Raw genomic sequence first — 83,733 nt, 5'->3', positions numbered from 1 at the left:
GCCACAGGCGAAGCAGGAGCAACTGGAGTAACAGGCGAAGCAGGAGCAACCGGAGCAACAGGAGTAACTGGAGCCACAGGCGAAGCAGGAGCAACCGGAGCAACAGGAGTAACAGGTGTAACTGGTGCAACAGGAATAGCAGGAGCCACCGGAGCTACAGGCGAAGTAGGAGCAACCGGAGCAACAGGAGTAACTGGAGTAGCAGGAGCAACAGGAGCTACAGGACCTAACGTAGCACTAACCGGATTTTCAGCTCAACGGGCTACTACTTCTGTGAGTGCATCTTCACAATTGGGTAACTGGACGGTAACAAATCCTTATTTCACTGGAACAGGCTTCAACACCTTAACTGGTGACTATACAGTTCCTACTACTGGAAGATATGAATTGAAAGCAGTCATTAGTTTTTCAACAACGGCAACGATATCTGTAGCTATTGGTGCAGGAGTGAATCCTTCCTTTGTTATTCGGAGAACATCACCAACGGTTACAGATCTGGTATCTGGTCTGTTCCCAGTCTTAGATGTTAATATTGCTCTATTATTAAATCTAAGAACAATATTGGGAGATGCTTCAGTCACTTTGACAGCTGATGTAATATTAAATGCCGGAGATGTCATCGGCCTGTTCTATGTTTCAGGTGGATTGACAATCGGGTTAAACATTGGAGGATCAGCGGCATCGGGAACAGTGTGGTCGGTGCATGAATTGACATAATAACCCCTAATGATAATTGGACTGTTAGTATCCCTTCTTAGAAAGAAAGTATAGATCGAGTTGATTCGGATAATTAGTAAAAAGACTTAGATGACTCTTGTAATGTGGAGAGCCATCTTTTTTTTCGTCCGTTGATATCGGTAGGGATTGTGGCACTTTTGTCGGCATATGATTACTCTATTTCATTTTGCCCAATGTAAGTATGGAGATGTGTTGGATATTCATCACGAAAAGGACGATTTGAACGTATATTGTAGAAGTCTTTATTATGTTGAAACAGTTATACCTTGACCTCATTAATCATTGTGTGATTGTAGAATACAGCATCAGCGGGTAGAACAGTCTCAGGGGGTGCGATTATGTTTAGCAACAAAGAAGCGTTTAAACAACTCTTTCAGGAGAATCTTGTCAGTAAATTGGGAAAGCCAATGAAGGAAGCTCATAAAGGGGATATATATACAGTTTTGAGTAGTATGATTCGTGAATATGCAGGTGAAAACTGGGCTGACACAAATCAATATTTTCAATCTAATCAAGAAAAACAAGTCTATTACTTCTCGATGGAGTTTCTCATAGGTCGTCTACTTGGTAACAATTTGCTCAATCTTGGTGCACTCGAGCTTGTTCGAGAGGGTCTTAAGGAATTAGGTTGGGATCTAGAGGAGATTGAAGAAGAAGAGTCTGATGCGGGTCTTGGGAATGGGGGGTTAGGAAGACTTGCAGCCTGCTTCTTGGACTCATTAGCTTCTCAGCGGTATGCAGGACACGGGTGTGGTATTCGGTATAGATATGGACTGTTTGAACAAAAGATTGTTGAAGGTAACCAAGTGGAATTACCTGATTATTGGCTACGCAATGGTAATGAATGGGAAGTGCGTAGACCTGATAAAAAAGTAGAGGTACGCTTCTGGGGGAATGTTGAAATTCGTGAGGAAGAAAAAGAGCTAGTATTTGAAACACATAACTATGAAACAGTCACAGCGATACCTTATGATGTGCCTGTTATTGGATATGGTGGGGAACATGTCAATACTTTGCGGATATGGAGTGCAGAGTCCACAATGGACTATACTCAAATATCTGGCACAAATAATTATTACAAATTCCTCGATTATAATCGTTCTGTTGAATCTATATCTGAATTTCTATATCCTGATGATTCCCAGTACGAAGGAAAGCTTCTTCGACTTAAACAACAATATTTCTTGTGTTCAGCAGGACTGCAAAGTATTTTGCGTACATTTGAAAAGCTTGAACTTAACATAGATCATCTCCCAGAAAAGGTAGCTATTCATATTAATGATACCCATCCTACGCTGGTCATCCCTGAATTAATGAGGATATTAATCGATGTAGTGGGGTTAGGTTGGGCGCAAGCATGGGATATCACTTCCAGAACAGTATCTTATACGAATCATACGACGTTAAGCGAAGCGCTTGAGAAATGGCCCATTTCCATGGTGAAGGAACTACTTCCACGTATTTATATGATTATTGAGGAGATCAATAAGCAGTTTTGTGGCATGCTGATGAAGAAGTATCCAGGACAGCCAGAAATCGTAGCTCAGATGTCGATTATAGATGGTCAGCAATTAAAAATGGCGAATTTAGCTATTGTAGGTAGCTACAGCGTGAATGGTGTGGCTGCTCTTCATACTGATATTTTGAAGAAACGTGAAATGAAGCCTTTTTATAATCTCTATCCACATCGTTTCAATAATAAGACGAATGGCATTACACATCGTCGTTGGATGATGCATGCTAACCCTATGTTGGCAGAACTGATTAGTGAGACCATCAGTACAGGATGGATGAATGATCCACAAGAAATGACAGGGATATTGAAATACAGTGAGGATCGCGGTTTCCAAGATCGAATTCATACGATTAAGCAGCATAATAAATTGAAACTTACATCATATATTCATGAGAAACAAGGGATCGTCGTTGATCCATATTCCATATTTGATATCCAAGTGAAGAGACTCCATGGTTATAAGCGGCAGTTAATGAACGTCCTACACATTATGTACTTGTACACCCAATTGAAACAAACACCTTCTATGGATATCATCCCACGTACTTTTATTTTTGGTGCCAAAGCGGCCCCAAGCTATTCGTTAGCCAAAAGAATTATTAAACTTATTAATGTAGTAGCTGACCAAGTTAATCGAGATAGGGAAGTGAATCAGAAGTTGCAAGTGATCTTCTTAGAGAACTATTCCGTGTCGATAGCTGAGAAGATCATCCCAGCTGCTGATGTTAGCGAACAGATATCGACGGCTAGCAAAGAAGCCTCAGGTACTGGGAATATGAAGTTTATGATGAATGGCGCATTAACATTGGGGACGATGGATGGAGCTAATGTGGAGATGCATGAAATGATAGGCGACGACAATATGTTTCTCTTCGGATTACGATCCGAGCAAGTACTTGATTATTATCAGCACGGTGGATATGCAGTCAAGGATGTATATGATAATGATGCACGCGTGAGTGAAGTCATGGATCAATTAGTGACATCAGGTTATTTTTGTATAAATGAACATGAGTTTGGTGACATATTTGATTCTATTATGAGTACAAATGACGAGTATTTTGTACTTAAGGATTTTGCAAGTTATATTGAAACACATAAGAAGATCGACATTTCTTATCGTAATTCAAAAGAATGGCAAAGGAAGTCGATAGTGAACATCGCGCATTCAGGTAAGTTCACAAGTGATTATACGATTCGTAAATATGCTTCAGAAATTTGGGGAATACGAAATTGAATTCATAAAAAAATCTATTCTTTAAGGGTTTTAATGAAAATATAAAGATTGAAACAGTGACAGTTAGTATGATAATACTGACTGTTACTTTATGTCGTTTCGTTTCACTAATATTTCCACTCCATAGTAGCTCTAATGCTCAAAGGTGAAATAGCTTTTTTTCAATGAATATACATCAGTATAAGTTGAATTATAGACATCACAAAAAATATAAACATGATTTTCATTTTTTCCTCCCAATTTAAGAAGTTACCTTACTTTGGTTTCCGGTACATTTCTTTTCTTGTTCCTGCGTCACATCAGTTATGTCGGATGAATGTTGATTTCTAAATAAGGGTATCCTTTTCTTGACAATGGAGCTTTCAAATCTTAAAATTGTAAAGCTTATCATTCGTATTTGAATATATACAAGGGAGAACTGAACTGATCGTGGAAACATCCAAAAGTAATATTAAGATGGTTGTAGCGGGTCTGCTGCTAGCCATTTTCATGTCTGCAATCGATAATACGATTGTTGCAACAGCCATGGGTACAATTGTATCTGATCTAGGTGGATTTGATAAATTCGTATGGGTAACGTCTGCATATATGATTACCACAATGGCTGGAATGCCAATTTTTGGTAAGTTGTCAGATATGTATGGACGAAAGAGATTTTTTATCTTTGGGATTGCGGTTTTCCTTCTGGGTTCTATATTATGTGGTTTTGCGCAAAATATCGAACAGTTAAGTATTTATCGTGCCATTCAAGGTATCGGTGGCGGAGCGTTAATGCCGATTGCCTTTACCATTATTTTTGATATCTTCCCTCCAGAGAATCGTGGAAAGATGACGGGACTTCTTGGCGCAGTATTCGGTTCCGCAAGTGTAATAGGTCCATTACTTGGAGCTTATATTACTGAATATGTGGGTTGGGAATGGATTTTCTATATTAATGTTCCGATTGGTATTGTATCCTTCCTGTTGATAACTAGGTCATATCATGAATCGAAGGGGAAAGTTAAGCAAAAAATTGACTGGTGGGGCGCATCAACGCTTGTCGTTGCCGTTATTAGCTTGATGTTCGCTCTAGAAATGGGCGGTAAAGATTACGCTTGGAATTCGTTTCCAATTATTGCATTGTTTACTGTATTTTCGGTATGCTTCATTGCGTTCTTCTTCATTGAACTTAAAGCGGAAGAGCCTATTCTGCCGTTTTGGCTGTTTAAAAGAAGATTATTTGCAGCTTCACAAATATTAGCTTTTCTATATGGCGGAACGTTTATCGTTCTTACCGTATACATTCCTATTTTTGTACAAGCTGTATATGGAGGATCTGCAACCAATGCTGGATTAGTCCTTACTCCGATGATGTTGGGATCCGTAGCAGGTAGCTCCGTAGGTGGTATTTTCTCTACGAAAACCAGTTATCGTAATTTAATGGTGATATCGGTGATTTCGTATTTCGCAGGTATGTTTATGCTTAGTACCCTTACACCCGATACTGCGCGCTCATCTCTAACTCTCTTTATGATCTTGGTAGGGTTTGGTATGGGATTCTCATTCTCGCTATTACCGATTTCTTCTATCCACAATCTCGAGCCTCGTTTCAGAGGAACAGCTAACTCAACGAATCAATTCTTGCGCTCACTTGGGATGACATTGGGAATTACGATATTCGGTACGATCCAAGGTAATCTCTTTACAAGTAAGCTTGCAGAGAATTTCAAGGGTATGGAAGGGGGTTCAGTGAATTTGGCGAACTTACCAGATCCTCGAGAAATTTTTGATGCGGAAGTGAGAACGACAATTCCTTCACAAGTTCTTGATAAAATTGTTGATGCGATGTCGTCATCCATATCACATATATTCCTCTTTTCATTGATTCCGATAGGTATCGCTGTAGTTGCCGTGTTTTTCATGGGAAAAGCACGGATTACGCTGAATAAACCTTTAACTGAAAAAGAATAGTGTAATTTCTTTAGTAAGTCCTTTACCCCTATCAATTATGATGGGGGTTTTTATGTTTCATTCATAATATTGAAAAAAGTAATGTGCATTCTTCGTTGTTATGTGTAAAGTAAAGAATGAAAGTAGGGCCTTTATTTTAAATAGAGTGTGGGGGATAACTTAAGATGTCTGTACATAGAGAGAGAGTCTCGACAATTTCGTTCATCGCTATGCTAATGATTTTTGTTGGGACAGTGGTATCGGTTCAACTAACAACGGTCTATATAAGTCTGGGCTGGGTACTTGCTCTATATATGATTTATTTATTTAGACCTATATATCGCGATATTCGCTACGTTTCTTTGGTAAGTATGTTATATGTATTGGGCTATTGGTTATGCGTATATTTGAGTTTTTTTATAAAGGAATACATGAACTTACTAGATTTTCCGAGAGAATTTATCATTGCATGGTCTCGATTGAGTCTGATCGGATTTATTATTCCATTCTTTGTGTTTGGGATAATTAACAAGTCAACAACGGATTATTTGAAGAAGGGGAGCTTCACAGAGACGATCTATTTTCCTTTGATATGGAAGGGAGTGAAGGATCCAATATGGAGATTTCTACTGATTGCATCATGTGTAGTTATCTTTTCATTTAGTTTTGTCATTGATTATAGTCCGAAATATTTATATTCACTATTGTGGTTTGGATTGCTGTTTGCTTTGATCAATTCCGTCTTGGAGGAAATAGTATGGCGTGGGCTTATACTAAGTCGATTCGTCGATGTGTTAGGTGAAAAGTTGGGGTTAATTATAGTCAGTATCGGATTTGGAATGTACCATTATTCCATCGGGTTTCCTTGGATCGTATGTGCTTTGTTCTCTATATTTGGCATGTTATTAGGTGGGATTACCATCCGATCCAAGGGACTGCTTCCTGTTATGATTCTTCATTTCATTATGAACATACTGTTTGTATTAAGTGGCTTAATCTTCTGAATCTAATTTCAACCGTCTATATGTGGTATACAATCATGAAGGACAGTTCGTTATCGGAGCGCTAGTCTACACCAATCTGTGTGGACTTTTTCAGGCTTTCGATAAAGAGTTGTTTTTTTCGTCTATTAAGAATTTAAATGAAGACAGGGCGCATATAATCTTTGTGAAAGCGTTATCAATATAAGAAGAGGGGTGAGACTGGTCTATGAGAACATATCATAAAAAAAGAATGGTGCCTATCGTCATAATGTTACTTTTGTTCACGATGATGATGAGTGCATGCAGTGGAAATTCGAATAATGAAGCAGTACCGACAAAGGAACCTGCGAAGGTGGAAACGGAGCCGAAAGCTACGGAACCTGCAGTAACGGAACCCGTGACGAGTGAAGGAACTTTTCTGGAGCAAGCTTTAGCTGGGAAGTTCAAGGGTACCAAAGTATCGATGTTCGGTCCATTTGTTGATGCAGACGAGCAGAAATTTAGTGCAAGTATTAAGGATTTTGAAGATAAAACAGGAATAGATATTCAGTATGAAGGTTCCAAAGAATTTGAAGCTACGATCTCAATTCGTGTAGACGGAGGGAATGCTCCAGATATTGCAGATTTCCCACAACCAGGACTACTGAGTACTTTTGTTAAACAGGGCAAGGTTATCGACGTGTCATCGTTTATCGATAAAGCCTACTTAGAGAAGAACTATAATAAGAGCTGGCTTGATATGGCTAACATAGATGGAGCAAATGGTAAGATCATGGCAGGTGTATGGACACGTTCGAGTGTTAAGAGTCTCGTATGGTACCCGAAGAAGCAGTTTGAGGAAGCAGGTTACAAAGTTCCACAAACATGGGATGAAATGATGGCCTTAACGAAACAGATTGCTGATGATGGGGACCCCGCTTGGTCCATTGGAATTGAAAGTGGAGCGGCAACGGGGTGGCCGGTTACTGACTGGATCGAAGATATTATGCTTCGTACCACAACACCAGAGAATTATGATAAATGGGTAAAAGGAGAGCTTCCATTTGATTCACCGGAAGTGAAGAATGCTTTTAAGATCATGTCAGACATTTGGTTTAATGAAGATTATGTCTACGGTGGAGTGAAATCGATCGTGACGACTGCATTTAGTGATGCGCTAAATCCACTAGCACAGAATCCAGCGAAGGCATGGTTACATCGTCAAGCAAGTTTCATTACAAGTAACCTTACAAGTGCAACAAAAGTAGGCGAAGATATCGATTTCTTCTATCTTCCACCGATTGATCCTCAATACGGAAAACCATTATTAGTCGCTGGAGATATATACTCCATGTTTAATGATCGTCCAGAAGTTCGTGCGGTTATGGAATTCTTTACGACAGGTGAATCCATTAAGACATGGGTCCAATCGGGTGGTGTCATTGCTCCAATGAATGATGCTGACCTCAGTTGGTATTCGAACGATGTTGATCGTCGTATGGCAGAACTGGTTCAGTCAGCAAGCACACTTCGATTCGATGGATCGGATCTTATGGTAGGCTCCGTGGGTGCAGGTACGTTCTGGAAAGGATCAACGGATTATATAAGTGGTACAGTGGATTTGGAAGGTGCTTTGAAGGAGATTCAGGCTGGATTCCCTAAATAATATGTTCTTATCACTACTTACTGTGATTTTGTTGGAACAGTGAAGACGGAGGAGGGAGGGGGTAACTCCTTACTCCTTCGTTTTGTATCCAAATGGTTCTCCCCACAGGATAAATGTAAGAAGGAGGGAAATGGATGGGAACTTGGATCTCTAGACACAAATGGCTATGGCTAACATTCATAACAATACTTGTGCCTACAATGAACTTACTTATCCATTGGCGTATTTTTATTTTTCTTCGGGACGGAGATTTAACGCCTATATTGTATGCGGTTCTGGCCATCATCTGGGGAGTAGTAGGAGTATATACCATTTACTTATCTCTGAATTGGGTCGTTGAGCAGTATTCAGTGAAATGGAGGCAAAGAATTCAGCCTCTCATATTTGTGGGACCTGCGCTTATTCTGCTTGGATGGTTACTACTATATCCTACGTTAAGAACGCTGATATTAAGTTTTATGGATGAGAGTTCAGTAGATTTTGTGGGATTCAGTAACTACGCAGCTATCATTACGAATCGATTGTTGTTATCTGCTCTTCGTAACAATCTACTATGGGTTGTATTGGGGACATTCTCCTGTGTTTCTATGGGTCTAATTATTGCAGTTCTAGCCGATCGAAGTAGTTTCGAGAAGCTTGCGAAATCTATCATTTTCATGCCTATGGCAATTTCTATGGTTGCTTCGGGTGTGATTTGGAAGTTCGTGTATTACTACAAACCGGGTGATGAACAGATTGGTCTACTAAATGCAATCGTTGTCGCATTAGGCGGTGAGGCACAAGCTTGGGCATCGTTCTCACAGCCGTGGAATAATCTATTCCTTATCGTTATTCTAGTCTGGATGCAGACGGGATTTGCAATGGTATTGCTATCCGCTGGAATTAAAGGCATTCCAGAAGAATCTCTTGAAGCGGCCCGAGTGGATGGAGCTAGCGAGATTAGGATATTTTTCAAAATAATGATTCCTTACTTGAAAGGTACTATTCTATCCGTAACGACGACAATAATTGTATTTACTCTCAAAATATTTGATGTCGTCATGGTCATGACGGGTGGGCAATATGATACGGATGTGGTGGCTACACAATTCTATAGACAATTCTTCATGTACCGCAACAATGGATACGGCTCAACGCTCGCCATCGTTCTACTCATTGCAATTATTCCTGTGTTAATCTTTAATCTCCGTCAAATCCGCAAACAAGGAGGAGGATTCTCATGAAACGGCGACAGAAGAAAAAGGGTTCCAAGTGGCTAGTAAATGGCATCCTCGGGTTCATCTGTTTGATCTGGATCATTCCAACCGCAGGACTATTTGTGTCTTCGTTCAGACCAGCTGCAGATATTCTGGAAACAGGATGGTGGACGGTGTTCCCACATAAGGGCTGGGAGACTGAGGAACAGATGACTCTTCCAAAGGATACAGATTTGAAGGAACCCATTGAAGTATCAGGTGTGAATTATTCAGATGAACAACTAAAGCAAGGTGTAACGACAACGGAAGGTCAGAAGTTAGTGTGGCAAAATCGACGAGGACGAATTATCGATGTTCAAGAGAAACAGTGGAAGACTAACGCTGTGTTTACACTAGATAATTATAAGAATGTTCTCGGAGGTAAGAATTATGAGATCACACAATCCGATGGCAGTATAAAAATAGAGAAAGGAAGTAATCTCACTAGAGCCTTCGTAAATACGTTGACCGTCGCTATACCAGCAACGATCATTCCGGTCTTAATTGCGGCTTTTGCCGCCTATGCGTTTGCCTGGATGAAGTTTGCTGGCCGTAAGACGATCTTTGTTATCGTTGTTGCACTTTTGGTTGTCCCACTACAAGTTGCTCTGATTCCTGTACTACAGAATTTCACAGCACTTGGTCTCAATGGTACTTACTTAGGGATCTGGATTGCTCATACTGGCTTTGGTTTACCACTGAGCACATATTTTTTATACAGTTATATAAGTCAGCTTCCACGCGATTTATTCGAATCTGCTTTTATGGATGGCGCTTCTAATTTTACGATATTCACCAAGTTAATCTTACCATTATCAGTTCCTTCTATAGCATCGATTGGAATCTTTCAATTTCTATGGGTATGGAACGACTATTTAGTATCTCTTGTCTTTATTGGTAGTCAACCTAATGTACAAGTATTGTCCATGCGGATTGCAGAAATGGTAGGATCTTATGGGAATGACTGGCATCTCCTTACTGCCGCCTCATTCGTATCTATGATTATGCCATTAGCAGTATTTTTTGCTCTACAAAAGTATTTCGTACGCGGATTGATGGGTGGTTCTGTGAAGGGGTAATGTGTAACGGAGTAGAAATTTGAACTCTATTGAGCGAGATGATAAAAGAAGAAATCCAGTCTAATACTGTGATCAATTCCTCCCAATTTCTTCAATTTGGGGGGCTTAGCCATCTAAGGCCCGGGTTCTATTTATATGTAATGGTTGATATCTATAATTGAAGCAAAGGTTATACATAAAGGAGTGTGAAACGGTGGGATTTACTAACGGGTCTACTCCGTTTGATCGTTACGAGTTGTCAGATCAATTTTACTTGCAGAAGGCTGACAAGAAAGAGTGGAATTTGTTTTTCTCAGTATATTATAACGCAGAATATATAAGTTTTTTCAAGGAGATGGCACTTCACGTTCTGAGAAATATTGATCCATTCTGGATTTGTAAAGGAAGGATGAAGATCGGTGGCGTGGTGATCTCCGCGAACCAAATGTGCCTTCTATATTTCATTCCACCATTTCATGAACAAGGTACGATTGTCCATTTACTTAAGAATGTTTTGCTGAAATGGTCTGATACAACGTTACCAATTCATGTATATGAAGTACTGCAAGATCAAGTGGATTTATTTGCAAGGGCGGGCTTCTGGCCAGATGAGCAACGATTTCGTTGGATGCAGCGACCAACAGAAACGTTAGAGTGTGAGTGGGATAGGGCGTTGACTGTTGTCCAATCTTTAGCTCAAGATGAACCTAGTACACGTACTTTGACGAAGGATAAGGAAATCGGCCACCTTTTCTATAGGTGTTACTCAGATAGCATACGTGGTATGAATAATCCACCTAAGTCTATTAGTCAATATATATCGGAAACCCAGTCTATGATGAAGGAAGCTAGTACAGATCTACTTAGAGCCTCAACGTTAGTCTATGATAAAAGGAACAATGCACTTATTGGTGCTTGTTTGGTGTCCATGCATCAAGATCTTCCGAGCATTCAGCAACTCGGTGTTCTTCCGACTTATAGGGGACGGGGGATGGGTTCTAACATGATAAAGAGATCGTTAACGGTATTGAAAGATCTATATCCATATTTAAGGGTCCACGTTATGCAAGGGAATCCAGTGGAATCTGTGTATTATAATTTAGGGTTTGTGCCAGGTCTGATTGTAATCAGCAGGATGCTTGTTCCAGTTAAGTAGACAAACATTTAAATGAACGCCGTCGAATAGAGGTTGGGGCCGGATAGGGTGTCATGATTGTAATATAAAAGTGGTCAAGAATTAAATTCTCCCCTCCCTTTGCTATATGAAGTGAAATTTCTTAAAATGAGTATTAGAGGTGAGGACTTGAACTTAAATACGAAATTAATATTAGTCGAAGGGCTTCCAGGTTCAGGGAAATCAACGGGTGCACAGATGGTGTATGACATTCTTAAAGAACAAGGTAAGGATGTACAATTAGTGTTAGAGGGAGATGTGGATCATCCAGCTGACTATGAAGGTGTTGCGATCTTCACGCCACAGGAATGGGAGGCATTGTGTGGTCAACATGAGAGTCATCAAATGCTGATCAATCGAACGGCATTCTATGAAGGGGGTAATTATTTCTTATCCTATCGCAAGATGCAACAGGATGATCAATCTCGACTACCCGATACGCTATATGACGATATTTTCAAACAAGACATTTATGAAATATCTTTTGAACGGAATATGGAACTTATTGCGGCTAAATGGAAGAGGTTCGCAGAGGCAGCGACAGTTCAAAAGAAGATATATGTATTTGAATGTTGTTTCATCCAGAACCCTGTTACGATGAGCATGGTCAAATGGTCAAACATAACCGTAATGAAGCGGAATCGATTCATTATGTTCGGCAATTGGAGGATGCTATCGGTTCGCTGAATCCGATGTTAATTTATTTGGACCAGAAGGAATACGATATCACTTTCAATAAAGCAGTGGAAGAACGACCAAAGGAATGGTCTAGTGGATTCGTGGATTATTATACGCTCCAAGGATACGGACAAGCTCGTGGTTATTCTGGAATGGACGGGACGCTACAAGTACTTCATGCTAGAAAACAGTTGGAACAGAGAATTATGAATGAGCTATCTCTTCCACGGACAATGATAGATAACTCACATTATGATCGTGAACAACTGAGACAAGAGCTTCTTCAAACTCTATTAGGACATTGAGTGTTTCTTATGAACACGCTACAAAGGAGAATACAAAGTGATATATGTTGCATTAGTGGTTGCCATCATTATGCTGGGTGCAGCTGGAGTGTTAGCATGGAAGAATTCGCAGATTATTGCAGGGAAACGAACAAGTAATGGACCTGATGCTACATCATTACAATATACGGTTCATATGACTAACCAATGGCAAGAACAGGATGCAGTAACACTTGTTGCATTGTTTCACACCTCATATGTTGTTGGGGAACAACATATGAATGCCTATCTTTGTCGGGTAACAGGCAAGCGTGGTGAACTCAAACTTTATGAGGCTGAGAATGTACTGCTTCATAACATTAGAAATGCTAAACAAAAAGGAACGTTATTGTCTGGGGTAGCTATGCATGAATTAGTGGTTCATGAGGAAGAAAAAGAAGTGCTAAATCGTTTAGAAAAGGTGTTAACGAAGTCTGAAAATGGTTAAATGCGATAATTCATCCTTTCCTTTTCCCATTAGTGTGTTATGGTAGAAAAAATGGGCTGATGAAGGGAGATTGAATCATGCATATTCAGAGTTATGAAGTTCCATCTGATTTCTTAGATCGCGCTGAACCGTTGTTAATGGAGAATGAAGTGCTTAATAATCTTCCACTGGGTATTGCATACCGATTAGTCCAATCAATTAAGCATACGGCTAAAGATGCTTATCACGAGGGTCCCTTACCATTTATGGTAGTCTTAAGCGATGGAGAGCAAGATATACTTGTTCTACTTAAGACAACTGCTCATCTCATTGTTTATATTAGCGACAAGGTGCAAAGCCATGACGTGCGATCTAATGCTATCTCTGTAGCAATTGATTATATCCTTCATCAAGAAGTCATTCCAGTTCCCAGTATTATTGCATTTCATGAGACAGCTCATTTATTTGCAGAAAAGTGGAATGAAGTTACTGGGCAATCCTATGGGGTTCAGATGGACCAACGGATTTATGCCTGCACAAAAGTACAAGATGTGAAGTTGAGTCCAGGGATCTTTAGAGCATCCGAATTACGAGATATTCCGATGTTAGCTGAGTGGATTTATGATTTTGCTAAGGAAGCTTCAGAAGAAATAACTCATAAACAGGCGTTTGAGATGGCCCAACGTGGGACGGAACAATGTGCTATCTATCTATGGGATGATGGTGAACCTGTATCCATGGCTCAGCAGACGAGACCCACATTACACGGCGCTGTCGTCAATATGGTATATACACCATTCGAACACCGAAATAAAGGATATGCTAGTTCGTGTGTGTCTACACTAACGCGAAATATGTTACGTGGTCCCTATGAATTTGCTAGTTTATATACGGATATGAGTAATCCTATCTCTAACCATATCTACATGAAGGTAGGTTATGAACCTAGATCTGATTCTGTCGTCCTCGTCTTTAATTCTTAATGTCATAATATAATGATGGCTGAGCATATACGACCCATTCCAATAACGATGTATTTATCATCCTATGGAATGGGATCTGATAAGTTCAGCCTTTTGTATAAATGAAACTTTATTTTTCTCTGGGAGTGTGAATCTTATGAACATGAAGAGAATCGCAGCAGAATATGCTGTGCAATACATTGAAGATGGTATGAAAGTGGGATTAGGGACAGGTTCTACCGCCTATTGGGCGATCCAAAAGATTGGGGAACGTATAAAGGAAGGTTTATCGATACAGGCAGTAGCGACCTCTAAAGCATCGGAGAGACAGGCGATGGAACTAGGGATACCTATTATTCCTTTTCACGAAATAGATGGTCTGGATCTTACGATTGACGGAGCAGATGAAGTTGATCTAGATTTGCACTTGATAAAAGGTGGAGGCGGGGCGCTTCTCAGAGAGAAGATTGTAGCCCATCATAGCAAAAGATTGATTATCGTTGCGGATGAGCGTAAGTTGGTCCATACGTTAGGACAATTCCCGCTTCCCGTTGAAGTTGTTCCATTTGCTGTGGAGTGGACACTTAACGCACTACAAAGACTCGGTTGTCGAACCCAGTTGCGTACAGATGAAGAACAGCTATTTATCACTGACAATGGGAATTACATCGTGGATTGCAACTTCGGAACGATTTCGGCCCCACTTAAACTTCACAATGAAATTCTCAATATTCCCGGTGTGGTAGATAATGGTTTGTTTATTGGACGAGCTGATTTAGCGGTGATTGCTCATTATGACGGCATCGTGGAAGTCTTGAAACGTAAGTAAGGGGTTGAACAAGTGTCAAGTGTGACTATTAGAAAGGAAAGGCGCCAATATATTCTTGGAGTTCTGATTATTGTATATAGTGCATGCCTATTGTATTGGATGTTTATTGGTTTTGGTCGTACAAGACACGCTAACGGACCTCTTGTGTATAACGTCATTCCATTCGAAACCATAGGGATCTTTATTCGAAGTATCCATCAGGCATCTAACGTAGCGTGGATCATTAATTTATTCGGAAATATCGGAGTTTTTATTCCATTTGGATTAATACTTCCAATTCTTTTTAAAAGGTTGAGATCTTATTGGCGATTGATGGTTTATTTCTTCCTTATCGTAACGGTATTAGAGTTATCTCAGATGTTGCTACGAGCGGGCAGTTGTGATATTGATGACGTAATTCTCAATGTCACTGGCGTGTGCATAGGATACGGAATACTTCGACTATTGTTCAAACGGTACATATCTTATGAGTAGATGTGGAATATTACCTCTAACTTGGTAATTAACCATGAAATCTTGTATAGAGGTGACTGGTCTCCGATGAAACGTCGAATTTTTCTTATTTTGGGTTGTCTTTTATTCATTTGTGAAATCGTTCAACCCTTAGCAACAGCAGAGGCTAACCCCGATCAACGAGCGTACCACTTCGGTTTCAAGAAAAGTAAAAATGGTCAACTTCCGTCAATCAATGAGGAAGGGTTCAAAAGCATTCTTGAAAAGCATGGAGCCATCTTTCTTGGGGATACGAATCAAAAAGAGATCTATTTGACCTTTGATAATGGGTATGAGAATGGTTATACAGTGAAAATTCTAGATATTTTAAAAGAAAAAAAAGTGCCTTCCATTTTTTTTGTAACAGGACACTATGTGAAGGATAAGCCAGAATTGGTTCAAAGAATGGTCTCCGAGGGCCATATTGTTGGGAATCATTCGTGGAGCCATCCTGATGTGACTCAGATTTCTAACGACCAATTGAAGAGTGAATTGCTGAAAGTGAAGACGGCTGTAGCCGATATAACTAGTCAAAAGGAAATGACTTATCTTCGCGCTCCACGAGGTATTTTTAATGAATCCATGCTTGCGGCTAGCCGTACTGAGGGATATACGAATGTATTCTGGTCTGCTGCTTATAAAGATTGGGATCCAGCAACCCAAAAGGGTTCACAGTATGCTTACACGCAAGTCATGAATCAACTTCATCCAGGTGCGGTTATATTGCTGCATTCAGTTTCCAAAGACAATACAGAGGCTATGACACGGATCATAGATGATGCTAGAAAACAGGGATATGAATTCAAGAGTCTGAATCAAATGCAGAAAAAGACATATTAAGTTTGACAATAGGCCTCCGAATGCATTATCTTTAATTAAAGATAATGCATTCGGAGGTTTTGTTAATGGAAGAAAATAAGGGAAACTTAAAGAATAATGATGAGCTATCGCTTGATTTATTTATTGTGTTGGCACGTGCCTATAATTCAGTTATGTCTCACTCTATTCGTAGTGTCCAGAGTTTTGGGTTGAATTCAACAGAATTTGGAGTATTAGATTTGTTATATCATAAGGGTCCTCAACCTCTACAGAAAATTGGAGAGAAAGTCCTTATTTCAAGTGGGAATATTACGTACGTCGTGGATAAGCTTCAGAATAAAAATCTGCTCGTTAGAATTGCTTCTCCAGACGATCGAAGAGTCATATTTGCTGATCTTACAGTTGAAGGACGTACTTTTATTGAAGAGGTCTTTCCTCAACATCAGAATACAATCGTACATTCTGTTGGAGGATTAGATGTGGAAGAGAAGAAACAAGCGATTGAACTGTTGAAGAAGTTAGGGCTTTCAGCCCAATAGATTAATGGTTCATTGTCAATTTTATTTGCATAACGAAGGCAGTTCCTGTATCGTTTTCGTTGAGGGAATTTCTCATCATAAATAGCATGAATAAATGATATATAGGAAGTGAATAACAATGAATGGTCAACTACGATCAACGATATCTTCAGGAATTGAAGTGGATATCGTACTTAAGCAAGATCAACCTACGGGGAAGTTAACTCGTGGTATCGTCAAGGATATCCTTACCAACTCACCGAAACATCCTCATGGGATTAAAGTTCGTTTAACCAGTGGTCAGGTTGGACGTGTACAACATATTATTCAGAAATAAGCTCCTTATGGAGTGATGAATAACTAAATAGTGAATACATAAAGGCAGCTTAGAACTTGATTAACTACAAGTCCTAAGGCTGCCTTTATTGTTCACCTATGGGATGGATTTATTATATCATCCCGAATCGTTCCAGATGACTCCACAATTGCTCTTGAATTAATATATCTCGTTGCTTAGGACCGATAAGGTCAAAATGAGGAAACATCGTGCGATGATGAATATATTTAGGTGGCAATTCGTTTGCGATACACCATTTAGACAGGCGTTCTAGATCTGCACAGCCTACCTTGGTAACGGTGTTGATATTAGGAAATCGGGGATCGACCCAGTAATGAGTGAGGTAAGCAATTTCTCCTCGATTTACGGCTGCTTTCCATTGCGATAATTCTTCTCGGTTAATTCCAAAAGCCATAGCTGCTATTCATCCCTATCTATAAAGGTTGAACTAAATTTTGCGTTCACAAGTTCAATCATTTCTAAAGTGAATCATGAATATGAGGGTTCGTCTCTATCTAGTTATTAGTATTCATTATACATGAATAGGCAAAGTCTTCACTATTACCAACAAGCAGATGGAAATCTTAAAGGGGAGCATCATATATGAATTATTTGCGTGTTAATTCAGTCGTATGTCGTATAGGGTGAATCGAAGTTGATATTCTCCATCAAACCCTTTAAAGTAACGTAGTAGAGTTATTAACTTGAACAAAATTGCTGGAGGTATACATATACATGTTAGTTAACGTAAAATCATATATTCGTAAACCGGAAGTGACAGAGCTATTGTCCTACGCTGTTTTTCCAGATGATAAATCTTTGGATGCGGCTATTAAGCATTATGAGGAGACAGAGTCTTTGAAGCTATACGGCTTTGAGGATGAGAAGTTATTGGTAGGCTTAATTGGTTTTGAGATTGACGCAGAGAGAGTTCTTACGGTTAATCATTTGGCTATTTTGCCGGAGAATCGACTTAAGGGATACGGAAGGGGAATATTCTTTGAGTTGCTTGAAGCGCAAAAGCCATCTCGAATAATCACGGAGACGGATGAAGATGCGGTAGACTTTTATCGTAATATTGGATTCGTTGTTATCAGTCTGGGTGAAATCTATCCAGGAGTTGAACGATTCCAATGTATATATGAAGTAGAGGACGAAGAAGAATAGAATAACTTTATTGTATATGACAAAGGGCCTGATGGAGATCTTCCATCAGGTCTTTCTTATTGGTATGGTGCATTCACACGGAAGTGGATATTTATAACAATCATATGGATAAGTTACAATTCACCTTAAAGTAGCAGTGTTAAGGAGGATATTCGTATGCGTGAACTTAGTAATATGCATGTTGGGAGCAGAAGATCGTTTACAGTGGAATTTACAAACGAAGTTTTTACCATTGCACCAGATTTATATGTTGGATTGATTCACGCTCCGTATGTTACAAACCTAGATAAAGACACCGCGGTTCATGCGTTACTTAGGCATATGGAACAAGAAATATTGAACTCTGAGGTACGAAGGGATTCAATCAGTGAGTTACCAACAATCGCAGCTTGGCGAAAGGTTTATAGTCAGTTTGGTATCAAACCGTCAAGGTATCCTTGCGCAGCAGAATCTCTCATAAGACGCGTGATCGAACGAGGTTCATTACCTCGGGTAAATACGTTAGTGAATTTATGTAATGCCATTTCTTTGAAAGTATGTACACCTATTGCTGCATGTGATATCTCTGACGTACAAGAATTGGTCATTCGAAGCGCGGAGGGGAATGAACGGTTTTTGCCGATTGGGAAGGTAAATGAATATGAATTTCCTGTGCCGGGTGAAATTATCTATGTGGACAAATCAGAACGAGCTCACTCTCGACGTTGGAATTGGAGACAGAGTGATACGATTAAAGTCACATCAGAATCTTCACAGGTACTGTTTACCATTGAAGCCGTTCATAAAGAAGCTAAAGTACTAGTAGAGGCTACAACATACCTTCTGAATGAGTTACTACAGCCGTTTAGCGATGCGGGATCATGTAAATTAGCCTTTATTCATCGAGAGTACCCCGTGCATACCTTTAACTCGGGGGGGGGAGTTATTAATCATGGCTAATAACGTGGAACAACTGAAGAGAGGATTTCTTGATTCCGTTCCTATCGTCATAGGGTATATCCCAGCATCTTTCACATTTGGACTTGTTGGTAAGACTCTTTCCTTAGGGAATTGGGAAGTGTTTCTGTTATCTGCGTTAGTGTACGCCGGGGCGAGTCAGTTCATAGGTGCTAAATTGTTGGCGGCGGGAACCGCAGCACCGATCATTCTACTCCTTACTTTGATTATTAATTTAAGGTATTTTTTTATAAGCATATCATTTTCTCGAAGGCTGAATCGTGACACTAGGCCTATATTTAAAGGACTCATTGGATTCGGGTTAACAGAAGAGGTATATGCGGTAAGTATGATGTCTGAAAAGAATCGTAGGCAAGTTGGAAAGCAATCTATTCCCTACTTACTAGGGTTAGTGTTCCCGCCTTATGCAGTAACATTAATAGCAACGTATGCTGGAATATTGCTTGCGGGTTATATTCCAATTAGCATCCTGCCAGCACTTAATACTTCGTTATATGTCTTGCTGATTGCACTGATTATTCCTCAATTACGGGGAAGTAACCGAAACATAGCTATCAGTATCTCATCAGCGGTCTCTTCGTGGCTTTTAGATCCATATTTAGGAACATCTACGGTGTTGGTAGCCATGATAATCGGTGCATTCGTTGGTAACTTGATACCTACACAAGAGGAGAAGACCGGGAGTGATGTCATATGACGCTATTATTGATCCTGGGAATGGGTATTATCACCTTCCTATTTCGATTTACGCCTCTACTGATTAGGAAAAAGTCAGAGCCAAGACAGAAAGAAAGCAGGTTGCTGGATAATCTCCCCTTGGCTGTACTTAGTGCATTAATCATTCCTGGCATATTTCAGGTGGATGCTGAGACACCAAGGGTAGGGTTTGTAGCGGGTATAGTAGCTGTAGTAATGTTACTTGTAAAGAAAGTGCCTTTGTATGGGGTGATTGTTATCTCTGTTCTAGCGGCTGTTATCGTCAAATTAATTTACTTATTTTAGAATAAAATGTAAAATAAATCTTATGAAGCGATTGAAATGTTAGGGGGAATGTTCAATGAATCAGGAGAAACTTACTATACAACGTGAAGAAATAGATCGTATTGATCGACAAATAGTGGCACTGCTTGCTGAAAGAACTCAAGTCGTAAAGAATATCATGGTCTTGAAAAAAATGAAGATTCCGTACGCTCCATTGATCGAGTCCAACAGGTACTGGATAAGGTGGCAAAACTTGCGGAGGAGAATGGTCTAGAACCACAGATTGCAGTATCAACTTACGAGACACTAATTACTGTCCTAACGGATATGCAGCTAGAGTATCTACATCATCGACAACAATTAGATGATTCTGTAGTGTGAGATTGGAATTATAAACAAGCCTCCGGTTACTCAGAAATCGGAGGCTTTCATCACGCTAAATACGGAAATAGTATGGATGTGAAAGGATGAAATTCGATTGACACACGAGCTGCTAATCAGAATAGATAAAAAGCTTGCTACATCCTTCACAAGGCAAATTTACGAGCAAATTCTACAATCCATTACCAGTGGGTGCTTACGAATCGGTGATCCAATACCATCGACAAGGCTAATGGCAGAGAAAATTCAAGTTTCCCGGAGTGTTATTCTTCAAGCTTATGAACAGCTTCAAGCCGAGGGATACTTGGAGATGAGAAGGGGTGCTGGGACATTTATTGCTGCTAACGCAGCAGTAATAGACACTGACCTATTTTATAGTGAAGCAAATATAGACAATGAATTGATGGTAAATGTTCCGAATTTTAAATCGGTTGAAAATAATCCGTTATCTAGAAATGTGAATAGCCACGCTACAATTCTCTATGATTTCCGGCATGGTATTCCAGCCTGGGATACATTTCCGATGGATCGTTGGCAGCGTGCGTTGACTGAAGCATGTCGGAGGGCAACGCCAGAGATGCTTACTTATGGGTCAGCAGAAGGATCACTAGCACTAAGGGAAGAGATTGCACGCTTGGTGCGTTCTACAAGGTCTATTCCCGCTTCAGCTGAACAGATTGTCATTACATCGGGGGCTACTCAAGCATTAGACATCCTTGCCCGGTTATGTCTAAAGGATGGCGAGCAAGTCATTGTAGAGAATCCTACGCATAATGTTTTACGTGAAATCTTCAGATTCTCAGGCGGCGAAGTAATCCCTGTCCGCGTAGACGAAGACGGAATATGTGTTCATGAGATTAATCAGAGTATAGCAATTCATAGTAAAGAGGCTGATAGCCACCCGAAACTTATCTATGTTACACCATCCCATCAGTTTCCAGTGGGTGTGACGATGTCATTTAACCGGAGAATAGAACTCTTAGATTGGGCAAGAAGGACAGGGGCATTCATTATTGAAGATGACTACGATAGTGAGTACCGATATGTGGGCCCCAAAGTATCTGCGCTAGCAGGGCTTGATTCAAGTGGTAGGGTTATATATGTAGGAAGCTTCAGTAAAATCCTATTTCCTGCATTACGTATTGGCTATGCCATACTTCCCTACGTCTTACTCAAGCCATTTCTAGCGATCAAATGGATTACTGATCGAATGAGCCCAACGTTGGAACAAGAAGCACTTGCGGATTTTATACAATCAGGACAATATGCCAAACATGTGAGTTACATGAGTAAATTATATGCCTCTCGCAGGGCTTGTTTAGTGAATGCATTAGATCAAGAATTTGGGGATCGGGTTCACTATTTCGGAGATGAGGCAGGTCTACACCTGTTAATTGAGCTGGATACCTCGGTTAACGAAGAGTTAATTGCCAAGAAGGCAATGCAATATGGAACCCAAATATATCCGGCATCGGATTATTACATAGATTCACAACCGAGCAAAGCTACTTTTCTATTAGGATATGCTAATTTGTCCAAGAGTCAAATCAGAGCGGGGATTAAGCTGGTAGCTCGTGCTGAACAGGAATGTAAGGAGTAACGATTATTATTAGCAGCTAAAGGGGTGATGTGGTGAAGGATTTACGCAAAATGATGAATGATTTAACGGAAATTGAAGCGAAATCTATATTATATTATTTCTTTCTTAATATAGAGCGGTTAGACAATGGAGAATATTCAAAGGAACAGTTCGTTCATGACACAACGAAGGAGTATAAGGGATTAATTGAGGGATATACGACAAAAACAAATGCCGATTTCGGTGATCAATTAAGCCACGTCCATGTTATGTTTGGCGATTCTTCAGCGGGCGGGCTAAAATTTGCACTTAAGCAAATGGGATTACGATTACTGCATCATGTGATAGTTCTACGGGATAATTACGCCGTGGGTCCAATGCAACAGTTGAACACACCAGAGGGGCGTAAATATAGACGAGAATGGTTTCGAGAACGTATGCATCTGGATGATGACTATGACAATTTCATGTACGAGGAAGAGTTTTTTAACAAAGTTGTAACGGAACTAAAGAGAATACCAGAGCATATCCCCATCACGATATGGACAGGAAATAATGCACTAGAACAAATTGGTTTACGTTATACATTGTATCTCTTTCGTAACAAATCGAACCCGATCTATGTGATTAATACGGAGGTGGATAATCATACATTGTTTGATACACCTGAACTCACAACTTATTATAGACATACGGGAGAAATTAACCCTGAGAAGCTCGGCCAGATTATGCAACATAATGAAAGTGTAGCTGCAATAACAAGAACGCAAAGAGAGGCATTTGAGCAGGAATGGTCAAATGTCTCTGGGAATTCCTCTGACCTTCGGATCTGGGAACAGGAAGAAATAACTCATGTTAATGAAGATTACTATGACCAGTACATCATAGAAACAGTGAGTAAGCTTCATAACAACTTCGGGAATTACGAGTTCATTAAATCAGCAAGAGTGATTGGAGAGGTCATCGGTAATCTAGAACAATTCTTGACGGATTCATTCTTTGAGCATCGGCTTCGGCAGCTTATCTATAGCGGAATACTTGAAATTAAGGGAGTTCCTAAAGCGATGAGATATTATAGTGTGCGATTAAAGATTTGAATGGAGAGGGATAGACTATGACGGATATAATGATAAAAAATAGTTTCGGGAAATCCTTTTTGTGGGCAAGTTTATGGAGAAAGAAATGACCAATATAGGAGGAGATTTTTAATGAATAATTTTGGTGGACCGCCAGGACCAGGATTTTTTGGATTTATTAGCGAATTGCCTTTGTTTTTTATATTATTTGGAGGGCTATTAATAACCTTAGTAGTAGGGGCATTCACTTATGCAATTATTAAAGGATTAAAGACTTGGAGTTCAAATAATGCTGCTGAGATTCTGAAACAGAGATGTAAGGTAGTTGATAAGAGAACGGAAGTCTCGGGAGGATCGGGCGATTCGAGTGCGAGTACGAATTACTTTATTACTTTTGAATTTGAAGATAGCTCACGAAAAGAAATGCATGTCAGAGGTAACCATTACGGTCTAACGACGGTTGGAGATCAAGGTGAACTTTCCTATCAAGGAACTAGATTTAAAGAATTTATAAGACAGCCGAGTCACTGAGGTGATGGATTATGAAGAACAAGATTTTACCTTTTATCATTGTAGTCCTGCTATGTACGAATATAATTACGCTCTCATTTCTAAGTGAATCCAAACCGCAAAAAAATGAAAATACGCATAGTACCACGCATGAGATCGAGCTTTATCAACTGGAGGGAGAAGGAACGAAATGGAAGGTTGATCATTATAAAGTTCTTAAAACCCCTAAGATCATAAAAAGAGGATTCGCTAGATTAGTGTATGTTGGAGATGTTAAAGAAATAGATCAATCAAGCTATTATAATATTGAAATCATTGATGAGTTAATCGAATGATAGAAAGGAGGGAATCTTATGACAATTAATTTTCATGACGAGAATAATAAATTTACATACACCACTAGAATTGCGGATACAGATTGGAATGAACTCATTAAGAATTATATTTACGGTGATCAATTTACCGCCCTTGATCTGGGTTGTGGAGGGGGGATATATTCAAAAGTATTATCTGAACTGGGCGCAAGCAAAGTCATTGCTATGGATTTTTCAAGATCGAATCTTGAAGGGGCTATGGTGAACTGTAAAGGTTTCAATAATATTTCTTATGAACAAGGAAATGCTTTGGACACTGGATTATCTAATTCATCTGTAGATCTAGTCTTAGAGCGAGCATTGATTCATCATATACCTGAAATTGATTTATGCTTTGCAGAAGCAGCTAGAATTCTAAAGCCTGGAGGGATCTTATTTGTTCAAGACCGGACACCTGAAGATTGTTTATTACCGGGTAGCGAGACACATATTAGAGGGTGTTTTTTTGAGAAATATCCTCGTTTGATTGAAAAAGAAACACGTAGAAGGTTCTCAAGTGATGAAGTTATTAGCGCACTGACCAGAAATGAATTTGAAATGGTAGAGGAAGTTCAATTCTGGGAAGCTAGAAAAACATATCAAGAGTTCAGTGAGTTAGAAGAAGACCTTAGGGGAAGAACGGGAAGATCCATTCTTCATGAATTGAATGATGAAGAAGTTGAGGAATTAATACAATTCATTCACACTAGAATAGATGATAGTGGCAATGTAATACAGGAGTCGGATAGATGGACCATTTGGATTGCTAGAAAAAAGGTGTGAATTAATAATTATAAGAAACATTGACTCATCTACTGTCTTCTAGCAATTGTACAAGATAGTAGGGCATTCTCCCGTAGCAGAGGGCATCAAATATTCATAAACTATAGTATCTAGATAGTTCGAATAGAGATGTTCAGGAGGTTGAATGATGTGGCGTTCCAATACACTGCAATAGGAGATTCATTGACAGTTGGCTTTGGGGCTTTACCGGGAAACGGATTTGTTCCAGTATACAGAAGGTTAGCAGAGCGTCATCTAAGAACTTTTGTCGCCTATGATAATTTAGGGGTGAATGGATTAACGTCACAAGGATTGTATGATTATATAAGCAGAAATCCTTCGTTCAGACAATTAGTAAGTCAAGCCGATATCATAACGATTTCCATTGGAGGTAACGATCTGATACGGGCGGCCAAGTCGTCAGCGGGTAATTTATCTGGGCGCGATTTCCATGAAGCTCTCTCTAAATGTAAGACCAATTTCTCTCGAATACTTAAAACGACTTACGAGTTAAAAAAGAATTCCAAACGTCCATACATCATCCGGGCAGTGGGACTTTACAATCCCTTTCCTCAAATAGAAGGGTCATCCTATTATGTTCAACAATACAATCGGTATTTAGAAAGCTATGCGAACAGTACATTTGCGGTTGCCAATATCTATGCTTCTTTCAAGGGTAGGGAGAGAGCGCTACTCTCACTTGACCACTTTCACCCGAATGGGTATGGTTACAGTATTATTGCAGAACAATTAAATCGATTAGGTTATGGCTCTTTGGATTAACTGGGCTAACTCATTTTCCGAAAAACGCTTCGAACGGCCCATTTTCGTTCTTGGCGTTTTTTGTATTTAGGAAGAGAACGGTAAATATCAATGGACTCACGGAATGCATCGGTTGCTTCTTGTTTACGTCCCATTTCTTTATACATCATCCCTAATAGGTAGGATGCTTCACTTGAAGAAGAATGAATATCCTGAAATGTTCTTACATATTGTTCTGCCTTTTGTTGATCTGAGTGTTGATATATTCCGGCTAACCGAAGGAAAGGTTGCCCATATTTCACACGAGGATTAATGGCGAGTGCTTTAAGGATGTATTCTTCACCCTTTTGGATATGACCTAGTCTTAGATTGACGGTACCAAGATCATCCCAGTACTCTGCTGAATGATCAAATTGTACTTGTATGGAATTAAGGAGTTCAAGTGCTTCTTGGAACTTCTTACGTTCAATGAGGAGACGAGCAAGCTCGTGTTTGGAAGTGACATCATTACGATTCATTAGGATCTCTCTACGTAGTGTGGAGATTCTCTTCATTCTTTTGTAAGGTTTTGTTAAGCTCGGGAATACACCCACATAACGGCGATCAAGGAGATAGACGACGACCAGAATAATGAGAATAGCAAGGAATGGGTTCCCTACTAACCTCCATAACAACATAAAACCAATAAATTTAATCATAATTTCCTCCTTATTTTACTTTAAGTTAAAATCGTTCCTTAATAAGTTACTTTGCAGCTACGATAGGGCATTTCGTACACTTAAAATATACTTTGATTGGTCAAGTGGATCTACGCCACGTCTTGGACGATCTACATGTACATCGGGTGGACATGCCTGATATCCAGCATAGGAAGAAGATATAACCCCTCGTCCGCCGGTCATAGAGCGTAATTTCACAGGATAGTCAAGAGAAGTAGCTACAGGCAGAATCCCTTCCACCATAAATCTCCCATGGATAATGGATGGGGGTTCAAATTCTGCTCTCATTTGAACGAGATCACTTAGTACTTTCCCGCCATATTCTTCTGGAGTAGTTATTCTAAATTTCAGCAAAGGCTCAAGGAGGGTAGTGCCACTATTAGCAAGACCATCCATAATCCCCATTGGAGTCGCCACTACAAAATCAAGGGGATGTGTATGCCATACGTGATGTTCCCCTTCGGTTAAAGTTACTTTGAGATCAGTCACTTCAAATCCATGAAGTCCTTGCAGGAGGGCTTCTGGAACACGCCGAGCCACTTCATTCTGGTATCGAATAAGAAGATCATCGGATCGGACTTCCGAGTGGTATACCAGTCCGCTACCACGTGGAAGCGGCTCAATGTGGAAACGAAGAACGGCCCAGCAAGGCTTAGGCATGGTATATGCAATATACCCTTCAGCAGATGTTGTTGGCGTCTCCTTGTAGATGACAGATGGTTGGTCGAATGTTACCTCAAGAGCAAAGCGACTCATAAGCAAGCTCGATAAAATCTCTAATTGGATCGCACCCATGACTTTAAGGTGAAGCTCTCGCTCATCTTGGAGCCATTGTAAATCAAGTTGTGGATCTTCATCTGTTAACTCTTGTAGTGCTTCTACTAAGTCGGAATACCGATGGTCATCTTGTATATGTACTTGTACGGTAAGTAAAGGAATCGCAATGTCAGGGGAGGCAGGCACACCCACAGTACTCCCTAGAACATCACCAATCTTACTTTGACTTAATCCATATACAGCAGCGATATCACCTGATAGTACCTGTCCTAAATCTACGAACTTTCTTCCATCGAGTTTTCGGATTTGTGTGATTTTCTCATGGATATCTCTTGTAACGTTATGAATTAGGTCTCTGTTTCTTAAGTATCCATTATATAATCTCACATAAGCAGTGCGTCCCATGGATTTATCACGTTCAATTTTGAAAATGATGCCTGATAGAGGCGCTTCTTTATCACCCTCTGGGGATGGCAGGTACGTGGTAATGGCATCCATGAGTTCAGCCACACCAATATCCATTTGGGAAGAACCGAAGCAGAGGGGGAATAATTGCCCACTTTTTGAAAGGGATTGGAATCGATTCTGAAGTTCTTCCACGGATATTTGATCACCTTCGATATAGCGTAACATGAGCTCTTCATCATGGTCTGCGATGGTTGATATGACGGATGATAAGTCTAATCCGAAATTCTTGCCGTCTGGAAGTGTATTCCAAATAGGTAGTAACCCTGTGAAATCTTCCCCATCACCTTGTGGAACCTGAATGGGGACTGCTGATGGGGAGAGAAGGCGTTTAATTTGCTCTAACACATCAGGTACGGATACCCCGATTCGATCCATTTTATTCACATAAATAATCGTAGGTATGTTAAGGGAACGCAGCGCATGCCAGATGGTCTCTGTCTGTGATTGGATGCCTTCAGCAGCAGATACGATTAATATAGCTCCATCCATAACTCTGATTGAGCGTTCCACTTCTGATAGGAAATCCACATGACCTGGAGTATCTACCAGATTTATATAGATGTCTCTCCAGACAATAGACGTGGTGGCAGCACGAACCGAAATGCCCCGTTGACGTTCGATGTCTAGATTATCTGTTTGGGCAGTTCCATCATCGACACTTCCTAAGCTCCGTATAGAGCCACTCTTAAATAACATATGTTCTGTAGTAGTCGTCTTTCCTGCATCTACATGTGCAAAAATACCGACGTTTCTCATCGTATGACTTACCATGTGTACAACCCCGTTGATTACAAATTTTAGTTGATTCTATTATATCACAGGGATGTATTGCTAAATATAAGAATTAGTATTGTAAGGAATACTTATCAGACTATCGACTGGGACAACTCCTCATATTAGAATGTGAGTGATGAAGTAAATAGGATATGTATAAGGAGCGTGTATATCTGATGGAACCATTGGAAGTTGTCGTTCATGCAAATGCAACGCTAGGTGAGGGACCAAGTTTTGATGCTGTGAGTAACAGATTGTTGTGGGTGGATATTGAATTACATCTATTACACATCTATTATCTTGATTCGGGAGAAGATGTTACCTATGAAATAGGACAATCCATTGGTGCAGTTGTTCCTTATCGTGAGGATGAGGTCATCGTTGTATTATATGAAGGATTTCATAAATATCAATTGTCTACAGGAACTTTGACATTCATTGCCCATCCAGAACAACATCGTCCAAACAATCGATTTAATGATGGTAAATGCGATCCATTTGGGCGATTGTGGGCAGGAACCATGAGCCTTGAGGGCAAAGAGAACTGCGGGTCACTTTATTGTCTAGATCATGATTTATCTGTTCGTAAGGTTCTGGATGATGTTTCTATATCCAATGGACTAGGATGGAGCGTCGATGGTAGTACGATGTACTTTATTGATACGCCGTCTCGGCAAGTAGATGCATTTGATTACGATGGGGCTAAGGGAACGATAAGTAACCGTCGAATGGCTTTTAAGATGCCAGATGATGCAGGTTATCCGGATGGAATGACAGTAGATGCGGAAGGTATGCTTTGGATTGCAGAGTGGAATGGAGGCAGGGTAGGACGCTGGAATCCAGACACAGGTCAGTTGTTAGATCAAATAGCGGTACCCTCTGGTCATGTGACGTCTTGTGTATTTGGTGGTAGAGAATTGGAAGATCTCTACATTACAACTGCCTGTACGGGAATGAAATACGATCTTTTGGAGGAAAAACCATTATCGGGGAATCTTTTTCGTATCAAGACAGGGGTGAAGGGTCAAGCAACAATTCCTTATCAATCTGGGGCCAAATTTTTGGAGAAGAACGCGAAAATGGTTACATAAAATACCTCTTATGTCCGATAAATATCTTGAGGTGATTATATTGGCCAAGAAAGGGCAGATTTTCAGTTCTTACAGTTTGGATACGAAGAAAAAGGCAGTAGGTATGAGACTCCAAGGCATGACCAAGAAACAAGTAGCTACAGAACTAGGAATCACTGATATTGGACGACTCAAAGTGTGGATGAGGAAGTATCGAGAGCACGGGGATTCTGGTCTTGTGGATCAGAGAAAACGAGTTCAAGCGGCAAAAGAATTGTGAAATTCAGTTTGTTGAATAGAAGATTATCATGGGGAGGCTCTGAATAGGGGTCTCTCTTTTAGTTAAATTGGGCTTGAAATATGAATTCAATTGGGGAAATGTCCAGACCAAACGCCCCTTAATGACATATCCTACAATATGTTAAAGGGAAGGGAGGAATTGGAATGAGCGAAGTAGGTTATGGTATTGGCCCGAGTCCTTTCACATCAACAGGTGCGATTTTGGTACTCTTCATTTTGCTAGTTATTATTACACGCGCGTTTATTCTGTAAGCACACCCGACCAACCCTAACATCATGATAGACAGGAAATTACTAAATAATTATCTGTCTCCAATACTTTATTGAATATGAAAAACAGACTTCCTTTCGAAAGGAGGAAAATTCATGAGCGGATGTGTTGGAGGAGTTGGAGGCGTTGGAGGCGTTGGCTGTGGACCTTTCGGTTCTACAGGAGCAATTCTTGTACTCTTTATTCTATTGGTCATCATTACACTTGGCCTAGGCTTATGTTAATTATCATATAACTAAAGTGACCTGGGAGCGGAATGCCTCCAGGTCACTTTATTATCAAATTGAGAATTCGATGAATCTCTTAGCCCATTCGGTAAAAGAAAGATCGTCATCCCAGGTGACTCCTTGAGTTGCTTTCGCACATCCCCATACTAAAGCACAATGATGAAGCATGTGAATTCGGAAACGGTCTTTAAATGTTTGATGCTCCGTTGAATTTAAATAACTGGAGAGGAATCTTCTTGCCAGCTCTTCATCCCCATTTTCTAAATACATAGTAGTTATTTTGGGTAAGTCTGCGATGCCATCTCCGAAATAGGATGTGGTAAAGTCGAATATGCCACTAATTGTCCATTCATCGTTATGTTTATGAATAAGGAAATTCTCAGGTTTGAAATCACCCATGACAAACGTTGGGGAATGGAGATCATCAAAAACATCTTGCGAACCTTCAAGTATATGCTCTACCCATGCTAAGTCTTGGTTGGTTATTACTGAGTATTTAGTAGCATCATTTACCCAATATCTAATGGTGGAATACAGCCATGTTCTGTATGAACCTTTAAAAGGACGAACCGTATGAGTCAGTGAATCGAATTCTCCGAATTGTGCAACTTTCCAACCATGTAATTCGACTAGTGTGTTTGCCATTAATTCAGCCAGTTGTTCTTTATCTTCTGTGGTTGTGAGAATGCGTTGAATGTCAGGTGCATTCATATGAGTACCTGGGAGACGGGGCATGATGGAATAATTCCATCCAAAGATATCTTCAGCCTCATCGATAAAATAAGGTGACGGAACTTTGAGTGTACTATGTTGATGTAAATGGTCTACAAAGTACTTCTCTTCTAAGAGCTGTCCATGAAATAGAGGATTACCTTTTAAAATATAATCACCTGTCGATGAGGATATATTCATGGTTTGTCCCATGACACCTAATACCGTTTTTTCTGAAGAAATTAATGTGCCAAGACTAAACCGGTCAAGCATTAATTGTAATTGATGATTGCTAATCACACCTAATTTATTAGAAGCAAAATATATTTGGGTAGTCAATGGTGATAACCTCCACATTTTGATCTTAAATTATAAAGCTTATGTATTAGAATATTATTTTATCAGATTATCGGGTAACTGACAGACAAAAAACACAAGCAGTTGATATATGCAAAGAATCTACTGTAACGAGGAGAGGAAGGAGGGATATGAATGCAATCGCGTAAGAGTACAAATGTACAGGGGATCGATGTCTCACATCATCAGGGTGTGATTAACTGGGCGAAGGTAGCAGCTGATGGGATAGATTTCGCATTTATTAAAGCCACTCAAATTTCAATAGATAGAATGTTCTTGAAGAACGTCTCAGCAGCTAAAGCTGCAGGTATTTTGGTAGGCTCTTATCATTATCTAGACAAATCTGTAACGACAGTTACCCTTGCGAAGTCGGCAGCCAATGACTACTATGCTGCGATAAAGGAAGCTGGAGGAGTGAAGGTATTTGATCTCCCACCTGTATTAGATTATGAAATAATAAATGGTATCTCAACAGCTCAAGTAAACTTAATTGCACAAACTTTTCTTGCAGAGATTAAGAGACTTACTGGGATCACTCCACTCCTATATACGGGTAATAGTTTTGCTGAACAATTCGGATTAGAAATAGGGGGATATCCATTATGGATTGCTCGATACGGGACGGCTGTCCCATGGGATGTTAAGGCATGGAAAGAGTGGACGATATGGCAATATAGTGATGGTTCTACTGGGGGAACACGTTCTAGCGGTAGCCGATCTGTAGCAGGGATATCAGGACCCGTTGATCTTAATGAATATAACGGAACGTTGGCAGAATTAAAGGCTGCGTATAAAGTGGCAGGTGGAGGAGGTGTACCGGTGACAGAACGAGATATTAATGTTGTTAGTGCGTGGGCTGCTGATAATTGGGCAGAGGCGAAGGCAAATGGTTATTTTGATGGAACGCGACCAGGTGCAGATATAACACGAGAAGAGACTGCAATAGTGATTAATAGGTTGAGAAATAATTTTCTTAAATTAATTGCGGGTAACACAACTCAGATTGCTGATCTTGAGAAAAGGTTGCAGGCAATTGAGAAAGAAGGCAAATAGTCTAAGCAAAGACGTTGGTAATATAAAGAAAATATACAAAAGCCCCGGAATAATCCGAGGCTTTTGTATATTTATTAGCATGCGTTATGAAGTATCATTTTTTATTTGGTCTACAATTAGTGTTTTCTAATAATAATATTGTCGATATCATTGAAGAAAAGGCATATACACCAAGGGTTTAGACTTCAAAAAAATTGGACGCCCCTTGCAGGGCGTCCTCATGGGAGAGGAGAAACCGGACGAAGAGCTTATGGGGAAACGTAAGTCTTCTTGCGGTTGTCTACGACAATTTCTTGATGTCGATAAACTAAGCATTCCCTGAGGGAGCATTTTTATACATAATATCCAAAACAAACGTCTTTTTTTCGAGTCGTATGTTTTTCAAAGTATAGGATTGTGTGGTACGATATCGTCATAAAAATGCTAATTGCAGCATTGAACTTTTGAAATAGAATGGGTGAATAGAGATCGTGAGAGTTGTATCGGGAAGCGCAAAGGGGAGACCCTTAAAGAGTGTTCCTGGAACGGGGACAAGACCAACGACAGATAAAGTTAAAGAAGCTGTGTTTAGCATGATAGGTCCTTATTTCGACGGGGGAACCGTACTGGATTTATTTGCTGGAACGGGCGGTTTGGGTATTGAAGCATTAAGCCGTGGCATGGAACATGCCATATTTATAGATATGGATCCTAAGAGTATCGAGACAATTCGTGCGAATCTTAAAGCAACGCGATTGGAGAGTCAAGCAGAAGTGTTTCGTAATGAGGCAGAAAGGGCGATTAAAGTTCTTGCGAAACGCAGTGTGCAGATGGATGCTGTATTCTTGGATCCCCCATACCGCATGACGAACGCTGACGAATTATTACAGCAAATGCATGAGAGATCTTTACTTCAAGATCTCGCAACCATCGTGATAGAACATGACTCTAAATATGAGTATCCGGATGAGTTCGGTCATTTCTCCTGTACTCGTAAAGCAATATATGGGGAATGTGGAATTACGATTTACCGGTATGAGTTAGACAAGAAGGAAATACAGGTTCATCAGGTCGAGGAGGATCAGCATGAAACAACAGAATAATTTTCCACGTATTGGTGTATATCCCGGAAGTTTTGATCCGGTAACCCTGGGACATATGGATATTATACAACGGGCTTCTAAACAATTTGACGTTCTTATTGTTGCTGTGTTGAACAATGTCAGTAAGAACGCCTTATTTTCAGTTGATGAACGTAAAGATCTTTTGAGACAGGTGACATCAGACATACCCAACGTACAAGTGGACAGTTTTCGTGGACTCCTAGTTAATTATGTGAAAGAACAAGATGCACATGTTATTGTTCGTGGTATACGGACAGTCACGGATTTTGAATATGAGCTACAACTAGCTTCAACAAATCATAAATTGAACCCTGATGCAGAGACAATCTTCATGATGACCAATCCTGAATACTCCTATTTGAGTTCCAGTCTAGTGAAGGAAATTGCTCAATATAATGGAGATTTGACCGAATGGGTATCTCCAGAAGTGGGACAAGCGTTACATCACAAGTTTAATGTGATCTCCGAGTAGTAACTAGTACGCTGATTAATGATAACAGGAGTAAACCGATCAATACGAATCCTTGCCATTCCAGCATGATAGGTATGCCTGACCAGAAGTGGGTACTAAGTGACCGTTGATTAACGTAATTAGGTAAATAACTGAACGCTGGTTCAGCTTGAAGGACAAATAGATGCAGTGGTTTCCATATCAATAGTGTAATCCCAAAAGCATAAGCACCATGTAACAAACGAATCATAGTAAAGGGCATTCGTCTTATTCCAATTTTCATTAATGGTGAGATGGACTGGATCAACGCACATAGACCGCTCCATCCAAGCATGGCTGACAACAAAGACCACTGGATGGCTGGTGAAAGCGTAGACGCTGAGCTGAGAGCTTTTGCTCCCAAATGAAGTTCGAATATACCGGATATGTAATAGGCAGGGACTCCGGGAACAATATAATAGCTAACAAGATGAATGATGACAGCCAAGATAATAATGTATCCTCCAATGACCAACAGGGCCTGAACGGCGTGACTTACGGATTCACCAAGAAGTTTACCGAAACTTCGTCCATCACGAATGTGAGCTTTGTTAGTAGCCCTCCATACTTTTCGTATCAAAGATATGCGAGGGCTTTGAATATCTCTTTCGAGTAGCACAGCGTCTGTTCCCGTTTTTCTAAGTATCTTTATAAGAAATGTATAGGTTAGAAAAGCAAGAATGCCAGAAATCCAGTGGATGCCGAGTAACCAGTAACCTGCTGAAGGCTGGTTGAATAGCCCAATTCCGATGAAAATAATGATTGTCATCGGATTGCAGAAGTGAGATAGCCATGATATTCGTTCCGCTTCACGAGGCGTGAGATCTCCTTTTTCGACTAATTGCAATGTGGAATGTGCTCCTCCTGGGAAACCTGTCGTCATCCCCATCGTTAATACCCATCCACTTACTCCGGGTAGGCCAAATACTTTTCGCATAAGTGGTTCCAGCAGTACGCCAATGCCATGAGCCCATCCATAGGCTATAAGGATTTCAGATAGTACGAGAAAGGGAAGCAGTGAGGGGAAAACAATATGCCACCACATGGTCAATCCCTCTAATGATACTCGAAAGGTTTGCTCGGGGGAGCTAACGATGCCGACGACGAGTAGGAATGAAAGAATGCCTAACATTAAGGTTATTGTAGGAGCTCTGAATAAATATTTACTACGACCGAACATGGAATCACCTCATTTGAGTAAACATAGTAGAACCAACATGAAACAAGCTATGTATTACCCAATTTATGCGTCACGGAGGGACATAAGACCAGCTTTTTGAACTTAGAAGATGCAAAGGAGGAGGGAAGAACATGAAGATAATCAACAATAAATCACAAACAATACGGGTGTTTAGGTATATTTTTATGGTCGCCCTTCTTTGTTATGTTGTGGTGTATATGCCAACTCCATATATTATTTATCAGCCAGGTAGTGCAGAAGAAGTGAAGCCAATGATCATGGTGAAAGAAGGGGATACCACGGAACGTGGGACCTTCATGATGACAACCGTATCAGCAAGTTACGCTAACATCGCACTGTTGGCGTTATCTTCTTTTAATCCGAATGCTGAGGTGGATAAGAAACAGTCTAGACTAGGTGATAAGAGTAAGGCTGAATATGCAGCAGAACAATTATTTTATATGAGCGATTCACAATCTTCTGCTGTAGAAGCAGCATACGAGGAAGCCCGCATCCCCTACCAAATACTAACGGAATATCTCTTTGTATTCTCAACTCCAAAAGATGGAAGTAATAGCCAGTATTTTCAACCAGGCGATAAAGTAATGGCACTGGATTCGGATCCAATCTTGGATACGGTTGATCTGGCCACCCTTCTAAAGAGTAAGAAAGTAGGAGATATTGTATCTGTAAAGTTAGAGAGAGCGGGTCATGTAATAGTAGAAAAGGTACCCTTAGTATCTATTAAAGATAGTGAGACGAACACCACTCGACCTGGGCTTGGAATTATGATTGGCACGATGCAGAAGGTAACGGCGAAAGACCCGAAGAAGCAGGTTGAATTTGTAAGTACTAAGGTCGGTGGACCTTCAGCAGGACTTATGTTCACGATGGAGATATATAATCAATTGACACCTGGTGATCTAACGAAAGGCTACCGTGTTGCAGGCACAGGTACGATTGCTGCTGATGGAACGGTAGGACCTATAGGTGGAGTCAAACACAAAATTGTTGCAGCAGACCGGGAGAAAGCGCAGTTATTTTTCGTTCCAAAAGACAACTATGATGAGGCCAAAGCCAAAGCTGATGAGATTGGAACGAAAATTAAGCTTATTCCTGTGACAACATTGGAAGACGCTTTGAAGTATATGGAGAAAGTTCAGACTACATCCTGATCGGTGGCTCATAATAATCTCTGTACATATCCCTTGTATGTGGTTGACTGTAGGCATTAGCGTACGCAGTGGCCGCCTGTAAATCTCGCTCAAGATGATCATGATTAAGAGTAGTAGCTTTCACAACAACCGGTAATGAAGCAGTCTTTTTCATTCGTTTGAGAAGATTTTGTCCATGATGGTTAAAGCCAAGAATACGCAAATATCCTGGACCATCTGATAATTGTGTGGGAGACATTTCTTCCTTCGAATGGTGAAGTAAGATATGGGCAAGCATACGTTGTAATTTAGTATGGGTGTAGCGTTTTGTTTTTAAGCTGTGTAGTAATTCTGTAACTGTAGCATAGGAGAGAGTCGGTAGAATCTTCTTTATACGGTGTTCTAAGCCTTCGGTGACCTCATGTAACTTAGACAACTCGGATGTCGTATGCGTCATTAATAAATGCATTAGAGGCTGTCTGAATGACTCCCAATGAAGAGGTCCACGACCAGCTGTGAATTCACGTCGCATAATATGAAGCGTGTAAGGCGGGACATAAGGAGCGGCTGCTTCAATATCATCTTCCAAGATAAGCTTCCGAACAGCGGTAGCACTAGCTATGGCTGATTCAGTGGGCGTTATGTCATGGTATCCAGCATTCTCTCTAGGAATGGTTAAGGGAACAATGGAGCTTCCTAAACGTTCAAGAGCGATAAGGTAATGAAGAGCTAGTGTGTGATTAGGTTGTAGCAGAAGTTGACGAACTTCCTCTTTCTCTTCAATGTCAGTTGATAGAATGCTAGCTGCTGCACTATAGGCAGTTGGGTAATTCATACCTTGGTCTAATAATCGGTTAAGTTCCTGTTTCATCTTATTATTCTCGTTGGCAAGTTGCTTCGCTAGGGGAAGTAAGTGAAGAAGAGATCCACTCTCTGTACCGAAACAGAGGTAATCGACAATGCCAGTGGCTTCTAGTAAGGATACAGCACCGTATGCGAACCATTCCGCAGGCTGAACGGCATAATGGATGGGTAACTCGATAACAAGGTCTACACCCATCGCAAGGGCCATCTCTGCACGAGCATATTTACTTAATAATGCCGGTTCACCACGTTGCAAAAAAGGTCCACTTAAGATAGCAATCGAATGTTCTGCTCCCGAAATCTCCTTGGCTCTGTTATAATGATGAACATGACCGTTATGTAAGGGATTGTATTCTACAATAATGCCTACAACAGTACCCATTTCAGAACTCAACTCCTTTGGTAAAATTATTGATCGTGTTTTTATAATGACTTAGAATCCATTTCTTGATTATAGAGTTCTTTAAAAATATATCATAATTATCATCAGTTCCAGAAAGAATAACGGTATGTAATGTGATTATAGTTGACAAACCTACGCATATCTCGGTATAATAATTTTTGTTTGTTTGGAGTGATAAGAATGCAATTTGAATTTCGCAAAATTGTAAAGTTAGATGGACCCCTACATTTTCATGAACAAGTAAATGTAGATCGTGCGATTAAAGGTCGCGCAGACATTCTTGCTTCAGAATTGGTTCATGCTGATTTAGAAGTAACTTATGCGGGCGATGACACGGTTGAGGTTCAAGGCAAGCTTACTGGACAAGTTGATATGGCGTGTTCACGCTGTTTGACAGAAGTTCCTAAGCAATTGTACATTCCGTTTCACGAAGAGTTCAAGTTGGTGAAGAAGCAGTCTGAAGAGATTCAGGATGAAGATAGCGATACCATATTCGTCTATGATGATGTGGTGGATCTTATCCCATTTGTGGAAGAAGCTTTTCTGCTGTACCTACCCCAGATTTCGTATTGCAAGGCTTCCTGTAAAGGACTTTGCCAGAAATGCGGATCAGACTTGAATGTAAGTACTTGCAACTGCGACACGAAAGTAGTCGATCCACGGCTTGCAGTACTGAAGGATTTTTTTGAATAGTGATGTAACATTCCTCTCGTTAATAACGAGTTGATTGAAATAAGGAGGTGGATGAACATGGCAGTACCTCAAAGAAGAACGTCCAAAACACGTCGTGATAAGCGTCGTACTCATTTTAAATTGACAGTGCCGGGTATGGTGAAATGTGAACAATGCGGAGAATTGAAGCTTGCTCACCACGTATGTAAAGTTTGTGGAACGTACAAATCAAGAGAAATTATTTCGCAGTAATCAACAAACAAGTAGTACTTCATCTAGGTGAGGTACTATTTTTTTTTTATATCAAAGTGAGTTTATACTTGTTTAATCATTGATTGTGATAGAGGGACTTTCTTTTTGAGACGGCATGATTTATACTACATATTAGTACCTGGTTCTAAGATGATTGATGATGTTTTCTATGATTCTCAATTCTAAAATAAATTTAAATGTAACTATAAAGTTGTACATATGATGTAAGGAGGTGTACCGTCATCGAACGATTACCTAAGAAGATGCGCCATCGGCAATTGATGGAGTTGATCGAGCAGAATCCGTTTGTCACGGATCGTGAACTAACACGGGAATTGAAGGTTAGTATCCAGACCGTTCGTTTAGATCGGATGGAACTAGGCATACCTGAACTTCGCGAACGGATGAAGCAGATGGCGGAACATTCGCATGATCAAGTTCGCTCTTTACCGTTAAATGAAGTCATGGGGGAAATTGTGGATTTGCAATTAGACAAGAGCGGCATCTCCATATTCGAAATTCGAGAAGAGCATGTATTCTCACGCACCCACATAGCGCGTGGACATTATGTGTTTGGACAAGCGAACTCGTTAGCAGTTGCCGTCATTAATGATGAGATTGCACTGACAGCTTCGTCAGATATTCGATTCCTCCGTTCCGTTCATTTGGGAGAGAAATGTATAGCTAAAGCTTATGTCAGAGATATGGCTGGACAAAAGGGTAAAGCGAAGGTTGAAGTGTTTACCTATGTGGGTGAAGAAATGGTCTTCCAAGGCAATTTCCTCATTTACAGGTCTACGGTTGAAGAGAACACCGAGGGAGGAATGCAGCATGAGGATCGCCATTGATGCTATGGGTGGAGACCATGCTCCTCAATCTAATATAGATGGGGCGCTGGCAGCAGCCGTTGAATGGAATGATATAGAGATTATACTCGTGGGGGACCAAGCTCAAATCGAACCCCTGTTAAACGGGAGGGAAATTCCTTCTAACTTTAGTATCTTGCATGCGAGTGAAGTGATCCATTCTAATGATGAACCGGTAAAAGCTGTACGTCGTAAAAAAGATGCATCTATGGTTGTTGCGGGACGGATGTTGAAAGAAGGTAGAGCGGATGCTATGATTTCCGCAGGAAATACGGGCGCACTTATGACCACGGGATTACTCGTTGTTGGTCGAATAGATGGAATAGAACGACCGGCGCTTGCTGCTATGATTCCTACGTTAGATGATGTCGGGGTAATTGCCCTAGATCTTGGAGCTAACATGGATTCTAAGCCACAACACTTAGCACAGTTTGGTTTGATGGGTAGCTTGTACCGTCAGAAGGTGCAGGGAATTGCGAAGCCGCGTGTAGGGCTGTTAAATGTTGGTGTAGAGCCAGGTAAAGGTAATGAGCTGACGAAGGAGGCTTTTCCCCTTTTGCAGGAGATGCCAATTCACTTTGTGGGTAATGTAGAAGCACGCGATGTCATGACAAGTAACTGTGATGTGCTCGTATGTGATGGGTTTGCCGGCAATATATTGTTGAAGAGCATTGAAGGTACAGCTGGAGCCATGTTTAGCTTACTGAAAGAGCAGTTCAGTCAAACATTTAAAAGTAAGATGGGCGCAGCTTTACTGATGCCACAGTTAAAAGGACTGAAGAAGAAATTAGATTATTCTGAATCTGGAGCTGCTCCTCTGCTTGGATTGAGTAGTCTAGTTATGAAAAGCCACGGTTCATCTGATGGTAATGCCATTAAGAATGCAGTGAAACAGACTAGAATTGCCCTTGAGAATGAATTGGTACCGAGTATATCTAAGGAAATCAGCGGGAAGTGAGTGACGTCATGAATGGATTACGGGCAGTAGGTATAATAGGGACAGGTAAATATGTTCCTGAGAAGATTTTGACGAATAGCGATTTGGAGAAAATGGTAGACACGAATGACGAATGGATAGTTAGCCGGACCGGAATTAAAGAGCGGCACATTGCTGCACCTGAGCAAGCCACATCTGATCTTGCTTATGAAGCGGCTATAAAGGCTTTGGAATCCGCCGGGATGACAGCAGATCAAATTGATCTGATCATCGTGGCTACGGTAACACCAGATACGTTCTTTCCATCCACAGCTTGTATTCTTCAAGATAAATTAGGTGCTAAGAATGCAGCTGCATTTGATTTATCTGCTGCATGTTCTGGATTTGTATATAGCTTAGCAACAGCGACGAACTTTATTAAGACGGGTATGTATAATAATGCACTTATTATTGGTGCTGATTGCTTATCTCGAATTACCGATTATACGGATCGTAATACCTGCGTATTGTTCGGCGATGGAGCGGGTGCAGTTGTAATTGGTGAAGTGCCAGAGGGACGGGGCTTTCAGTCCTTTGATTTGGGAGCCGAAGGCTCAGGTGGTCCATTGCTAAATCTTGCAGGTGGGGGATCGCGCCTACCGTCATCACCGGAAACGATTCAAGATAAGAATCATTTCATCTATATGAATGGTCGCGAAGTATTTAAATTCGCAGTAAGAGTAATGGGTTCGGCTACGGAAGCCGTATTAACTAAGGCTGGTAAGACGAAGGAAGATATTGACCTCTTCGTGCCTCATCAAGCTAATATTCGTATTATTCAATCGGCGATGAATCGTTTAGATTTACCACCAGAGAAATGCATCATTAACGTAGATAAATATGCAAATACATCAGCAGCTTCAATTCCGCTTGCTCTTGTCGAAGCAGCTGAGCAGAATCGAATGAAAGAAGGCGACACGATCTTGATGGTTGGCTTCGGTGGCGGATTGACTTGGGGAGCTTGTGTACTTGTCTGGTAAGAAATGATTGAATTATGTATAGACATTAATATTTAACAATATATAATTAAAAGTTTGTTGTCTAAGGAGATGGACCATGGGGAAATTGGCATTTGTGTTTCCGGGACAAGGAGCTCAGTCTGTGGGAATGGGAAAAGATATTTATGATGCCCTTCCTACTTCTCGAGAGATCTTTGAAACAGCGGATAAAGTATTAGGCTTTGAATTATCTACTATGATTTTTGAAGGTCCGGATGCTGAGTTGAAACAAACTTTTAATACGCAACCTGCTTTATTGGCTACAAGTATTGCCTATTTAGAAGCATTACGTGTTAGAGGGATTCAAGCAGATTATGTTGCAGGGCACAGTTTGGGTGAATATAGTGCTCTTGTGGCTGCTGGGGTTCTAACATTTGAGGATGCCATAGCCATCGTGAGAGCTCGTGGTAACTTTATGGAGAAGGCTGTTCCTGGTGGGCAAGGTGCTATGGCGGCGGTGTTAGGAGCTGACCGTGAAGCCCTATCACAATTGTGTGTTGACGTAAGCAAGAGCGGACATATCGTTGAATTAGCTAACATCAATTGTCCCGGACAAATTGTCATTTCAGGCTCACAATTGGGTGTTGCTGCGGTCAGTGAGCGTGTGAAGGAAGCGGGTGGCAAAAGAGCGATCTCGCTTGAAGTCAGCGGTCCTTTTCATTCTTCGATGATGAAGTCAGCGGCTGAACAGCTTGAAGTTGAACTGAACTCCGTATCTTTTCAGGAACCTAAGATTTCTGTTGTAGCTAACGTAACTGCACAGACAGTTAACGCTGGGGAAACCCTTCGTAACCTTCTAGTCCAACAAGTGTATTCACCTGTTCTTTGGGAAGATAGTATTAATTATCTTATCGGACAAGGGGTAGATACTTTTGTTGAGATTGGGCCGGGCAGTGTATTAACAGGTCTAATTAAGAAGATCGATAAGACTGTGAAGCTAATCAACATCAATAGTCTTGAAAGTGTCGAGAAGGCATTTATTGAAGCCTAAGAAACGAATACAATTGAATTTGGGGAAAGGAGGAATTTATGATGTCCAAACCTTTAAGCGGACAAGTTGCACTTGTAACGGGAGCTTCTCGTGGGATAGGGCGTAGTATTGCTCTAAACTTAGCCGAGTTAGGAGCAAATGTGGTTGTCAATTATTCAGGAAATGAGACAGCTGCACAAGAAGTTGTTGCTGAGATTCAAGCGTTAGGCGTAGAAGCAGTTGCGCTGAAAGCGAATGTTGGTAAGACTGAAGAAGCTGAGAATTTGGTTAAGGAAGCTATCAACGTCTTGGGTCGTATTGATATTCTTGTGAATAACGCAGGCATAACTAGAGATAATCTAATTATGCGCATGAAAGAGGAAGAATTTGATTCTGTTATTGAAACGAACCTCAAAGGTGTGTTTAACTGTTTAAAGGCAGTTACCCGTCCGATGATGAAGCAACGCTATGGAAGGATCATTAATATTTCATCCGTTGTAGGTGTTCTTGGCAATGCAGGTCAAGCCAATTATGTTGCAGCAAAAGCAGGTGTGATTGGTCTTACTAAATCATCTGCTCGTGAGCTTGCTTCGCGAGGGATTACCGTTAACTGTGTAGCTCCTGGTTTTATTGATACAGATATGACCAAGGAGTTATCAGAAGACTTGCGGAGCAAGCTTGTAGCTGATATCCCACTAGCACGCCTAGGGGAGCCAGAAGAGGTCGCCAAAGTGGTTGCTTTCTTGGCTTCTGACAGCGCGTCCTACATGACAGGCCAGACATTACATGTGGATGGCGGAATGGTGATGTAGCATTTTGAAAAAAATTCTCGTATAATACCAATGAGGAGGAGGTGAACCGGATGTCCGATGTATTGGAACGTGTAAAACGCATCGTCGTCGATCGCTTAGGTGCTGACGAAGCGGAGGTTACATTAGAATCATCTTTTAAAGATGATCTTGGTGCTGATTCTCTTGACGTTGTTGAATTGGTAATGGAATTGGAAGATGAGTTTGATATTGAAATTTCTGATGAAGATGCAGAGAAAATTACAAGCGTGGGAGAAGTTGTGAATTACATACAATCTCACACCTAAATAATTCATTGGTAAGTCCCGTTCTGCTTTTAGGCGGGACTTCTCCATATATTTGGGGACAAACTCTTCTTTAGAGCGTTAGTTTAGAAAATTATGCATATCCAGTCTATTATAGAGGTGAATGCGTTGAATCATAGAGTAGTGATAACCGGGATGGGTGTTGTGACTTCCCTTGGCAAAGATTTAGATAGTTTATGGAGTAACCTGGTAGCTGGCAAATCTGGTGTTTCACAGATTGAGTCCTTTGATGTGAGTGAGTACAATACCAGAATTGCAGCTTCGGTGAAAGATTTCGATGCTGAAGAGTACATTGACCGCAAAGAGATGCGCAAGATGGATCGATTCGTTCAGTTTGCAGCAGCAGCTGGCATGATGGCTTTGCAGAATAGTGGTCTAGATATTTCTAAAGATTCCGATCCAGAGCGTGTTGGTGTAATTATTGGTTCTGGAATTGGTGGTCTTGGTACATGGGAAGATCAGCATAATATTCTGTTACAGAAGGGTCCTAAACGGGTAAGCCCATTTTTCATTCCGATGATGATTGCTAACATGGCCTCAGGACACTTATCTATTCTCTTGGGAGCTAAGGGTCCTAATTCGGCTTCTGTCTCTGCTTGTGCTTCTGGTTCACATGCTATTGGTGACTCTTTCAGATGGATTCAGAGTGGTGAAGCCGATGTAATGATCTGTGGCGGAGCGGAAGCAACTATACGCCCCACGGGCGTAGCGGGATTCTGTGCTATGCGTGCGATGTCTACACGTAATGATGAGCCTGAGAAAGCAAGTCGTCCTTTTGATACAAATCGTGATGGATTCGTCATGGGTGAAGGGGCTGGCGTACTTGTCTTGGAATCGTTGGAACATGCACAGAAGCGCGGTGCGAATATTATCGCTGAAGTCATTGGATATGGTCTGAGTGCAGATGCTCACCATATGACGGATCCTGATCCTGATGGTCCTGCTCGTTGTATGAAGATGGCCTTAAGAACTGCAGGAATTAGTCCTGAAGACGTTGATTACATCAACGCTCATGGAACATCAACAGGTGTAGGTGACAAATCCGAGACTAAAGCTATTAAGATGGCTTTAGGAGATCATGCTTATAAAGTAGCCGTTAGTTCTACGAAATCCATGACAGGTCATTTACTTGGTGCTGCTGGTGGTGTAGAAGCTGTTATATGTGCTCTTTCATTGCAGAATCAGATCATTCCTCCTACGATTAATTTGGACGAGCCTGACGTGGAATGTGATTTGGATTATGTTCCAAATATTGCACGTAAAGCAGATTTGAATGTTGTGATGTCCAATTCCTTTGGATTTGGTGGACACAACGCTTCGATTATTTTGAAAAAATATGATGTTTAAGGGGACAGTTTGTTGAGCGGTGATCTGAAGCATTTACAGCAGCAACTTCATGTCCAATTCCACAATAAGCTTCTTTTGAAGCAGGCCTTTACTCACGCATCTTACGTAAATGAACACCGTTTCAGTCAGTATCATGATAATGAACGCCTAGAATTTTTAGGGGATGCAGTGCTTGAACTTACGGTATCTGAATTCTTGTACAGTCTTTTTCCAACTAAACCTGAAGGGGAACTTACAAAACTGCGTGCAGCTATTGTATGTGAGCCTTCTCTGGTTAAGTTTGCGGAAGCATTAAGCTTTGGACAATATGTATTGTTAGGTAAAGGTGAGGAATTAACAGGAGGGCGTACTCGTCCTGCGTTACTTGCGGATGTATTTGAAGCCTTTATTGGTGCTTTATATCTGGATCAAGGAATTGAAGCGGCTCGCTCATTCTTAGAGCGATATGTATTTCCGCAGGTTTCTGAGAATGGGAAGCTCCAAATGAGCGACTATAAGACGGAACTACAAGAATTAACACAACACCATAACATGGGGCTGTTAGAATATCGGATCGTTGAAGAACGAGGGCCAGCACATGAACGTGAATTTGTTTCTGAAGTTTTCATGGGAAATGAACATATCGGAAGAGGTACTGGTCGATCTAAGAAAGAAGCCGAGCAGCAAGCTGCTTCAGTTGCACTCGGTCATTTGAAGCTAGCCAAATCCTAAGGATTTGAAAGTTAGCTCATTTCATAAACTAAGAGCAAAGAGCAGTCACGTAAGATGGATCGTGTTATTAGCCCATTGACTGCTTTTTGCTCTTTTAATTAGTGTTTTCACTTGAAGAAGTTGTGGTATTATTAGGCTTAGAGGTGATTTGGGGAATATGTTTTTGAAACGGATTGAATTAGCAGGTTTCAAATCTTTTGCCGATAAAACGGAGATGGAATTCGTTAGAGGAATAACGGCTGTGGTCGGTCCTAACGGCAGCGGTAAGAGTAATATTTCCGACGGTATACGATGGGTGTTAGGAGAGCAGAGTGCTAAATCACTACGTGGCGGCAAGATGGAAGATATTATATTTGCCGGCAGTGACGCACGTAAAGCTGTTAATTTTGGTGAGGTCTCACTGACTTTGGATAATGAGGATCACGTACTTCCGCTGGACTTCAATGAAGTAACGGTAACACGCCGGGTACATCGCAATGGGGACAGTGAGTATTTGATTAATAAACAATCTTGTCGTCTGAAGGACATTACCGAATTGTTTATGGATACGGGGATTGGTAAAGAAGCGTACTCGATTATCGGACAAGGACGTATAGAAGAAATTCTAAGCACTCGTTCAGAGGATCGTAGGGGCATATTTGAAGAAGCCTCAGGGATCGTAAAATATAAATCTCGTAAAAAGGATGCCATGCGCAAACTAGATGATACGGAACAAAATTTGTTGCGTATTCACGATTTAGTGAGTGAATTGGAGGTCCAGATTGGTCCATTAAAGGATCAATCAGAGAAAGCCGTACACTTCAAACAGCTTCGTGAACAGTTGAAAAGTAAAGAGATTTCAATGTATGTTCATCAAATAGAACAAATTCATACACACTGGACTGAAGCTACACGTAAGCTTGCTGGTTTACAGGAGCAACAACTTGAACTATCTACTGTTGTATCTGCTCATGATGCGATGCTTGAAAGCGATCGATCTATACTTCGTAAGCTGGAACAAGATGTAGAGTTGTTACAAGATGAATTGCTTCAGTATAGCGAAGCTTATGAGAAGAGTGAAGGTTATGGTGAAGTACTCAGGGAACGGAAGCGAAATCTTGAGGGGCACAAAGAGCAGTTAGCTGCGACGTTAAATACAGGAGATGAGCGGGTCGAGGATCGAAAGACCGAATTGTCCCTTACAAAGAATAAGCTCGAGGCATTACAGGAAGAACTTAAGGAGTTACGTCATCATTTATCTGGAGAAGAAGCGAAGTTGGTTGGCGTCACGGGTGGCATTAGCCAGCAACAGGAAGAAACCCTGAAGAGCTCTCTTCTTGAACTTATGAATGAAATGGCGCAGGCTCGTAATGAAATCCGTTATGCAGATCAGCAGAAGGAAACACTGTCTCGTCGAATGAACCGTGCTGAAGAAGAGACAGGTAAATGGGAAAGTCAGAAAGAAGAGTTGTTACAGCGAAAGCATTCTTTGGATACTTCTATTGAGAATTTTGCTAATGAAATCAGAGAATTGCGTGGAGGATATATTACCGAGAGTGAACGGTATCAATCCGTGCAGAAACTGTTAGAAGAAAGTCAAGGTACCCTTCGTAAATGGGAACAAAAACGTGAAGCACTAACTTCCCGGCGTGATACGATGAAGGAAATGCAAGACGATTTCGATGGATTTATGTTGGGTGTTAAAGAAGTGCTCAAAGCTTCCCGTAAATCTGTGCTAAGTGGTGTACACGGAGCTGTAGCGGAACTTATTACCGTACCGGAGAAGTTAGAATTAGCTATGGAGACGGCCATGGGTGCATCGCTACAGCATATTGTTATGGATAATGAATCTGTGTCTCGTCAAGCCATTGCTTTTCTTAAACAACGTCAACTTGGACGAGCAACTTTCTTGCCTTTGGATGTTATGCGGGCAAGAAATATCTCGTCAAGTGATCGTTCTGTCATTGAAGGGGCTAGCGGATTTGTAGGTATAGGAGCGGAATTAGTGCAGTACAATGCAACCTATGCTCCTGTAATTGGAAGTCTACTGGGCAATGTTATTATTGCGGAATCGTTAGAAGACGCCAATAAAATAGCCTCCAAATGCCAATATAGATATCGCGTAGTCACACTTGAAGGTGATATCGTTAATGCGGGCGGTTCAATGACCGGTGGTAGTCAACATAAGAAAAATAACAGTTTACTTAGCCGCAAACGTCAACTGGATGTCTTGGATCAAGAGATTGTGGACACGGAGAAACAGTTGATAAAACTTCAAGAGAGTATTAAACAACTCAAGACACAACTCACACAGACTCAGACGAAGCTTGATGAACTTCGACAAGCAGGTGACGATAAACGGATTGAAGAGCAACAAGCTGCAGGAGATTTGAAGCAGCTTCAACACGAATTACGACATGTGTTGGAACAGGTTGAAATGACGGGTCAAGAGAAGAATGGATTTACAGAAGAGAACAAAGGACTTGAACTTAGTCGGGAACATGCTGTGAAGAAGTTGGCTGAATTAGAAGAACAAGAGAAATCTTCGCATATGGCACTTCAAGCAGCTGAATTTTCTCGTAAAGCGAGTGAATCAGCAAAAGACGAACTCCTCAATCAGTTAACACAGCTGAAAGTAAAAGAAGGTAAGTTGGATCAGGAATGTTTCTCTCTCGAAGAGCAACTCCGTCGATTGCAGACTGATTTCAATTCACAGGATCGGGATTTGCGTCAGACGAAGAACTTGTTAGCTTCCATTGAAGCCGATCTACTTACGAATGCTAACGAAGCGCTTGGGCAAATTGATAATTTGAACCAGTACAAGCTGAAGAAGGAAGAGTCTTCTCAACAACTTGATTTCAAGAGAGCAACACGTATGCAACTGTCTAAGAAGCTGGAACTACAGGAGAACGAAACCAAGGAGCAACGGACTCAGCTTCGTACCGTAGATGAACAACTTCGTCAGACCGAGATTGGTGTGAATCGACTGGACGTTGAACTGGACAATATCCTCAAGAAACTGAGTGAAGATTATGAGCTTAGTTACGAATTGGCCAAACAGCGGTATCCAATTCCTGAAGATGTGCTTGCGGTTCAGAACGAGGTTAGGGAACTGAAACGTAGCATATCAGCGCTGGGTGAAGTAAACCTTGGTGCGATTGAGGAATACCAACGAGTCAACGAGCGCTACCAATTCTTGAATGAACAGAAGGAAGATCTAATTGGTGCTAAGACGACACTTTATGAAGTTATCCGTGAAATGGATGACGAAATGTCAAAGCGATTCAAAACGACCTTTGATGCTATTCGTCGCGAGTTTGGGACTGTATTTATGAAGTTATTCGGGGGAGGTAGAGCAGATCTCGTTCTCATTGACCCTGATAATATGTTGGATACAGGAATTGATATCGTTGCTCAACCACCAGGCAAAAAGCTACAGAATCTACAACTTCTTTCTGGCGGGGAACGTGCTTTGACCGCCATGGCGCTCTTATTTGCTATTCTGCAAGTAAAGCCGGTACCATTCTGCGTGTTGGATGAAGTAGAAGCTGCGCTTGATGAAGCTAATGTCGTTCGGTTTGCTCAATATCTACGTGAATTCTCTGAACAGACGCAGTTCATTGTCGTTACTCACCGTAAAGGAACGATGGAAGAAGCGGATGTGCTTTATGGAGTTACCATGGAAGAGGGCGGCGTATCTAAGTTAGTTTCAGTTAAGTTGGAGAATGAAGAAGCGGAAATTGCTTAACATACAACATACTAGATAGTTTGTATTGAAGATAAAGAGATGGAGGAAGCATATGAGTTTCTTTAAAAAGCTGAAAGAAAGTATTTCGAGTAAAACAGAAGCTGTCACGAAGCAATTTCGTGATGGTCTAGAGAAAACACGTAAGGGACTTGTAGAGAAAGTCTCTGATCTTATGATTCGTCGTAAGAAAATAGATGAAGAGTTCTATGAAGAACTGGAAGAAATTCTGATCGGTGCAGACGTTGGAGTTAACACGGTTATGACCTTAATTGAGGAATTGCGAGTTGAAGTGAAGAAGCAGAAAATTGAGAATGCTTTGGAGTTACAGCCGATTTTGTCACAAAAATTGATGGGGTTACTACGTGGTGATGATGATAACTCCCTAAATATGAATGAGGATGGTATAACCGTTATTCTATTTGTAGGTGTAAACGGCGTAGGGAAAACAACTACGATTGGTAAAATGGCACACCGATTTAAACAAGAAGGTAAAAAGGTGCTATTAGCAGCTGGAGATACATTCCGCGCGGGAGCAATCGAGCAACTTGAAGTGTGGGGACAACGCGCTGGAGTAGAAGTGATTAAACAGCAGGCAGGTTCAGATCCGGCAGCTGTCATGTTTGATGCTGTTCAAGCAGCGAAACAACGTCAAGTGGATGTTCTTATCTGTGATACAGCGGGACGCTTACAGAATAAATCCAATTTGATGGAAGAGCTGAACAAGATATTCCGTGTTATTCAACGTGAAATTCCAGGTGCACCGCATGAAGTGTTGATGGTATTGGATGCTACAACAGGACAGAATGCCTTAAGTCAAGCTAAGCTCTTTGGAGAAAAGAGTGGCGTGACAGGTCTTGTTCTTACGAAGTTAGATGGAACAGCCAAAGGTGGAATTGTTGTGGCTATTCGTCAGGAAATGAACATTCCGGTGAAATTAGTAGGTCTGGGTGAGAAATTGGATGACTTACAGCCTTTTGATTCAGAGCAATTCGTTCATGCATTATTCGCAGGGTTGATTCAAGAAGAAGAGGATGCAGAAGAAACCTCCATTTCAGAGGAGTAGTCTTATTTCATGGTTAGGCATCTGCAGAGGCTCAGTTCTGCAGATGCCTTTTTTAAATATACAAAGTTTGATACGTTACTTCTTAATTTAAGAGGTGTATAATGTGGAACAAGAAGTTTTAAATTGAAAGGACTTTTAAATATGGCGAATACGCACATCTACACCCGTCGTGAGGAAGTGGCAAATGCGATTACTCATGGTATTGGAGCAGTTCTTAGTGTGGCGGCCCTTGTATTACTCATCGTGTTTGCTACTATCAAAGGAACTCCGTGGCATATTGTAAGCTTTACAATCTATGGAACGACGATGCTTATTTTATATCTAAATTCCACATTGGTTCATAGTTTCAAGGAAGGCAAAACAAAGGATCTATTCGAATTCTTTGACCATTCATCTATTTATCTTTATATAGCGGGTTCCTATACTCCCTTTTTACTGGTTGCTATTCGTGGACCTCTTGGCTGGTCTTTATTCGGTGTTGTTTGGGGTTTTGCTATTTTAGGTTGTGTCTTTAAAGCTTATTTTGTGAAAAGATTTCTATTTATGTCCACGATCTTCTATATTATAATGGGCTGGATGATTGTGATTGCTTGGGTTCCATTAACGGCGGTTGTACCAGACGGAGGCATGCTGCTTCTTGCACTTGGTGGAATCATGTACACACTTGGAACAGTATTCTACGTCTGGAGAGGGTTTCCTTACCATCACGCCATATGGCATTTGTTCGTATTGGCAGGTAGTGTACTCCATTTCTTCTCCGTTTTTCTTTATTTGCTACCTAATTAATGAATGTAGAATCACGAATTAAAGCTAGGAAAATTACCCAAGGGAGATGACAAGGATATTTGCTTGACATCTCTCTTTATTTTATGTAATATTAGTTTTGTTGAGTGTAAAGTGTTTTTCCTTGACGAAGGGAGTGCCCTTAATGAGTCAGGATGATAGGTTAGAGAAAACAAATCGAATTAATCGGTTGTTTGATTTCTATGAACACCTGCTAACTGAGAAGCAGCAGACATTCCTTAAATATTATTTTCATGATGATTTTTCCCTTGGGGAAATTGCCGCAGAATTCGAAATCAGTCGGCAAGCTGTCTATGAACACATTAAACGTGCGGAACAAGTACTTGCTATGTATGAAGAGAAATTGAGTCTTTTACAAAAGTATGAACGACGTAACCACGAAATAGAGCAATTAAGACATGAACTTACGACAGTAGATGTTTCAACAGAAGATAAGGAAAAGCTGATCTCAATATTAGATCGTTTGCAGGTATATGAATAGTAGCAGGGGGGTGGCAACGAATGGCATTTGAAGGATTAACAGGCAGGTTGCAGAACGTATTTAGTAAACTTCGTGGTAAAGGTAAAGTATCTGAGGACGATGTAAACGAAGCGATGCGTGAAGTGCGTCTTGCCCTATTGGAAGCGGACGTTAATTTCAAAGTAGTCAAGGAATTCGTTGCCAAAGTTAAAGAGAAGTCTATTGGGAAAGAAGTAATGGACAGCTTCACTCCAGGCATGATTATTATTGACATCGTCAATAAGGAATTGACTGAGCTTATGGGTGGAAGTCAGGCTAAGCTTGCCAAGGCCAATAAAGGTCCTACTGTTATTATGATGGTCGGTCTTCAAGGTGCCGGTAAGACAACAACGTCTGCCAAATTAGCTAAACTGCTTCAGAAGCAGAATAGTCGTCCGTTACTTGTCGCTGCGGATATTTATCGTCCTGCTGCGATTAAGCAGTTGGAAGTGTTGGGAGAACAGATTAAAGTTCCTGTGTTCTCACTTGGGGACAAGGTTAGTCCGGTTGAAATTGCTAAGCAAGGTTTGCAGCATGCTAAGGATAACGGAAATGATTACCTGATTGTAGATACCGCTGGTCGTCTTCATATTGATGAAGAGCTGATGGAGGAATTACGTCAGATTCATACGGAAGTTAATCCGGATGAAGTATTGCTTGTAGTTGATGCTATGACAGGGCAAGATGCAGTCAATGTTGCTGACAACTTCAATACACAGCTTACACTCACTGGTGTTGTACTCACCAAGTTAGATGGTGACACACGAGGTGGTGCCGCACTTTCAGTCAAAGCAGTAACGGGTTGCCCGATTAAATTTGCTGCGCTTGGTGAGAAGATCGATGCTTTGGAGCCTTTCCATCCAGAACGGATGGCTTCAAGAATTCTAGGGATGGGCGATATGCTCTCTCTGATCGAGAAGGCACAGTCCAATATCGATGTCGAGAAAGCGAAAGAAATGGAACGTAAGATGCGTAATGCAGAGTTTACGTTCGACGATTTCCTGGAGCAAATGGATCAAGTGAAGAAGCTTGGACCGCTTGATCAGATTATGGACATGATTCCTGGTATGGGAAAGATGAAACAAGCGAAAGATCTTAAAGTGGACGATAAGCAAATGGGTCGTATTGAAGCCATTGTCTACTCCATGACGAAGCAAGAAAAGCAACATCCTGAGATGATTGACCACAAACGACGCAAGCGGATTGCAACAGGCAGTGGAACAAATATTGCCGAAGTGAACCGTCTCATCAAACAGTTTGACGAAATGCGTCGGATGATGAAACAATTCTCAGATATGATGGGACCTAAAGGTCCTAAAGGAAAAGCAATGAAACAGCTTAAAGGATTAGCAGGAAAAGGCGGCATGAAGTTTCCTTTCCGTTAAAATACTAATACTACTATTATTTATTGAAGGAGGTGAATTTTGTGGCAGTACGTATTCGTCTTAAACGCATTGGTGCCCATAAAGCGCCGTTCTACCGTATCGTGGTTTCGGATTCCCGTTCCCCGCGTGATGGTCGTTTTATCGAAGAAATTGGTTACTACAATCCGATTGAATCACCGGCAGTAGTTAAAATTGATGAAGATAAAGCTTTGGCATGGCTTCAAACAGGTGCACAAGCATCCGATACAGTTCGTAACTTGCTTAGTAAAGCAGGCGTTATGAAGAAATTCCATGAACTTAAGTTACAGAAATAATGACTGATGGTGAGGGGTATCTATGGAAGAATTAGTTAGTGTTATTGCTAAGGCTTTGGTGGATCATCCTGAAGATGTGACCGTGAAGACGGTGGAGAAGGATCATCTTGTTGTCTATGAACTGTCCATTCATCCTGATGATGTGGGCAAGGTTATTGGTAAACAGGGTAGGATCGCCAAAGCATTACGCACGGTTGTCACATCTGCAGCAGTCAAAATGGACAAACGAGTAACCGTGGATATTATATCTTAAAGATTTACGAAAGTGGGTTAGGATGAATTTCCTAGCCCTTTTTCGTACATGCTGAAGACATAATACTTGCATGGACAAAAGTATTTTGCGCGAATAAGCGCTTTTTTAGGAGGAGAATATGTCGGAACAATTATTAACAGTTGGTAAATTGGTGAATACACACGGCATTAAGGGTGAAATTAAAGTGTTAGCGATTACGGATTTTCCAGAAGAACGTTTTGCTAAAGGAAAGCGTTTATACTTGATTCCTGGAGACGGAACGCCGTCATTTTGGATTACTGTAGAGTCTGCACGTTTCCATAAGAATACCTATATTGTAAAATTAGAAGGCTTCACGAATATTAATCAGGTCGAGAAGTATAAAGGTAGTACGCTCAAAGTATCTCAGGATGATCTTGTTGAACTACCCGACAACGAGTATTATTATCACGATATTATTGGATGTAATGTATTTACGGATGATAATGAAGATAAGCCACTTGGTGTTATTACTGAAATTATGTCCACGGGTGCAAATGACATATGGGTGGTTAAACCTGTCTCAGGTTCGGACATTCTAATTCCGGTGATTGATGATGTCGTATTAGATGTAGATGTTAGTAACAAGAAGGTTAAGATTTACCTCATGGAAGGATTGTTATAAATGAAGGTAGATGTGCTTACCTTGTTTCCTGAGATGTTCACAGGGGTGTTCGAGAGTAGTATTTTAGGCAAGGCGAATGATAAGGGAATTGTGTCTTTGAATGCGATTAATTTCAGAGACTTTTCTTTAAGTAAACATCACACTGTCGATGATACGCCTTATGGTGGTGGCGGTGGTATGGTGTTGAAGCCGGAGCCTATTTTTGCTGCTGTAGAACATGTCAAGACATCTAGCATCAATCCTCCACGTGTGATACTGATGTGTCCACAGGGAGAAACATTCACACAGAAAAAAGCCGAAGAATTATCCAAAGAAGAACATCTCATCTTTATATGTGGACACTATGAAGGTTATGATGAACGAATTCGTGAGCATCTAGTCACAGACGAATTGTCCGTCGGGGACTATGTTCTTACGGGTGGTGAGATACCTGCAATGACTGTTATTGATTCTGTCGTAAGGTTATTGCCGGGTGTATTAGGTAATCAGATGTCAGCGGTGACAGATTCATTTAGTACGGGGCTACTTGAGTATCCGCATTATACACGACCTGCTGAATTCCGAGGTTGGAAAGTACCAGATATACTGCTTAGCGGTCATCATGCTAATATCGATGTGTGGCGTAGACAACAAGCACTGAAGCGTACGTTTACTCGTCGTCCAGACCTATTGGATAAGCTTGAACTTACGGTTCAAGATAAGAAGTATCTACGAGAACTTCGTAACCAGGAGCAATAGAAGATGAGAATGGAAGGGGAGGAACAAGATGGATTTTAAAGTCTATTTTGAAAATCTAAGAGAACAACATTTGAATGAGTTAAAAGAATGGTTATCCATTCCGAGTATCTCAGCACTATCTGAACACAAGTCAGATGTATTACGTGCAGCTGATTGGTTAGCGGATTCATTATCTAAGGCAGGTTTAGAGAACGTAACCGTTCATCAAACGAAAGGACATCCTATTGTGTGTGCGGATCATTTGCACGCCCCAGGTAAGCCTACTGTGCTCGTATATGGACATTATGATGTACAGCCAGTTGACCCCCTTCATCTGTGGGAGACGCCTCCATTTGAACCGACTATTCGTGAAGATAAGATCTATGCTCGTGGAGCAACGGATGATAAAGGTCAAGTATTTCTACATATTAAAGCCGTTGAAGCGCTTCTGAAGCAAGAGAAGGAGCTTCCTGTAAATATTAAATTCTGTATCGAAGGTGAAGAGGAAGTAACGAGCCCGAACCTACCTACATTCTTAGAAGAACATCGTGAGGCATTGTCAGCCGATGTAGTCTTAATCTCTGATACGTCTTTGCTTGAAAAAGGTAAGCCAGCGATATGTGTTGGACTACGTGGACTTTGCTCGCTAGATGTTCAAATCACGACAGCGAATACAGATCTTCATTCGGGTACTTTTGGTGGAGGCGTTCCTAACGCACTCCATGCGATTGTTTCTCTACTATCTACACTACACGATGATAAAGGTCAAGTGAGTGTTGAAGGGTTCTATGCGGATGTACCTGAACTTTCTCCTGAAATGAGAGCGGAATTCGTGAAACAAGCGATCGATGAGAAGAAATTACAGCAGGATTTGGGTCTGGATACGCTTTACGGAGAGGAAGGATACTCCTTCGTTGAAAGAACCGGAGCTCGTCCAACACTTGAATTAAACGGGGTATATGGTGGATTCCAAGGTGAAGGATCAAAGACTGTAATTCCAAGAGAAGCACATGCTAAGATTACCTGTCGTCTTGTAGGGCATCAGGATCCACAAGATATATTGAATAAAATTGAACGTCATATTCATGCGAATGTCCCTGTTGGAGCTAAAGTATCGGTTGTTCAACGTGAAAAGGGAAATCCGTTTACGATGGATACATCTTCACCTATGCTTCAGAAGGCAGCGGATGCATTTAATCAAGTATATGGTGTTCGTCCGGTGTTTACTAAAGACGGGGGCTCTATCCCAATTGTCGAAACATTTGGTCGCTTATTACATGTGCCAGTCGTATTGATGGGCTTTGGGTTACCCGATGAGAACCTACATGCACCGAATGAACACTTCAATTTAGATAACTTTGATAAAGGACTTCTCACGATTGTGGAGTTCCTGAAACAAGTTTAAGAGCAAATACAGAATTGTAAAAGCCACCGGGATCTGATGTGTTTTTAACATCGATCTTTGGTGGCTTTCTTATGTAGTATTTATTTTAGTCTATCCACCATTTGTTAAAGAAGCTCGTGTGAGTTTATAAGAATTTAATAAGAACCTATGTTAAATTTTACTATATTGCTAGAATGCAAAATTTCTTGCAAGCAGATAGAGACCTATGTTATAATTACTCCTGTTGTGTATGAATACGGTGGTCCTCTGTCGATAATGAAGGAGAATATCATTTCTTTGGAAGAGGCAAGAACGCCTGTATGGAAGGAGGGAATTCTAAAATGAATATCCTACAAGCGATTACTCAAGATCAACTTCGCACAGATTTGCCAAACTTTCGCCCTGGAGATACTTTGAAAGTAAATGTAAAAGTTATCGAGGGAACACGTGAGCGCGTCCAATTGTTCGAAGGTGTTGTAATTCAGCGTCGTGGCGGCGGAATCGGTGAGACTTTTACAGTACGTAAAATCTCTTACGGTGTTGGTGTGGAAAGAACTTTTCCGCTTAACTCGCCTAAACTCGAGAGTATTGAAGTGACTCGTCGCGGTAAAGTGCGTCGTGCTAAACTCTTCTATCTTCGTGATCTACGCGGTAAAGCAGCAAGAATTAAAGAAATTCGCCGTTAAAAAGCGGACAACGTTAAGGGGCTTGATTTCAAGTCCCTTTCGTTTTAGGATAAATAGGGCATATGGATGAATGATGCCTATATTTAGTAGGTGATTAAGCTCCGTTAAGGAGCTTTTCTTTTCTTAAATACCAAAAAAAAGGGTTTATATTCTTTATCCATTTGCATTTCATTAGGTTCAGAGAGGGCGATGAATGATGCAGCAGGACTTAGGAGTTCAGCCAGATGTAGCTGAATTAAAAGAGCATGATGATAAACCAGCGAAAAAAGGAAATAATGAAATTGTGGAATGGATTAAGGCCATTGTGATCGCTGTGATCCTAGTTGTGCTTATTCGTTGGCTTCTTTTTAAACCATTTATTGTAGATGGACCTTCTATGAAGCCTAACTTTCATACGGGAGAACGTCTAATAGTGAACGAAATTTTGTATGATATTCGCAAGCCTGAGAAGGGCGAAGTCATTGTCTTCCATGTTCCTTCCGAAGGTAGGGATTTCATTAAGCGAGTGATTGGCGTCGCTGGAGACACAGTTAAGGTGGAAGGGGATACCGTTTACGTAAACGGGGAACCTATAAAAGAGCCCTACATACAAGATGAAATTGACAACAGACACAAAGAAAACATGACTTATAACAATAAAGATTTCCCTAACGAAAGTTTCCCAGATGGTAAAGTGCCTGAAGGACATATTTTTGTGATGGGAGATAACCGTTCAGATAGTACGGATAGTCGAATGATTGGCTATGTTCCACTTGGTGATATTGTAGGCCGCGCGGATGTGATTTTCTGGCCAGTGAAAGATATGGAATGGATCAACCATTAAACCCCATGAAGGTTATGGATTAGTGTGGTAAAGAAGAAGAGGTGATGACGGTGACGATTCAGTGGTTCCCTGGTCATATGACTAGAGCTCGCCGCCAAATTCAAGATCAATTAAAGCTGATTGATGCAGTCATTGAGTTGGTTGACGCTCGTCTTCCACTTTCAAGCCGCAATCCGATGATTGATGAGATTCTCGGGGACAAACCTCGGCTTATCATTTTGAATAAAGCGGATTTAGCGGATGCGGAAGTGACGAGAGAATGGTTAGCTTATTTTAAAAGAGAAGGACATATAGCTTTCCCTGTGGATGCATCTACTGGGACGGGTATGAAGGAAATTCCAACGCAGCTTAAATTGCTGATGAAAGCTAAGATTGACAAGCAAATTTCTAAAGGTATGAATCCAAGAGCTATTCGCGCATTGATTGTGGGTATTCCAAACGTAGGTAAATCCACATTGATCAATAAGCTTGCTGGACGGGCTGTTGCCCTAACGGGTGACCGTCCTGGTGTGACCAAAGGTCAACAATGGATTAAAGTAAGCAAAGAAATGGAATTGCTGGATACACCAGGGATTCTGTGGCCTAAGTTCGAAGATATGAATGTAGGTTATCGGCTAGCGGTAACTGGAGCGATTAAGGCAGAAACTCTCAATACAGAGGATGTAGCCTTTTTCGGGATCAAATATCTTGCGAAATACTATTGGCCTCCATTCAAAGAACGTTTTGATCTTCAATGTGATCAACCAACAGATTTCGAGAATCCTGATGAAATTATCGCGATTATGGAAGAGGTTGGTCGTAGACGTGGTTGTATCATTAGTGGCGGAAGAGTTGACTTGGAGAAAGCTTGTGGGACGTTACTGCGGGAGCTCCGGGCTGGTAAATTAGGCCGTTTCTCAATGGAAGCACCTTATTAATAAATAAGAGGTTTGAAGCCACCGATTCTTCGGTGGTTTTTTTATTATTGAAATATAGGATAAGAGAATATGTTAAGATGATCTGAAATAAATGTACAGATTGATGCAAGATATGTACGGAAGGATTGTGTGAAGAGAATGAGTGATATAGAAGTGGTAGATTTGCTGAAACATGAAGCATATTATTGGGAGCAATCCTATCAACATATTGCAGGTATAGATGAAGTGGGACGGGGATGTCTATTTGGTGATGTGATAGCAGCTGCTGTAATCCTTCCGCAAGGTCTCCTTATAGAAGGTGTTAATGATTCTAAGAAATTAAGCGCGAAGAAACGTGATGCGTTATATGATGTCATCATGGAGCAGGCGATATCAGTGAGTGTGGGATATGCGGATGCGGCTACTATAGATCGGATTAATATCAAGCAGGCATCAAGACTTGCTATGAAAAGAGCGCTAGACGACTTATCGGTTGCACCTAACTTTCTACTTGTAGATGCAGAAAAGGTAGATTCTGATGTACCTCAGCTATCTATTATTAAAGGGGATGCTAACAGCCAATCCATCGCAGCAGCTTCTATTATTGCAAAGGTTACACGTGATCGATTGTGTGAAGGTGCATGGGAAGCGATGTATCCTGAATACGGCATATCCTTACACAAAGGGTATGCAACGAAGTTACATAGAGCGCAAATAACGGATTTGGGAGCAACACCGATGCATCGTCGTAGCTTCCTCAAAAATCTTGAAGCTGAGCAGCAGACATTGTTCTAAAAAAAGAAGTGCTTAAGCGAATGGAGTCTAGCGCCGATAAAAAGAGAAAGAGCGATTTGAAAACGGAGGAAGAACTGTGAACATCGGATCATTAATCCGTGGTTTGCTGGGTGACAGCAAAGCTGGGGATGTTAAGCAATTAGATGTCAAGACGGGTCAGGTGGTACGTGGCGTAGTTCTTAGTGTCTCTGACGATGGTCAAGAAGCTGAAATCCAGATTCAGGGCGTCAAAGTGCATGCTAAATTAGAGACACCTCTACAACAGGGACAAGCTACTATGATGCAAGTGCAACCTCCAGATGATAGTGGCATGATGGTACTAAAACCTCTAAGTGAATCTCCATATACGTCGTTAACTGCCAAATCTATGGGCGAGGTGTTAAGCGCAGTAGGTTTGACAGATACGAAAGTGAACCGTGAAATGATTCAAACACTACAGGCCAGTGGTGTGCCGTTAACGAAGGAGAATGCTACGATATTTAAAGCGATTCTGATGGAGAAGCCTGCGGGTGTTCCGCCCGAGCAATGGCTTCAGTCTGCTGCAATCGCATTTCAGCGTGGGTTACCTATGACCGGTGAGAGTGTAAGAGGTTTACAACAAGCTGTCTTCGGGCCTCCATTACATCAATTGTTATCCGGACTTAGCGAGCAGCTTACCTTGTTAGCTAAGCAAGAAGGAGAATTATTACCATCAAAAGGAATGGTAGATTCGCAAGTAGGTGCAGGAACAACGCAAGTGTCAGGAGCAACCGGCACGCAAGACACGGTTGGTAAAACAGGGAATTTGGTAGGAGCGCAAGTTCAACAAGGATCTCAAGGTACGCAGGCATTGACAGGGATGGTGTCAAATGAAACGGTTGGGAAGGGTGCTATACCGCTGGGGATTGCATCTGGAACTGCAGCTTCAAGCGGCGGACCTTCACCCCTTCAGCCGCTTCTAGCGAAGCTGCAAGGCGTGCTTCAGCAGCTGCATAGTACGCAGCTGCCTAATCAGCCGTCGCAGAGCGCGATGGCCGTAGTTCTACCCGCCACGGCTTCGCCAAGTGGCAGCGGCAATACCACTGGCGTAGCTGTGCCAGTGGCTTCTTTAGCCGGCGTCGTAACACCGCCGGCAAGTGCAACGGCTGCTGCACCCGGAGGGACAGCAGCCATGGTGCCGCCGGCTACGCAGACGGCGGTACCTCTGGGCGAAGCACCCGCAGGTGCTTCGCAACAGCTTGCGCCTTCCCAAGGTGAAGAACCTTGGGTAGGGCGCATGTTGAAGTTGCTCGGTGCGGAGCACGAGCAACAGGCCGTGCGCGGCGGTGCAACGCCGCAAGCGCAACAAGCACCGCAGGGTACAGCCGCGGCAGGGAACGTGCCGCTAGGTAACACGGCTGCAGCTGTGCCAGTGCCGCAACCGCAGGCGGCTTCGGCCGTAGGTAATGCTGCGCCTCTATCAAGCATTGACGAGCCAACAAATCAGCCTCAGGGTACGAAACCAACTGCTAATGCGCCTTTGACTACTCAGGAGCAAGCTGCTCAGTCCACGCAAGGAGCATCTTTTGCACATGTTGTCAAAGGTACATCGGATACAATACTTCAGGTAGCTACCACCTTACCTATAGTGGGTGGGAATGGCAATAGTACAGATATGCCTGCGCATGATTCTCTAAAAGGAATTCTTCTTGAAATGTTAGATAGGACGGATCTGCCTCCCGCGCTTAGGGAAGCTGCACAGCAACTTGTCCAACAGATGACAGGACAACAACTTTTACTAAATACAGATCGTACTGCGCCATTTGCTCAAGTCACGATGTTTATTCCCTTAAATGGTCAGGTTGGTCAAGAGACTGCATCTGTTCACATTCAGGCTCGTCGGGGGAAAAAAGGGGAACTCGATGCATCTAACTGCCGTCTATGGTTCGATCTAGATATGAAACATCTAGGATCAACACTTGTAGATGTACAAGTCGTCGACAAAATCGTCAGTCTGAAAATTCATAATGATCATGAATGGATGACATCCCTCATTGAAGATCGTCGTGACGAAATCTCACTAGCGATTCATTCAATTGGGTATCAGCTGTTAAGTCTCAAGGCGGAACCACTACCCATACCTAATGTCGCTGAAGTGGATGGCAAACAGGGCAGTGTAACCTCAGAATATACTCCTCCTACCTATAAAGGAGTGGATATGCGGATATGAGTGATAAGACGAAAGATGAAGCAGCTCTTTCTATGAAAAAGGCTGTCGCCTTGAAATATACGCCAGGGGAGACCGAAGCGCCAATCGTAGTAGCTAAAGGAAGTGGTAGACTGGCAGAGACCATTCTTGCGAAAGCGAAAGAAAATGGTATTCCTGTCCAAGAAGACGCAGCTTTAGTGGAGGTACTATCTCAATTGGATCTAGATCAACAGATTCCTGCTGAACTTTATCAGCTTGTGGCTGAAGTGCTTTCATATATCTATCGTACAGATGGGCTAGCCAAAGAAAGAAGGCCTAGCTGATGGAAGAACCGCGTAAGAAGGACACCTGTAAGAAGGACACCCGTAAGCAAAAAGGTGCATTGGCAGAAGAACAAGCTACCGTTTACTTAGTAGATCAAGGATATGAAATTATAGATCGCAATTGGCGCTGCCGCAGTGGAGAATTAGATATTGTAGCTCGCAAAGAGGATTATTTAGTCTTTGTTGAGGTGCGTAGCCGTAGTGGTAGCACGAGGTATGGCACACCGGCAGAGTCCGTAAATACTCATAAAATGATTCAAGTACGCAAAACGGCTGAGGTCTATCTATTGTATAAACAGATCGATTTAGAAACAACGAGGTTACGTTTTGATGTTATTGCTGTACTTCTGAATACTGACATGCCTGTATCAAGTTTGGATCACATCGTGGAAGCATTTTAGCCGTCATATTCATACATGCTAATACAAATAAATTTGTGGTAATTCTTTTTGAACCAAAAGTGGATGATGAGCTGAACATCAAGAACTCTTCTTTATGCAATTAAAGAATAAGAGCTCATGATGTTCAGCTCTTTTTCACGCATTCGTTTATACCAAATTGAGAAGGGGTAATAAGGCAGTAAAGTTAGGAGTGATACATATGACTAAATTAAGTATTGGTATATTTACAACCCAACAGGATGCCTCAATGGCTGTAGAGGATCTTAAAAAAGAAGGATTACATGAGAAAAAAGAAATATCTGTTCTCTCAATAGATATTAGAGATCTGGAAAGTATTAGCAAGGATAGTGGTGTGAAGAAGCCGGAAGGTGGGGATGGAAATTCAGGTATTTTTGGTTATGTGAAAGGGTTGGTATCAGAATTGGATGTTATCCCTGTAGAAGTCGCCGCTTCAGGTCCGGCAGCTCGCAAATTTGCGGGGGCAGCTATTGGTTCTGACACGGATGATTTGGTAGTTGGACTTGTAGGGAGTGGAATTCCAGAAGAAGATGCTCAGAAATATGAAGAATTATTGCTCGAAGGCCATATTCTCATGCTAATTGTAAGTGAGACAGAGCAAGTTGATAAAGTGAACGAGATTTTATTATCTAATCAATCTATAACCTTGGAATAGAGTTGTAGTAACTAAGGCGCGCAGAAGTTTACTGTAATTGGAACTTTTAACGTCGGTCATACTTTCTAAAAATCCAAGTGTAGGTATAAATGTTGAGTCTGTCTATGACAGAGCGATTCCTTCTCTGCAAAATACTCAGAATGAATCATTATGTGTTAATAACAAAAATGAAACGAAGGTGTTGCTATAATGTTAGTCTACTTTATAATATTAGCTATAGTAAGCTTTGCAACTATGTCTTCATTCATTATAGCCGTAAAAAAAGGTACTTCATTTGTTGAGACATTACCATCTGCAATTAGTTTCACATTTCTTGTAATATTAATCATGTTTTTTATCCAAGACATTCAAAGAATTTAGCAAATAGAGCTGAGTTTGCTGAGGCTATTAATCGTGTCACATCTGAGATATTTAAAGATTTGGACAGTAGAATTAAAGTCCTTGCAAATCATCTCGCAACTTCTGATGCCAGTTATATGGCGATGGTTACATTGTTAGACGAAAAAGGTGTATTGAGTACAGAAGAATTTGATAAAAGACAAACAGAGATATTAGAAAAGATTAAACATGGATTAGACGAGATGAAGAAGTATGCTGTAAATGGAGTTTCTCAATAAATTATAGTTTGAATAATCAACACTTAGGGGGAAATTAATTGGTTAGTGAACTAACATTTAAAACAAAACTCAAATTAGAAAATGTAATTGAATATAATAACTCTTTTAGCAAAAATAGAAGAATATATTTAACTGTGTTATTTTTTGTAGGAATGTTTGTGATTTTATTTCTGACCGAACAAGAGAAAAGCAATAATATTGCAACGATGCTAATTATTGATTTTATAGGGAGTATTATTATCTGGTTTTTAATTAAATTTAGAATTAAGAGTCACTCAAAGAAGACGTTTCAAAGCGATAACCTAGCGCAGCAAGAGTACACGTATACAATTAATGAATTAGGCCTTCGTTTTGAATCGGAATCTAGCAATGGAAATATCAAGTGGGCAGATGTGAAAAAAGTCAGTGAAACAAAAAATCTTTATCTGGTATTCATATCAAGTAACAAATCATTTGTAATGCCCAAGTCTTCAATTTCATCAGCAAAAGAAAGGTTGACTTTAAAGTATCTGATTAGTTTGAATTTAGATTCGAAAAAGGTTCAATTTAGAACCTGATTTGGCCAATAAAACATTAGAAATGGATGTGGACACAATTAATACTACCAAAGTGAGTAATCATGGAATGGGATCATAATACATCGAATATTAAGAATGTTAAGTAATGTGATGCAAACTGAGGACAGAAGATAAGTAGCCCTTTTTTTCGTTCTATAAGGATCACTCATTACCATCATCTACCGCTACCATTATAGGTGTAGTGTAGTTCTTATTTTATTAAAGAAACATCATGACAATATATAAGTAAGAAAGATGTAGAATATATCAAAGTGAAATAAAGTTACTCTGACAAAGAATGTGATATTAATCAAACAGAAATTGATGAACTTCTGTTTGATTGGATTGAAATGCAAATTGAAAATATCGGAGAAATCAAAAAAATGGTGATGTCGAGAGATTCCCTAACTGGCGGTGAAAAATTAAATAAAATGAATCAGATGCCCAAATCGGTTGGATCTAAGTCTTGTGCATGTTCGTGTTTCTACTAAAAAGGAAGTAGATAAATAATTATGAAAGACAATGGAACCAGTGCCATTACATTAATAATGAGTACTATAGAATGGTACACTTGCAATTTATCACATCTCATCCTCCCCCTGATTCTGCTGCCGATCCAAATTTCGATACTGAATGGCTTCCGCGACATGTGAAGACGCAATCTTATCTTTGGCATCGAGATCAGCAATCGTCCTCGCTAATTTTAGAATGCGGTCATAGGCTCTCATACTAAGACCCAGTGCCTCTAGCGTTTCTTGTAGCATCGTAGCCGTATCAGATGAAAGAGCAGCGAAGTTACGAAGATGTCTTCCCGCTAATTCACTATTGTAGGAGAAGGGTAAGTGACGGTAACGTCGCATTTGTATGCTGTGAGCTTGCATCACACGCTCTCTCATTTCTTGTGAAGATAAGCTAAAGGTCTCTTTTGTCCACTCTTTTGGACGAGGGACATCCACTTGAAGATCGATTCGATCTAATAAAGGACCGGAAATTTTGGCTCGGTAGTGGGCAATACGTGAACTGCTACAAGTACAACGGTGCTCAGGATGATGGCTTCCAAGATAGCCACAAGGACAAGGATTCATGGATGCACATAACATGAAGTGTGCTGGAAATGTATGAACTGCACGTGCGCGACTAATGGTTACAGCACGGTCTTCTAGAGGTTGTCGTAAGACTTCGAGGACATTGCGAGAGAACTCAGGGAGTTCATCGAGAAATAATATTCCACGGTGAGCAAGACTTACTTCTCCTGGTTTAGGAATCGTGCCCCCGCCAATAAGTCCTCCGGCTGAAATCGTATGGTGTGGTGAGCGGAAGGGTCGTTGTCTTAGTAGTCCTGTGGATGGTTCTTTTAGTTTGCCAGCCGCGCTGAATATTTTGGTCGTCTCGAGAGATTCTTGTTCAGTTAAAGCAGGTAGAATGGTGGGTAGACGTTTGATTAACATGGTTTTACCTGTACCAGGTGGACCGATAAGCATAATATTATGCATACCAGCTGCAGCGATGGTTAGTGCTCGTTTGACGTGTTGTTGACCTAACACATCACTATAATCTTCATAACTGGCTGTGTAGATTTGGGAAGCTGATGAGGTAGTCACAGAGGGATATGGCTTCTGGAGATAATCCAATGAATCAAGAATGACAGGAGGATCTGTTTCCTTTCTCACAGACTTAGGTAGAATGCCATCGGGATACAATAATTCTCTTAGGTGTCCAAGACTAAAAACTTTCATATCTTTGATTAGATCTGCTTCGGCAGCATTCTCCTCAGGTAATAGAACGGCATTGAAGCCTTCTTGCTTCGCACGATCTACCATGGAGAGAACACCGGACACGGGTCTCAAAGTGCCATCTAATGCAAGCTCACCAATCATAAGTAGGCGGATATCTGAAGGAAGAATAATCTGGCCACTAGTCACTAGAATACCGAGTGCGATGGCTAGGTCGAACGCTGAACCTTCCTTTCGAAGGTCGGCTGGGGCTAAGTTAATCGTAACTCTCTGCATAGGAAATCGAAATCCACAGTTCTTAATGGATGCTCGAACTCTTTCAACGGCTTCACGGATGGCAGAGTCGGGAAGACCAATTATAGAAGTCTGTGGTAGACCATTAGATATATCTACTTCGACTTGGATGATTACGCCATCAATGCCATATAAACAAGCGCTATACATTTTACCATACATAAATAAAAACACCTCTATTCTATATAATGGATACGTTGTAGTCCGTATACCGCATTAGAAAAAGGTGCTTCCTTTTTTTGCGTATGAAATGATTAGTTAAAGCTTAGTTGGAATAGGAGTATTTGTCAATCTGATAGGTTGATCAACAAAATAGGTGTATATGAATTCATATTAATTTACTTATTTTACCAATTGTTCGCAATAAGGGATGAAATCGATATCAAAAGAGTGTCTATTACAAGTGAGTATAATAAGGAAAGCGTTTTAAAAACATGATACAATGAGTTGGGTTTATATTTATTTCCAATTTAAATATAAGAGGTATACATTTAATAGTATACATAACCTATATTTCTCGCAGAAAAGTGCAATGTCTCTTTCATTAATGAGACTACTGCCAATTCTACTTGGGAGTCTCGACTTGTTGCAGTCATGTTGATAGGAGGATCCGTTAATGAATATCCATGAATATCAAGGTAAGCAAGTTTTAAAACAGTATGGTGTTTCCGTTCCTAACGGAAAAGTTGCCTACACCGTGGAAGAAGCGGTAGAAGCTGCCAAATCTTTGGGAAGCCCGGTAACGGTCGTTAAAGCCCAAATTCATGCTGGAGGCCGCGGGAAAGCTGGCGGTGTTAAAGTAGCTAAAAGTTTAGATGAAGTACGTGCTTATGCTGAAGAAATTCTTGGTAAAGTATTAGTGACTCATCAGACTGGTCCGGCGGGTAAAGAGGTTAAACGTCTCTTGATCGAAGAAGGCTGTGATATTCGAAAAGAGTATTACGTAGGTGCTGTTGTTGACCGTGATACCGGACGTATTGTTATCATGGCGTCTGAGGAAGGCGGCACTGAGATTGAAGAAGTTGCTGCTGTAACACCAGAGAAGATCTTTAAAGAAGTGGTTGATCCGGCAGTAGGATTGCAAATGTTCCAAGCTCGTAAATTGGCATATGCAATTAATATTCCGAACGAGCTAGTTAACAAAGCTGCCAAGTTTATGATGGCATTATATACTGCTTTTGTTGATAAAGACTGTTCAATTGCTGAAATTAATCCGCTTGTCATTACAGGTTCTGGTGACGTTATGGCACTAGATGCTAAACTTAATTTCGATTCTAACGCTTTATTCCGACATAAAGACATTCTTGAACTTCGCGATTTAGATGAAGAAGACTTGAAGGAAATCGAAGCTTCGAAATATGATCTTAGTTATATTTCATTAGATGGTAACATTGGCTGTATGGTTAATGGTGCTGGTCTTGCTATGGCAACGATGGATATCATCAAGTATTACGGTGGAGAACCCGCTAACTTCCTAGACGTTGGGGGCGGTGCTACAACTGAGAAAGTTACGGAAGCATTCAAAATCATTTTATCTGATGAGCAAGTAAAAGGAATATTCATTAATATATTTGGTGGAATTATGCGCTGTGACGTTATTGCTAATGGTGTTGTAGAAGCTGCTAAACAGCTTGGATTAACTCGTCCACTGGTTGTACGTCTAGAAGGAACAAATGTTGAACTTGGCAAGCAAATTTTAGCAGAGTCAGGACTTAACATCGTATCTGCGGATTCAATGGCTGATGGTGCACAAAAAATTGTCGCGCTAGTAAAATAATTACCTTTAAATCGATAGGGGATGTGAAGTAATCGTGAGCATTTTAGTCGATAAACATACAAAAGTCATTACCCAAGGTATTACGGGTGCGACAGGTCTATTTCACACCAAAGGCGCATTGGATTATGGAACCCAAATGGTGGGCGGCGTAACTCCAGGCAAGGGTGGTACGAATGTAGATATTACATTGGAGAACGGTGAGACGGTTAGCTTACCGGTATTTAATACCGTTGTAGATGCGAAACAATCCACTGGAGCAACAGCAAGTGTGATTTATGTTCCACCTGCTTTCGCAGCTGACTCCATCATGGAAGCAGTAGATGCGGAACTAGATCTAGTCATTTGTATTACTGAAGGAATACCTGTACTGGATATGATCAAGGTTTCTCGTTATCTGGAAGGTAAGAAGACGGTTCTAATCGGACCTAACTGTCCAGGTGTTATTACACCAGGAGAATGCAAAATTGGAATTATGCCTGGGTACATTCATCGCGCGGGACACGTGGGTGTCGTTTCTAGAAGTGGAACTTTGACTTATGAAGCGGTCCATCAACTGACGACCCGTGGAATTGGTCAATCATCCGCTGTAGGAATCGGGGGAGATCCAGTTAAAGGATCTGAATTCATTGATATTTTGAATCTTTTTAATGAAGATCCTAATACCTACGCTGTGATCATGATTGGTGAGATCGGTGGAACGGCGGAAGAAGAAGCTGCAGAGTGGATTCGTGAGAACATGACGAAACCTGTAGTTGGGTTTATTGGTGGTGTAACAGCACCTCCAGGAAAACGTATGGGACACGCAGGTGCAATCATATCTGGAGGTAAGGGAACTGCGGCTGAGAAGATTGCTAAGCTCGAAGAGTGTGGCATCAAGGTCGCTCCTACACCATCAGAAATGGGATCTACTTTAGTTAGTGTTCTAGAGGAACGCGGTATGCTAGAGAAATGTATGACACAGTAATATTTCTTTAGGTATAATAAGCGTACAAGGTAAGCAACCTTTTATTCCCAATTGTGGAATGGAAGGTTGCTTTTTTTGCGTTATTCTTTTGTTTAGTTTAATTCATTGCGGGAGCGGGTCTCTCGAACCATTTAAGGAGGTAGGTATGAGAATGAATGAAGAAAGATGGATGCTTGTCGCATTACATGAATTGGATGGAATCGGTTGGAAAAGTATTGATCGTGTATTGAAACATGGTGCTATTTCGTATCAAATGTTTAATTATAGTTATGATGATTGGGAGAATGTTGGTTTAACGCGAGATAGGGCGGAATCTGTCGTAAGGCAATTGTCGAAGGAACGGATGGAGAAACGCAAGGAACAGCTTGCTATACGTGGCATAGAAGCGATTACGATATGGGATGACGAATATCCTGATTTATTGAAAGAAATACATCAGCCACCATGGGTGTTATACTGTCTCGGTCAACGCGATCTACTAAAGACGCTTTGTGTAGCTATGGTAGGTACACGTATTCCAACCGCATATGGACGTAAAGTAGGTTCAGTGCTAGCAGATGAATTGTGTCAAGCTGGTATAACCATTGTGAGTGGTATGGCAAAAGGGATAGACAGTGTATGTCATGAAGCGTCACTCGCTTGTGGTGGGAATACGATTGCAGTGATGGGAACGGGAATGGACGTTATTTACCCTGTAGAAAATCGTTCTTTATTTGAGAAAATTACTAAAAGTGGTTTAGTTGTGACGGAATACCCACTAGGCACCCCATCACATCCGGGTCTCTTTCCTCAACGGAATCGGATTATTGCAGGATTGTGTGTAGGTACATTGGTTGTTGAGGCAGATGTTCGAAGTGGATCGCTCATTACAGCAGATGCAGCCATGGAAGCAGGGCGAGATGTATATGCTGTTCCTGGGCCGATAACTTCGCCTAAGAGTAAGGGTGCACTCGAACTGATTAAGCAAGGAGCAAAGATGGTAACCTGTGGTAGAGATATAATGGAAGAGTATCAATCTCGTCTGCTTGAAATAAGCAAAGAAAAGACTAAAGGAGGAAGTAAAGTAGGGGGCAAAATGCAAAATTCATTATTTGAAGATTTGACAACTGATGAGGTTGAACTATACCATATACTCGAGCAGGGTCCTTTTTCACTAGATCAGTTGCTGTTACTAAGCCATTGGGATTTTGGACATTTGCATTCAGTTCTGTTATCTTTAATCATAAAAAAGCAAATTACCCAATTAGCTGGTGCTATATATAAGATCATATAATATGGTTGTTTGACAGATTGATGGTTTGATTGTTGGAGAGGAGATGAATCCATGGCAGCAGATTCACTAGTCATCGTAGAGTCGCCTGCTAAGGCGAAGACGATAGGCAAATATTTAGGAAGTAAATATATTGTTAAAGCATCTATGGGTCATGTACGGGATTTGCCTAAAAGTCAGATTGGCGTTGAGGTTGAGAATGATTTCAATCCTAAATACATCACGATTCGCGGAAAAGGATCTATATTGAAAGAATTGAAAGATGCTCGAAAAAAAGTGAAATATGTTTATCTCGCAGCCGATCCGGATCGCGAAGGAGAAGCCATTGCTTGGCATTTGGCACATGCTCTTGATGTTGATCTGACACAGAATTGTCGCGTAGTGTTTAATGAGATTACGAAGCAAGCTGTGAAGGATGCTTTTAAAACACCACGTAAAATTAATATGGATCTGGTGAATGCACAACAAGCACGTAGAATTCTGGATCGTTTAGTAGGGTACAAAATTAGCCCACTATTATGGAAGAAAGTCAAAAAAGGATTGTCCGCAGGACGTGTTCAATCTGTCGCCGTTAAGATTATTATGGACCGCGAAAATGAGATTGATAGCTTTGTTCCTGAAGAATATTGGAGTATCACAGCACAGTTGGCTAAGGGTGATACGACGTTCGAAGCGAAATTTCATCGTCTTCATGGTGAGAAGAAAGTGTTGTCTCGCGAAGAGGATGTCCAAGAGGTCTTGAAAGAGATTGAGGGAGCTTCTTATACAGTTAGTGAGGTCAAAGAGAAAGAGCGTCAGCGTCATCCATCGGCTCCTTTTACGACGAGCTCTTTGCAGCAAGAGGCAGCAAGAAAACTCAATTTCCGTGCAGCCAAGACGATGTCAGTTGCTCAGCAACTCTATGAAGGCGTTGAACTAGGTAAAGAAGGTACCGTGGGTCTTATCACATATATGCGTACGGATTCCACACGAATTGCGGCTTCTGCAGCCGAAGAAATCAAAGAATTTATCGGGAATAAATTTGGTGAAGCTTTTGTACCAGAGACTCCTCGTCAATTCTCTAAGAAATCAGCAAATGCACAAGAGGCGCATGAGGCCGTTCGTCCAACATCAGTCCTACGTGAACCTGAAAGTGTTAAGGATTTCTTAAGTCGCGATCAACTAAGACTTTACAAATTAGTCTGGGAGCGTGCTGTTGCAAGTCAGATGGCATCCGCCATATTGGATACACTCTCTGTCGATATTACTGTGAATACGGCGACGTTTAGAGCCGTTGGTTCTAAGGTGAGGTTTCCTGGATTTATGAAGGTATATGTAGAAGGTAATGACGACGGAACTACGGATGATGATAAGTTCTTACCTGCTCTTGAAGCGGGAAATAAGTTAGTGAATACAGAAATAGAACCTAAACAACACTTTACGCAACCACCACCACGCTATACCGAAGCACGTCTTGTGAAAACGCTTGAGGAACTCGGCATAGGTCGCCCAAGTACATATGCACCGACACTTGAGACGATACAAAAACGTGGCTATATTGCTATGGAAGAGAAAAAGTTCATGCCAACTGAGTTGGGTGAATTAGTTATTGAGCAAATGGAACAGTTTTTCCCAGAAATTCTAGATGTGGAATTCACAGCACATATGGAAGAAGATCTGGATCACGTAGGTGAAGGCTCAGAAGATTGGGTGAAAGTGCTTGCACAATTTTATGAATCTTTTGAAAAGCGTCTAACCGTCGCTGAGGAAGAGATGAAGGAAATTGAGATTGAAGATGAAGTATCCGATGAAATCTGTGAAAAATGCGGTAAACACCTCGTATACAAATTAGGTAGATTCGGTAAGTTCTTAGCTTGCTCTGGATTTCCTGATTGTAGAAATACGAAACCTATTATTAAAGATATAGGCGTGAGTTGTCCTGCTTGTAAGGAAGGTCATGTGGTAGAAAGACGTAGCAAGAAAGGACGTATCTTCTTTGGGTGTGATCGCTACCCGGAATGTGATTTTGTGTCATGGGATCGTCCATCATTGAAGCCTTGTCCGAAGTGTGATGCTATGATGGTAGAGAAACGGAATAAACAAGGGAATAAATTACAATGTACAGCGTGTGACCATGTTGAATTGGTTGAAGACAACGATGATAACGCAGAATGAACAATTGCAGGAGGTAATGAAGTTGACAGATATACAAAGAGTAACGGTCATTGGAGCAGGACTAGCGGGAAGTGAGGCGGCTTGGCAGATTGCAAGTCGTGGCGTTCCAGTAAGATTATATGAAATGCGTCCAGTTGTGAAGACACCGGCACACCATACGGATAAATTTGCTGAATTAGTATGTAGCAACTCCTTACGTGCCAATGGTTTAACTAACGCAGTAGGTGTGTTGAAAGAAGAAATGAGAATGTTGAATTCTCTTGTGCTTGGAGCAGCAGACAGAAATGCAGTACCTGCTGGTGGGGCTTTAGCGGTTGATCGTGATGGTTTCTCAGGTGAAATAACGAATACACTTCACAATCATCCATTAATAGAAGTCATTAATGAAGAATTTACACATATACCTGAATCAGAGATTGTTGTTATGGCGACAGGTCCTCTAACATCACCTGCATTATCTGCACAGATCCGTGAATTAATGGGTGAAGAGTATTTCTACTTCTATGATGCTGCGGCACCTATTGTAGAAAAAGATTCTATTGATATGGATAAAGTATATTTGGCGTCTCGTTATGATAAGGGTGAAGCCGCATATTTAAACTGTCCTATGAATGAAGAAGAGTTTAATGCATTCTATGATGCACTTATCACAGCTGAGGTTGCTGAGCTTAAAGAATTTGAGAAAGAAATTTACTTCGAAGGTTGTATGCCGATTGAAGTGATGATGAAGCGTGGTAAGCAGACGGCTCTGTTTGGCCCAATGAAACCCGTGGGATTGGTGAATCCACACACAGGTGAACTTCCGTTTGCAGTCGTTCAATTACGTCAGGATAATGCAGCGGGCACACTCTACAATTTGGTTGGATTTCAGACTCACCTTAAATGGGGCGAACAGAAGCGTGTGTTTGGCATGATTCCAGGACTTGCGAATGCAGAGATTGTTCGTTATGGTGTGATGCATCGTAATACATTCATTAATTCACCAAGACTCCTACAGCCTACATATCAACTGAAAAGCAATGAGAAGCTCTTCTTTGCGGGCCAGATGACAGGAGTGGAAGGTTATGTCGAATCTGCGGCTTCTGGTCTTATAGCGGGCATTAACGCGGCTAGAATGGCACTAGGTGAAGAGTGCCTGGTATTCCCAGAACTAAGTACACTAGGAAGTATGTCACATTATATTACGAATGCGGATCCAGACCATTTTCAACCGATGAATGCAAATTTCGGATTGTTGCCTAGTCTAGAGAAAAGAATGCGTAATAAGCAAGAAAAGAATCAAGTGCTAGCAGAAAGAGCACTTGAGAGTATCCGAACCTTCAAGGAACAGAATGGACTAGTAGACGGTACAGAGTAAACTTATGTATCTTTGGTTCAATTAAAAGTTTAGGAGGCCATAGAGATGGATCTAACATTTCATGCGACAACGATCTGTGCAGTTCGACATAATGGTAATTCAGCCATAGCAGGAGATGGTCAAGTTACCTTTGGCGAGAGCGTCATTATGAAGACGACAGCCAAAAAAGTACGTCGTCTTTATCGTGGACAGGTCATTGCTGGATTTGCGGGTTCAGTGGCTGATGCGATTACATTATTTGAGAAGTTTGAGGGTAAACTTGAGGAACATCATGGGAATCTTCAACGTGCAGCTGTAGAATTGGCAAAAGACTGGCGGCAAGACCGCATCCTTCGCAAATTGGAAGCTCTAATGATTGTCATGAACAAAGATGGCATGTTACTAATATCGGGTGGCGGCGAGATAATTGAGCCGGATGATGATGTGATTGCGATTGGTTCAGGTGGTAATTTTGCATTAGCAGCGGGTAGAGCACTCAAAAGGCATGCACCGGAGCTTGAGGCTAAAGAGATCGCAAGAGAGGCACTTCAAATTGCTTCTGAGATATGTGTATATACCAATGGAAATATTGTGGTGGAAGAATTGTAAGATTATGAGTGAGAATACCCAAGAGGGTGGAGGAAACCATGATGAATAATCAATCTTTGACGCCTCGACAGATTGTAGCCGAGTTGGATAAATATATAGTTGGACAAAAACAAGCAAAGAAATCTGTAGCTGTAGCGCTTCGTAATCGCTATAGACGTAATAAACTACCGGACCATCTGCGAGACGAGATTGTACCAAAGAACATCCTCATGATTGGTCCTACCGGTGTTGGTAAGACAGAAATCGCAAGGAGACTTGCTAAACTGGTTAACGCCCCTTTCGTAAAGGTGGAAGCAACTAAGTTTACAGAGGTAGGATATGTTGGACGCGACGTGGAATCGATGGTGAGGGATTTAGTTGAGACTTCGATACGTATGGTGAAGTCAGAACGCACGGAGAAAGTGCATGAACAAGCGATCGAGATGGCTAATGATCGTATTATTGAAATTATTGTTCCTTCTAGCTCAAGCTCCAAAAACCAGCGTAATCCTTTCGATATGCTTTTTGGTGGGAGTAACAATAATAACGAAGATACTCCGCCTGAAGAGAAAGAGAATAGTACTGTGGTTGAACGTAGAAGGAAAGTGAAGTTCAATTTACTGGCAGGTAATCTTGAGAATGATGTGATAGAAATTGATGTTGAGGATAGCAGTTCATCTATGATGGATCTTTTTTCCGGTCAAGGCAATGAACAAATGGGTATGAACATGCAAGAAATGTTAGGGAATCTTATGCCCCGCAAAACGAAAAAAAGGAAGCTTCCTATTAAAGAAGCACGAGTAGTTCTCATTCAAGAAGAGGCAGCCAAGCTTATAGATATGGATGAAGTGATCACGGAATCCGTTCGTCGTGCAGAGCAATCTGGCATTATATTCATTGACGAGATAGATAAGGTTGCTAGTCCAAGAAAGGGCTCTGGACCTGATGTGTCACGTGAAGGAGTTCAGCGTGATATCCTTCCAATCGTTGAAGGATCAACCGTTATGACCAAATACGGTCCTGTAAAGACGGATTTTGTTCTCTTTATTGCAGCAGGAGCTTTTCATATTGCTAAACCATCCGATCTGATACCTGAATTACAAGGACGCTTTCCGATTCGTGTAGAGTTGAATAGCCTGTCGTTAGAAGATTTTATATCTATTCTAACGGAGCCTGAGAACGCGTTGACGAAACAATATGTCAATTTACTTAAGACAGAGGATATCGACCTTGAATTTGATCCAGCTGCGATTCGAGTAATAGCAGAGATGGCAGCGGCAGTGAACCAAAATACGGAGAATATTGGGGCAAGAAGATTGCATACTATATTAGAGAAATTACTTGAGGACTTATCATTTGAAGCCCCTGAGTTAACCTTAGATAGCTTGACGATCACTGCTGAATATGTCCGTGAGAAACTTGGGGATATTGCACAAGATCGTGATTTGAGTCAATATATCTTGTAATGATAAATTGACGATTAATGGATACTAAAATGGGTAAAAAGTATCTGGTTTTCATTATTATGCATGTAGTATATGCGAAAATTTTACAAAATTCGACACGAGCAAGTCGAAAAAAGCACGTTTTACAATCCGTAGACCCTTTCACTGACCTATTTTGAAACTAAATGAAAAAAATATAGTAAGCACTAAGGAAAAGAAGCCCTATTTCTAAAAAAAATAGGGCTTTTTTCTTATTGTAATAAAACGTAATCTCTAAGAAACTTAAGCTATACAACAAATCCGCTTTTTTTCACTAAAGTACGAGTTTTTTCTCATTTCTTATTAATTTTGTCGAAAAAAAGAGGGTTTTATGTATTGTTGTAGAATTAATTTTTATAGTTGTAGAATTTAAGTATATATATGAAAGTTCGAAAGAGGGGATCAAGGTTGGAGTTGTTGAATGGAGCAACGTTTCAAAAGTTGCAAGGAGCCTTGAATGCGGCTAATACGAGACAGCAAGTGATTTCAAACAATATAGCCAATAATGAGACGCCTTATTTTAAACGTTCTGAAGTATCTTTTGAAAGCTTGCTACAACAAGAAATGAGTGGAGACATGCCTGTTCTCAAAGGGATTAAGACTGACTCACGACATTTCTCAATAGGACCCATTTCATCAGTTCCTACACCTGTCATTTCTCAAGATGATTCGACAAGTATGAATAATAATTTAAACAATGTTGATATTGAACAGGAAATGTCATTATTAGCGGATAATCAACTCCGGTATAATTCATATATTTCACTGATGAATGAGAAAATTAAAATGATGCGTACGGCTGTAGAAGGGAGATAAACCTAAATGACACTGAGTAATAGCTTCGGTATTAGTGCTTCTGCTTTAACAGCGCAAAGGCTTAGAATGGATGTTATATCATCTAATATTGCCAATGCAGAAACAACAAGAGCGAGTGTAGTCAATGGGGAAGTTGTACCTTATCGACGGAAAATGGTTGTGCTCTCACCAAATGAGTCTAACTTTTCTAGTGTGCTCCAGTCACAATTAAGTACCGAGTCAGCAAAAGGTATTGGTAACGGGGTTAGGGTGAAGGCCATTAAAGAAGATAGTTCGCCTCTAAAGCTAGTCTATAATCCCACACATCCAGATGCTAACGCGCAGGGGTATGTATCCATGCCGAATGTGGAAATTGCAAAAGAAATGGTTGATATGATGGCGGCATCCCGTTCTTATGAAGCTAATATAACAGCTCTTAACGCTTCTAAATCAATGATTTTGAAGGCTTTAGAAATCGGTAAATAATAGATTGTTTAGAAATATAGAGAAAGAGGAGGGGAACTAATGATTGAGAACACGATGTTTAGCACCCAGACGATGAAGCCACTTCAGTTACAAACCAACAAAGAGCAAGTTACGGCTACTCCTTCTGATTCGCTTAGCAATTTTGGATCCTTTTTGGAGAATGCAATTCAACAAGTCGCAGACCAAGAAAAAAATTCAAATACGATGAGTGAGAAATTGTTACTCGGCCAAGTGAATGTAGATCAGGTTATGATTGCTTCCGAACAGGCTTTGTTAAGTTTACAGCTTACAACACAAGTTCGAAACAAAGTGATAGAGGCATATCAAGAGATAATGCGAACACAAATATAGTTGTAGCTAGCTAAGCTTCGGGTGGGGTGACATTGTGAATGAGAGAATTTCCCAGTATAAGGATAAAGTAGTCCTATATTGGAACAAGTTTGGTAAAACTCAAAAGATAATATTTATTTCTACGGTTTCGTTAATCATTATTGCTTTTATTATTGTTACTATGATGTTCTCAAAGACGGAATACGAAGTTGCCTTTACAGACTTAAGCTCAAACGATGCAGCAGGGATTATGACCTTTCTGGATGGAAGTAAGATTCCTTATAAGTTGAGTTCGGATGGTAAAAGTATTTCTGTTCCTAGTACGCAAGCAGCTCGTGCGAAGGTAGACGTTGGTTCACAAGGGATTATTGAGAATGGTTCAATCGGATACAAAATTTTTGAACAGAGCTCGTCAGCGATAGGCATGACCGATAGCGAGTTTGATGTTAAGTATAATAATGCATTAAATGGAGAAGTAGAACAGCTGTTAAAGAGTATGAATGGTATTAGAGAAGCTAAAGTGCTTATCAATTTACCGGAGGAAAGTGTCTTTGCGAGTGGAGATGAAGGAGATAAAGCTTCTGCTTCTGCTGTGTTGAAGTTTAAAGCGGGATATACTCCGAATCAAGCCGCTATTGACGGTTATTATAATCTTATGAAAACAGCCATTCCGAATTTACCGATAGAGAATATTACAATTTCGAATGATGAAGTTGAACTTGCATCTACGGCAAAGGGTGGTCAAGGTGTTATGGAGACGGCCATTGAGGCTAACTTCGCACTACAAAAGAGATTTGAGAATGATGTTCGTCAAAATGTTAAACAATTCTTATCTAAATTTATGGGTGCTAACAAAGTTGAAGTTCTTGTGGCTTCTAAGTTAAACTTCGATAAAATTCAAAGTAACGAAAAACTGGTTACACCAGTAAATGAAGAAGATATGAAGGGAATAGAAATCAGCGTACAGAAGATTTCTAAGAATTACGCTGGGAACAGTAGCCCTGATAGTGGCGTTGCCGGTACGGGTGAAGAAGAGGTGCCTGGATATCCAAGTGATTCAACATCAGGTGACAGTACTTCTGAGGAATTGTCTGAAACTGTGAACTATGATGTTAATCGTATTACGAGAGATATCATATCAAGTCCTTATTCTGTTAAAGATTTAACCATTAATGTTGCAGTTGAACCACCTACAGGACAACAAAGTTTAGATCCAGCAACAAAAGATGCGATAGAGAATATTTTGAGGAATATCGTCAGAGCATCTGTTGCAGATTCTGGTATTACATATACAGACGCTGATTTAACTAAAAAAGTTTCAGTCTATTCCCAAACTTTTGGTGGAACTGAGGTTCAATCGTCTGGCTTGAAGCTTTCCAAAGGAGTTTTATGGGGGATAGGATTAGCTGCATTAGCATTATTAGGTCTAGGTGGATATCTGATTTACAGACGTCGTAGACAAAAAGAAGAGTTGGAAGAGGATATTCCTTTCCAAATTCCAACAGAATTCCCTTCAATTAATTTAGAAAGTATGACTAATGAAAGTCAAGTGCGTAAACAGCTCGAAACTCTGGCGAAGAAGAAACCAGACGAATTCGTCAACTTGCTACGTACATGGCTAGCGGACGAATAGAGGTGAGTGTATTGGCAAGGTTAACTAGTACTGGAGGTTTGAGTGGGCGTCAGAAAGCGGCGATCTTGCTCATTACCTTGGGACCTGAGGTTTCGGCTCAAATATTCAAACATTTACGTGATGAAGAGATTGAACAACTAACGCTCGAAATTGCCAATGTTCATAAAGTGGATAGTATAGACAAAGACACCATTATGGCTGAGTTTCATCAGATATGTCTTGCACAAGAATATATTTCACAAGGCGGTATTAACTATGCCAAAGAAATATTGGAGAAGGCACTTGGAGAGAATAAAGCACTTGAAATTATCAATCGCTTAACAGCCACACTCCAGGTGCGACCGTTCGACTTTGCGCGTAAAGCGGATCCAAACCAAATTTTGAACTTTATCCAAAATGAAAATTCTCAGACCATAGCTTTGGTGCTTTCCTATTTGCAATTCGAGCAATCGGCAGCTATCCTTTCTTCCTTACCGCAAGAGAAGCAAGCAGATGTAGCTCGCAGAATTGCGGTTATGGACAGTACCTCACCTGAGGTCCTTTATCAAGTGGAGAGAGTATTGGAACAGAAGCTCTCTTCAACGGTTACACAGGATTACACGAATGCTGGTGGTATTGAGTCTATCGTTCAAATATTGAACGGAGTTGACCGAGGGACAGAACGTACCATTCTCGATTCTTTGGAAATTCAGGACCCGGAATTGGCAGAGGATATCAAGAAACGTATGTTTGTATTCGAGGATATTGTGAATGTGGATAACAGATCCATTCAACGTATCATTAGAGATATTGAGAATGCAGATCTTCAGCTTGCGCTTAAAGTGGCTAGTGAAGAAGTACGTGACGTTATTTTCCGTAATGTATCGAAACGTATGGCAGAAACATTCAAAGAAGAAATGGAATACATGGGACCTGTGCGATTGCGTGATGTTGAAGAAGCTCAAACTCGTATTGTGGGAACCATTCGTAGATTGGAAGAAGCCGGTGAGATCATAATTGCACGCGGTGGAGGGGATGACATCATTGTCTAATTTGATTAAGCATTCCCAGTATGTGTCTGTGGAAGCGCTGAAGGAATTGGATTTGGCTAAACAGTACAACTTCTTAGAAGAAGAGCCTTCATTAGAGGAAGTAACGCCTGAGATTCAAGAAGTTGTTATCAAAGTCGATGAAGAAACAGAAAAGTTAAAAGCAGAAATGCTACAGGATGCGCAGGAATTTGCGGAACGACAAGTCCGTGAATCATCTGTTGAAGTTGAACAAATGTTGTCAGATGCAACGGCGAACATCGATAATTGGTGGAAAGAACGTCGTGAACAAGATGAACATTTGATTGAAGCGCTCAAGTCAGAAGGTTATGAGCAAGGCTATAATGAGGGTCGTATCAAGGCAGAAGAAGAACTCCAGATTAAGATAGAAGAAATGATGGCTGAAGCTCAAAAAATATTAGATCATGCCTATCTTATGAAAGATCAAATTATTCAAGAAGCAGAGCCATTTTTAGTAGAATTAAGTACTGCGATTGCTGAAAAAGTTATAGACAAACAATTAACCATCGAGAGTGAGTATATGATTGATTTGATCAGAAAGAATCTATCTCGTAAAAGAGAACAAGGGATTATCATTCTATGTGTAGCTCCGACTCAGTTTGCTTTTGTACAAGCAGCTAGGGAAGAACTTAGTCTTGCTATTGACTCCCAAGCTGAACTTAAAATACTGCCTGATGCCACTGTGAAGGATCATGGTTGTGTTATCCGCTCATCATTTGGGAGTGTAGATGCACGAATCGATACACAGCTCGCTGAGATCAAGAAAGAATTGATTCGTATTGCACTAGATAATGAGGATCGGAGAAATCAGGATGAAGGTGCTTGATAGTCAGCGGTACATGGATCATCTAGATCAATTGGACCCCGTGAGAGTCAATGGAAAAGTGACGCAGGTCATTGGGTTAATGGTTGAGTCGGAAGGTCCTGATGCTAACATTGGTGACGTCTGCTATATCTATCCTAGCAAAAGTTCAAAACCTCTACAGGCTGAAGTCGTAGGTTTTCGTGATAACAAAGTGCTTCTGATGCCTCTAGGGGATTTACAGTCTATTGGACCTGGTTGCGATGTGGTGGGAACAGGGAAGCCTTTGAGTGTACAAGTAGGATCGGAATTGCTCGGAAAGGTGTTGGATGGATTAGGTCAACCCTTGGATGGATCATTGATCCCAACAAGAATGGCATATAGTTCAACGTTTAGACCTCCTGCTAATCCACTGAATCGTCCTAGAGTACTTGAGCCGATTAGTATCGGTGTAAGAGCGATTGATGGCTTGCTTTCCATAGGTAAGGGCCAACGGGTAGGTATTTTCGCCGGTTCAGGTGTTGGTAAAAGTACCCTTATGGGAATGATTGCTCGTAATACTTCAGCTGATGTAAATGTCATAGCACTGATTGGGGAACGTGGGCGTGAAGTTTTAGATTTCATTGAACGTGATCTAGGACCTGAAGGATTGAAACGCTCAGTAGTCATTGTAGCCACATCTGATCAACCAGCTTTAATACGTATCAAAGGTGCGCTCATAGCAACAACGATTGCAGAGTATTTCCGGGATCGAGGCATGAATGTCATGTTAATGATGGATTCTGTCACCCGTTATGCGATGGCACAACGTGAGGTCGGTCTAGCGATCGGTGAGCCACCTGCAATGAGAGGTTATACGCCATCGGTATTTGCTAATCTACCAAAGCTATTAGAAAGAGCAGGAACGGGTCCTACAGGGTCTATTACGGCCTTCTATACTGTATTAGTTGATGGTGATGATATGAATGAGCCTATTGCAGATGCAGTGCGGGGTATTCTTGATGGTCATATTGTGTTGAACAGAAATATTGCTAATAAGGGACATTTTCCAGCTATTGATATACTAGCAAGCATTAGTCGAGTCATGAAGGATATATCAACTGAGGAACATACGGGGGCTGCTGAGAATTTAAAACGATTACTGGCAGTATATACGGATTCCGAGGACTTAATTAACATTGGTGCATATCAAAGAGGTTCTAACGATAGTATCGATGAATCTATTGATTTTATTCAACAGATATGGGATTTCAGCAAGCAAAAAGTGAATGAGAAAGTAACATTGGAAGAAGTGAAAGAACGTTTGATTTCTGAATTTTCGAGGAGATGACGACTAAAGCATGAGATTTCATTATGCATTTCAGAATATTGTGAATCTGAAGGGGAATGAGAAGGCCCAAGCAGAATGGTTGTTATCTAGTGCAATCGTAAAACTTCAAGAAGAAGAGAAGTCATTACATGAATACGAGGATATTAGAATGAAAATGACGGATCAACTTCAATTAGAAGTAGAGAATGCAGCTTCAGTAGCAAAAATTCGGGAAATTCAAACGTATGTTGAACACCTTGACCAGTGCATTATTAATAAACTTTTAGATGTTCGTAAAGCAAACGTCGTCGTTCGAAAGAGTCAGAGTCATTTGACTGATAAAATGGTCGATGAAAAAGTGTGGGTAAAATCGCGTGAAAAAGCAAAAGACCAGTTTCAACATGAGACTAACCTCCGGGAACAAAATGAACTTGATGAAATAGCAACGGTTCGTTTTGCTATGAATGCTCGCTAGAGTCGATTTATGGAGGATGTAACAAATGTCTTGCCCCTTAGGGAGGAATAACAGTGGCACGTAATTTTAATGATTTTGAAGAAGTTGAGAAGGAGTCTGCAGGGGGCTTTGAGCGATTTTTAGTGTTGATGATCCCTATAATTTTCACAATTGTTCTCCTAGGTGTATTACTAATTCTATTTAATATGAATATTCGTAATGCTGCTCTTGAAATAGCTAACAAAATTCCGGTTGTACAGAATTGGGTACCTGCTCCAAATCTAGATCCAGAAAAAACAAAGCTGCAAGAGAGTAAAGAAGAAATAAAAAGTGCTGAAGCTACGATAAAAGAACTTAAAGATAAACTGAGTGCTCAACAAACGGAGTTAAAGCAAGTAACTGAAGGTAAAACGCAACAAGATACGCAATTAAAAGATTTACAGAATCAAATAGAAACGTTGCAAAATGAAAGTATCTTAGCTGAGAATCCAGAGGAACAGGTAGATAACTATCAAAAGCAAATTGATGAACTAGCTAAGATGTATGGAAATTTAAGTCCAAGTAAGGCTGCGCCCATTATACAAAACTTGACCTTGGAAGAAATGGTACTCATGTTCCAATCTATGAAGAGCGATAAGAGAATCGCTATCTTTGAGAAAATGGATCCGAAAGTTGCAGCGGAAGTGACAATGTTGATGAAGGACGCCAAACCAGCACAAGATTTACAAATTGCTGCACTTCAATCGCGAGTGAAGAAGAATGACACAGCAACAACAGAAACTTCTGATAAGCTAAATAAGAGTCAATTGAGTCAGACCTTTGCTACCATGACACCCCAAAGTGCGGCAGATTTACTCTTTCAGACCTACAAAATTAGTCCGGAGAAGACGTTAAGCATATTGAATTCTGTGGACGATAAGACACGCTCATCTATACTTGGCAAGATGTCATCTATTGATTCAGTGACGACAGCCAAAATACTTAATAAACTTATGAGTAAATAGTAGGTTCTATTAACTTCGAAAGATTTGAAAGGAGGTGAAAAATACAATGACACTTATTTTTAAAAATATGACAAGTAGCACTTCAAACGTGGGTACGGGTTCAACAACTGGGAAAGTATCCACAGAAGCTTCCGTCAATGCTATTGATGGAGCGGCTCCTGTGTTAGATCAATCGTTCTCTCAAATTTTGGGTGGAGGAGAGTCGGCAAAGCCACTTATTTTTCTTTCAGATGCAGCTTCACTGCTAGAAGGATTACTCCAGAATACC

Annotated in this window: 91 protein-coding genes (1 of these 91 cut by a window edge); 84 read left to right on the top strand and 7 right to left on the bottom strand. The window is 40.9% G+C overall.

What is annotated here, in order from left to right; all coding sequences use genetic code 11:
• The 17 genes from PBAT_RS14740 to PBAT_RS14665 all read left to right on the top strand — a co-directional run.
• Window positions 1–717 (top strand): collagen-like triple helix repeat-containing protein (locus PBAT_RS14740; RefSeq protein WP_169810124.1); only part of this gene is annotated, 717 nt, incomplete at its 5' end.
• A gap of 359 nt (window positions 718–1,076) precedes the next feature.
• A complete protein-coding gene (locus tag PBAT_RS14735; protein ID WP_068650705.1) occupies window positions 1,077–3,491 on the top strand; it encodes a glycogen/starch/alpha-glucan phosphorylase in 2,415 nt (804 codons plus the stop codon).
• Window positions 3,492–3,920: 429 nt separating this feature from the next.
• Window positions 3,921–5,441 (top strand): MDR family MFS transporter, encoded by a 1,521-nt coding sequence (locus PBAT_RS14730; RefSeq protein ID WP_068650704.1) that lies wholly within the window; start codon window positions 3,921–3,923, stop codon window positions 5,439–5,441.
• A 164-nt stretch (window positions 5,442–5,605) separates the two neighbouring features.
• On the top strand, window positions 5,606–6,424 hold the full coding sequence (locus tag PBAT_RS14725; RefSeq protein ID WP_084403089.1) for a CPBP family intramembrane glutamic endopeptidase: 819 nt from the start codon (window positions 5,606–5,608) through the stop codon (window positions 6,422–6,424).
• Between the two features lie 205 nt (window positions 6,425–6,629).
• Window positions 6,630–8,048 (top strand): ABC transporter substrate-binding protein, encoded by a 1,419-nt coding sequence (locus PBAT_RS14720; protein WP_068650703.1) that lies wholly within the window; start codon window positions 6,630–6,632, stop codon window positions 8,046–8,048.
• Between the two features lie 134 nt (window positions 8,049–8,182).
• Entirely contained in the window at window positions 8,183–9,271 is a 1,089-nt protein-coding gene (locus PBAT_RS14715; RefSeq protein WP_068650702.1) for a carbohydrate ABC transporter permease, read from the top strand.
• A complete protein-coding gene (locus tag PBAT_RS14710) occupies window positions 9,268–10,362 on the top strand; it encodes a carbohydrate ABC transporter permease (RefSeq protein WP_068650701.1) in 1,095 nt (364 codons plus the stop codon). Before PBAT_RS14715 ends, PBAT_RS14710 begins: the two co-directional genes overlap by 4 nt.
• A gap of 193 nt (window positions 10,363–10,555) precedes the next feature.
• Window positions 10,556–11,497: a GNAT family N-acetyltransferase gene (locus PBAT_RS14705; RefSeq protein WP_068650700.1), complete on the top strand. Its 942-nt coding sequence runs from the start codon at window positions 10,556–10,558 to the stop codon at window positions 11,495–11,497.
• 126 nt (window positions 11,498–11,623) lie between these two features.
• The gene (locus PBAT_RS24825) at window positions 11,624–12,202 is read left to right on the top strand and encodes a P-loop NTPase family protein (RefSeq protein ID WP_149466310.1); all 579 of its coding nucleotides are present in this window, start codon (window positions 11,624–11,626) and stop codon (window positions 12,200–12,202) included.
• Window positions 12,178–12,498: a P-loop NTPase family protein gene (locus tag PBAT_RS24820; protein WP_169810123.1), complete on the top strand. Its 321-nt coding sequence runs from the start codon at window positions 12,178–12,180 to the stop codon at window positions 12,496–12,498. The genes PBAT_RS24825 and PBAT_RS24820 overlap by 25 nt, the downstream gene beginning before the upstream one ends.
• A 37-nt stretch (window positions 12,499–12,535) precedes the next feature.
• The gene (locus tag PBAT_RS14695) at window positions 12,536–12,964 is read left to right on the top strand and encodes a hypothetical protein (RefSeq protein ID WP_068650699.1); all 429 of its coding nucleotides are present in this window, start codon (window positions 12,536–12,538) and stop codon (window positions 12,962–12,964) included.
• A gap of 77 nt (window positions 12,965–13,041) precedes the next feature.
• Entirely contained in the window at window positions 13,042–13,926 is an 885-nt protein-coding gene (locus PBAT_RS14690; RefSeq protein WP_068650698.1) for a GNAT family N-acetyltransferase, read from the top strand.
• A 136-nt stretch (window positions 13,927–14,062) separates the two neighbouring features.
• The gene (gene rpiA / locus PBAT_RS14685) at window positions 14,063–14,734 is read left to right on the top strand and encodes a ribose-5-phosphate isomerase RpiA (RefSeq protein ID WP_068650697.1); all 672 of its coding nucleotides are present in this window, start codon (window positions 14,063–14,065) and stop codon (window positions 14,732–14,734) included.
• A 21-nt stretch (window positions 14,735–14,755) separates the two neighbouring features.
• Window positions 14,756–15,208, top strand: coding sequence for a VanZ family protein (locus tag PBAT_RS14680; protein ID WP_248912431.1), 453 nt, complete (start codon window positions 14,756–14,758; stop codon window positions 15,206–15,208).
• A gap of 66 nt (window positions 15,209–15,274) precedes the next feature.
• Window positions 15,275–16,066, top strand: coding sequence for a delta-lactam-biosynthetic de-N-acetylase (gene pdaA, locus PBAT_RS14675; RefSeq protein ID WP_068650696.1), 792 nt, complete (start codon window positions 15,275–15,277; stop codon window positions 16,064–16,066).
• Window positions 16,067–16,131: 65 nt separating this feature from the next.
• On the top strand, window positions 16,132–16,584 hold the full coding sequence (locus PBAT_RS14670; RefSeq protein ID WP_068650695.1) for a MarR family winged helix-turn-helix transcriptional regulator: 453 nt from the start codon (window positions 16,132–16,134) through the stop codon (window positions 16,582–16,584).
• Between the two features lie 118 nt (window positions 16,585–16,702).
• Window positions 16,703–16,900, top strand: a complete 198-nt coding sequence (locus tag PBAT_RS14665; RefSeq protein ID WP_068650694.1) for a YwbE family protein — start codon at window positions 16,703–16,705, stop codon at window positions 16,898–16,900.
• Between the two features lie 112 nt (window positions 16,901–17,012).
• On the opposite strand, the gene PBAT_RS14660 is transcribed toward PBAT_RS14665, so the two are convergent.
• Entirely contained in the window at window positions 17,013–17,315 is a 303-nt protein-coding gene (locus PBAT_RS14660; protein ID WP_068650693.1) for a hypothetical protein, read from the bottom strand.
• 320 nt (window positions 17,316–17,635) lie between these two features.
• Between PBAT_RS14660 and PBAT_RS14655 the strand changes: the two genes are divergently transcribed.
• The 12 genes from PBAT_RS14655 to PBAT_RS14605 all read left to right on the top strand — a co-directional run bounded on the left by PBAT_RS14655 (window position 17,636) and on the right by PBAT_RS14605 (window position 25,470).
• Window positions 17,636–18,067 carry a GNAT family N-acetyltransferase gene (locus tag PBAT_RS14655; RefSeq protein WP_068650692.1) on the top strand — a complete coding sequence of 144 codons (432 nt, stop codon included), beginning with the start codon at window positions 17,636–17,638 and terminating at the stop codon, window positions 18,065–18,067.
• A 156-nt stretch (window positions 18,068–18,223) separates the two neighbouring features.
• On the top strand, window positions 18,224–19,006 hold the full coding sequence (locus PBAT_RS14650) for a B3/B4 domain-containing protein (RefSeq protein WP_068650691.1): 783 nt from the start codon (window positions 18,224–18,226) through the stop codon (window positions 19,004–19,006).
• Window positions 18,999–19,721 carry an AzlC family ABC transporter permease gene (locus PBAT_RS14645; RefSeq protein ID WP_068650690.1) on the top strand — a complete coding sequence of 241 codons (723 nt, stop codon included), beginning with the start codon at window positions 18,999–19,001 and terminating at the stop codon, window positions 19,719–19,721. Before PBAT_RS14650 ends, PBAT_RS14645 begins: the two co-directional genes overlap by 8 nt.
• Window positions 19,718–20,026, top strand: a complete 309-nt coding sequence (locus tag PBAT_RS14640) for an AzlD domain-containing protein (RefSeq protein ID WP_068650689.1) — start codon at window positions 19,718–19,720, stop codon at window positions 20,024–20,026. The genes PBAT_RS14645 and PBAT_RS14640 overlap by 4 nt, the downstream gene beginning before the upstream one ends.
• A 55-nt stretch (window positions 20,027–20,081) precedes the next feature.
• Entirely contained in the window at window positions 20,082–20,279 is a 198-nt protein-coding gene (locus tag PBAT_RS25790; protein ID WP_068650688.1) for a chorismate mutase, read from the top strand.
• On the top strand, window positions 20,249–20,386 hold the full coding sequence (locus tag PBAT_RS25785; RefSeq protein WP_211267832.1) for a hypothetical protein: 138 nt from the start codon (window positions 20,249–20,251) through the stop codon (window positions 20,384–20,386). The genes PBAT_RS25790 and PBAT_RS25785 overlap by 31 nt, the downstream gene beginning before the upstream one ends.
• Window positions 20,387–20,483: 97 nt before the next feature.
• Window positions 20,484–21,986 carry a MocR-like pyridoxine biosynthesis transcription factor PdxR gene (gene pdxR / locus PBAT_RS14630; RefSeq protein WP_068650687.1) on the top strand — a complete coding sequence of 501 codons (1,503 nt, stop codon included), beginning with the start codon at window positions 20,484–20,486 and terminating at the stop codon, window positions 21,984–21,986.
• Between the two features lie 32 nt (window positions 21,987–22,018).
• Window positions 22,019–23,062 carry a DUF1835 domain-containing protein gene (locus PBAT_RS14625; RefSeq protein WP_068650686.1) on the top strand — a complete coding sequence of 348 codons (1,044 nt, stop codon included), beginning with the start codon at window positions 22,019–22,021 and terminating at the stop codon, window positions 23,060–23,062.
• Between the two features lie 111 nt (window positions 23,063–23,173).
• On the top strand, window positions 23,174–23,572 hold the full coding sequence (locus PBAT_RS14620) for a DUF2500 domain-containing protein (RefSeq protein WP_068650685.1): 399 nt from the start codon (window positions 23,174–23,176) through the stop codon (window positions 23,570–23,572).
• Between the two features lie 11 nt (window positions 23,573–23,583).
• Window positions 23,584–23,886, top strand: a complete 303-nt coding sequence (locus PBAT_RS14615) for a hypothetical protein (RefSeq protein WP_068650684.1) — start codon at window positions 23,584–23,586, stop codon at window positions 23,884–23,886.
• Between the two features lie 18 nt (window positions 23,887–23,904).
• Entirely contained in the window at window positions 23,905–24,687 is a 783-nt protein-coding gene (locus tag PBAT_RS14610) for a class I SAM-dependent methyltransferase (RefSeq protein ID WP_068650683.1), read from the top strand.
• A gap of 150 nt (window positions 24,688–24,837) precedes the next feature.
• Window positions 24,838–25,470, top strand: coding sequence for an SGNH/GDSL hydrolase family protein (locus PBAT_RS14605; protein WP_084403084.1), 633 nt, complete (start codon window positions 24,838–24,840; stop codon window positions 25,468–25,470).
• Between the two features lie 5 nt (window positions 25,471–25,475).
• On the opposite strand, the gene PBAT_RS14600 is transcribed toward PBAT_RS14605, so the two are convergent.
• Window positions 25,476–26,147, bottom strand: coding sequence for a tetratricopeptide repeat protein (locus tag PBAT_RS14600; RefSeq protein WP_068650681.1), 672 nt, complete (start codon window positions 26,145–26,147; stop codon window positions 25,476–25,478).
• A gap of 57 nt (window positions 26,148–26,204) precedes the next feature.
• Window positions 26,205–28,184 (bottom strand): elongation factor G, encoded by a 1,980-nt coding sequence (locus tag PBAT_RS14595; RefSeq protein ID WP_068650680.1) that lies wholly within the window; start codon window positions 28,182–28,184, stop codon window positions 26,205–26,207.
• Between the two features lie 179 nt (window positions 28,185–28,363).
• On the opposite strand from PBAT_RS14595, the gene PBAT_RS14590 reads away from it, so the two are divergent.
• From PBAT_RS14590 to PBAT_RS25775, 4 genes are all read left to right on the top strand, one after another.
• A complete protein-coding gene (locus PBAT_RS14590; RefSeq protein ID WP_068650679.1) occupies window positions 28,364–29,278 on the top strand; it encodes an SMP-30/gluconolactonase/LRE family protein in 915 nt (304 codons plus the stop codon).
• A 10-nt stretch (window positions 29,279–29,288) separates the two neighbouring features.
• Window positions 29,289–29,537: a helix-turn-helix domain-containing protein gene (locus PBAT_RS14585; protein WP_248912430.1), complete on the top strand. Its 249-nt coding sequence runs from the start codon at window positions 29,289–29,291 to the stop codon at window positions 29,535–29,537.
• A gap of 164 nt (window positions 29,538–29,701) precedes the next feature.
• Window positions 29,702–29,809 carry a YjcZ family sporulation protein gene (locus tag PBAT_RS25780; RefSeq protein WP_211267831.1) on the top strand — a complete coding sequence of 36 codons (108 nt, stop codon included), beginning with the start codon at window positions 29,702–29,704 and terminating at the stop codon, window positions 29,807–29,809.
• A 114-nt stretch (window positions 29,810–29,923) separates the two neighbouring features.
• Entirely contained in the window at window positions 29,924–30,052 is a 129-nt protein-coding gene (locus tag PBAT_RS25775; RefSeq protein ID WP_211267830.1) for a YjcZ family sporulation protein, read from the top strand.
• Between the two features lie 54 nt (window positions 30,053–30,106).
• On the opposite strand, the gene PBAT_RS14580 is transcribed toward PBAT_RS25775, so the two are convergent.
• Window positions 30,107–31,105 carry an aminoglycoside phosphotransferase family protein gene (locus tag PBAT_RS14580; protein ID WP_068650678.1) on the bottom strand — a complete coding sequence of 333 codons (999 nt, stop codon included), beginning with the start codon at window positions 31,103–31,105 and terminating at the stop codon, window positions 30,107–30,109.
• 153 nt (window positions 31,106–31,258) lie between these two features.
• Here PBAT_RS14580 and PBAT_RS14575 point away from each other — a divergent pair, with 153 nt between their 5' ends.
• The 3 genes from PBAT_RS14575 (at window position 31,259) to coaD (ending at window position 33,751) form a co-directional block, all read left to right on the top strand.
• Window positions 31,259–32,176 carry a glycoside hydrolase family 25 protein gene (locus PBAT_RS14575; protein WP_068650677.1) on the top strand — a complete coding sequence of 306 codons (918 nt, stop codon included), beginning with the start codon at window positions 31,259–31,261 and terminating at the stop codon, window positions 32,174–32,176.
• A 470-nt stretch (window positions 32,177–32,646) separates the two neighbouring features.
• Window positions 32,647–33,258: a 16S rRNA (guanine(966)-N(2))-methyltransferase RsmD gene (gene rsmD, locus PBAT_RS14570; RefSeq protein WP_068650676.1), complete on the top strand. Its 612-nt coding sequence runs from the start codon at window positions 32,647–32,649 to the stop codon at window positions 33,256–33,258.
• Window positions 33,242–33,751 carry a pantetheine-phosphate adenylyltransferase gene (gene coaD / locus PBAT_RS14565; RefSeq protein ID WP_068650675.1) on the top strand — a complete coding sequence of 170 codons (510 nt, stop codon included), beginning with the start codon at window positions 33,242–33,244 and terminating at the stop codon, window positions 33,749–33,751. Before rsmD ends, coaD begins: the two co-directional genes overlap by 17 nt.
• On the opposite strand, the gene PBAT_RS14560 is transcribed toward coaD, so the two are convergent.
• Window positions 33,732–34,949: a nucleoside recognition domain-containing protein gene (locus tag PBAT_RS14560; protein WP_068650674.1), complete on the bottom strand. Its 1,218-nt coding sequence runs from the start codon at window positions 34,947–34,949 to the stop codon at window positions 33,732–33,734. The genes coaD and PBAT_RS14560 overlap by 20 nt on opposite strands.
• A gap of 131 nt (window positions 34,950–35,080) precedes the next feature.
• Between PBAT_RS14560 and PBAT_RS14555 the strand changes: the two genes are divergently transcribed.
• Window positions 35,081–36,124, top strand: a complete 1,044-nt coding sequence (locus tag PBAT_RS14555) for a YlbL family protein (protein WP_068650673.1) — start codon at window positions 35,081–35,083, stop codon at window positions 36,122–36,124.
• On the opposite strand, the gene PBAT_RS14550 is transcribed toward PBAT_RS14555, so the two are convergent.
• Window positions 36,114–37,349 (bottom strand): nucleotidyltransferase, encoded by a 1,236-nt coding sequence (locus PBAT_RS14550; RefSeq protein ID WP_068650672.1) that lies wholly within the window; start codon window positions 37,347–37,349, stop codon window positions 36,114–36,116. The genes PBAT_RS14555 and PBAT_RS14550 overlap by 11 nt on opposite strands.
• A 201-nt stretch (window positions 37,350–37,550) precedes the next feature.
• Here PBAT_RS14550 and PBAT_RS14545 point away from each other — a divergent pair, with 201 nt between their 5' ends.
• The 30 genes from PBAT_RS14545 to PBAT_RS14400 all read left to right on the top strand — a co-directional run bounded on the left by PBAT_RS14545 (window position 37,551) and on the right by PBAT_RS14400 (window position 64,003).
• On the top strand, window positions 37,551–38,063 hold the full coding sequence (locus tag PBAT_RS14545) for a YceD family protein (RefSeq protein ID WP_068650671.1): 513 nt from the start codon (window positions 37,551–37,553) through the stop codon (window positions 38,061–38,063).
• Between the two features lie 57 nt (window positions 38,064–38,120).
• Window positions 38,121–38,294, top strand: a complete 174-nt coding sequence (rpmF, locus tag PBAT_RS14540; RefSeq protein ID WP_068531780.1) for a 50S ribosomal protein L32 — start codon at window positions 38,121–38,123, stop codon at window positions 38,292–38,294.
• A 242-nt stretch (window positions 38,295–38,536) separates the two neighbouring features.
• Window positions 38,537–39,142 (top strand): transcription factor FapR, encoded by a 606-nt coding sequence (gene fapR / locus PBAT_RS14535; protein WP_276326575.1) that lies wholly within the window; start codon window positions 38,537–38,539, stop codon window positions 39,140–39,142.
• On the top strand, window positions 39,126–40,118 hold the full coding sequence (gene plsX / locus PBAT_RS14530) for a phosphate acyltransferase PlsX (protein ID WP_068650669.1): 993 nt from the start codon (window positions 39,126–39,128) through the stop codon (window positions 40,116–40,118). Before fapR ends, plsX begins: the two co-directional genes overlap by 17 nt.
• 8 nt (window positions 40,119–40,126) lie before the next feature.
• Window positions 40,127–41,116, top strand: coding sequence for a beta-ketoacyl-ACP synthase III (locus tag PBAT_RS14525; RefSeq protein WP_149466312.1), 990 nt, complete (start codon window positions 40,127–40,129; stop codon window positions 41,114–41,116).
• 76 nt (window positions 41,117–41,192) lie between these two features.
• A complete protein-coding gene (gene fabD / locus PBAT_RS14520; RefSeq protein WP_068650667.1) occupies window positions 41,193–42,125 on the top strand; it encodes an ACP S-malonyltransferase in 933 nt (310 codons plus the stop codon).
• A gap of 41 nt (window positions 42,126–42,166) precedes the next feature.
• Complete coding sequence (fabG, locus tag PBAT_RS14515) at window positions 42,167–42,916, top strand: 3-oxoacyl-[acyl-carrier-protein] reductase (protein WP_068650666.1); 750 nt, start codon at window positions 42,167–42,169, stop codon at window positions 42,914–42,916.
• Window positions 42,917–42,966: 50 nt separating this feature from the next.
• Window positions 42,967–43,200: an acyl carrier protein gene (acpP, locus tag PBAT_RS14510; RefSeq protein ID WP_044877691.1), complete on the top strand. Its 234-nt coding sequence runs from the start codon at window positions 42,967–42,969 to the stop codon at window positions 43,198–43,200.
• A gap of 126 nt (window positions 43,201–43,326) precedes the next feature.
• Complete coding sequence (fabF, locus tag PBAT_RS14505; RefSeq protein ID WP_149466313.1) at window positions 43,327–44,565, top strand: beta-ketoacyl-ACP synthase II; 1,239 nt, start codon at window positions 43,327–43,329, stop codon at window positions 44,563–44,565.
• A 12-nt stretch (window positions 44,566–44,577) separates the two neighbouring features.
• Entirely contained in the window at window positions 44,578–45,276 is a 699-nt protein-coding gene (gene rnc / locus PBAT_RS14500) for a ribonuclease III (RefSeq protein ID WP_068580461.1), read from the top strand.
• A gap of 157 nt (window positions 45,277–45,433) precedes the next feature.
• Window positions 45,434–49,003 carry a chromosome segregation protein SMC gene (smc, locus tag PBAT_RS14495; RefSeq protein ID WP_068650664.1) on the top strand — a complete coding sequence of 1,190 codons (3,570 nt, stop codon included), beginning with the start codon at window positions 45,434–45,436 and terminating at the stop codon, window positions 49,001–49,003.
• A 52-nt stretch (window positions 49,004–49,055) separates the two neighbouring features.
• Window positions 49,056–50,066 (top strand): signal recognition particle-docking protein FtsY, encoded by a 1,011-nt coding sequence (gene ftsY / locus PBAT_RS14490; RefSeq protein WP_068650663.1) that lies wholly within the window; start codon window positions 49,056–49,058, stop codon window positions 50,064–50,066.
• Window positions 50,067–50,207: 141 nt separating this feature from the next.
• Complete coding sequence (trhA, locus tag PBAT_RS14485; protein ID WP_068650728.1) at window positions 50,208–50,852, top strand: PAQR family membrane homeostasis protein TrhA; 645 nt, start codon at window positions 50,208–50,210, stop codon at window positions 50,850–50,852.
• A 142-nt stretch (window positions 50,853–50,994) separates the two neighbouring features.
• Window positions 50,995–51,351: a putative DNA-binding protein gene (locus PBAT_RS14480; protein WP_068650662.1), complete on the top strand. Its 357-nt coding sequence runs from the start codon at window positions 50,995–50,997 to the stop codon at window positions 51,349–51,351.
• Window positions 51,352–51,371: 20 nt separating this feature from the next.
• Window positions 51,372–52,754 carry a signal recognition particle protein gene (gene ffh, locus PBAT_RS14475; protein WP_068650661.1) on the top strand — a complete coding sequence of 461 codons (1,383 nt, stop codon included), beginning with the start codon at window positions 51,372–51,374 and terminating at the stop codon, window positions 52,752–52,754.
• A 41-nt stretch (window positions 52,755–52,795) separates the two neighbouring features.
• Window positions 52,796–53,068, top strand: a complete 273-nt coding sequence (rpsP, locus tag PBAT_RS14470; RefSeq protein WP_068580449.1) for a 30S ribosomal protein S16 — start codon at window positions 52,796–52,798, stop codon at window positions 53,066–53,068.
• Between the two features lie 22 nt (window positions 53,069–53,090).
• Window positions 53,091–53,321: a KH domain-containing protein gene (locus tag PBAT_RS14465; RefSeq protein ID WP_068531806.1), complete on the top strand. Its 231-nt coding sequence runs from the start codon at window positions 53,091–53,093 to the stop codon at window positions 53,319–53,321.
• Window positions 53,322–53,439: 118 nt separating this feature from the next.
• Window positions 53,440–53,964 (top strand): ribosome maturation factor RimM, encoded by a 525-nt coding sequence (gene rimM / locus PBAT_RS14460; protein ID WP_068650660.1) that lies wholly within the window; start codon window positions 53,440–53,442, stop codon window positions 53,962–53,964.
• Window positions 53,965–54,702, top strand: coding sequence for a tRNA (guanosine(37)-N1)-methyltransferase TrmD (trmD, locus tag PBAT_RS14455; protein WP_068650659.1), 738 nt, complete (start codon window positions 53,965–53,967; stop codon window positions 54,700–54,702).
• A 28-nt stretch (window positions 54,703–54,730) separates the two neighbouring features.
• Entirely contained in the window at window positions 54,731–56,086 is a 1,356-nt protein-coding gene (locus PBAT_RS14450; protein WP_068650658.1) for a dipeptidase, read from the top strand.
• A gap of 320 nt (window positions 56,087–56,406) precedes the next feature.
• On the top strand, window positions 56,407–56,751 hold the full coding sequence (gene rplS, locus PBAT_RS14445; RefSeq protein WP_068580439.1) for a 50S ribosomal protein L19: 345 nt from the start codon (window positions 56,407–56,409) through the stop codon (window positions 56,749–56,751).
• Between the two features lie 196 nt (window positions 56,752–56,947).
• Window positions 56,948–57,574, top strand: a complete 627-nt coding sequence (lepB, locus tag PBAT_RS14440; protein WP_068650727.1) for a signal peptidase I — start codon at window positions 56,948–56,950, stop codon at window positions 57,572–57,574.
• 50 nt (window positions 57,575–57,624) lie between these two features.
• A complete protein-coding gene (gene ylqF / locus PBAT_RS14435; RefSeq protein ID WP_068650657.1) occupies window positions 57,625–58,491 on the top strand; it encodes a ribosome biogenesis GTPase YlqF in 867 nt (288 codons plus the stop codon).
• A gap of 129 nt (window positions 58,492–58,620) precedes the next feature.
• Window positions 58,621–59,265 (top strand): ribonuclease HII, encoded by a 645-nt coding sequence (locus PBAT_RS14430; RefSeq protein ID WP_338045635.1) that lies wholly within the window; start codon window positions 58,621–58,623, stop codon window positions 59,263–59,265.
• Between the two features lie 76 nt (window positions 59,266–59,341).
• On the top strand, window positions 59,342–61,453 hold the full coding sequence (locus PBAT_RS14425) for a hypothetical protein (protein ID WP_068650655.1): 2,112 nt from the start codon (window positions 59,342–59,344) through the stop codon (window positions 61,451–61,453).
• Complete coding sequence (locus PBAT_RS14420) at window positions 61,450–61,755, top strand: EscU/YscU/HrcU family type III secretion system export apparatus switch protein (RefSeq protein WP_068650654.1); 306 nt, start codon at window positions 61,450–61,452, stop codon at window positions 61,753–61,755. Before PBAT_RS14425 ends, PBAT_RS14420 begins: the two co-directional genes overlap by 4 nt.
• Window positions 61,755–62,156 (top strand): YraN family protein, encoded by a 402-nt coding sequence (locus tag PBAT_RS14415; RefSeq protein WP_068650653.1) that lies wholly within the window; start codon window positions 61,755–61,757, stop codon window positions 62,154–62,156. The genes PBAT_RS14420 and PBAT_RS14415 overlap by 1 nt, the downstream gene beginning before the upstream one ends.
• A 199-nt stretch (window positions 62,157–62,355) precedes the next feature.
• Window positions 62,356–62,829 carry a general stress protein gene (locus tag PBAT_RS14410; protein ID WP_068650652.1) on the top strand — a complete coding sequence of 158 codons (474 nt, stop codon included), beginning with the start codon at window positions 62,356–62,358 and terminating at the stop codon, window positions 62,827–62,829.
• A gap of 419 nt (window positions 62,830–63,248) precedes the next feature.
• Window positions 63,249–63,446, top strand: a complete 198-nt coding sequence (locus tag PBAT_RS14405; protein ID WP_068650651.1) for a hypothetical protein — start codon at window positions 63,249–63,251, stop codon at window positions 63,444–63,446.
• Window positions 63,447–63,484: 38 nt separating this feature from the next.
• Window positions 63,485–64,003, top strand: coding sequence for a YcxB family protein (locus PBAT_RS14400; RefSeq protein ID WP_068650650.1), 519 nt, complete (start codon window positions 63,485–63,487; stop codon window positions 64,001–64,003).
• Between the two features lie 581 nt (window positions 64,004–64,584).
• Here PBAT_RS14400 and PBAT_RS14395 read toward each other — a convergent pair.
• A complete protein-coding gene (locus tag PBAT_RS14395) occupies window positions 64,585–66,192 on the bottom strand; it encodes a YifB family Mg chelatase-like AAA ATPase (RefSeq protein ID WP_068650649.1) in 1,608 nt (535 codons plus the stop codon).
• Window positions 66,193–66,646: 454 nt separating this feature from the next.
• Here PBAT_RS14395 and sucC point away from each other — a divergent pair, with 454 nt between their 5' ends.
• The 17 genes from sucC to PBAT_RS14310 form a co-directional block, all read left to right on the top strand.
• Window positions 66,647–67,807, top strand: coding sequence for an ADP-forming succinate--CoA ligase subunit beta (gene sucC, locus PBAT_RS14390; protein ID WP_068650648.1), 1,161 nt, complete (start codon window positions 66,647–66,649; stop codon window positions 67,805–67,807).
• Between the two features lie 34 nt (window positions 67,808–67,841).
• Complete coding sequence (gene sucD, locus PBAT_RS14385) at window positions 67,842–68,771, top strand: succinate--CoA ligase subunit alpha (protein WP_068650647.1); 930 nt, start codon at window positions 67,842–67,844, stop codon at window positions 68,769–68,771.
• 151 nt (window positions 68,772–68,922) lie between these two features.
• Window positions 68,923–70,044 (top strand): DNA-processing protein DprA, encoded by a 1,122-nt coding sequence (gene dprA, locus PBAT_RS14380; protein WP_068650646.1) that lies wholly within the window; start codon window positions 68,923–68,925, stop codon window positions 70,042–70,044.
• A gap of 51 nt (window positions 70,045–70,095) precedes the next feature.
• The gene (gene topA / locus PBAT_RS14375) at window positions 70,096–72,195 is read left to right on the top strand and encodes a type I DNA topoisomerase (protein ID WP_068650645.1); all 2,100 of its coding nucleotides are present in this window, start codon (window positions 70,096–70,098) and stop codon (window positions 72,193–72,195) included.
• Window positions 72,196–72,211: 16 nt separating this feature from the next.
• Window positions 72,212–73,552 (top strand): FADH(2)-oxidizing methylenetetrahydrofolate--tRNA-(uracil(54)-C(5))-methyltransferase TrmFO, encoded by a 1,341-nt coding sequence (trmFO, locus tag PBAT_RS14370; RefSeq protein WP_420848778.1) that lies wholly within the window; start codon window positions 72,212–72,214, stop codon window positions 73,550–73,552.
• Window positions 73,553–73,597: 45 nt separating this feature from the next.
• Window positions 73,598–74,140: an ATP-dependent protease subunit HslV gene (hslV, locus tag PBAT_RS14365; RefSeq protein WP_068650643.1), complete on the top strand. Its 543-nt coding sequence runs from the start codon at window positions 73,598–73,600 to the stop codon at window positions 74,138–74,140.
• A gap of 41 nt (window positions 74,141–74,181) precedes the next feature.
• The gene (gene hslU, locus PBAT_RS14360) at window positions 74,182–75,585 is read left to right on the top strand and encodes an ATP-dependent protease ATPase subunit HslU (protein ID WP_068650642.1); all 1,404 of its coding nucleotides are present in this window, start codon (window positions 74,182–74,184) and stop codon (window positions 75,583–75,585) included.
• A gap of 426 nt (window positions 75,586–76,011) precedes the next feature.
• Entirely contained in the window at window positions 76,012–76,419 is a 408-nt protein-coding gene (flgB, locus tag PBAT_RS14355) for a flagellar basal body rod protein FlgB (protein WP_068650641.1), read from the top strand.
• A 6-nt stretch (window positions 76,420–76,425) separates the two neighbouring features.
• Window positions 76,426–76,884, top strand: coding sequence for a flagellar basal body rod protein FlgC (gene flgC, locus PBAT_RS14350; protein WP_068650640.1), 459 nt, complete (start codon window positions 76,426–76,428; stop codon window positions 76,882–76,884).
• A 39-nt stretch (window positions 76,885–76,923) separates the two neighbouring features.
• Window positions 76,924–77,235 (top strand): flagellar hook-basal body complex protein FliE, encoded by a 312-nt coding sequence (gene fliE / locus PBAT_RS14345; RefSeq protein WP_068650639.1) that lies wholly within the window; start codon window positions 76,924–76,926, stop codon window positions 77,233–77,235.
• A 34-nt stretch (window positions 77,236–77,269) separates the two neighbouring features.
• A complete protein-coding gene (gene fliF, locus PBAT_RS14340; RefSeq protein ID WP_068650638.1) occupies window positions 77,270–78,847 on the top strand; it encodes a flagellar basal-body MS-ring/collar protein FliF in 1,578 nt (525 codons plus the stop codon).
• Complete coding sequence (gene fliG / locus PBAT_RS14335) at window positions 78,829–79,878, top strand: flagellar motor switch protein FliG (protein ID WP_068650637.1); 1,050 nt, start codon at window positions 78,829–78,831, stop codon at window positions 79,876–79,878. Before fliF ends, fliG begins: the two co-directional genes overlap by 19 nt.
• Complete coding sequence (locus tag PBAT_RS14330; protein WP_068650636.1) at window positions 79,871–80,722, top strand: FliH/SctL family protein; 852 nt, start codon at window positions 79,871–79,873, stop codon at window positions 80,720–80,722. Before fliG ends, PBAT_RS14330 begins: the two co-directional genes overlap by 8 nt.
• A complete protein-coding gene (fliI, locus tag PBAT_RS14325; protein WP_068650635.1) occupies window positions 80,709–82,028 on the top strand; it encodes a flagellar protein export ATPase FliI in 1,320 nt (439 codons plus the stop codon). The genes PBAT_RS14330 and fliI overlap by 14 nt, the downstream gene beginning before the upstream one ends.
• 10 nt (window positions 82,029–82,038) lie before the next feature.
• On the top strand, window positions 82,039–82,482 hold the full coding sequence (gene fliJ, locus PBAT_RS14320; RefSeq protein WP_068650634.1) for a flagellar export protein FliJ: 444 nt from the start codon (window positions 82,039–82,041) through the stop codon (window positions 82,480–82,482).
• A gap of 53 nt (window positions 82,483–82,535) precedes the next feature.
• A complete protein-coding gene (locus PBAT_RS14315; RefSeq protein WP_068650633.1) occupies window positions 82,536–83,465 on the top strand; it encodes a magnesium transporter MgtE N-terminal domain-containing protein in 930 nt (309 codons plus the stop codon).
• Between the two features lie 46 nt (window positions 83,466–83,511).
• On the top strand, window positions 83,512–83,733 hold the 5' end (the start) of the coding sequence (locus tag PBAT_RS14310) for a flagellar hook-length control protein FliK (RefSeq protein ID WP_068650632.1). 1,215 nt of this gene lie beyond the right edge of the window; only the first 222 of its 1,437 coding nucleotides appear in the window; the start codon lies at window positions 83,512–83,514; its stop codon lies off the right edge, out of view.

The organism is Paenibacillus antarcticus (assembly GCF_001637225.1).
In the GTDB taxonomy this organism is placed as follows: domain Bacteria; phylum Bacillota; class Bacilli; order Paenibacillales; family Paenibacillaceae; genus Paenibacillus_AQ; species Paenibacillus_AQ antarcticus.
The sequence above is the reverse complement of the archived record's forward strand: the minus strand, read 5'-3'. Positions and strand labels throughout refer to the sequence as shown.

Bases quoted from the DNA above. Each gene is read 5' to 3' on its own strand.
- PBAT_RS14735 (WP_068650705.1), top strand. From the start codon at position 1,077: ATGTTTAGCAACAAAGAAGCGTTTAAACAACTCTTTCAGGAGAATCTT.
- PBAT_RS14725 (WP_084403089.1), top strand. From the start codon at position 5,606: ATGTCTGTACATAGAGAGAGAGTCTCGACAATTTCGTTCATCGCTATG.
- PBAT_RS14720 (WP_068650703.1), top strand. From the start codon at position 6,630: ATGAGAACATATCATAAAAAAAGAATGGTGCCTATCGTCATAATGTTA.
- PBAT_RS14715 (WP_068650702.1), top strand. From the start codon at position 8,183: ATGGGAACTTGGATCTCTAGACACAAATGGCTATGGCTAACATTCATA.
- PBAT_RS14710 (WP_068650701.1), top strand. From the start codon at position 9,268: ATGAAACGGCGACAGAAGAAAAAGGGTTCCAAGTGGCTAGTAAATGGC.
- PBAT_RS24825 (WP_149466310.1), top strand. From the start codon at position 11,624: ATGAGTATTAGAGGTGAGGACTTGAACTTAAATACGAAATTAATATTA.
- PBAT_RS14690 (WP_068650698.1), top strand. From the start codon at position 13,042: ATGCATATTCAGAGTTATGAAGTTCCATCTGATTTCTTAGATCGCGCT.
- rpiA (WP_068650697.1), top strand. From the start codon at position 14,063: ATGAACATGAAGAGAATCGCAGCAGAATATGCTGTGCAATACATTGAA.
- pdaA (WP_068650696.1), top strand. From the start codon at position 15,275: ATGAAACGTCGAATTTTTCTTATTTTGGGTTGTCTTTTATTCATTTGT.
- PBAT_RS14670 (WP_068650695.1), top strand. From the start codon at position 16,132: ATGGAAGAAAATAAGGGAAACTTAAAGAATAATGATGAGCTATCGCTT.
- PBAT_RS14665 (WP_068650694.1), top strand. From the start codon at position 16,703: ATGAATGGTCAACTACGATCAACGATATCTTCAGGAATTGAAGTGGAT.
- PBAT_RS14660 (WP_068650693.1), bottom strand. From the start codon at position 17,315: ATGGCTTTTGGAATTAACCGAGAAGAATTATCGCAATGGAAAGCAGCC.
- PBAT_RS14655 (WP_068650692.1), top strand. From the start codon at position 17,636: ATGTTAGTTAACGTAAAATCATATATTCGTAAACCGGAAGTGACAGAG.
- PBAT_RS14650 (WP_068650691.1), top strand. From the start codon at position 18,224: ATGCGTGAACTTAGTAATATGCATGTTGGGAGCAGAAGATCGTTTACA.
- PBAT_RS14645 (WP_068650690.1), top strand. From the start codon at position 18,999: ATGGCTAATAACGTGGAACAACTGAAGAGAGGATTTCTTGATTCCGTT.
- PBAT_RS14640 (WP_068650689.1), top strand. From the start codon at position 19,718: ATGACGCTATTATTGATCCTGGGAATGGGTATTATCACCTTCCTATTT.
- PBAT_RS25790 (WP_068650688.1), top strand. From the start codon at position 20,082: ATGAATCAGGAGAAACTTACTATACAACGTGAAGAAATAGATCGTATT.
- PBAT_RS14620 (WP_068650685.1), top strand. From the start codon at position 23,174: ATGAATAATTTTGGTGGACCGCCAGGACCAGGATTTTTTGGATTTATT.
- PBAT_RS14615 (WP_068650684.1), top strand. From the start codon at position 23,584: ATGAAGAACAAGATTTTACCTTTTATCATTGTAGTCCTGCTATGTACG.
- PBAT_RS14610 (WP_068650683.1), top strand. From the start codon at position 23,905: ATGACAATTAATTTTCATGACGAGAATAATAAATTTACATACACCACT.
- PBAT_RS14600 (WP_068650681.1), bottom strand. From the start codon at position 26,147: ATGATTAAATTTATTGGTTTTATGTTGTTATGGAGGTTAGTAGGGAAC.
- PBAT_RS14595 (WP_068650680.1), bottom strand. From the start codon at position 28,184: ATGGTAAGTCATACGATGAGAAACGTCGGTATTTTTGCACATGTAGAT.
- PBAT_RS14590 (WP_068650679.1), top strand. From the start codon at position 28,364: ATGGAACCATTGGAAGTTGTCGTTCATGCAAATGCAACGCTAGGTGAG.
- PBAT_RS14585 (WP_248912430.1), top strand. From the start codon at position 29,289: ATGTCCGATAAATATCTTGAGGTGATTATATTGGCCAAGAAAGGGCAG.
- PBAT_RS25780 (WP_211267831.1), top strand. From the start codon at position 29,702: ATGAGCGAAGTAGGTTATGGTATTGGCCCGAGTCCTTTCACATCAACA.
- PBAT_RS25775 (WP_211267830.1), top strand. From the start codon at position 29,924: ATGAGCGGATGTGTTGGAGGAGTTGGAGGCGTTGGAGGCGTTGGCTGT.
- PBAT_RS14575 (WP_068650677.1), top strand. From the start codon at position 31,259: ATGCAATCGCGTAAGAGTACAAATGTACAGGGGATCGATGTCTCACAT.
- coaD (WP_068650675.1), top strand. From the start codon at position 33,242: ATGAAACAACAGAATAATTTTCCACGTATTGGTGTATATCCCGGAAGT.
- PBAT_RS14560 (WP_068650674.1), bottom strand. From the start codon at position 34,949: ATGTTCGGTCGTAGTAAATATTTATTCAGAGCTCCTACAATAACCTTA.
- PBAT_RS14555 (WP_068650673.1), top strand. From the start codon at position 35,081: ATGAAGATAATCAACAATAAATCACAAACAATACGGGTGTTTAGGTAT.
- PBAT_RS14550 (WP_068650672.1), bottom strand. From the start codon at position 37,349: ATGGGTACTGTTGTAGGCATTATTGTAGAATACAATCCCTTACATAAC.
- PBAT_RS14545 (WP_068650671.1), top strand. From the start codon at position 37,551: ATGCAATTTGAATTTCGCAAAATTGTAAAGTTAGATGGACCCCTACAT.
- rpmF (WP_068531780.1), top strand. From the start codon at position 38,121: ATGGCAGTACCTCAAAGAAGAACGTCCAAAACACGTCGTGATAAGCGT.
- plsX (WP_068650669.1), top strand. From the start codon at position 39,126: ATGAGGATCGCCATTGATGCTATGGGTGGAGACCATGCTCCTCAATCT.
- PBAT_RS14525 (WP_149466312.1), top strand. From the start codon at position 40,127: ATGAATGGATTACGGGCAGTAGGTATAATAGGGACAGGTAAATATGTT.
- fabD (WP_068650667.1), top strand. From the start codon at position 41,193: ATGGGGAAATTGGCATTTGTGTTTCCGGGACAAGGAGCTCAGTCTGTG.
- fabG (WP_068650666.1), top strand. From the start codon at position 42,167: ATGTCCAAACCTTTAAGCGGACAAGTTGCACTTGTAACGGGAGCTTCT.
- acpP (WP_044877691.1), top strand. From the start codon at position 42,967: ATGTCCGATGTATTGGAACGTGTAAAACGCATCGTCGTCGATCGCTTA.
- smc (WP_068650664.1), top strand. From the start codon at position 45,434: ATGTTTTTGAAACGGATTGAATTAGCAGGTTTCAAATCTTTTGCCGAT.
- ftsY (WP_068650663.1), top strand. From the start codon at position 49,056: ATGAGTTTCTTTAAAAAGCTGAAAGAAAGTATTTCGAGTAAAACAGAA.
- trhA (WP_068650728.1), top strand. From the start codon at position 50,208: ATGGCGAATACGCACATCTACACCCGTCGTGAGGAAGTGGCAAATGCG.
- PBAT_RS14480 (WP_068650662.1), top strand. From the start codon at position 50,995: ATGAGTCAGGATGATAGGTTAGAGAAAACAAATCGAATTAATCGGTTG.
- ffh (WP_068650661.1), top strand. From the start codon at position 51,372: ATGGCATTTGAAGGATTAACAGGCAGGTTGCAGAACGTATTTAGTAAA.
- PBAT_RS14465 (WP_068531806.1), top strand. From the start codon at position 53,091: ATGGAAGAATTAGTTAGTGTTATTGCTAAGGCTTTGGTGGATCATCCT.
- rimM (WP_068650660.1), top strand. From the start codon at position 53,440: ATGTCGGAACAATTATTAACAGTTGGTAAATTGGTGAATACACACGGC.
- trmD (WP_068650659.1), top strand. From the start codon at position 53,965: ATGAAGGTAGATGTGCTTACCTTGTTTCCTGAGATGTTCACAGGGGTG.
- PBAT_RS14450 (WP_068650658.1), top strand. From the start codon at position 54,731: ATGGATTTTAAAGTCTATTTTGAAAATCTAAGAGAACAACATTTGAAT.
- rplS (WP_068580439.1), top strand. From the start codon at position 56,407: ATGAATATCCTACAAGCGATTACTCAAGATCAACTTCGCACAGATTTG.
- lepB (WP_068650727.1), top strand. From the start codon at position 56,948: ATGCAGCAGGACTTAGGAGTTCAGCCAGATGTAGCTGAATTAAAAGAG.
- PBAT_RS14420 (WP_068650654.1), top strand. From the start codon at position 61,450: ATGAGTGATAAGACGAAAGATGAAGCAGCTCTTTCTATGAAAAAGGCT.
- PBAT_RS14415 (WP_068650653.1), top strand. From the start codon at position 61,755: ATGGAAGAACCGCGTAAGAAGGACACCTGTAAGAAGGACACCCGTAAG.
- PBAT_RS14410 (WP_068650652.1), top strand. From the start codon at position 62,356: ATGACTAAATTAAGTATTGGTATATTTACAACCCAACAGGATGCCTCA.
- PBAT_RS14395 (WP_068650649.1), bottom strand. From the start codon at position 66,192: ATGTATGGTAAAATGTATAGCGCTTGTTTATATGGCATTGATGGCGTA.
- sucC (WP_068650648.1), top strand. From the start codon at position 66,647: ATGAATATCCATGAATATCAAGGTAAGCAAGTTTTAAAACAGTATGGT.
- dprA (WP_068650646.1), top strand. From the start codon at position 68,923: ATGAATGAAGAAAGATGGATGCTTGTCGCATTACATGAATTGGATGGA.
- topA (WP_068650645.1), top strand. From the start codon at position 70,096: ATGGCAGCAGATTCACTAGTCATCGTAGAGTCGCCTGCTAAGGCGAAG.
- trmFO (WP_420848778.1), top strand. From the start codon at position 72,212: ATGAAGTTGACAGATATACAAAGAGTAACGGTCATTGGAGCAGGACTA.
- hslV (WP_068650643.1), top strand. From the start codon at position 73,598: ATGGATCTAACATTTCATGCGACAACGATCTGTGCAGTTCGACATAAT.
- hslU (WP_068650642.1), top strand. From the start codon at position 74,182: ATGAATAATCAATCTTTGACGCCTCGACAGATTGTAGCCGAGTTGGAT.
- flgC (WP_068650640.1), top strand. From the start codon at position 76,426: ATGACACTGAGTAATAGCTTCGGTATTAGTGCTTCTGCTTTAACAGCG.
- fliE (WP_068650639.1), top strand. From the start codon at position 76,924: ATGATTGAGAACACGATGTTTAGCACCCAGACGATGAAGCCACTTCAG.
- fliG (WP_068650637.1), top strand. From the start codon at position 78,829: ATGGCTAGCGGACGAATAGAGGTGAGTGTATTGGCAAGGTTAACTAGT.
- fliI (WP_068650635.1), top strand. From the start codon at position 80,709: ATGAAGGTGCTTGATAGTCAGCGGTACATGGATCATCTAGATCAATTG.
- fliJ (WP_068650634.1), top strand. From the start codon at position 82,039: ATGAGATTTCATTATGCATTTCAGAATATTGTGAATCTGAAGGGGAAT.